Origin of the sequence: Streptomyces sp. NPDC006643 (assembly GCF_042870175.1) — a bacterium.
Classification (GTDB): domain Bacteria; phylum Actinomycetota; class Actinomycetes; order Streptomycetales; family Streptomycetaceae; genus Streptomyces.
The window spans coordinates 1-81,021 of sequence record NZ_JBIAHA010000038.1 but is presented as its reverse complement, the minus strand read 5'-3'; the positions used below and the strand labels follow the sequence as shown (position 1 = coordinate 81,021).

Below are 81,021 nucleotides of genomic sequence, written 5' to 3'. Positions count from 1 at the left end.
TGGAGCCGCGGCGGCGGCGTCTGGGGGGGGCGCGGGGGGGTGGGGGGGGCGGGGGGGGGGGGGGTTGGGGGGGGGGGGTGGGGGGGTGGGGGGGGGGGGGGGGGGGGGGGGGGGGGGGGGCGGTGGGGGGGGGGGGGGGGGGGGGGGGGGGGGGGGGCCCCCCCCCCCCCCCCCACAGCCGGTTGGCGGCAAGGCCTAGACGGCGAGCGCCTGCGCGCGGCGCTTCACCTCCGTACCGCGATTCTCGCTGAGGGCCTGCACGGGCGTGCCCGGCAGGGACGGGTCGGGAGTGAAGAGCCACTCGAGCATCTCTTCGTCGGTGAAGCTGTCGTCCCTCAGGAGCGTCAAGGTCCCCGCGAGGCCCTTGACCACCTTGTTGCCGTCGATGAAGGCCGCCGGCACCTGGAGCGCGCGGTTCTCACCGCGACGCACGGCGATCAGCGTGCCTTCCTTCACGAGCTGGCGTACACGCGTCACCTCGATATCGAGCATTTCCGCGATATCGGGCAGGTGAAGCCAGGCAGGGACGAGAGCATCGATCTTTGCGTCAATCTCAGTCACAGGACAAGCCTGCCATCCCGGACTGACAGTCGGAAGCCGAGCCGGGTCAGAGCGCCGTCAGTTTGAGCGGTACGGCGGGGTCGACGGCACGCTCCGTGTCGATCCGCGCGCCCGCCGCGACGAGCTTGCGGCCCTGTGCGAGATCGCGCGGCCTGCCGACGCTCAGGAGCGCCACCAGCGCCCCGTCGCGCAGCCACAGGACCGCCCAGGCGGCGCTCGCCGGGTCGCCGCGCCACAGGAGCGTGTCGGCGCGCGCGTGGTGGCCCGCGTACTGCACGAAGCGGCCGAACTGCTCGGACCAGAAGTACGGGACCGGGTCGTACGGCTCGTGCGACTCCCCCACGATGTCGGCGGCGACCGTACGCGGCCCCTGGAGCGCGTTGTCCCAGTGGTGCACCATCAGCCGCTCGCCGTAGCGGGCCGAGGGGAACGAGGCGCAGTCCCCGACCGCGTACACCCCGGGCAGTGAGGCGCGCAGCCGGTCGTCGGCCGTGACGGCGCCCTCGGGTCCTGTCGCGATGCCGGAGCCCGCCAGCCAGGCCGTGGCGGGTCTGGCGCCGATGCCCACGACCACGGCGTCCGCCGCCAGCGCGCGGCCGTCCGTGAGGGTCACCGTGCCGGGCTCGACGCTCGCCACGCGCGCGTGGGTGAGGAGTTCGGCGCCGCTCTCCGCGTACCAGTGCGCCATCGGAGTGGCGACCTCGGCGGGCAGGGCCCCGGCGAAGGGCCGGTCGGCCGCCTCTACGACGGTCACCTCGCAGTCGGCCTCCCGGGCCGCGGTGGTGAACTCCGCGCCGATCCAGCCCGCGCCGACCACGACGATGTGCCGCTTGCCGTCCAGGACGGGGCGCAGCCGCGCGGCGTCGTCCAGGGTGCGCAGCAGATGGACGCCGGGTACGCCGTCCGCGCCCGGCAGCGTGACCGGTTCGGCGCCGGTGGCGAGGACCAGCACGTCGTAGGGGACGGGGCCGGCCTCCGTGTCCAGCTCCCGGTCCCGCGGACGCACGCCGGTGACGTCGAGCCCCAGGCGCAGTTCCACCGAGAGCGCTTCGAAGTCCACGTCGAACGCCGAACTCTCCGCCGTCCCCAGGAGGACGGCCTTCGAGAGCGGGGGCCGGTCGTAGGGCTGGTGCCGTTCGGCGCCGATGAGGGTGACGGGACCGTCGTAGCCCCGTTCGCGCAGTGCCACGGCGGTCTGCACACCCGCCATGCCCGCGCCGACGACGACGGTGCGCCGCTCGTCCGTCTGCTTCCGCTGCTCGCTCACCCGATCACCTTAAGGACCCGGCGGGGACGGCGACTCCCTTACCCGGCGCGGGGACAGGGGGTTACGCTGGGCCGTAAAGCGCTTATCGGCAGTAGCGAACAAGAGACTTCACACCTCGCGGGAGCCCGGACGCAGCGGGCTGAGAGGGAGGCTGACGCGGCCTCCGACCGTACGAACCTGATCCGGGTCATGCCGGCGAAGGGAGGAGCTGGACGCCCATGCGGTCATCTCATACCGACGTCCTCGTCGTCGGGGGCGGGATCATCGGCCTCGTCACCGCCTGGCGGGCGGCGCAGCGCGGACTCGGGGTCGGCGTCGTCGATCCGGAGCCGGGCGGCGGCGCCGGCCAGGTCGCCGCCGGAATGCTCGCCGCCGTCAGCGAACTCGACCACGGCGAGCAGACGTTGCTGGGTCTGAACATCGCCTCCGCGCGGCTCTACCCCGACTTCGTCGCCGAGCTCGAATCGGTCTCGGGCCGGGACACCGGCTACCGGGCCTGCGGCACGCTCGCCGTCGCTCTCGACAGCGACGACCGGGCGCAGCTGCGTGAACTCCACGCCCTCCAGAGGAGATCGGGTCTGGAGTCCGAATGGCTCACCGGCCGCGAGTGCCGGCGGCTGGAGCCGATGCTCGCCCCGGGCGTACGCGGCGGTCTGCGGGTCGACGGCGACCACCAGATCGACCCGCGCAGGCTCGCGGCGGCCCTCGTGACGGCCTGCGAGCGGGCCGGGGTGGTCTTCCACCGGGCCTGGGCCCGTCGTCTGCGGGTGGCCCGGGACCGGGCCACCGGGATCACCCTCGACGACGGTACCGACCAGGGCACCGAACTCGGCGCCGATCAGGTCGTGATCGCCGGGGGCAGCCTCAGCGGGCAGCTCGCGGGGGTGCCGGACGACGTCCTGCCGCCCGTGCGCCCGGTCAAGGGCCAGGTCCTGCGGCTGACGGTGCCGCGCCCGTACGCGCCGTTCCTGTCCCGGACGCTGCGGGCCGAGGTCCGCGGCAGCCACATCTATCTCGTGCCGCGCGAGAACGGCGAACTGGTAGTGGGCGCCACGAGCGAGGAGCTGGGGTGGGACACCACGGTGACGGCGGGCGGGGTGTACCAGCTGCTGCGCGACGCCCATGAACTCCTTCCCGGCATCACCGAACTCCCGCTCACCGAGACCCGCGCCGGGCTGCGGCCGACCTCGCCGGACAACGCCCCGCTGCTCGGTCCGACCGCCCTGCCGGGCCTTCATCTGGCGACCGGGCACCATCGCAACGGGGTGCTGCTGACACCCGTCACCGGCCAGGTGATGGCGACCGTGCTCACGACGGGCGAACTGCCCGACGACGCGCGGCCCTTCGCGCCGGGCCGCTTCTCCCCCGCCGCCTCCGTACGTCAGGAGCAGCACGCATGAGCGACATCACGCATTCCTCCGTGAACGAGCCCGTGGGCGACCCGGTGGACGAGCCCGTGAACGAGTCCGCGAACGAGTCCGGACCCGCGCGTGGGTCCGAGCCGGTGAACGAGTCCGCGAAGGGGGCGCTGACCGTCTCCGTCAACGGAGCGGCACGCGTCCTCGCGGCCCCCGTCACGCTCGACGTCCTCGTCGCGACCCTCGCCCCCGCCCCGTCGGGTGTCGCCGCCGCGCTCAACGAGACCGTCGTCCCGCGCGGGCACTGGTCCGCCACCACCCTGCGCGACGGCGACCGCGTCGAAGTCCTCACCGCCGTCCAAGGAGGCTGACCCCGATGTCCGACGACCGGCTCGTCATCGGCGACTCCGTCCTCGACTCCCGCCTCATCATGGGTACGGGCGGCGCGCCCAGCCTGGACGTACTGGAAAGGTCCCTGGTCGCGTCCGGCACCGAACTCACCACGGTCGCCATGCGCCGGCTGGACCCCACCGTGCAGGGCTCCGTCCTGTCCGTGCTCGACCGCCTCGGCATCCGGGTCCTGCCGAACACGGCCGGCTGTTTCACGGCGGGCGAGGCCGTCCTCACCGCCCGTCTGGCACGTGAGGCGCTGGGCACCGACTGGATCAAGCTCGAAGTGGTTGCGGACGAACGGACGTTGCTGCCGGACCCGATCGAACTGCTCGACGCCGCCGAGACGTTGGTGGACGACGGCTTCACCGTCCTGCCGTACACGAACGACGACCCGGTGCTCGCCAGGAAGCTGGAGGACGTGGGCTGTGCGGCGATCATGCCGCTCGGGTCGCCGATCGGGTCGGGTCTGGGCATCCGTAATCCGCACAACTTCCAGCTGATCACCGACCACGCGCGCGTGCCGGTGATCCTGGACGCGGGGGCCGGTACGGCGTCGGACGCCGCGCTCGCCATGGAGCTGGGGTGCGCGGCCGTCATGCTGGCGTCGGCGGTCACGCGCGCGCGGGAGCCCGTCCTGATGGCGGAGGCGATGCGGCACGCGGTCGAGGCGGGCCGGCTGGCCCACCGTGCGGGCCGTATCCCGCGCCGGCACTTCGCCGACGCCTCGTCTCCCACGGAGGGGCGGGCGATGCTGGACCCGGAGCGGCCGGCGTTCTGACCGGCGCCCCCGGGGCCCCGGCGGCCGTTGCCGCGATGTGATGCGCGTGCTGTCACAAGACGGCTCCAGTGGCGTGTCAGGCCCGACCCGGGGCTGCGGGGGTGTCAGCGGCGGCTCGTAGACTCGGGCAGGTGGACACCACGCTCAAGGACCCTCTCGTCGGCCAGGTGCTCGACGGCCGTTACCGCGTCGACGCGCGCATCGCCGTCGGCGGCATGGCCACGGTCTACCGGGCCGTCGACACCCGGCTCGACCGGGTCCTGGCCCTGAAGGTGATGCACCCCGCCCTGGCGACCGACGCCGTCTTCGTGGAGCGCTTCATCCGCGAGGCCAAGTCCGTGGCGCGCCTCGCGCATCCGAACGTGGTGGGGGTCTTCGACCAGGGCGCCGAGGGCGCGTACGTCTATCTGGCGATGGAGTACGTCGAGGGCTGCACGCTGCGGGACGTCCTGCGCGAGCGCGGCGCCCTCCAGCCGCGTGCCGCGCTCGACATCCTGGAGCCGATGCTGGCCGCGCTGGGCGCGGCCCACCGGGCGGGCTTCATCCACCGGGACATCAAGCCGGAGAACGTGCTGATAGGGGACGACGGCCGGGTGAAGGTCGCCGACTTCGGTCTCGTACGGGCCGTCGGCTCGGTCACCAACACCACGGGCACCATCCTCGGCACGGTCTCGTATCTGGCACCGGAGCAGATCGAGTACGGCACCTCCGACACCCGCGTCGACGTGTACGCGTGCGGTGTCGTCCTGCACGAGATGCTGACGGGCGCCAAGCCGCACGGCGGCGACACCCCGGCGCAGGTGCTCTACCTCCATCTGAACGAGGACGTGCCCGCTCCGTCCGCCGCGGTGCCCGGCATGGCGATCGAGCTGGACGAACTGGTCGCGGCGGCCACCGCCCGCAATCCGGAGATCCGCCCCGAGGACGCGGTGGCGCTCCTCGCGCTGACCCGTCACACGCGCGCGGCACTGGACGACGCGCAGCTGGACGCGGTGCCGCCGCAGGCCACGAAGGACGGCGCGCACGGCGTCGGTGGCCCCGACGCGGCGCGGATTCCGACGCCCGCGCCCCAGGACAGCCACAGCGGCGGGGCCGGGCGCCCACGAGACCCGCGCCCGCACGACGCGCCGTCCGCCTCTCACGGCGCTTCCGACGACCGTACGAGCGTGATCCCGCGCCTGGTGCGCCCCTCGTCGCCCGACGACGGCTCCGATACGCCCGACCTCCGGCCGGCCGCCGCATCCCCGGCGGACGGCGTCCACCGCACCAGCCGGCTCACGATGCCGCCGGGACCGCCCGCCCCGCCGCGCCGGCCACCTGCGGGCCGCCGGGCCTGGCGCCCTGCCCGCCCCCGCAGGGGCGTCCTCGCGATCGTGGTGGCCGTGCTGCTGGTCTTCGGTGTGGGGGCCGGCGTCTGGTACATCAACTCGGGGCAGTTCACCCGGGTGCCCTCCCTGCTCGGGCAGACCGAGCAGACCGCGAAGAAGCGCCTGGCCGACGCCGGGCTGGACGCGAAGGTCGAGGGCGACTTCAGCGAGACGTTCGAGCGCGGCACCGTCATGCGTACCGACCCCGAGCCCCGGTCCCGGATACGGGGCAACGGTTCGGTGACCCTTGTCATCTCACGCGGCCCGGAGATCGTGCGGGTCCCCGACCTGACCGGCAAGTCGCTGGCCGACGCCAAGGACGCGCTGAGGAAGGTCGGTCTCGCGCCCGGTGTGATCACCCGGTCCTTCGACGAGGAGACCGCCCAGGGCGAGATCATCCGTTCCCAGCCGAAGGCGGGTACGGAGCTGCGGCCCGACGCGGGAGTGGCGCTGGTCGTCAGCAAGGGCCGGCCGGTCCATATGCCCGACGTGACCGGCCAGTCCGAGGAGGAGGCGACCGCCTCGCTCGAAGACGCGGGACTCGATGTGCGGATCGCGGCCGAGCGGGTCAACTCCCCCGAGGAAGCGGGGTCGGTGGCCCGGCAGTCGGCGAAGGAGGGCAGCAGGCTCGCCCGCGGCGACAACGTCACGCTGACCATCTCCAAGGGCCCGCGGATGATCGCCGTCCCGGATGTCACGGGGAAGTCGATAGACGACGCCAGGACCGAGCTGACGGAGGCGGGCTTCGAGGTGGAGGTCGACCGGAGCTTCCCGTTCCTGGACGACACCGTGGCGAAGCAGTCCGTCGAGGGCGGCGAGCAGGCGCCCGAGGGCGGCACGATCACGATCACGACCAAGGGAATCTGAGGCTTGACGCTCCACGACCGCCCGCGCAATCCCGTCGGCGGCCATGTTCCGGTGGCGGGCGGCCTCGCCCGTGTGGGGCTGGCCTGGGCGCGTGACATCGGCGCGGAGACCGTCCAGGTCTTCGTCGCCAATCCGCGCGGGTGGGCGACCCCGGCCGGCAATCCGGCGCAGGACGAGCAGTTCCGTACGGAGTGCGCGGCCGAGGGGCTGTCGGCGTACATCCACGCCCCGTATCTGATCAACTTCGGCTCCCACACGCCGGAGACGGCCGAGCGGTCCGTGGAGTCGCTGCGGCACAGCCTGCGCCGGGGCCGGGAGATCGGCGCCCCGGGCGTCGTCGTGCACACCGGTTCGGCGACCGGCGGGCGCCCGCGCGAGGTGGCGCTGGCGCAGGTACGGGAGCGGATGCTGCCGCTCCTCGACGAGCTGACGCACGACGACGACCCGTATCTGCTGCTGGAGTCGACGGCCGGACAGGGCTTCTCGCTCTGCTCGCTCGCCGAGGACTTCGGCCCGTACTTCGACGCGCTCGACTCGCATCCCAAGCTCGGCATCTGCCTCGACACCTGCCACATCTTCGCGGCGGGCCACGATCTGGCGGCGCCCGGCGGGACCCGCCGGACGCTGGACGAGCTGGTGGCGACGGTGGGCCCGGGGAGGCTGCGGCTGATCCACGCCAACGACTCGAAGGACGTGTCCGGTGCCCGTAAGGACCGCCATGTGAATGTCGGCGCCGGTCATATCGGTGAGGCGCCGTTCCGGGAGCTGTTCGCGCATCCGGCGACCGAGGGGGTGCCGCTGGTGATCGAGACCCCCGGCGGCAAGGAGGGGCACGCGGCGGACGTGGCGCTGCTGAAGAAGCTGCGCGAGGACGTACGGGCCTGAGAAGCCGCGGTCCGGGGGGCCGGTTACAGCTCCGGGCCGTCCCCGGGGCCTTCCTGGTAGGAGTAGCGCTGCTCCCCCCAGGGGTCGCCGATGTTGTGATAGCCGCGTTCCTCCCAGAAGCCGCGGCGGTCGGCGGTCATGTATTCCACGCCCCGGACCCATTTCGGGCCCTTCCACGCGTAAAGATGCGGCACGACGAGCCGCAGCGGAAATCCATGTTCGGCGGTCAGGAGTTCGCCGCCTTTGTGTGTGGCGAAGATGGACCGCTCCGATGTGAAGTCGTCGAGACGGACATTGGCGCTGTAGCCGTACTCGGCCCAGATCATGACATGCGTCACGCTCGGCGCCGGCGGAGCCAGTTCCAGGAGCGTACGCGCGAGTACCCCGCCCCATTCGGCCCCGAGCATGCTGAACTTTGTCACGCAATGCAGATCGGCGACGACTGTGGAGAACGGCAGGGCCGAGAACTCCTCGTGATTCCAGCAGTGCTTGTCACCGTCGGCCGTGGCGCCGAAGACGCGGAACTCCCAGCGGTCCGGCTTGAACTTCGGTACGGGCCCGTAATGGGTGACCGGCCAGCCGCGCTGGAGCCGCTGCCCCGGTGGGAGACCGGACTGCGCCGACTCCCGCTCTTCCCGGCTTTCCGGCTGACCCATGCCTTCCATGGTGACAGACCGCGAAGGGTGGTCATGACCAGGTACGGCCCGATTCGGGCAACTGCTACTAAGTGGGGCCTTACTGGACGCTGTTCTGGCACGGTGCGAAGATGCGCGCATCCTGGCCAGTCCCCGTGTGGAAGGAGCCTCTGCGATGCAGGGCGACCCCGAGGTCATCGAGTTCCTCAATGAGCAGTTGACCGCCGAATTGACCGCGATCAACCAGTACTTCCTGCATGCCAAAATGCAGGAGAACTTCGGTTGGACGAAGCTCGCGAAGTACACACGGGCCGAGTCGTTCGACGAAATGAAGCACGCGGAGATCCTGACCGACCGGATTCTCTTCCTGGAAGGTCTGCCGAATTACCAGCGGCTTTTCCATGTACGTGTCGGCCAGACCGTCACCGAGATGTTCAACGCCGACCGGCAGATCGAGGTCGAGGCGATCGACCGGCTGCGGCGCGGGGTCGAGGTGATGCGCGCCAAGGGAGACATCACCTCGGCGAAGATCTTCGAGTCGATCCTCAAGGACGAGGAGCACCACATCGACTATCTCGACACCCAGCTGGAACTGGTGGAGAAGCTCGGCGAGGCGCTGTACATCGCCCAGCTGATCGAGCAGCCGGACAGCTGACGGCCGGGGGGTCCGGCCGACGGGTCGCGGCACACCGGTGCGCCTCAAAAGCTCAGGGGCTCGCGGGCGTCAGGCCGCTTCCCGGCCCGGGGACGTGGCCGCGACGGCCCGTACGACGGCCGAGCGCGCCACAGCCGCCTGTACGGCCGCCGGCTCCGTGACCGTGGTCTCCACGGTCGCCGTCCCGAGCAGCTCGCGGCGCGGGCAGGCGCCACGGCCGAGGATGGACTGGATGCTGCGTACGCACGAACCGCAGTCCGTGCCGGCCTTCGAGGCGGAGGCGATCTGGCGGGGGGTGCACGCACCCGCCTCCGCGTGTTCCCGTACCTGCTTCTCGGTGACGCCGAAGCACGAGCAGACGTACACGCGGTTCACCTCCCGGCGGGATCGTTGGCTGGCGCCGTCCCGTTCTCGACGGTGAGGCAAACCTAACCTTACCCGCCGCCCGGTGCGCACAACAGTCCCCCCAAAGGGGTGGGGCGCGGATCACATCGCGATCCGCGCCCCACTTCGTGCAACTCTCCGCGACGCCTACTGCGCCCGGTACATCTCCGCCACCAGGAAAGCCAGATCGAGCGACTGGCTTCGGTTCAGCCGGGGGTCGCAGGCCGTCTCGTACCGCTGGTGCAGGTCGTCGACGAAGATCTCGTCGCCGCCGCCCACGCACTCCGTGACGTCCTCGCCGGTCAGCTCGACATGGATGCCGCCCGGGTGCGTCCCGAGTGCCTTGTGGACCTCGAAGAAGCCCTTGACCTCGTCGAGGACGTCGTCGAACCGGCGGGTCTTGTGGCCGGACGCGGCCTCGAAGGTGTTGCCGTGCATCGGGTCGGTCACCCACGCCACGGTCGCGCCGGACGCGGTGACCTTCTCGACCAGCTCGGGGAGCTTGTCCCTGACCTTGTCGGCGCCCATCCGGACGATGAAGGTGAGCCGGCCGGGCTCGCGCTCGGGGTCGAGCCGGTCGATGTAGGTGAGCGCGTCGTCGACGGTCGTCGTCGGGCCGAGCTTGATGCCGATCGGGTTGGCGATCTTCGAGGCGAACTCGATGTGCGCGCCGTCCAGTTGACGGGTGCGCTCGCCGATCCAGACCATGTGCCCGGAGACGTCGTACAGCTTGCCGCTGCGCGAGTCGACACGGGTCAGCGCCGACTCGTAGTCGAGAAGCAGCGCCTCGTGCGAGGAGAAGAACTCGACCGTACGGAACTCCGCCGGGTCGGTGCCCGCCGCCTTCATGAAGTTCAGCGCGTTGTCGATCTCGCGGGCGAGCCGCTCGTAACGCTGCCCGGACGGGGACGACTTCACGAAGTCCTGGTTCCAGGCGTGCACCTGGCGCAGGTCCGCGTAACCGCCGGTGGTGAAGGCACGCACCAGATTGAGCGTCGCGGCGGACGCGTGGTACATCCGCTTCAGCCGCTCGGGGTCCGGGGTCCTGGCCTCCTCGGTGAAGGCGAAGCCGTTGACGGAGTCGCCCCGGTAGGTGGGCAGCGTCACACCGTCACGCGTCTCGGTGGGCTTGGACCGCGGCTTCGAGTACTGACCGGCGATCCTGCCGACCTTCACCACCGGCACCGACGCCGCGTAGGTGAGGACCGCGCCCATCTGGAGCAGGGTCTTGAGCTTGCTGCGGATCTGCTCGGCGGACACGCCGTCGAAGGCCTCGGCGCAGTCGCCGCCCTGAAGCAGGAACGCCTCGCCCCTGGCGACGGCCCCCATCCGGGCGCGCATCTGGTCGCACTCACCCGCGAAGACGAGCGGCGGATAGCTTTCCAGCTCCGCGACGGCAGCGCGCAGGGCCTCGGCATCGGGATACTCGGGCTGCTGCGCCGCGGGGAGGTCTCGCCAGGTCGCCTGCACGGCGGGTGCTCGGGTGTCAGCGTTCACGGTCACGCGGACAACATTACGGGGTCCCCGGTGCCGTCCACGCCCTCTCTCAATGGCTGAGACGGCGGTCCGCGACCGTCGCACGGGCCGCCGGGGTCGGTTATGCTCCCCGGCATGTTGGCGCAGCTGAACCAGGCTTGGTGGTGGACCGCACATCCGGCGGTCCGCTGATTCACGCGCGCAACACCGAATCGCAAGGCCGCCCGAGGGGCGGCCTTCCGTGTTTCCCGGCCAGTCGGCCGGAGCGGACCGGATTCGGGGCCGTTCCTCTTCTCCGGAAGGAACGAAGCCCGTATGCGGAACTCAGACACCGGCACTCTCCTGGCGAGACTCCTCGACGACAGCTGCCCGCCGTTCGCCCTGCTGCGCCGGCGCACCCCGGGGCGGGACCACGACACCGTGGAACTGCTCATCGGCGACGTACGCGAGGTGGCGCGGCTGGCCGACATCCCCGCCGAGGACGAGCGGCCCTCGCTCGCCCTGGTGCCGTTCCGGCAGATCCGGGAGCGCGGCTTCGAGGCGCACGACGACGGCACGCCGCTGTCGGTATTGGTCGCCGACGAGCAGTACGAGCTGCCGCTCGCAGACGTCCTCGCACAGCTCCCCGCGCACGGGGTCCGGGTCGAGGACGGTGCCTTCGACATCGACGACGAGGAGTACGCGGACATCGTCCGGCGGGTCATCGAGGACGAGATCGGCCGCGGCGAGGGGGCCAACTTCGTCATCCGGCGCACCTTCGGGGGCCGGATCCCCGGCTTCGGGCGCGCCGACGCGCTCGCGCTGTTCCGGCGGCTGCTGGCCGGCGAGCGGGGCGCGTACTGGACGTACGTGGTGCACACCGGGGCGCGGACGCTGGTGGGGGCGAGCCCCGAGGTGCATGTGCGGATGAGCGGCGGCACCGTCGTGATGAATCCCATCAGCGGCACGTTCCGCTATCCGCCCGAGGGGCCGACCACCGAGGCGCTGCTCGAATTCCTCGGCGACCGCAAGGAGACCGACGAGCTGTCCATGGTCGTCGACGAGGAACTGAAGATGATGTGCACCGTCGGCGACATGGGCGGGGTGGTGATCGGCCCCCGGCTCAAGGAGATGGCCCATCTCGCGCACACGGAGTACGAGTTGCGCGGGCGCAGCTCGCTCGACGTACGCGACGTGCTGCGGGAGACGATGTTCGCCGCGACCGTCACGGGGTCGCCCGTGCAGAACGCCTGCCGGGTCATCGCCCGGTACGAGCCGCTGGGGCGCGACGGCGTGGGACGCGGCTACTACGCGGGCGCGCTGGCGCTCGTAGGGCGTGACGCGGGCGGGGCGCAGACCCTCGACTCGCCCATCCTGATCCGGACGGCCGACATCGACGCGGACGGCGGGCTCCGGGTGCCGGTCGGGGCGACGCTCGTACGGCACTCCGACCCGGCGGCCGAGGTCGCCGAGACCCACGCGAAGGCGGCGGGGGTGCTGGCGGCGCTGGGCGTGCGCACGGGGCCGGCGCGTGACGCCTCCGTACGGAAGGCGCTCGCGGACGACCCGCGGGTGCGGGCAGCGCTGGACTCGCGGCGCGGTCATCTGGCGCCGTTCTGGCTGAAGATGCAGGAGCGGTCGGCGTCGCTGACGGCGCACGCGCTGGTCATCGACAGCGAGGACACGTTCACGGCGATGCTCGCGCATCTGCTGCGGTCCGCCGGCCTGGACGTGACCGTACGCCGGTACGACGAACCGGGCTTCGGTAAGGAGGCGGTGCTGGCGCACCGGGGGCTCGTGGTGCTCGGCCCGGGTCCCGGCGACCCGTCGGACCCGGCCGATCCCCGCATGCGCGCGCTGCGCGCGCTGACCTCCGTACTGCTGCGTGAGCACCGGGGCGGTCTGCTGGGCGTCTGCCTCGGCAACGAGCTGATCGCGGCGGAACTGGGCCTGCGCACGGCGCGCAAGCGGCTGCCGTACCAGGGGGCGCAGACCCGTATCGACCTCTTCGGGAAGGCGGAGACGGTCGGCTTCTACAACAGCTTCACCGCGCGCTGCGACGACGCCCTGGCGGCGGAGTTGGGAGCGCGGGGCATCGAGGTGAGCCGCGACGAAGCGGGCGAGGTCCACGCCCTGCGCGGCCCCGGCTTCGCCGGGGTGCAGTTCCACCCGGAGTCGGTCCTGACCCTGCGCGGCCCGGAGATCATCGCGAGCCTGGTCACGGACGCGCTGCGCGACCAGGTACCGGAGGGCACGCCGGGTACGTAGCGGGCGGGGCGCGGGGGCGGTGCGACGGGGCGGTACGGGCACCGGAGCCGCGCCCGGAAAGGAGCCTGGTCCGCCCGCGCCGGCTGGTGCGGTGCATCGCAAGTCGGAGGATCGGCCCCGTACCGGGCGTACTCGGCCGACTGCGAGAACGGAGGGCAGCTCGTGGGGCCCGGGCTCAGCGCCGACCGGGCCCCGCGGGCGCCCAAGCAGGCCAACCACCGCACGGGACACGCCCGTCGGACCCGGCCGACGAAACGTGGCCTCCGTACGGAGGCCGGGCCCGTGTCGAGCGGGGGCCGCCCACGCCGGCCAACCGCCGTACAGGACACGCCCGTCGGACCCGGCCGACGAAACGTCGCCTCCGTACGGAGGCCGCGCCCGCGAGGAGCCGGGGCGCCGGGCGGGCTCCGCAGGCCGCCCGGCGCTTCAAGGGGAGCGGGTCAGCCGAAGAAGACGCCGACCTCTTTGTAGAGCTCCGGCTGGACCGTCTTGAGTTCCGCTATCGCCTCCGCGATCGGGACCCGCACGATGTCCGTGCCGCGCAGGGCCACCATCTTGCCGAAGTCGCCGTCCCGCACGGCCTCGATCGCGTGCAGACCGAAGCGCGTGGCCAGCCAGCGGTCGAAGGCGCTCGGCGTGCCGCCGCGCTGCACATGGCCGAGGACCGTGGTGCGCGCCTCCTTGCCGGTGCGCTTCTCGATCTCCTTCGCCAGCCATTCGCCGACGCCCGACAGCCGGACATGGCCGAACGAGTCCAGCGTGCCGTCCTTGAGGATCACCTCGCCGTCCTTCGGCATCGCTCCCTCGGCGATGACCACTATCGGCGCGTACGAGGCCCTGAATCGCGACGTCACCCAGGCGCAGACCTGGTCGATGTCGAAGCGCTGCTCCGGGATGAGGATGACGTTCGCGCCGCCCGCGAGACCCGAGTGCAGGGCGATCCACCCCGCGTGCCGCCCCATCACCTCGCAGACGAGGACGCGCATGTGCGACTCGGCGGTGGTGTGGAGACGGTCGATCGCCTCCGTCGCGATACCGACCGCCGTGTCGAATCCGAAGGTGTAGTCGGTCGCCGAAAGGTCGTTGTCAATGGTCTTGGGCACGCCCACACAGGGCACGCCGTGCAGGTCGGAGAGCTGGGCCGCCACGCCCAGGGTGTCCTCGCCGCCGATCACTATGAGCGCTTCGACCTCGCTGCTCGCGAGGTTCTCCTTGATGCGGCGGATGCCGTCGGCCGTCTTGAGCGGATTGGTGCGTGAGGAGCCGAGGATGGTGCCGCCACGGGGCAGGATGCCTCGTACGGTGGGGATGTCGAGCGGTACGGTGTCGCCTTCCAGCGGTCCGCGCCAGCCGTCCCGGAAGCCGGTGAACTCGTACCCGTACTCCTGGACGCCTTTGCGCACGATGCCTCGAATGACCGCGTTGAGCCCTGGGCAGTCGCCGCCCCCGGTCAATACTCCGACCCGCATGGAAACACTTCCCTTCGCCGTCGGTGACGCACCTGAGCCACATCCGAGTGACACAGGTCACCCCGGCATGGTGCGCAGGGTCATTTCCGTTGCACCAGAGGGCGGCGGGAGGTGGTTGGGGGACGACCGCGCGACGGCGGCGCGTCACGCGGGCGTTCACACGTCGTCGAGGCCGCGCTCGATCGCGTATCGCACCAGTTCGACGCGGTTGTGGAGCTGGAGCTTGCCGAGGGTGTTCTGGACGTGGTTCTGCACCGTGCGGTGCGAGATGACCAGCCGCTCGGCGATCTGCTTGTACGAGAGCCCCTTGGCGACCAGGCGCAGCACCTCGGTCTCGCGCTCGGTCAGCTGCGGCACCTTGGGGTCGTCGGACGCCGCGGGCTCGGGCTCGGAGGCGAGCCTGCGGTACTCGCCGAGGACCAGGCCGGCGAGTCCGGGGGTGAAGACCGGGTCGCCGACGGCGGTGCGCCGTACGGCGTCGGTCAGTTCGGCCGTACTGGCCGACTTCAGCAGATAGCCGGTGGCGCCGGACTTCACCGCTTCCAGTACGTCGGCGTGCTCGCCGCTCGCCGAGAGGACCAGGACCCGCAGGCCGGGCTGGGAGCCGACGAGTTCCTTGCAGACCTGGACGCCGGGCATGCCCGGCAGATTGAGGTCGAGGACGAGTACGTCGGGGGTCGTGGCGGTCGCGCGGCGCACCGCCTGGGGCCCGTCACCCGCCGTCGCCACGACGTCGAACCCGGCCTCGGCCAGATCGCGGGCGACCGCGTCGCGCCACATCGGGTGGTCGTCCACGACCATCACACGTGTCGGCCCGGCCGCGGCGCCGGGCGTGCCGCCCTCGTTCTTCTGTGTCCGCTCGCTCATCGCTCCGCCTTCCCCCGTGGAACCTTCAACTCGACTTCCGTGCCCTGGCCGGGGACCGAGATCAACTCGGCCGTACCGCCCAGCTCCCGCAACCGCCCCCGGATCGACAGGGCGACACCGAGGCGCCCCTCCCCCTCGGCCTGTGCCAGCCGTCCCTCGGGGATTCCCGGGCCGTCGTCCCTGACCGTCACGATCACCTCGTCCGGCGAGTCCTCGACCAGGATCCAGGACCGCGCGCCGTCACCGGCGTGCTCGCGGACATTGTCCAGGGCCGCGTTCACGGCCGCGGCCAGTTCCCTGGCGGCCACGGGCCGGAGCAGGACCGGGGCGCCCGGCTCGGCGAGGGTGACGGCGGAGCCGGAGAGCGGCGCCAGCAGCGTACGCAGATCCCACAACCCGCCCCCGCCGGCGCCGTCCTCCGCGTACTCCACGTCGTCGTCCATCGTGCGTACCACCGCGCCCAGCGAGGCGTCCTCGGAGGCGCGCGTGGTCGGTACGAGTCCGCTGGAGACCAGTGTCCGCAGGGCGACTTCCTGTTCCCCGGCCATCTGCCCCAGCTCCGCCGCCTCGCCGCCGAGCGCCGTACCGCGCCGCTGCACCATCGCGAGGACCTGGAGCACGCTGTCGTGGATGTCGCGCGCCAGGCGCTCGCGTTCCCGGGTCGCCGCCTCGATCTCCAGGGCGCGCGCCAGGGTGCGTTCGGAGGCGCGGGCGACCTCCACGATGTAGCCGATCGCGATGGACGCCACCCACACCAGCAGCACGTTGTGCAGGGTGTCCCGGCTGGGGGTGCCGCGCCCGAACAGACTGGCCACGGCGACCAGCGAGGAGGCGAAGGCCGCCCAGCGCCAGCCGCCCTTCACGGCGAAGGCGAGCACCGCGCCGGCGGTCCATATGCTCGGCAGGGTGGGACCGTCCTGGTGCCGCGCCTGCATGTCGACCAGCGGCGTGAGGAGCACGCCCACGAGGGCGATGGTGAGGTCGACGCCCAGGAAGCCCTTGGTGCAGCTGACGGCGTTGGCCACCTTGGGCAGCGTGGCGATCGTCCAGACGACGAGGACGGCGAGGTACGCGGCGGCGACCCAGGGGTGGTCGAACTTCTCGCGCCCGAAGACGGCGATCAGCGTCGCGTAGACCATGGTCAGCAGGCGGTACGCGGTGAGCGCGCGCCACAGCGGCTGCTCGACCGACATCCGTACGACCCGTTCGCGCCCGGCCATCACCCGTGCTCCCCCTCCGCGCTTCCCCGCCTCACCCGAAACCCGAATCCGAGCCCCGGATCCAAGCCCCGGACCCGAACCCGAGCCTCGGATCCGAGCCCCGGACCCGATCAGGCTGTGTTCCCGGCCTTCTCGGTCTTCTCGGCCTTCTCGGTCTTCGCCTTCTCCGCCTTCGCCTTCGCCTCTTCGGCGATCTTGCGCTTGGCCGCCGTCGCGTAGATGTCGACGTACTCCTGGCCGGAGAGCTTCATGATCTCGTACATGACCTCGTCGGTCAGCGAACGCAGGATGAAGCGGTCGCTCTCCATGCCTTGATACCGGCTGAAGTTCAGCGGCTCGCCGATCCTGATCCCCGGCCGCATCAGCTTCGGCATCACCGTCCCCGGCGGCTGGATCTTCTCCGTGTCGATCATGGCGACCGGGATCACGGGCGCGCCGGTGGCGAGCGCCACGCGCGCGAGGCCGCCGGGCTTGCCCCGGTAGAGCCGGCCGTCGGGCGACCGGGTGCCCTCGGGGTAGATGCCGAAGAGTTCGCCGCTCTCCAGGACCGCTATGCCGCTCTTGATGGCCGCCTCGCCCGCGCCCCGCCCGCCGGAGCGGTCGACCGGCAGCTGGCCGACGCCCTTGAAGAACGCGGCCGTGAGCCGCCCCTTCACACCCGGCGAGGTGAAGTACTCCGCCTTGGCGATGAAGGTGACTTTCCGGGTCAGGACCGCGGGGAGGAAGAACGAGTCCGAGAACGAGAGGTGGTTGCTCGCGAGGATCGCCGGCCCCTCCTCGGGAATGTTCTCGATGCCCTCCACCCACGGTCGGAACGCAAGCTTGAGCGACCCTCCGATGGAGAACTTCATCGCGCCGTAGATCAACTCGGGTGCCTCCTGTGTGCTGTCGCCCGACCTTAACCCGCGAGGGGCGCGCGGGTTCCGTCTCGGGGCGCCGACGGCTCTGGTCGGTGTCGGTCCGGTCGCGTACGGTGAAGTACCACTCCCGGACTCACGAAAACTCATGAACAGGAGACCCTGTGCCGGTCCTTCCTGGAGCCGAGCCGTACCGCCACGAGGGCGGAGATGTCGGCGTGCTCCTCTGCCACGGATTCACCGGTTCCCCGCAGTCGCTGCGCCCCTGGGCCGAGTATCTGGCCGCCCGGGATCTCACCGTGTCGCTGCCGCTGCTCCCCGGGCACGGCACGCGCTGGGAGGACATGCAGATCACCGGCTGGCAGGACTGGTACGCGGAGGTGGACCGGGCGCTGCGGGAGCTCGGCGAGCGGTGCGGGAAGGTCTTCGTCTTCGGTCTCTCCATGGGCGGGACGCTGGCGCTGCGGCTCGCCGCCAAGCACGGGCACGCGGTCAGCGGCGTCGCCGTCGTCAACCCGGGGAACAAGGTGCACGGCCTTTCGGGGTACGCCCTGCCGCTGGCCCGGCACCTCGTCCGGACGACGAAGGGCCTGCGCAGCGACATCGCGCTGGCGGGCAGCGAGGAGGTCGGCTACGACCGGGTCCCGCTGCACGCCGCGCACTCGCTGCGGAATTTCTTCCGGCTGGTGGACGGGGAGCTGCCCCAGGTCACCCAGCCCTTGCTGCTGATGCGCAGCCCGCGTGATCATGTGGTGCCCCCGGCCGACTCGGCGCGGATCCTCGGCAGGGTCTCCTCGACCGACATCCGGGAGGTCGTCCTGGAACAGAGCTACCACGTGGCGACGTTGGACCACGATGCGGAGCGGATTTTCGAGGAGAGTCACGCGTTCATCGGCCGACTCGCTCCGAACGTCGGGAAGAAGGGGAGCACAACCGGTGGCTGAGCATGACGCGGACCGTGAGCCGCAGCCGATCGACGAGGACGCCGCCTGGGCGGCGATCGTCGCGGGTTACGGGGAGGAGCCGGCCGATCCGCCGGGTGCCAAGCCCTTCAAGTCGGTCGAGGACCTGGCGCTCCTGGAGAGCGACCGGAACAGCTCCGAGCCCGCGCCGCCCAAGGACAAAGGGTCCGGGACGACGAAGGCGGACCTGGGGCCGGTGAACCGGTCGGAGACGGTGCCGGACACCAAACCGGACGCCAAGCCGGACACCACCGCTGCCGACGCCGATTCCGTCGCGCCGCCGACCGTGCCCGAGCCCGCGCGGGAGCCGGACGCCAAGCCCGACAAGCCGTCGCTCGGCGGCTCGATCGTCTTCGCGCCCGGTGTGGCCGGCGGAGGGCCGCGCGACTATTCGGTGGCCGAGCCGAAGGAGGAGGACCTCGACGACAGCGACGAGGGCCATTTCGTCCCGCCCGAGCCGCCGCCGCTGCCGGAGGCCGACGTCACCGCCAAGTTCGCCTGGCTCGCGGTGATCGGCGGTCCGGTGCTCATGCTTCTCGCCGTGCTGTTCCGGTGGGAGATGACCTGGTGGCTGACGACGGTGTGTATCGGCGGCTTCCTGGGCGGTTTCGTCACGCTGGTGGCGCGGATGCAGCACGACGACGACGAGGAGGACGATCCGGGCCGGGGCGCGGTGGTCTGACACCTCGCCCGCGCCGCCCTGGCGTCAGCCGATACGCGAAGCCGGTACGTGAAGCCGGCGCGTGGGGCCGGTACGTGAAGCCGGTACGTGAAGCCGTTGCGTGGAGCGGGAGTTCAGGAGGCGGGTACGCGCAGGGCGGCCAGCACCGGAAGGTGATCCGTGGCCGCCCGCAGGTCGCTCTCCTCGACACCCGGCAGGCCCAACGGCACTCCGCAGCCCAGCACTTCGACACCCTCGGTCGTGAAGATCGCGTCGATGCGCTGGTGCGGATCGACCGGTGTCGAGGTGTACTCGCTCCCCCACGGCTTGACCGCCCAGGCGTCCTGGAGTTCCTTGGCGATCCGCCGGAACGCACTCCCCTGCGGCCGGTCGTTGAGATCGCCCGCCACGATCGTGTGCGGTACGTCCATCGTCCGCACCCGGTCGAGCAACATCCCGGCCTGCGCGAGCCGTTCGTCGGCCGCCAGGCTGAGATGGCAGCTGAGCACCCCCATGCGGGCGCCGCCGATCCGTACGACGGCCGTGGCGAAGCCGCGCCGGTGCCGGCCGGGGGTGAGCGGCAGCAGTACGTCCTCCGTACGCTCCACGGTCGCGCGCAGCGAGCACAGCAGCAGCGGGCCGGCGGCGGTGCCACCGCCGCTGAGGACGACGAGATCGGTCTGGGCGGCCAGCCACGCGGCGCGCTTGCGCCAGCGGAAGAAACGCGGCGCCTCCTGGACGAAGACCAGGTCGGGCGCACAGGCCCGGATCACCCGGGCCAGCGCCTCGCAATCGTCGCGCATGGAACGGACGTTGTAGCTGAGCACCCGGATCACGGCCGAACCGTCGGGCTCGGTACGGGAGTCGGGCAGCGAGATCGTGGGGACGGGTCCACCCTGTCCACTTACCGGAGTTGTCACCGGTCCACGATAGGCCAATGCCCACCGCACCCCTGAGGGGCGCGGCGGGCATGATCGTCCGGAAAGCGGCGACAGACTCTCAGCCCTGGCGGGCCAGGTCCGCGGCGCCCACCAGCCCGGCCTTGCCGCCCAGTTGGGCGGCGAGCACCTGCGCGTGCGGACGCCATTCGCCGCCGATCAGCCACCGGCGGAAGGACTTACGGATCGGGTCGAGGACCAGTTCGCCCTCGTCCGAGACGCCGCCGCCGACGATGAACGCCGACGGGTCGAAGAGCGAGGCCAGGTCGGCCAGGCCCGCGCCGGCCCAACGGGCCAGCTCCCGGAAGGAGTCGACGGCCACCGGGTCGCCCTCACGGGCGGCGGCGCTGACGTGCTTGCCCTCGATGCCTTCGGGTGTGCCGTCGCCGAGACGCAGCAGGATCTCCGCGTTCTCGGGCGTGGCGTTGGCGCGTTGCCTCGCGTATCTGACGAGGGCGCGCCCCGACGCGTACTGCTCCCAGCAGCCCTGGCTGCCGCAGCCGCACAGCAACCCGTCGGGTACGACCCGGATATGGCCGAATTCCGCCGCTACACCGAAGCGTCCGCGGCGCAGTTTGTTGCCGATGATGATGCCGCCGCCGAGGCCGGTGCCGAGCGTGATGCAGATGACGTCGTCGTGGCCCTGTCCGGCCCCGAACTTGTACTCGCCCCAGGCCGCCGCGTTCGCGTCGTTCTCCACGACGACCTGCATCCCGACCCGCTGCTCGACCTTGTCCTTGAGCGGCTCGTGACGCCAGTTGATGTTCGGCGCGAACAGGACGGTGGCGCGTTTGTCGTCGACGTAGCCGGCGGCGCCGATGCCGACGCCCTCGATGTCGTGTCCCTTGCCGGCGCCGGACACCGCCGCGCAGATCGCGTCGACGATGCCTTCGGCGGTCGTCGGGGTGGGCACCTGGTACGTATCGAGAATCGCGCCTTCTTCATCGACCACGCCCGCCGCGATCTTGGTGCCGCCGATGTCGACGCCGATGGTGAGTCCCATGTGTCCCTCAGTTTTCGGTCGAGCCCCGCTGGGCCCAACCGTACCCGAGGGCAGGCTCTCCCTGGTCAGTCCAGGTCGATGTGGGTACCGGGTGCGGGGCCCTCGTCGCGGGGATCCGAGGGGTCGTTGGCCTTTTCGTCCGTCTTCTTCAGACTGATGTCGGGTGCCTCGGACGGTCCCTGGGTCCAGCGGCGTTCGTCGCCCTCGACGGCGGACCGGTAGGCGGCGAGCAGTTCGTTTCCGGCCGCGGCGAGGTGGTCGAAGAGATCCGGGTTGCGGTCGATGACCGGCTCGACGGCGGACTTGGCCTGATTGATGAACTGCTGGACGGCGCCCTGTGCGGCCATGCCGAGCAGCGGGCTCTGGAACGAGGACACCTTGTCGGCGACGGCGTCGACGAACCGGCGCAGCTCCTCGGAGGCCGAGCCGGGCGGCGTCCCGTGGACGGCACGGCGGCGCTCCTTCTCGGCGGCCAGGTCCTCGGCGCAGGCCGTCGCCCAGGCGTCCGGGTCGGCGGCGGGACGCTCGATCGCATCACTCATGGGTTACTCCCGCGTCGGGCAAGGCGCCTCGTCCGGGGCGGACCGGAGGCTGTGTACCTTCGACGGTACCTGAACCCCGGTGGGACATTCAGGCCGTGCGCGGCCAGAGGCCGGGGTCCGGCGTGAATCGGACCTTCAGGACACCGTCCGTGAGCGCGGCGCCCGAGACGGTGCAGCGCCGCAGAGCGCCGGTCAGGGGCACGATGCGGTGGAACGGGCCGACGGTCAGCAGCAGTTCGTCGCCGCGCCGCACCAGGCCGATGTCCGCCTTGACGGCGCCGGGCAGTGGCAGGGACCACACCAGCAGCCCGTCCTCCTCGCGCCGGTCCTCCACCCACCACGGATCGGGGCGCGGCCCGGTGTCCGGTCCGGTGTCCGGTCCGCGGTCACCTTCGAGATCCCCTGCGAGGTCCGGATCCGGGTCCGCGAGCCCCTCAAGACCGGCGAGATCGTCGAGTCCGCGCGGATCCCGGCCGAGATGGGGTACCGCGCGCAGCCGCCACGCGAAACCGGAGCCGGAGCCGGAGCCGAAAGCGGAAGCGGAATCGGGTCCGTACTCCTCGCCCCACTCGTCCAGGCACTTCTGCTGCTGGGCGGCGAGCGTCGCGAGCCAGGCGTCGGACGAGTCCGTCGGCAGCACCTTGTTCGGTACGAGGGCGTCGACGCGCAGCCCGTACAGGCTGAGCCCGTCGCGGGCCACGCGCAGGGCGTCGGCGGCGGCCGGGCCGGGCTCGGCGACGAGCCGTACGGTCGTGGTGGGCGAGCCGATCAGCGCCTGGACGGTGGCCAGTTCCTCGTCCCGGCGGGCGGCGGCGCCGTACAGCCAGTCCGCGGGCATCGGTACGCCGGCGAGCTGCGCGATCATCGGGCGCAGCGCCCGCGCGGCCTGCCGCTCGGCGGGCAGGAGGCGGCCCAGGAGACGGCGCAGCCGCTCGGGCAGGGCGAGTACGGACAGGGCGTCGCGCAGCGGCGGCAGATCGACGACGAGCACGTCCCAGTCACCGGCGGCGGCCCGGCGCAGCGCCTGGAGCAGGGCGAACTGTTCGGCGCCCGGCAGCTCGGTCAGCTCCTCGCCGTCGAGACGGCGGGCGCCGAGCATGTCGAGCGCGGCGGCGGCGCGGTCCTGGAGGGCGAGGAATTCGGTGCGGAAGTAGTCGGCGGGGTCGACGCGCGCGGCCCAGAGGCCGGGTGTCACCTCGGCCGGTTCGACACCGACGGCGGCCCCTGCCTCCGTACCGAGGACGGTGTCGGGTCCCGCCGGGTCGGCGCAGAGCAGCAGGGTGCGCTCGCCGTGCCGGGCGGCGGCCAGGGCGGTCGCCGCCGCGACGGTGGTACGGCCCGCGCCGCCGGGGCCGGTGACCAGGACCGTACGCGGCGTCCTCCCCGCCATCAGGCGGTGGGCGTCTCGGCAGCTCCGGCCGCTCCGGCGGAGCCGGGGGCGCTCTCGACGCGCTTCTTCAGACCGGCCAGGGCGCGGTCGATGATGACCTTCTCGGCCTTGCGCTTGATCATGCCGAGCATCGGGATCTTGACGTCGACGGTCAGCCGGTAGGTGACCTCGGTGCGCGCGCCGCCGTCCGCCGGCGCCAGGTGGTACGAGCCGTCGAGCGACCGCAGCATCTGGGACTTGACCAGCGTCCAGCTGACCTCGTCACCACCGGTCCAGGTGTACGCGAGGGTGTGGTCGTCCTTGATCGCCCCGGCGTCCAGCACCAGCCGGACCTGCTCGGCGCGGCCCTCGGCGTCGGTGGAGAGCACCTCGGCCTCCTTCACCTCGCCGGTCCACTCGGGATAGCGGGCGAAGTCGGCGATCACGCCCATCACGTCGGCGGGTGCCGCCTCGATCGTGATGCTCGACTTGGTGTGTTCCGCCATCGTCGTGCTCCTCCAGATGGTGTCCCCCCGGCGGTGCGGGGGGACGGTCACGCTTTCCGGTACCGGCCGTGCGGTGTGCAGGTTATCGCGTGCGCGCCGGTCACCATTCCATGGCCCAGGGCCGTCCGGTGGACGCGAAGTGTCCGACGTTCACGCACTCCGTCGAGCCGACGCGCATCCGGGGGGCGAGCGGCTGGTGGACATGGCCGAAGAGCGCGTACCTCGGTTTCGTCCGGCGCAGGGCGTCCAGCAGCGCACGGCTGCCGCGTTCGAAGCGGCGGGCGACGGTGTCGTACGTCAACTCCGGCACCTCGGGCGGGATGTGTGAGCAGAGCACGTCGACCTCGCCGAGCCGCTCGACCTTGGCCGCGTACTCCTCGTCGGAGATCTCGTACGGGGTGCGCATCGGGGTGCGCAGGCCGCCGCCGACGAAGCCGAAGACGCGGCCGCCGATCTCGACCCGCTCGCCGTCGAGGACGGTGGTGCCCGGTCCGGCGTACTCGGGCCAGAGGGCGGGGATGTCGACGTTGCCGTAGGTGGCGTACGTCGGGGTGGGGAGGACGGCGAACATCTCGGCGTACTGGCGCCGTACCGCCGACTCGATGGCGGTGTCCCGGTCGGCCTCCAGACCGGCCCAGAGGTCGCGCCCCAGGTCACGGGCCTCGTCGAAGCGGCGGGCCGTACGCAGCTCGACGATGCGGTCGGCGTTCTCCTCACCGAAGAGGTCGGGGAAGATGCCGCGCGAGTGGTCGGCGTAGTCGAGGAAGAGGACGAGGTCGCCGAGGCAGATCAGGGCGTCGGCGCCGTCGCCCGCCCGGGCGAGGTCGCGGGCGTTGCCGTGCACGTCACTGACGACATGGACGCGGGTACGGACCTTCCCGCCGTTTCGGTCCGACACGTCACCGTTCTCGCCGCTGCTCCCGCCACCACGCATGCCGCTCACCCTAGATCGCCGCCTTCCTCCTGTGTAGAGGGGTCCGGACCTGCGGTTACTCACACGTCCGCACCGCTGTGGACTACTCTGCGCGAAGGACCGTCAAAAAACGTGTGACGCAGGGAACATCTGGCCGGGACCCCCTATCCGGAACCGAGTACCGGTGGGTAACGTCCGGGCCGTCCCGTCGTGCTCACCCCCGAGAGCACCTGCCCGATGTGGACCGCAGCCGGTTCGGCACAGTGCCGTGCCACCGGCGCCCGACGAGGAGCAGCAGTCTTGCGCGAGTTCAGCCTTCCGGCCCTGTACGAAGTCCCCTCGGACGGCAACCTGACGGATCTCATCGGCCGCAACGCCGCCCAGCATCCCGACGCGGCGGTCGTGAGCCGCAAGGCCGGCGGTGTGTGGACGGATGTCACGGCCGTCCAGTTCCTCGCCGAGGTGCGGGCGGTGGCCAAGGGTCTGATCGCGTCCGGCATCCTCCCCGGTGAGCGGGTCGCCCTGATGTCGCGGACCCGCTACGAGTGGGTGCTGCTCGACTTCGCGATCTGGAGCGCGGGCGCCGTGACCGTACCGGTGTACGAGACCAGCTCCCCCGAGCAGGTGCAGTGGATCCTCGGCGACTCGGGCACGGCGGCGATCATCGTGGAGTCCGAGGAGCACGCGGCGGCGGTCCGGTCGGTCTCCGACGGGCTGACGCGGCTGCGGCACGTCTGGCGGATCGACGAGGGTGACGGCGGGGGTGAGGACGGCGCGGGCGGCGCGGGCGGCTGTGTGGCGGCGCTGACCGCCGCCGGCGCGGAGATCACCGAGGCGGTGGTCGACGAGCGCAGCGCGACGGCGAAGGCCGACGATCCGGCGACGATCGTGTACACCTCGGGGACCACCGGCCGCCCCAAGGGCTGCGTGCTGACGCACCGGGCCTTCTTCGCGGAGTGCGGCAACGTGGTGGAGCGCCTGAAGCCGCTGTTCCGTACCGGCGAGTGTTCCGTGCTGCTCTTCCTGCCCGCCGCGCATGTCTTCGGCCGGCTGGTCGAGGTGGCGTCCGTGATGGCGCCGATCAAGCTCGGCTGCGTACCGGACATCAAGAATCTGACCGAGGAGCTGGCGGCGTTCCGGCCGACGCTGATCCTCGGGGTGCCGCGCGTCTTCGAGAAGGTCTACAACTCGGCGCGCGCCAAGGCCCAGGCGGACGGCAAGGGCAAGATCTTCGACCGCGCGGCGGGGACGGCGATCGCCTACAGCCGCGCGCTGGGCACGCCCCAGGGGCCGTCGCTCGGGCTCAGGATCAGGCACAAGGTCTTCGACGTGCTCGTGTACAGCAAGCTGCGGGCGGTGCTCGGCGGCCGTGGCGAGTACGCCATCTCCGGCGGCGCCCCGCTGGGCGAGCGGCTCGGCCACTTCTTCCGCGGCATCGGATTCACGGTGCTTGAGGGGTACGGCCTGACGGAGACATGTGCGGCGACCGCGTTCAACCCGTGGGACCGGCAGAAGATCGGCACCGTCGGGCAGCCGCTGCCGGGCTCGGTGATCCGTATCGCCGACGACGGCGAGGTGCTGCTGCACGGCGAGCACGTGTTCACGGGCTACTGGAACAACGAGGCGGCGACGGCCGAGGCGCTGGCCGACGGCTGGTTCCACACCGGCGACATCGGCACCCTCGACGAGGACGGCTATCTCGCGATCACCGGCCGCAAGAAGGAGATCCTGGTGACGGCGGGCGGCAAGAACGTCGCGCCCGCCGTGATCGAGGACCGTATCCGCGCGCACGCGCTGATCGCCGAGTGCATGGTCGTCGGCGACGGGCGCCCGTTCGTGGGCGCGCTGGTGACGCTCGACGAGGAGTTCCTGACCCGCTGGGCGCGGGACCACGGCAAACCGGCGGGCTCGACGGCGGCGTCACTGCACGAGGACCCGGACCTGCTGGCGGCGGTCCAGCAGGCGGTGGACGACGGCAACGCGGCGGTCTCGAAGGCGGAGTCGGTGCGGAAGTTCCGCGTGCTCCAGGCCCAGTTCACGGAGGAGGCGGGGCACATCACGCCGTCGCTGAAGCTGAAGCGGGGCGTGGTGGCGAAGGATTTCGCGGACGAGATCGAATCGCTGTACCGGGGCTGAGCCGACGTGCGGGTGCGGGCCCAACCGGCCGCCCGGCGACCGGTTGGGCCTCAGGCGCCGGACGGGCTGAACGTGCGGCTCCTCCCAGCCACCACTGCGGCAATCCGTACGAACGGCCCCGCCCCACGACTCAACCGGGCCCGCCTGGCGACGGGTTCGTCCTCAAACGCCGGACGGGCTGAAAGCACGCCCCATCCCGGCCGCCACTCCGGCGATCCGTACGAACGGCCCCGCCCCACCCGGCGCCAGGCAGCGCCGCCCGTCCCGCCGGCCGCCCCTCACGCCCTCGCGCGAAGCGCGACAGGGTCCCACCGAGGCAGGCCAACAACCCACACCCACCAGCCCGTTCGTCCTCAACGCCGGACGGGCTGAAAGCACGCCCCGGCCCGGCCGCCGCTCCGGCGATCCGTGCGAACAGGGCCCCGCGCCCCACCCGGCGCCGGGCAGCACCGCGGCCGGGCCCCGGCCTCGCGCGAAGCGCGCAGGGGGGTGGCACCCGCCGCGGCCCGGGTGCCCGCCGGCTGGTCCTCGTCGGCGGGGACGCCCACCGCGGCGGCGGCCACGGTCTCGGACGCCCCTACAGCAGCGCCCGCAGGCGTTCCGCCAGGAGGTCCCAGCGCCAGCGTTCCTCCACCCATTCCCGGCCGCGCGCGCCCATGCGGCGGCGCAGGGCGGGGTCCTGGAGCAGCGTCACGACGCGGTCCGCCGATTCCCGGGCGGCGAGCGTGGTGGGGGCGCCGGGCACCACCCAGCCCGTCTCGCCGTCCAGTACCGCGTCCGGCGCGCCGCCGGAGTCGCCCGCGACCACCGGGAGGCCCGTCGCGGACGCCTCCAGGTAGACGATGCCCAGGCCCTCCACGTCGAGGCCGCCGCGCCGGGTGCGGCAGGGCATCGCGAAGACGTCGCCCGCGCCGTAGTGGGCGGGCAGTTCGGACCAGGGCACGGGGCCGGTGAAGCGTACGGAGTCGGCGACGCCGGTCTCGTGGGCCAGCTTCCGCAGTTCCTTGGCGTACGGTCCGCCGCCGACGATCAGCAGTACGGCGTCCGGGACCCGCGCCAGGATCGCGGGCATGGCGAGGATCAGCGTGTCCTGCCCCTTGCGCGGCACCAGCCGCGAGACGCAGACGACGACGGGCCGCCCGGCGAGCCCGAGCCGTTCCCGTACCTCGTCACCGCCCGACGCCGGGTGGAACGTCTTCTCGTCGACACCGGGCGGCAGTTGGACCATGCGGCCGGCCGCCTCGGGCGTGAGCGCGGCGGCGATGCGTGAGCGGGTGTACTCGCCGAGATAGGTGATCGTGTCCGTGCCCTCGCCGATACGGCGCAGCAGCCGCCGGGACGCGGGCAGTTGCGCCCACCCCGCCTCGTGGCCGTGCGAGGTGGCGACGATCCGCCGGGCACCCGCCTGGCGCAGCGCGGGCCCCATCAGTCCGAGCGGGGCCGCCGCGCCGAACCACACGGACTCGCAGCCGTGTTCCCGCAGCAGTCCCACCGCCCGCCTGGTCACCCTCGGGGTGGGCAGCAGCATCGTCGTACGGTCGCGTACGACCGTGAAGGGCTGCTCGGCGTCGAAGGCCGCCGTCGCCTCCGCGCCCTCGGCGCCGCGCTTCCAGGTGGAGGCGTAGACGACGATCCGGTCGGGGTCCAGCCGCAGCGCCATGTTGTGCAGGAACGCCTGGATGCCGCCGGGCCTGGGCGGGAAGTCGTTCGTCACGATCAAGGTCTTGTGCATCGCCGCCGACAGTACCGAACGGCCCTGCCTCATCGTTCCCGCGCCTGTCCCCCCGCATGATGGCTCCCGCCACCACACGCGTACATTTCGGTCAAAACGGGCAGGTAATCATGACGGTCGAGGATGTCGGGGATGTCGGGGACACGGCACGAACGCACGCCGGAGCAGCCCCCGCGGGCAGGGCGGCCGGCCTGGCCGGCGCCGTCGGGCCCGTCACCGTATGGCTCCTCACCAGGACCGTACTGATGCTCTGCGTCCTGCGGATCATCGTCACGCCGGGCTCCGACGTCACCCCGGACGTCTCCGTCACCTACCAGGGCTGGTACGACGTCCTGCGCGCCGGCACCTTCCCCCAGTCGGACGTCACCTGGCAGTACCCGCCCGCCGCCGCGTTCGCGATCCTCTCCCCCGCCCTGCTGCCCTTCCTCGGCTACGCCACGGCGTTCTTCACCCTCTGCCTGCTCTGCGACGCGCTCGTGTTCGGACTGCTGCTGCACACGGCGCGGCGCCCCGGACGCTCGACACGCGGCGTGTGGGTGTGGGTGGCCGGCGTCGCGGTGCTCGGGCCCACGGTGTACGCCCGTTACGACCTGATGGTCACCGCCGTCGCCGTCTGCGCCCTCCTCGTGGGCACCCGCAGACCCCAACTCCTGGGCGCCCTCGCGGGGTTCGGGGCGCTGCTGAAGGTGTGGCCGGTGCTGCTGCTGATCGGTACGCCGCGCGGGCGGGCCACCCGGCTGTCCTGGTCCGCCGCCGTCGCGACGGCTCTCGCGCTGCTCGCCATGGTGTCCGCGGTGCTGCCGGGCGCGCTGGACTTCCTGACCGCGCAGCGCGACCGGGGTACGGAGGTCGAGTCGCTGGGCGCGCTGGTCTTCCATGTGGCCCGGCATCTCGGCTGGGACGGCGTCGTGATGTTCTCCTACGGCTCGGTGGAGTTCCGGGGGCCGTACGTCCCGCTGGTCAGCGCGCTCGCCCTGGTCCTCAGCGTGACCGCCTTCGGCTGGCTGCTCGTCTGGCGGCTGAAGGCGGCGGCCCTGACCGCGAGCACCCTGTGCGACGCGGCCTTCGTCGCCGTCCTGCTCTTCACCGTCACCAGCCGGGTGATCAGCCCGCAGTACATGATCTGGCTGGTGGGGCTGGCCGCCGTCTGTCTGCTCCTGCGGTCGAGTCCCATGACGCTGCCCGCGGTGCTCGTGGTGGCTGCCTCCGCGGTCACCGTCCTCGAATTCCCGCTGTTCTTCTCGCACGTGACGGCGAGCGACTGGCTGGGCGTGACCCTGCTCGTCGTACGCAACGGGCTGCTGGTCGCCGCGACGCTGACCGCGTGCGGCCGGCTGTGGCGCGCGACGGTGCCCGGGGCGCGTCCGCGCGTACGCCAGGAGGCGGCGGGCGCGGCCGACAGCCCGGACGGGGCCAAGGACTGCTCGGCTCCTGAGGGGCCCGCCCAGGGCCCTCAGCGCAGCCGCTCGCGCATGTAGTCACGCCACAGCGCGGCGAACGAGTCCGGCGTCACCGACAGCACCTCGTTCATCGCGTCCTCCACGGCGCCCTCGCGCCGCTCGTGCTCCCCCACCGCCCGGTAGAAGTCCGTCAGCTTCCGCTCGCCCCAGCGCTGCGCGATCAGCTCACAGGCGAGGCGCCCGCCCTCGTACGCCCGCGCCAGTTCCGCCGCCTTCGCGTCGAAGGCGAAGTCGCCGTCCTCGGGGAGCGCGGCGGGCAGCTCGCCCTGCCGCAGGGACCGTTCGAGCTCCGGCGCCGCCTGCCCGTCCGTACGGCCGGAGTCCCGGTAGGCGACCCAGTCGGAGAAACCCTCCGACAGCCACATCGGGGTGGCCTCGGACGTGTCCGTACGCGTCGCCACATGGGTGGTCTCGTGGGTCAGGACCACCCGGCGGCCGAAGTCACCGAGGATCCCGTACGCGTCGGGGTTGACGATCACCCGGTCCGCCGGCGAGGTGCCCTGCCGCCGGGTCTCGCCGGTCGTGACGGCGGCGATGCCCCGGTAGCTCCCCGCCGAGGCGCCCAGCAGACCGGCCATCGACTCCACCGACCCGGGCACCAGCACCACGACGCGGCCCGGCCAGCTGCCCGGCCACGCCTCGTCGACGGCGGGCACCGCCCGGTCGGCGACGGCGGCGATCTCGCGCAGCCGCTCGTTGTCCTGGCCGACGCCGAGGATCAGGCTGCGCCGGCCGTGGACGACATCGACGGGGCCCTGCTGCCAGAGCTGTCGCACGCCGTCCTCGGCGGGCCGGTCGGCCGTCACGTACCACCGCCCGTCGCGTTCCGTCAGCTCCAGGGTGCGGGCCGAGGTGACGGGCGCGCTGTCGTAACCCGCTATCCGGTAGCGCAGCTCGGCCCGCGCCGTCGCGCGCGTGCCGGAGCGGTCGACGTCCCGCAGCTCGTACTCCCAGGACCGCACGGGCACGTCGGCGAGGTTGTGGTACGTCCGCCGCTCGGCGGCCAGCAGTTCACCGGCGGCGGGGTCGACGGCGGCCAGATAGCCGGTCTCGTCACGGTCGACGAGGGCGTCGGCGCGGCGGTCGAGGGTCCCGCGGATCGCGTCGGTGGCGGCGTCGCCCGCGGTGGGCGCGGAACAGCCGGAGGCGACCAGCAGACAACCGAGCAGCGAGGCCGCCGCCCGGCGGGGCACGCCACCGCGGCGGACCGGACGCCACCGACCCGCCGCACGTCGTCGAGTCGTACGTCCCTGACCTGCCACCCTGCCGATCGTACGGGGCGCCGCGCGGACGGCGGACCTATACGCGGGTCACCGACGAGACCGGCATCATGCCCACCGGGTCGTAGCGGACCGATGCGCCGGGGTATGGGGCGTGCACCACCTGGCCGTTGCCCATGTACATCCCGATGTGGCTGGCGTCGTCGCGGTACGCGACCAGGTCGCCGGGTCTCGCCTGGGAGAGCGGCACCTGCTGTCCCGCGTACCGCTGCGCCTGCGAGGTGCGCGGCAGGGCGACCCCGGCCTGCGCGTACGCCCACTGCGTCAGGCCCGAACAGTCGAACCCGGAGGGGCCGTTGGCGCCCCACACGTACGGCAGGCCGACGACACCGCGCGCCGCTCGGGCCGCGGCGGCGGCGCGGGCGGAGGCGGGTGCCTCCCCCGAGAGCGCCGTCGCGCCGCCGTCGCGCCCCGAGCGCGAGGCCCGGTCCGCGTCCTTCTCGGCGTCGGGCAGCGCGTTCAGCAGCCGCCGTGCCTCGGCGAGCTTCGCCTCGACGGTGCGCTTGTGGCGCGCGACGGCGGCCCGGCTGCGCTCCAGTTCGGCGAGGTCCCTGGTCGCCTCGTCGCGCTGCTGGCCGAGCTTGCGCTGGGCCTGTCCGAGGTCGCGCAGGGCATGCGCCTGGCGGTCGCTCAGCCGGTCGAGGGCCTCGGCCCGCTCCAGATAGCTGTCCGGGTCCGAGGAGAGCAGCAGCGCGAGGGCCGGGTCGAGCCCGCCGGAGCGGTACTGGGCGCCCGCGATCGAACCGAGCGCGCCCCGCATGCGGTTGACCCGCTCCTGGCTGCGGGCCGCGCCGTCCCGGACCCGGTCCACCCGCTGGCGCAGCACACCGGCCCGCTCGTGCGCCTTGTTGAACTGCTCGGTGGCCTTCTCGGCCTCCTCGTACAACCGGTCGACGGTCGAGCGGGCCGCCTCGGTCGTCTCCCTCGGGTCCGCGCCCGCCGGCGCCGTCGCGAGGGCGGTCGCGGCCGTGACCGCCGCGGCGGACAGGACCGTGACCCGGGTGCCCCGGCTGTGGCCGGGGTGTGAGGAACGACGATGGGACACCACAGGAAGCCGCACTTCCTTCCGCTGGACGCAACTGCGCAGCCCCTGCCGCCCGACGGGCGGAAACATGGCCGGGAGCTACGGCGCAGCAGACAGTAACCGTGCGGACACTCAGTGACCAAAGACCGCGCCGGGCACAGACAGTGATGCCCCGCCGGAGACCACAGGTCACCGGCGGGGCGTGCGTCAGCGGGAGTAACCGGAGTTCGCCCGAACGGGCGGTCGCGGTCGGGTCCGTGAGCGGGAGGCCGCGTCAGGATCGGCGCGGATTGTTCAGGTGCGGATCGTTCAGGTGCGGAGTGTCCGGCCCCGGAGGGTCAGACGCGGACGCCGAACTGGAAGCTGCCGGCCCACTCCATGGATTCGTACCGCACCACGGTGCCCGGCTTGGGCGCGTGGATGACCTGGCCGTTGCCGACGTACAGCGCGACATGGCTCAGTCCGCTGAAGAAGACGAGGTCGCCGGGGGCGAGTTCGCCGCGGCCGATCTTCGTGCCGTCGTTGACCTGGGTGTAGGTGGTCCTGGTGATGCTCACGCCCGCCTGGGCGTAGGCCCACTGGGTCAGCCCGGAGCAGTCGTAGGAGTTGGGACCCTCGGCACCGGATATGTACGGCTTGCCCAGCTGGGTCTTGGCGGCGGCCAGCGCGGCGGCGGCCATGCCCGAAGAGGCCTTCTCGTTACCGAGGTTGACGCGCTCGTTGCCACGGGCCGCGCGCTCCGCGTCCTCGGCCTGGATCTGCGCGCGCTCCTCGGCGGTCAGCGTGTTGAGAAGCTTGTTCGCCGCGTTGAGCTTGGTCTGGACGTCCTTCTTCTTCTTGGCCAGCTCCGTACGCGTGTCGGAGAGGTCCTTCAGCTTGAGGGTCGCCTCCTGGCGCTGCTGCGCGAGGGTCCGCTGCTTGGCCTGGATCTTCTCCAGCGCGGTGACCTGCTTGCTGCCCATCTGGTCGAGCACGGAGGCCTTGTCCAGATAGTCGTCCGGGTCGGCGGAGAGGAAGAGCTGGAGCGCGGGGTCGATGCCACCGGAGCGGTACTGGGCGCTGGCCATCGAACCGAGGCCGGTACGCAGCTCGTTGAGCTCCTCCTGGCCACGGGCGACCTTGTCCTGCATCGCCTCGACCTGCTTCTCGAGCTTCTTCTCCTTCTCCTCGGCGCCGCTGTGCGCCTCGGTCGAGGCCTCGGCCTCGTGGTAGAGCTTGTCGACCTTTTCCTTGACGTCTTCCTTGGTCGGCTTCGGATCGGCCTGCGCGGCCTGGGACGTCAGGGCGACAGCTGCGGCTGCGGTCGCGGAGAGCACGGTCACGCGGGCGCGGCTCGGCTGCTTGGGACGACGGTGGGACGCCACGAAGGCGAGCTCCTTCTTCCTCGAGCCGCCTACCGGGTGTGGGGAGCGGGTCCCCGGCTCCATGTGTCTCAGCTTTCCCGGCGGGGCCGGGAATCCGGCGGTACCGGACTGAACTACACGAATTCGGCGGTTCCTTCGCCGCCACCCCGGATGGGTGATCAACCGCGCGAAGGTTCGAGGCCTGACCCTAGTGACCTTCCTGTGATCAGTTCAAATCCTGAAGGGAAAAAATTTCGCCGCGGAGTGGTTTCTTCACATACATCGCACTGACAGTGATGAACAATTGACGCTGTGATGCGACATGGCATGACCAAATGCCGCATTGGCCACAGGAGTTACTAGACGCGCGAAAGCCGCTTCAGCAGCAAGGCGGACGCGACGGGTCTCGCGCCGGCCCGCGCCACTCCGTCGGCGACCTCACGGTCGGTGGAGACGACCACCACCGGCCGCCCCGGCGGCTCCGCCCGGACCAGCTGACGGATCAACTCGTCCGCCGTCACACCCGGCTTGGAGAACAGCACCCGCACCCCGCGCGGCGGCGCGAGCAGTACGGGGGCGGCCAGTTCGGCCCCGTCGAAGACACAGGTCATCTCCGCGCCGGACTGCGCCGCGAGCATCGCGAGTCCGCCCAGCAGCCGCAGCCGCTGCTTCTCCAGCGGCATCGTCGGATAGCCGGTCTTGGTGACGTTGTAGCCGTCCACGACCAGATGCGCCTGCGGCAGCGCCAGCAACTGGTCCAGCAGCGCGGGATCCATGTCGGACAGCGCGCGGGCCGCGACGTCCTTGGGCGACATCCGGCCGGGCTCCACCGCGTCGACCAGATCGGCGGGGTGCGCGGCGGCCGGCGGCAGCGCCAGCTCGCGCCGCAGCCCCTGCGCCGACTCCAGGACGGTGTCCAGCAGCAGCCGCAGCCGCATGTCCTCCACCGAGCGTCCCTCACGGGCGGCCCGGCGTCCGGCCTCCACCGCCGACTCCGCCTCCGCGAGACGGGCCTTGAGACGCCGGGACTCGCTCACCGCGGCCGACAGCGCCGTCGCCGCCTCCGCGCGGGCCGTCTCCATCTCGGCGGCCGTACGGCGCAGGGCGGCCTCACCGCGCTTCACATCGCTCAGGGCGCTGCGCAGCTTGCGGTGCGTGGACTCGGCCTCCCGACGGGCGGCGTCCAGCTCCGTGCGCAGCCGCTCCGTCTCACTGCGCGTCGAGGCGCGGGCCTGTGTCAGCTCCTCGCGCAGCCGCTCCAGCTCACGGCGGTTCTCCTCGTCCGCGCGCTCGGCGTCGGCGCGCTGGACCTCCTCGCCCGCGGCGGCCACCAGCTTCACCCAGCCGACCGGGCGCAGGACGTAGGCCGCCGCCGCCACGTCGACGGGGTCGGCGGCCGGGGGCGGCGAGCCGGTCTCGACGGCTGCGGCCAGCTCGGGATCCGCCTGGCCGAACCGCTCACCGATCCGCTGGCGGAACACCGGATCGCTCTCCAGGGCGGCGGCCATCGCGTTGCCCGCGAACCGGGCGCGCCGGCTCGGTGTGAAGCGCGCGTACTGTCGCAATTGGGCGGGCAGTTCGGTGACGGTCAGACCGCCGAAGGCATCCGAGACCAGCGCCACGACCCGGCGCCGCACTCCCTCGGGCAGCGGCCTGTCGAGCGCCTCGGCGTCGCCGCCGGCCGCACCGGCCGGCTCAGCGCCACTTGCGGGCTGCTCCACGATCCGTCACCCCACTACCCTTTCGGGCGGCTCCCTCAGGAACCGGCGCCCGGCCTGTCAACCAGCTCGATCTGATCCACCGCGTTGCACCAGCGGCAGCGGACGGACTCGATGGTCTCACTGACCACGTCACGCTCCTCGACCTTCGACTGCCCGGCCAGGTCCAGATGGACGTACTCCACCACCTTGGAGGAGCGCGTCACGTCGAACCTGGTGAGATTGCCGCACAGCGTGCAGCGCCACCGGGTGGCATCCGTCGGCAAGGGAACCGTCGTCATCGTGCGTCCTCTTTCGTCGAGCCCTGGAGTCCTGAAGTCGGAAGTACGCGCCGTAACCCTACGGCCTCGCGCGTACCCCGTGTCGCGGCGAGGCGGTCTGTACCTGTCTGTCCGCGTACGGGATGATCCTTGGATGATCAATTGGCGCGCGGCGGCCGGAGCACCGGTGGTGACCTACGGTCTGATCGGCCTGTGTGCCCTGGCCTTCCTGACCGGTCCGCTCTCGGGGTTCAATCCCGCGTACGGCACGGGCGACGCCCTGCTCGCCGCGCAGAGCGCGTACTTCGAACGCTGGGGGGTGATCCCCGACCAGCTGACGAGCGGCGAATCCCACGCCCTGCTCACCCCGCTCACCGCGCTCTTCGTCCACGGCAGTTGGCTCCATCTCCTCGGCAATCTGCTCTTCCTCTACGTCTTCGGGGCGATGGCCGAGGAGCGGATGGGACGAGTGCGGTTCACTCTCTTCTATCTCGTGTGCGGATATCTCGCCCTGCTCGCGTACGCGGTGGCGAACGCTGACTCCGACCAGACCCTGGTGGGGGCGTCGGGGGCGATCTCCGGTGTGCTCGGCGCCTTCCTCTGTCTCTTCCCCCGCGCGCGCGTCACCAGCCTCTTCCCGTTCCTTTTCTTCCTGCCGCTGCGCTTCCCCGCCTGGATCGTCCTGATCTTCTGGTTCGCCCTCCAGTGGCTGGCGGCCCGGAACGCCGAGCCGGGCCCCGGCGTCGCGTATCTGGCGCATCTGGTGGGCTTCGCGCTCGGCTTCGTCGCCGCCTGGGGGCTCTTCCGGCGTACGGCTAGAGTGAAGCCCCGTCTCGTGGCCCCCGAGGGAGAACGTCAACCGTGATCACCGCGATCGTGCTCATCAAGACCAGCGTCGACCGGATCCCCGAGATCGCCGAGTCCATCGCGGGGCTGGAAAGCGTCAGCGAGGTCTTCTCCGTCACCGGCACCTACGATCTGATCGCCATGGTGCGGGTCGCCAGGCACGACGATCTGGCGGACGTCATCCCGGGCAGTATCAGCAAGATCCCGGGCGTCGAGGCCACGGACACCCATGTGGCGTTCCGTACCTACTCCCAGCACGACCTGGAAGCGGCGTTCGCGATCGGCCTCGACGCCTGAGCGTCCTTCGTCAGCCGCGGTCGGGGACGCAACGGCCGTCCTCGGTGCGGTAGTTCCAGCGCGCGCCGTCCCGGACGAGTTCCCGCACGGCGCCGGTGAACCGCTCGATGTGCTCGTCCGGCGTGCCGGCCCCGAAGCTGACCCGGATCGCGTTGAGCGACTTCTCACCGGGGCCGGCGTCCGGCGCGCCGCACTCCCCCGGGTCCCCGGCGTCCCCGCCCAGCAGGGTCCGCACCAGCGGGTGGGCGCAGAAGAGCCCGTCCCGGACGCCGATGCCGTACTCCGCCGAGAGCGCGGCGGCGAAGTGCGAGCTGTTCCAGCCGTCGACGACGAAGGAGATGACGCCCACCCGGGGGGCGTCGTCACCGAAGAGCGAGAGCACCCGCACCTCGGGCACCTCCGCGAGGCCCTCGCGCACCCGGGCCACCAGCTCCCGCTCCCGGGCCACGAGTCGGTCGAAGCCCGCCTCGGTCAGGGCCTTGCAGGCGGAGGCGATCGCGTACACCCCGATGACGTTCGGCGAACCGGCCTCGTGCCGGGCCGCGGTGGTGTGCCACTCGACGTCCACCCCGCCGTCGTCGCGGCGCGCGACCTTGCGGCTGGCGCCACCACCGGCGAGATACGGCTCCGACTCCCGCAGCCAGTCGGCGCGGCCCGCGAGCACACCGGAGCCGAACGGCGCGTAAAGCTTGTGCCCGGAGAAGGCCACCCAGTCCACGTCCAGCTCCGCGATGTCCACCGGGTGGTGCGGGGCGAGCTGCGCGGCGTCGAGGACGACCCGCGCGCCGTGGGCGTGCGCCACGGCGGCCAGTTCGCGCACGGGCCACAGCTCGCCGGTGACGTTGGAGGCGCCGGTGACGCACACCAGGGCGGGGCCCTTCGGGTCACGTCCGGCCAGCGCCCGCTCCAGTGTGGCGACGGCCTCGCCGGGGGTGCGGGGCGCGTTCAGACAGCTGACGCGGGCGTCGCGCCACGGCAGCAGCGACGCGTGGTGCTCGGTCTCGAAGACGAACACCTCGCAGCCGGCGGGCAGTACGGCGGCCAGCAGGTTGAGCGAGTCGGTGGTGGAGCGGGTGAAGACGACCTGGTCGTCCTCGCGACAGCCGAGGAAGTCGGCGACGGTGCGGCGGCTGTTCTCGAAGAGGTCCGTGGACAGCTGCGAGAGATACCCGGCGCCGCGGTGGACGCTGCCGTAGTACGGGGCGTAGGCGGCGACGTCGTCCCAGACCCGCTGGAGGGCGGGGGCGCTGGCCGCGTAGTCGAGGGCGGCGTAGGTGACTTCGCCGCCGGTGACCAGGGGCACGGTCACATCACGTCCGAGGACGGGCAGCGGCTGGTCGGCGGTGGTGTGGGTGAGGGCGTCGATGGGTGCGGACATGGCGGTATCTCCCGGCAGGACGAGGCGGAATCGGCATCAGGACCCGTCGGCCGGACGCGTCGTCGTGGCCGTGTGGGCCGTGACGGCGCGGGAGGGACCGCGGGGATGGCGCTCACTGAAGAGGGCGGGCCCGGTGGCTCCGGCACGACATGTGCCGGGGCCGGGGCTCGGGCCGGCCCGCGAAGTGACCTCCCGCGCCCAGGGGGGCGGGGGGACGGGACTTCGGTGACCGGCCCCAGGGCGTTTCCGCGAAGTGCGTCGTCCGCCCGGAGGGGGCGGGGCTCACGGCGGCCGGCGCGTGTGCTCGTGAGGCGGACACCGGCGTTGTCGACGGCCCGGAGTCACTCGGGCGGCTGACGACGAGGGGCCGCTTCCCGGGCCCGAAGGGCCACGGGGGCGAGCACACGTGCGTTGTGGCGTCGTGGGCCGGACGCGACGTCGCGGACGCGTCCTGGGCCCTATCGCATTCGCTTGCTCACGAGACTGCTCCCTTGAGGACCAGGACCCCAGGGATGACGACATCCGAACGATGTCCAGGGGTCCGCGCTTGCCGCAGACCTCGCTGCCTACGGCCTGGTCTTCACCCGGGGCACCCCGCCACGGACGGAGGGTTGCCGGACAGCGGGCCGGGGCCGTAGTCGCTGTCACTCATGACCTGGGGGGAGATTACCGCACCGCTGCCGGGCGGCCCAGCCCGCGTCCGCGATACGGGACACCGGCCGGGCCGCCCGGGTCGCGGGCCGTGCCCGTCGTCGTCGCGGCGCTACGCGTTGCTCGCGGCCACCCAGCGCTCCAGCGTCCGCTTCGCCGCGCCCGAGTCCACCGCCTCCGCCGCCCGCGCCAGCCCCGCCGCGAGCTGGTCGTTCAGCGAGCCCTCGGCCGGTTCCAGCGTGACCAGCGCCGCCGCCGCGTTCAGCAGGACCGCGTCCCGTACGGGGCCGGTCTCGCCGGCCAGCAGACGGCGCGCGACATCCGCGTTGTACGACGCGTCCGCGCCCCGCAGGGCCTCGACCGGGACCAGCTCCAGGCCGATGTCCCTGGGGTCGAAGGCCTGCTCCGTGACCTTGCCGTCCCGAACCACCCATACGTGTGAGGTGGCGGTCGTGGTCAGCTCGTCCAGACCGTCGTCACCGCGGAAGACGAGCGAGGAGTTGCCCCGCTCGGCGAGCACCCCGGCCACGATCGGCGCCATCCGGACGTCCGCCACACCGACCGCCTGGGAGCGGACCCGCGCCGGGTTGGTGAGCGGTCCCAGGATGTTGAACGTGGTCTGCGCGCCCAGCTCCTTGCGGGCCTTGGCCGCGTACCGCAGCGCCGGGTGGAACTTCACCGCGAAGCAGAAGGTGATGCCCGCCTCCTCGGCGACCTCCACGACCCGCTGCGGTGTCAGCTCCAGATTGACGCCGAGCTTCTCCAGCACGTCGGACGCGCCGCTCGCGGACGACGACGCCCGGCTGCCGTGCTTGACGACCTTGCCGCCCGCCCCGGCCACCACGATCGCGGCCATCGTGGAGATGTTGACGGTCTTGGCGAGGTCGCCGCCGGTGCCGACGATGTCGACCGTGGCGCCGGGCACCTCGATGGTCCTGGCGTGCTCGTACATGGCACGGACGAGTCCCGTGACCTCGTCCACGGTCTCGCCCTTGGCGCGCAGCGCGACGGCGAAGCCCGCGATCTGCACGTCGGTGGCCTCGCCGCTCATGATGCGGTCCATGGCCCAGGCGGTGGCACCGGCGTCGAGATCCTGGCCGCGCAGCAGCGAGTTCAGTACACCCGGCCAGGAACGATCCGCCAGGGTGTCGCCTCCGGCCGGTGCAACAGCGCTGCTCATGCTCGCTCCTGGGGTCTGTGGACGGGTGCACGGCCTGCTGGCCCGTGCTGCCAGGCGTCAGCCTATCGGCGCCGACCGCGATCCAAGGCCCGGTGCCCGAACTGCGGACAGCATGACAGCGGGACGTCAGCGGGACGTCAGGACGTACGAGGGCCCCGGCCGGTCCCCCGAAGGGAAACCGGGCCGGGGCCCTCGTACGTCGGACGATCAGTGGTGGCCGTGGCCGCTCGTGATCTCCTTGTACTCCTCGGCGGTCGGCTTGGGGATCTGGTTCCCCTCGCCGTAGTAGCCCTTGCTCAGCTTGACCCGCAGCTTCTGCACCGGGGACGCCTTGCGCTCGACACCGTTCTCGTCGACCGTCGGGCCGAGTTCGGCCGGCTTGTACTGCTCGTGCGCGGTGAGCGTGTGCAGCGCGTCCTGGTCCAGGGGCTGGTGGACCTCGACGAACTCACCGTGCGGCAGCCGCTTGATGACACCGGACTCGCGTCCGTGCAGCACCTTCTCGGCGTCGCGGCGCTGAAGTCCCAGACAGATCCGCTTGGTGATGACGAACGCGACCACCGGCCCGACGAAGAACGCGATCCTGATGAACCAGGTGATCGTGTTGATCGACAGATGGAAGTGGGTGGCCCAGATGTCGTTCCCGCCGCCGATGAGCAGGATGAAGTACAGGGTCAGCCATGCCACACCGAAGGCCGTCCTGGTCGGCACGTTGCGCGGCCGGTCCAGGATGTGGTGCTCGCGCTTGTCGCCGGTGACCCAGGATTCGATGAACGGGTAGACCGCGAGGACCACCAGCACCAACGGGAAGATCATCAGCGGGATGAACACGCCCAGGATGAACGTATGACCCCAGACGTTGATCTCCCAGCCCGGCATCACCCGGATCAGGCCCTCGGAGAAGCCCAGATACCAGTCCGGCTGGGCTCCGGTGGAGACCTGGTCCGGCCGGTACGGGCCGATGGCCCACACCGGGTTGATCGTGGCGATCGCGGAGATGATCGCGATGACACCGAAGACCAGGAAGAAGAAGCCGCCCGCCTTGGCCATGTAGATCGGCAGGAACGGGGCGCCCACGACGTTGTTGTTGGTCTTGCCGGGACCCGCGAACTGCGTGTGCTTGTGGTAGAAGACCAGGATCAGGTGGGCCACCACGAGCCCGAGCATGATGCCCGGCAGCAGCAGGATGTGGATCGAGTAGAACCGCGCCACGATGTCGTGGCCCGGGAACTCCCCGCCGAACAGGAACATCGAGATGTACGTGCCGACGATCGGCGTCGACAGGATGGCGCCCTGCGCGAAGCGGACACCGGTGCCCGACAGCAGGTCGTCCGGCAGCGAGTAACCGGTGAGTCCGGTGAACAACGCGAGCACGAACAGCAGGAAGCCGAAGACCCAGTTGATCTCGCGCGGCTTGCGGAACGCGCCGGTGAAGAAGACGCGCATCATGTGCACGAACATCGCGGCCACGAAGATCAGCGCGGCCCAGTGGTGGATCTGCCGGATCAGCAGACCGCCGCGTACGTCGAAGCTGATGTCCAGCGTCGAGGCGTACGCCTCGGTCATCCGGACGCCCTGCATCGGCACGTAACTGCCGTCGTACACGACCTCGTTCATGCTCGGGTGGAAGAACAGCGTCAGATACACACCCGTGAGGATGATGACGACGAAGCTCCACAGGGCGATCTCGCCCAGCATGAACGACCAGTGGTCCGGAAAGACCTTGCGCACCATGCCCTTGGCCGCGCCGTAGATCCCGAGACGACCGTCCGCCCAGTCGGCGACACGCTCTCCCGCGGGTGCCTGGCGGGTCTTTTCGTCAGACGCAGTACTCATCCGCGCTCCCAGAAGGAAGGACCGACGGGCTCGTCGAAGTCGCCGAGCGCTTCGAGGTAACCCTCACCGTTCACACCGATCCGCAGCTGCGGAAGGGCGTGACCGGCGGGGCCGAAGATGACACGGGCGCCGTCGGAGAGGTCGAAGGTGGACTGGTGGCACGGGCAGAGCACGTGGTGGGTCTGCTGCTCGTACAGGCTGATCGGGCAGCCGACATGGGTGCAGATCTTGGAGTACGCCACGATGCCCTCGTGCGACCACTCAAGTTCGCGCTTGTCCTTGATGTCGGCCGGCTGAATACGGACGATCATGAGAGCCGCCTTGGCGATCTCATTGTTGAAGTCCGGGTTGTGGTCGTCCAGTCCCTCGGGCTGGGCGAACGTCAGCGACCCCACCGTGACGTCCTCGGGACGCAGCGGTTCGTTGGTGTTCTGGTTGATGAGCATCAAGCCCTTCTTCCAGAACGTCTTGCGCAGCTTGTCCTCCGGCAGCGGGCCGAGGTCACGCAGCAGGACCACACCGGAGAGCGGCACCATGGCCAGCGCGCCGAACATGGTGTTGCGGATCAGCTTGCGCCTCCCGAACCCGGACTCCGCCGAACCGAGGAGGAAGTCCTTCTTGGCCTGCGCGGCGACCTCGGGGGTCGCCTCGATCGGGTGCCGCTCCTGGATGATCTCCACGTCGCTCATCAGGGTGCGCGCCCAGTGGATCGCGCCCGCGCCGATGGCGAAGAGGGCGACTCCGAGGGTGAGCCCCAGCGAGAAGTTGAGCGCGCTCACATGACCGAACGGCCAGATGTACACGATCTTCTCGACGGGGAAGGCGACGAACGAGGCGATGAAGCCGATCGTGGCCAGCATCGACAGCGTGAACATCGCCGCCACCGCGCGCTCGGAGCGCTTGGCCGCCCGCTCGTCGATGTCCTGGATACGCGGCCGGTGGGCCGGCATCCCGGGGTTGGCGAACGGGTCGTCCGCACGCTCGATCTCGGCGTGCGTGGATTCCTGCTCAGCCGGCAGGTTCTCGTCTGAAATCCGGTTGCTACTCATGACTTCCTGGCCTTCGCGGTGTGCGCCGCAACCCAGACGGCAACGGCGACCAGCGCGCCCAGACCGATGATCCAGGAGAACAGACCCTCACTGACGGGCCCGATACCACCGAGCTTGAACCCGCCGGGGTTGGCCGACTCGCTGCTGTTCACGGACTCGATGTACTTGATGATGTCCTGCTTCTGCTGCTCGGGCATCGTCGAGTCGGGGAACGAGGGCATGTTCTGCGGACCGGTCAGCATCGCCTCGTACAGGTGCTTGGGAGTGACTCCCTCAAGACCCGGGGCGTACTTGCCGTTCGTCAGAGCGCCACCCTCACCACCGAAGTTGTGGCACTGGGCGCAGTTGGAGCGGAACAGTTCGCCGCCCTTGGCCGCGTCGGCGCCTTCCGGGTTGACCTGGTCGGCGGTCGGGACCGAGGGCCCGGGGCCGAGCGAGGCGACGTACGCCGCGAGTTGGTCGATCTCCTTCTGGTCGTAGATGACCTTTTTCTTGGGTACCTGCGGGCCGGGCTGCTGCGCCGGCATCCGGCCGGTGCCGACCTGGAAGTCCACGGCGGCGGCGCCGACGCCGGTCAGCGACGGGCCGTCGGTCGTGCCCTGACCGCCGACGCCGTGGCAGCTCGCGCAGCCCACGGCGTACAGCTTCTTGCCCTCGTCGATGGCGAGGGACTGGGCGGTGTCGTCTGCCTGTGCCTTGCCCGCGGGCGCGAACGCGGCGTACAGCCCCCCGGTGGCCGCCAGCGCGAGGAGTAGGACGACGACCGCCGCCAACGGATGGCGTCGTCGTGCGGAGAGCTTTTTCACGGATTACCCCGGTGTCAGGATCTTCTGCGTCGGTGTTTCTGGGCGGTGTGCGAGGGCGCGTCGGGCGCTGTGGCCCGCTACTTGATCAGGTAGATCGTGGCGAAGAGGCCGATCCAGACGACATCGACGAAGTGCCAGTAATAGGACACGACGATGGCGGCGGTTGCCTGTTCATGGGTGAACCTCTTGGCCGCGTACGTTCTGCCGAGAACCAGCAGGAAGGCGATCAGACCGCCTGTCACGTGCAGACCATGGAAGCCGGTGGTCAGATAGAACGCGGAGCCATAGGCGTCCGACGAGAGCGAGAGGCCCTCGTGCTTGACGAGCTCCGTGTACTCGAAGATCTGACCGCCGATGAAGACCGCACCCATCACGAACGTGATCACGAACCACGAGCGGAGCTTCTTCACGTCGCCCCGCTCGGCGGCGAAGACGCCGAGCTGACAGGTGAGTGAGGAGAGCACCAGGATCGTGGTGTTCACCGCCGAGAACGGGATGTTCAGCGAATCGGCCTTCTCCGACCAGAACGCCTCCCCTGTCACCGACCGCAGGGTGAAGTACATCGCGAAGAGGGCCGCGAAGAACATCAGCTCGGAACTCAACCAGATGATCGTTCCGACACTGGTGAGGTTCGGCCGATTGACCGTCGGGTGCGCGTGCCCGGTTTCTACTGTCGTTGCTGTCGCCACGACCGACATTATGTCGGTCGCTTATCCCGCCCTCACTCCCGGGGGTGCCCTTCGGAGTGTCAGCCACTTCGGACGGGATGCGAGCGAGGACCGAACGGCCCATCGCGACAGGGCCCGGACCCGTGCTGACATGGTGTCCGACGGAGTAGCATCCGCGCAGCGGGTCTCGGCGCTGAAGCTCTGAAGCCCTCGCAGACGCGGATGTGCGGATGTCACGACGGATGTCACGGAGGAACAATGCAGCCGACCGCCACGGTCCTGGTCTACAGCGACAACGCGAACACCCGCGAGCAGGTGCGCACGGCCGCGGGCCGCCGGCCGGCCGCCGACCTGCCCCCGGTCGAGTACATCGAGTGCGCGACGATGCACGCCGTGCTGAAGGTGCTCGACAAGGGCGGCGTGGACGCCTGTGTCTTCGACGGCGAGGCCACCCCCATCGGCGGGATGGGTCTGTGCCGGCAGATCAAGGACGAGATCTTCAACTCCCCGCCCGTACTGCTGCTGATGGGCCGCCCGCAGGACGCCTGGCTGGCCACCTGGAGCCGCGCCGAGGCCGCTGTGACGCTGCCGGTGGAGCCGGTGGGCTTCCCGGAGGCGCTGGCCGCGCTGCTGCGCACCAGGCTCGCCGTGGAGGCCTGACGGCTCCACCGGTCCGGCTCCGCCGCCCGCGTCAGACCTGCGGGCGGAGCCGGGCGGCCTCGACCTGGCCGCCGCCGTCCTTCGTGGGACCGACGAGGGCGCTGCCCTGGCGCCACTTGGCCCAGTCCAGGTTCCAGTCGCCGAAGCCGTTCCCGAACGGGTCCATGTCCTCGCCGCCGCTGTTGACGACCTTGACGATGTCGCCCTCGCGGACGGTCTCGAAGAACCACTCGGCGTTGTCCGTGGACATGCCGACACAGCCGTGGCTGACGTTCGCCGACCCCTGCGAGCCGACGGACCACGGGGCGGCGTGCACGTACTCACCGCTCCAGGTGACCCGCGTCGCCCAGTAGACGGGCAGGTCGTACGACTCGCTGCTGCCCGCCGCGATGCCGACGCTGGTGCCGCGCATCCGTACGAACTGCTGCTTCTCCAGGATGACCTTGGTGCCGTTACGGGTCGAGAAGCCGGGCTTGCCGGTGGTCACCGGGATCGTGCTGATGACCTCGCCGTTGCGCAGCACCGTCATGTGGTGCGTGCCGGCGTCGGCGATGGCTTCGAGCCGGTCGCCGGTGGTGATCTTCAGGGGCTTCACCGGGCCGCCGTACAGCTTGTTCCCGACCTTGATGCCGTCGAGGGTGCTGGTGACGCTGACGGACGCGTTCGCGGGCCAGTACTCCCTGGGCCGGAAGTGCAGCTTCTTGTCGTCGACCCAGTGCCAGGAGCCTTCCGCGGCGGGGCTGGAGCGGACCTTCAGCCCCCGTTCGACGACGGCCCTGGCCTCCCGGTCCTTGACCGGCGCGCTCAGCTCCGCCGTGATGGGCTGCCCGACGCCGTACTTGCCCGCCTTGGGGCCGAACGTGACGGAGAGGTTGCGCTTCACCGGGGACGTCTCGAAGTCGAGCGTACGGCTGCCGGGAGCGCCGTCCTCGTCCTCCATGGCGACCTTGACGGTGTAGCGGGCACCGGCGGCCATCGGGGCCGTGGAGCGCCAGCGGGCGCCGTCGGCGGCCAGTTCGCCCGCCAGGTGGTGGCCGGCGCCGTCGGTGACGGTGACATCGGTGATCCGTGCGTCGCCGCCCTTGGCGACGACTTCCAGAGGCTTGTCGGGGTTCGCCTTGGCGTCGCCCTTGGGCGCGTTGAGGGAGACCTGGTCGGCGGCGTCGTAGGGCTTGCCCGACAGCGGGTGACCGTCCGGGCCGCCACAGCCGGTCGCTACCGCCCCGAGGGACAGGACCAGCAGAGTGCAGCCGAGAACGGTGCGAAAGCGCGGCGTGTGGTTCATATGCACACGTTATGAAGAATGTCCGGTTACGGCGCGCTGTGTGACTGCAAACGAGGGGCCCGGATCCTCCTCAGGGGTGAGGGGGATCCGGGCCCTTGGCCTCGTCGGCGGCTCCGCGCCGCCGTTTCGGCTACTGGTTCTGGCTCTCTCCGCTGTAGTACTCGAAGACCCAGCCCCACAGGCCGATCAGGAGGATCGGGAAGGAGAAGAACAGCAGCCACCAGCCGATGGCGATGGAGAGGAACGCGAGCGCGCCGCCGATGGCCAGCGAGAGCGGCTGCCAGCTGTGCGGGGAGAAGAACCCCACCTCGCCGGCCTCGTCCGCGACGTCGGCCTCCTTGTTGTCCTGCGCCATCGCGTCGACCCGCCGGGCCGTGAAGGCCAGGTAGAAGCCGATCATGAGGCTCAGACCGAACGCCAGGAAGAGCGCGGTGGTGCCGACGGGCTCCTTCGACCAGACGCCGTAGACACCGGCGACCACCAGGATGAAGAGGCTCAGCCAGAGGAACATCCAGCCTTGGACCTTCACTTGCCGACCTCCTTGCCACCGAGCAGAGCGGCGTCCTTCTGTCCGTCGTTCTCAAGGTGTTCGAGCGCCGCGATCTCCGGGTGGTGCAGGTCGAACGCCGGGGATTCGGAGCGGATACGGGGCAGCGTGAGGAAGTTGTGCCGGGGCGGCGGGCAAGAGGTCGCCCATTCGAGTGACCGGCCGTAGCCCCACGGGTCGTCCACCTCGACCTTCTTCCCGTACTTGGCGGTCTTCCAGACGTTGTAGAAGAACGGCAGGACCGACATGCCGAGCAGGAACGAGCTGATCGTGGAGATGGTGTTCAGCGCGGTGAATCCGTCGGCGGCCAGATAGTCCGCGTAACGCCGTGGCATACCTTCCGCGCCCAGCCAGTGCTGCACCAGGAACGTGCCGTGGAAACCGATGAACAGCGTCCAGAAGGTGATCTTCCCGAGCCGTTCGTCCAGCATCTTGCCCGTCATCTTCGGCCACCAGAAATGGAAGCCGGCGAACATCGCGAACACCACCGTGCCGAAGACGACGTAGTGGAAGTGCGCGACGACGAAGTACGAGTCCGAGACATGGAAGTCCATCGGCGGCGAGGCCAGGATGACGCCCGTCAGACCACCGAAGGTGAAGGTGACCAGGAAGCCGATGGTCCAGAGCATCGGTGTCTCGAAGGACAGCGAGCCTTTCCACATCGTGCCGATCCAGTTGAAGAACTTCACTCCGGTCGGCACCGCGATCAGGAATGTCATGAACGAGAAGAACGGCAACAGCACGCCGCCCGTCACATACATGTGGTGCGCCCACACCGTCACCGAGAGACCGGCGATGGCGATCGTCGCGCCGACCAGACCGATGTAGCCGAACATGGGCTTTCGGCTGAACACCGGGATGATCTCGGAGACGATGCCGAAGAACGGCAGAGCGATGATGTACACCTCTGGATGCCCGAAGAACCAGAACAGGTGCTGCCACAGCAACGCGCCACCGTTGGACGCGTCGAAGATGTGCGCACCGAATTTCCGGTCGGCCTCCAGGGCGAAGAGCGCGGCGGCCAGCACCGGGAAGGCGAGCAGGACCAGCACACCGGTCAGCAGCACGTTCCAGCAGAAGATCGGCATCCGGAACATCGTCATGCCGGGCGCGCGCATGCAGATGATCGTGGTGATGAAGTTGACCGAGCCGAGGATCGTGCCGAAGCCGGAGAACGCCAGACCCATGATCCACAGGTCGGCGCCGACGCCCGGTGAACGGACCGCGTCCGACAGCGGGGAGTACGCGAACCAGCCGAAGTCCGCCGCGCCTTGCGGAGTGACGAAACCGGCCACCGCGATGATCGAGCCGAACAGGTAGAGCCAGTAGGCGAACATGTTCAGCCGCGGGAACGCCACATCGGGCGCGCCGATCTGGAGCGGCATGATCCAGTTCGCGAAACCGGCGAACAGCGGCGTCGCGAACATCAGCAGCATGATCGTGCCGTGCATCGTGAACGCCTGGTTGAACTGCTCGTTCGACATGATCTGCGTGCCGGGACGGGCAAGCTCGGCGCGCATGAACAGCGCGAGCACACCACCGATGCAGAAGAAGACGAACGACGTGACCAGGTAGAGCGTACCGATCGTCTTGTGATCGGTGGTGGTCAGCCACTTCACGACAACCGCGCCGGGCTGCTTGCGCCGTACCGGCAGCTCGTTCTCGTACGAGTCGTCAGCTGCTGCGGCGGCACCCTTGGGTTCGTTGAGGATGCTCACAGTTGTTTCTTCTCCGCATTCCTGGCCGGGTCCGTCAGCTCGATGCCCGACGGGATGTAGCCGGTCTGCCCCTTGTCGGCCAGCTCCTTCAAGTGCTGCTGGTAGCGCTCCGGGGAGACGACCTTGACGTTGAAGAGCATCCGGGAGTGGTCGACACCGCACAGCTCGGCGCACTTGCCCATGAAGGTGCCCTCCCGGTTGGGAGTCACCTCGAAGGCGTTGGTGTGGCCCGGGATGACGTCCTGCTTCATCAGGAACGGCACGACCCAGAAGGAGTGGATGACATCACGCGAGGTGAGGACGAACCGGACCTTCTCCCCCTTGGGCAGCCACAGGGTCGGACCCGGGTTGCCGTTCTGGGGATTGCGCGTGCCCGGGATTCCGGCGTCGTAGACGCCTTCGGCACCGGCCGGGAAGTCGTCCTGGAACTTCTGGGGGATGTCGCCGAGTTCCTTCGGGACCTCGTCGCCGGTGGACGACTCGCCGTCCACGTTCTCGACGTAGTTGAAGCCCCAGCTCCACTGGTAGCCGACCACGTTGATGGTGTGGGCGGGCTTGTCCTCCAGGGAGAGGAGCTTCGACTCGTCACGTGCGGTGAAGTAGAACAGCACCGACACGATGATGAGCGGAACAACCGTGTACAGGGCCTCGATGGGCATGTTGTAACGGGTCTGTGTTGGTACCTCCACCTTGGTGCGGCTGCGCCGGTGGAAGATGACACTCCACACGATCAGCCCCCACACCAGGATGCCCGTGATGAGCGCTGCCGCCCACGAGCCCTGCCAGAGGGAGAGGATTCTGGGGGCCTCCTCGGTCACCGGTGTGGGCATTCCAAGGCGGGGGAAATCCTTGTATGTGCAACCGGTGGCGGTCGCGAGGATCAGGCCCGCAGTCAGCACCTGCGGCAGCTTCCGCCGCATCGGGCGCCGCGACGAGCGGTCGGAGCCGTTGGGACTCACGTAGCGCCTTCCCGAGAGTCTCGCCCACGCGGCCGGCTGCGGCCGTCACGGTCGGTCGCCGGCCCTGACGCGGGCAGGGGTTTGGATGTTTATGCGGACCAAACCCTACTGGACGCAATTTGGGGTCGCGCATGGAGGGTGCCCAACGCGCCGTCCGACACCCCGACGACACCCCGAAGGGGTGGAATGACCGGCTCCGGGGCACTTCTGACGCCCCCTCCAGAGGCGGTCGGCGGCCCGCCGCGCCGAGTGTGCGACGCGCTGGCCTAGCGTGGCGTCGTGGCCTACTTCGACTCCGCGTCCTCCGCCCCGCTGCATCCCGTCGCACATCAGGCCCTGCTGGCCGCCCTGGACGAGGGCTGGGCCGATCCGGCCAGGCTGTACCGGGAGGGGCGGCGGGCGAGGCTGCTGCTGGACGCCGCGCGCGAGGCCGCGGCGGAGGCGGTGGGCTGCCGCCCCGACGAACTCGTCTTCACTCCTTCGGGGACGTACGCGGTACGTACGGGAGTGGCCGGGGCGCTGGCGGGCCGCCGGCGTGTCGGTGGCCATGTGGTGGTCTCGGCGGTCGAGCACTCGTCGGTGCTTCACGCCGCGCGCACGCGCGGTGCCGACCGGGACGGCGAGGCGGTGACGGAGGTGCCGGTGGACCGTACGGGGGCGGTGTCCCCGGAGACGTACGCGGCGGCCCTGCGCGCCGACACGGCGCTCGCCTGCCTCCAGTCGGCCAACCACGAGGTCGGCACGGTGCAGCCGGTCGCGGCCGTCGCCGAGGCGTGCCGGGCGGCCGGGGTGCCGCTGCTGGTGGACGCGGCGCAGTCGCTGGGGTGGGGGCCGGTGGACGGGGCGTGGTCACTGCTGGCCGCGAGCGCGCACAAGTGGGGCGGCCCCGCCGGGGTGGGGCTTCTCGCCATACGCAAGGGGGTGCGGTTCGCGCCCCAAGGCCCGTCGGACGAACGGGAGTCGGGGCGGGTGCCCGGTTTCGGGAACCTGCCGGCGATCGTGGCCGCCGCGGCGTCGCTGCGCGCGGTACGGGCCGAGGCCGCCGAGGAGGCGGCCAGGCTGCGGACGCTGGTGGACCGGATCCGGGCGCGGGTGCCGGAACTGGTCCCCGATGTCGAGGTGGTGGGCGATCCGGTGCTCCGGCTCCCCCATCTCGTCACCTTCTCCTGTCTCTATGTCGACGGGGAGACCCTGCTGCACGCCCTGGACGAGGCGGACTTCTCCGTGTCGTCGGGCTCGTCGTGCACGAGCGGCACGCTGACGCCGAGCCATGTGCTGCGGGCCATGGGGGTGCTCTCGGAGGGCAATGTCCGGGTGTCGCTGCCCTCCGGCACGGCCGAGGCCGAGGTGGACCGTTTCCTGTCGGTGCTGCCGGGGCTGGTGGCGGGCGTACGGGAGCGGCTGGGCGCGCCCGTCACGCCCGCGGCGTCCGCCGGTGTCGCGGACGCCCCCTCGCTCGTCGTGGACGCGCTCGGCAAGCTGTGCCCGATCCCGGTGATCGAGCTGGCGAAGGTGATCGGGGACGTGCCGGTGGGCGGCACGGTGACCGTCCTGTCCGACGACGAGGCCGCGTCTCTGGACATCCCGGCCTGGTGCGAGATGCGCGGCCACGAGTACGGCGGCCGGCAAGGCACGGCGTACCTGGTGCGCCGGCTCGTCTGAGCCGGTCCGACACGCGCGGGGGCGCGTGCCGCTCTCGCAGGGCCTCCCGAGAGAGCGGCACGCGCCCGGCCGGCCGTTACGCCAGGTGCTTACGGACCTCGCCCGCGGCCTCGTCGCCGTACGCCTTGGTGAAGCGGTCCATGAAGTTGTTCCGGCGCAGCGTGTACTCCTGGGTGCCCACCGTCTCGATGACCAGGGTGGCGACCATGCAGCCCACCTGCGCGGCCCGCTCCAGGCCCACGTTCCACGCGAGACCGGAGAGGAATCCGGCACGGAAGGCGTCACCGACGCCGGTCGGGTCGAGCTTGGCCGTCTCCTCCGCGCAGCCGACCTCGATCGGGTCGTCGCCGACGCGCTCGATCCGCACGCCGCGCGAGCCGAGCGTGGTGACCCGGTGGCCGACCCGGGCGAGGATCTCGGCGTCGGTCCAGCCGGTCTTGGACTCGATGAGCCCCTTCTCGTACTCGTTGGAGAAGAGATACGTCGCACCGTCGAGCAGCAGTCTGATCTCCTCGCCGTCCATCCGCGCGATCTGCTGCGAGAAGTCCGCGGCGAAGGGGATGGACCTGGTGCGGCACTCCTCGGTGTGGCGGAGCATCGCCTCCGGGTCGTCGGCGCCGATCAGGACCAGGTCGAGCCCGCCGACCCGGTCGGCGACCGACTTCAGTTCGATCTGCCGGGCCTCGCTCATGGCGCCGGTGTAGAAGGAGCCGATCTGGTTGTGGTCGACGTCCGTCGTACAGACGAAGCGCGCGGTGTGCAGCACCTCGGAGACCCGGACGGACGCGGTGTCGACGCCGTGGCGGTCGAGCCAGGCGCGGTACTCCTCGAAGTCGGGGCCGACGGCGCCGACGAGGATCGGCGCGGTGCCGAGCTGGCCCATGCCGAAGCAGATGTTGGCGCCGACACCGCCCCGGCGCACATCGAGGTTGTCGACGAGGAAGGAAAGCGAGACCGTGTGCAGCTGGTCCCCGACCAACTGGTCGGCGAAGCGACCGGGGAAGGTCATGAGGTGGTCAGTGGCGATGGAGCCGGTGACTGCGATTCTCACGGCTGACTGCTCCTGTTGAGGAGGACTGGTGGACGGTCCACGCTATCGGGTCGCCCCCGGAGCTCCGAAACGGCAAACTACCCGATAGTAGGGCTTTCCTCCCGACCTCTCCATGATTACGGTGCGTACATGAGGAACAACACCGTCCCCCGTGAGCGTGCCGTCCGTGAGTCCGACACCAGCCTGGCCGAACTGCGCGGTGACTGCGCGCGGATGGCGCCGGACTGGGTCCGTCCCGCCGCCGCCGCTCCCGCCCCCGTCTGCCCGTCGCTGATCCATGGTGTGACGGTCACCCCGGACTCCGCACGGCTGATCGACGGCATGTCGGAGTACGGCGACTGACATCCCCGGGGAACCGAGTGCTCCCGGCGCCCGTCTCACCGGTGTCCCGGCCACGGCAGGGCCGATCCGGCGAAGGAGCAGACGGTGACCAGTAGCGAACGACACCAGGACAGCGACGGCGAACACGTCGGCGCCCGCCGGGGGTTGAGGCGTTCCCCGCTCGCGGTCGCGTCGGTGGCCGCGGCCGTCCTCCTCGTGGGCGGCGGCGGCGCGTATCTCGCCACGGCCTCCTCGGACGGCGGCGGTGACGACAAGTCGGCCGCGCGCGGCGGGAATCAGGATCTGCCGCCGCTGGCGCTCGGCGGCGGCCCGGCGAACGAGGGCGGCAAGGCGGGCGGGCCCGGCATCGCGCCGGGCGAACCGAGCCCGTACGGCGTCGAGTACCGGGCGGCCGGCAGTCTGCCGAAGGGGCCCGAATCGGCCGCCGTACATCTCCCCGAGGGATCCGTGGCGGCGGCCGACGTGGCCCGTCTCGCCAAGGCGCTGGGGGTGCCCGGCACACCCGAACTCTCCGGCACCGCCTGGAAGGTCGGCGCCCAGAAGGACGGTTCGGGACCGCTGCTCAGTGTCGACGAGCAGGCGCCCGGCACCTGGACGTTCGGTCGCTACGGAGCCGCGCCCGGCGGGGACAACTGCCTGAAGGCCAAGGAGTGTCCGAGCGGGGGCGGCGACAACCCCGTGGTGCCGGGCGACGGGGCGGGCCCGGTGAGCGAGGAGGCCGCCAAGAAGGCCGCGGCGCCCGTACTGAAGGCGCTGGGCCAGCAGGACGCCGCACTCGACGCGGGTCAACTGATGGGCGCCGTACGGGTGGTGAACGCCGCGCCGGTGATCGGCGGGCTGCCGACGTACGGCTGGTCGACCGGCATCCAGATCGGCGCGGACGGCCAAGTGGTGTCCGGCAGCGGAAAGTTGAAGGCCCCGGCGAAGGGCGCCGAGTATCCGGTGGTGGACGCGGCCGAGGCACTGAAACTGCTGAACGAGGCGTCGAACGCCCCGGGCACGAGCGGGATCGGCGGCTGCGCGTCGGCGGTGCCGCACAAGGACGGGCGGGAGCCCGCCGCTCCGTGCGAGCCGAAGGGCAAGGGCGCGGAGCCGGCGAAGCCCGCGCCGGTGCCGGTGGGCAAGGCGGTCTTCGGGCTCGCGGCGCAGCAGTTGGACGGGCGGGCCGCCCTCGTACCGTCGTGGTGGTTCGAGGTGGCGGGCGCCGGGGACGGTCCGGCGTCGACCGTGGCCCGGACGGCGGTACTGCCCGAGTATCTGACCGGGGGCGGCGAGGGCGGCGGGCGCGGTGGCGTGACGACGCCCCCTGCCGAGGAGCCGCGGGATCCGGAGAAGAAGCAGCGGTCGACGATCGAGACGTACACCGCCGACGGCGGCACGCTGAGCGTGCGCTTCATCGGCGGCGTGTGCGCCGAGTACTCCCTGCGCGCCGACGAGAGCGGGTCCGCGGTGAAGGTGGAGGTGGTCGAGTCCGCGCCCCAGGAGGGTGTGTGCATCGCGATGGGCAAGGTCTTGACCGAGAAGGTGACGCTGGACCGGCCGCTCGGGGACCGGAAGGTCGTGGACGCGGTCACGGGGGATGCCGTGCCTCTGCGGAAGTAGCACGGAGGCCGTACGGACGTGGTACGGCGCACGTGGCAGACACCGCACGTGGCAGGCACACAGCGAAAGCGCACGCGAAAGGCGGCGGTCCCGGTGAGGGGGCCGCCGCCTTTCGCGGTGCTCAGTGCTCAGCGCTCAGTGCTCGCCGATCGGGTGACCGGTCGATCAGCTGAAGGAGTCGCCGCAGGCGCAGGAGCCGGAGGCGTTGGGGTTGTCGATCGTGAAGCCCTGCTTCTCGATGGTGTCGACGAAGTCGATCGAGGCGCCACCCAGATACGGGGCGCTCATCCGGTCGGTGACGACCTTGACGCCGCCGAAGTCCTTCACGACATCGCCGTCGAGCGAGCGCTCGTCGAAGAACAGCTGATAACGGAGACCGGAACAGCCGCCGGGCTGGACCGCGACGCGCAGCGCGAGGTCGTCCCTGCCTTCCTGGTCGAGCAGGGCCTTGACCTTGCCCGCGGCGGCGTCGGACAGGAGGATGCCGTCGCTCACGGTGGTGGTCTCGTCCGATACGGACATCTGCTTCTCTCCCGGGGTGGGGCCTCCCCGCCGGAGGCAGGGGAAGTACGGACTCTTTGCCGACAGCTACAACCAGCGCAGCCGCGGATTCATTCCGGTCGTGCTCGGTCCTTCTCTCTTCATGCTCGCACACCCGGCTCAGGAGCGGCACGAGTCACGTCCCCGGGAATGCGTCACATCGACGCTATCGACATCGTCAAAGTGACGTGAAGCGGTTATGATAGATAACGTCAATTAGACGAAAAGGCTCCTCCCCGCAGAGAAGAAAGGGTGCGTGACGTGACCACGGCCCAAGCCCGTCAGGATCTCGATGTCCAGCCGACACCCCTCGCCCTGCTGCTGCTCGGCCGCGAGGCCGACACCCGCAGCGAGCGCGGCGTGGAGTGTCCCGGCGACCTGCCGTCGCCGTCCGACCCGGATCTGGTGGCGCGCGCCCGCGCGGCGAAGGAGAAGCTCGGGGAGAAGGTCTTCGTCCTCGGCCACCACTACCAGCGCGACGAGGTCATCCAGTTCGCCGACGTGACGGGGGACTCGTTCAAGCTCGCCAGGGACGCCGCCGCGCGGCCCGACGCCGAGTACATCGTCTTCTGCGGCGTCCACTTCATGGCCGAGTCGGCGGACATCCTGACCGGCGACGACCAGAAGGTCGTCCTGCCGGACCTGGCCGCCGGCTGTTCGATGGCGGACATGGCGACCGCCGAACAGGTCGCCGAGTGCTGGGACGTACTGACCGACGCCGGCATAGCCGAGCGGGTCGTCCCCGTCTCGTACATGAACTCCTCCGCCGACATCAAGGCCTTCACCGGCAAGCACGGCGGCACCATCTGCACCTCCTCCAACGCCGAGCGCGCCCTCAACTGGGCCTTCGAGCAGGGCGAGCAGGTCCTCTTCCTGCCCGACCAGCATCTCGGGCGCAACACGGCCGTACGGGACCTGGGGCTGTCCCTGGAGGACTGCGTCCTCTACAACCCGCACAAGCCCAACGGCGGACTGACGGCCGAGGAGCTGCGGAACGCGAAGATGATCCTGTGGCGCGGGCACTGCTCCGTGCACGGGCGCTTCTCGCTGGACTCGGTGAACGACGTCCGCGAGCGCGTACCCGGCGTGAACGTGCTGGTCCACCCGGAGTGCAAGCACGAGGTGGTCTCCGCCGCCGACTACGTCGGCTCGACGGAGTACATCATCAAGAAGCTGGAGGAAGCGCCGTCGGGGTCGAAGTGGGCGATCGGCACCGAGCTGAATCTGGTGCGGCGCCTGGCGAACCGTTTCGCCGCCGACGACAAGGAGATCGTCTTCCTCGACAAGACGGTCTGCTTCTGCTCGACGATGAACCGCATCGACCTGCCGCACCTGGTGTGGACGCTCGAATCGCTCGCCGAGGGCAAGGAGATCAACCGGATCCAGGTCGAGAAGGAGACGGCGGACTTCGCCCAGCTCGCGCTGGAGCGGATGCTGGCGCTGCCGTAGCCGTAGCCGTAGAGCCGTAGAGCCTTGGCCGTACGCGGTGAGGGGCACCCGCCGGTGGCGGGTGCCCCTCACTCATTCACCGATACCGGACGTCAGACGTTGACCGGCTCCGGCGAGGGGACGCCGGAGCGCGGCGGCGTACCGTCGCCGCCGTCCGAGTCGCCCGACTTCGCCGCGCGCTTCGCCGCCTTCTTCTTGGCGCGGCGCTCCTTGCGCAGCTCGACCATCGAGTACAGCGTCGGCACCAGCAGCAGCGTCAGCAGCGTCGACGTCAGCAGACCGCCGATCACCACCACGGCCAGCGGCTGGCCGATGAAGCCGCCCTCGCCGGTGATCCCCATCGCCATCGGAAGCAGCGCGAAGATCGTGGCCAGCGCGGTCATCAGGATCGGGCGCAGTCGGTGCCTGCCGCCCTCGACGACCGCCTCGACGACGCCGAGACCCTGCCGCCGGTACTGGTTGATCAGGTCGATCAGCACGATCGCGTTGGTCACCACGATGCCGATCAGCATCAGCATGCCGATCATCGCCGGGACACCCAGCGGCGTACCGGTGACCAGCAGCAGACCGATGGCGCCGGTCGCCGCGAACGGGATGGAGACCAGCAGGATCATCGGCTGGACCAGCGACCTGAACGTGCCGACCAGCAGCATGAACACGATCGCGATGGCCGCCAGCATGGCGAGCCCCAGTTGCAGGAACGCCTCGTTCTGGTCCTCGGACACACCGCCGATGGAGGCGGTCGCCCCCTCGGGCAGATCGAGCGCGTTGATCTTCGACTGGAGTGTCGTGCCGACCGCGCCGGTGTTGTCACCGACGGGCTTCGCGGTGATCGTCGCGGCCCTGGAGCCGTCGATCCGGGTCATCGACAGCGGACCCGGTGCCAGCTTCACCTCGGCGATCTGACCGAGCGTCACACCGCCGAGCGGCAGCGCCTTCAGCTCGGCGATCGTCGTGGCGGGCTTGGCGGAGGTGACGTACACGTCGCGCTCGGTGTCACCGAGGGTCGCCTTGCCCGACGGGGTACCGCTCACGGCCTGGCTCACGGCCATGCCGAGCGTGGCGTCGTTGAACCCGGCCTCGGCCGCCGCGGGCTTCGCCTTGACCGAGATACGCGGGATGCTCTGCGCCAGGTCGCTCTGGACGTCGGTGACGTCGTCGATACCGGCGACCTCGTCCCGTACCTGCTCGGCCGCCGTCGCCAGGGTCTTCGCGTCGGACGCCTTGACGACGACGCTCAGGTCCTGGCTGCCGAAGCCGTCGCCGGCCGCGATGGTCGTCTCGCCGACGCCGTCGAGCTTGCCGAGGGCCTCGTCGATGGCGTCGCTGGTCTTCTCGTACGTCCCCGAGTCCTTCAGGGTCACCTGGTAGGACGCCTGGTTGGCACCCGTACCGCCGCCGAACGCCGCCATGAAGCCGGAGGAGCCGACGGTGACCTGGTAGTCCTCGATCTCGTCGAAGCCGTCGAGGGTCTTCTCGACCTTCTTCGCCGCCGCGTCGGCCGCCTCCAGGCTGGTGCCGGGAGCCAACTCCTGCTTGACGGTGAGGACTTCCTGCTCGCCCTGGTCGAAGAAGTTCGTCTTGAGCAGCGGCGCCATGGCGAACGTGCCCAGCAGAATGACGAACGCCAGGACGACGCTGGTGATACGGCGCCGGGTCGCGAAGCCCAGCACCTTGACGTACAGCCGCTGCATCCGGCTGTTGGACTCCTTCTCCTCCGCGATCCGGCGGGCCTCGGCGGGGTCGATCCCGCGTACGGCCTTCGGGGCGCGCAGGAACCAGTACGAGAGCACCGGTACGACGGTGAGCGAGACGAGCAGCGACGCCAGCAGGGCCGCCGTGATCGTCAGCGAGAACGAGCCGAACAGCTCGCCCACCATGCCGCCCACGAGACCGATCGGCAGGAACACCGCGACCGTGGTGAGCGTGGAGGCGGTGACCGCGCCCGCGACCTCCTTGACCGCGCTGGTGATCGCGAACTCGCGCTCCTCGCCGTAGCCGAGGTGCCGCTTGATGTTCTCCAGGACCACGATCGAGTCGTCGACGACCCGGCCGATCGCGATGGTCAGGGCGCCGAGCGTGAGCATGTTGAGCGACAGGTCACGGGTCCACAGCACGATCAGCGCCAGGACGACGGAGAGCGGGATGGAGACCGCCGTGACCAGCGTCGAGCGGATCGACGCCAGGAAGACCAGAATCACGAGCACGGCGAAGACCAGACCGAGCGCGCCCTCGGTGGTCAGGCCGGAGATCGACTTGGAGACGGCCGGACCCTGGTCGGTGACCACGGTCAGCTGGGCGCCCTCGCCGAGGTCCTTGCGGAGGTCGGGGAGCTTGTCCTTGACGGCGTCGGAGATGGTGACGGCGCTGCCGTCCTTGTCCATGGTCGCCATCACGGCGAGGCTGGGCTCACCGTTGGTACGGGTCAGGGACGTCGCCGCGGCCGGCTCCTGCTCGACCGTGGCGATGTCACCGAGCCGTACGGGGCCGCCGCCCTGTCCCTGGCCGCCCTCGGCCGCGCCCGCCTGCGGGCCGCCGACCCGCAGGTCCTCGATCTGCTTGACGGAGGTGAAGCCGCCGCCGACCTGCACGGTGCGGCTCTTGCCGTCCTCGGAGAACGCGCCGGCCGGGACGGTCGCGCCGCCCGCCTTCAGCGCCTCGGAGAGCGACATGGCGTTGAGGCCCGCCTCGGCGAGCTTCTTGTCGTCGGGGGTGACGGACACCTGAAGGTCCCGGACTCCGTCGATGGAGACCTGGGCGACGCCGTCGATGTCCTCCAGCGCGGGCACGACCGTACGCTCCAGGCGGTCGTTGAGCGCCTGCTGGTCCTCGCCCGAGGTGGCGGCGAGGACGACGGTCGGGATGTCGTCCGTCGAGCCGGCGACGACCTGCGGGTCGACGGCCTCGGGAAGCTGCGCGCGGGCCCGGTTCACGGCCTGCTGAATGTCGGCGACCAGCTGTTTCGAGCCATCTCCGCCGAAGTCGAAGCTGGCCATGATCACGGCGTTGCCCTCGCTCGCCGTGGAGGTGACACCGGTGATCCCGTCGACGGCCTCGATGGAGGCCTCGATCGGTTCGACGACCTGCTTCTCGACCACATCGGGCGAAGCGCCCTGGTAGGGGGCGAGAACCGAGACCATCGGAAGTTCGATGGAGGGCAGCAGCTGCTGCTTGAGCTGGGGGATCGCGATCGCTCCGAAGACGAGCGCGATGATCGATATCAGCCCTATCAGGGCCCGTTGCGCGAGGCTGAATCTGGACAGCCAGGACATGGGGTCTCTCTTCTGTGGTGTACGCGTGCAGAAGGGCGCAGGGGCCCCTCTATACGATCTGCCATCCGCGAGCCCCGATCGGTCGACCCCAGGTCGATTTCCTTACCCGCCGCATACCGCGCCTGGAGTACGGAACGGTGGGCCCCTAGTCCACCCTTGGACGTACCAGGCCCGATTCGTAGGCGATTACCACCAATTGAGCCCTGTCCCGGGCACCCAGTTTCGCCATGGCCCGGTTGACATGGGTCTTGACGGTGAGCGGACTGACCGCCAGCCGCTCCGCGATCTCGTCGTTGGAGTGGCCGCCGGCCACCAGGACCAGGACCTCGCGCTCGCGCACCGTCAGCGCGTCCAGCCGCTTCGAGTACGCCGCCGAGTCGGGGCCCTCGCCCGCGCTGCCGCCCTGCGCCAGGAACGTCGCGATGAGCCCCTTCGTCGCGACCGGCGACAGCAGCGCCTCACCGGCGGCGGCGATCCGGATCGCGTTGAGGAGTTCCTCGGGCTCGGCCCCCTTGCCGAGGAAGCCGGAGGCACCGGCCCGCAGTGACTGGACCACGTACTCGTCCACCTCGAAAGTCGTCAGCATGACCACCCGTACCCCGGCCAGCTCCGGATCGGCGCTGATCATGCGGGTCGCGGCGAGCCCGTCCGTACCGGGCATCCGGATGTCCATCAGGACGACATCGGCCTTCTCGGCACGGGCCAGCGCCACGGCCTCGGCGCCGTCGGCGGCCTCCCCCACGACCTCCATGTCGGGCTCCGAGTCCACCAGCACCCGGAACGCGCTGCGCAGCAGTGTCTGGTCGTCGGCCAGCAGCACCCTGATCGTCATGCGTCCTCCCCCGTACGCGCCGTACGCGCCTTGACCGGCAGTATTGCCTGCGTACGGAAGCCGCCGCCGTAGCGGGGGCCCGCGGTGAGGGTGCCGCCGAGGGCGGTGACGCGCTCACGCATCCCCAGGAGGCCGTGGCCGCTGCCGTCGGCGGGCTCGCCGGTGCCCGTGCCGTTGTCCAGCACGGTGACCTCGACGGTCGGGCCGACCCGAACGACACTCACCTCGGCCTTGGCGCCGGGGCCCGCGTGTTTGCGCACGTTGGTCAGCGCCTCCTGGATGATGCGGTACGCCGCGAGGTCGACGGCGGCGGGCAGCCGCCCGTCCGCGTCGCCGCGCGCCACCTCCACGGGCAGGCCGGCGTGCTGGAAGGTGCCGACGAGTTCGTCGAGCAGCGCGAGACCGGGGGCCGGTTCGGTGGGCGCCGCCGGGTCGCCGGACTGGCGGAGCAGGCCGACCGTGGCGCGCAGTTCGTTGAGCGCGGAGCGGCTGGCCTCGCGCACGTGCGCCAGTGCCTCCTTGGCCTGGTCGGGGCGCTTGTCCATGACGTGCGACGCGACGCCCGCCTGGACGTTGACGAGCGCGATGTGGTGGGCCACGACGTCGTGCAGATCGCGGGCGATCCGCAGCCGCTCCTCGGCGACCCTGCGGCGCGCCTCCTCCTCGCGGGTGCGCTCCGCCCGGTCCGCGCGCTCCCGGATGGCGCCGATGAAGGCACGGCGGCTGCGTACGGCGTCCCCGGCGGCGCTCGCCATCCCGGTCCAGGCGAAGATCCCGAGATTCTCCTGGGTGTACCAGGGGGTGGGTCCCGAGAGCATCGCGACGACCGTCAGCGTGGCCATGGTGGCGAGGCCGACGCGCCAGGTGGTGGGGCGGTCGGTGCGCGAGGCGACGGTGTAGAGGGCGATGACGGTGCTCATCGCGACGGGGGAGACCGCGTCGTTGGTCAGCAGCTCGGCGACGCTCATCGCCCCGGTGAAGGCGAGCACGGGGAAGGGGTTGCGGCGCCGGAAGACGAGGGCCCCGGCCGCGAGGACCATCAGGACGACACTGGCCGGCCCCGGGGTCTCCTGGGCGAACGCGGGCAGCTTGTCGTGGCGGGCGCGCGGGTCGGCGAAGGCGGACGCCATCATGCAGACCAGCACGGCCGCGGCCAGCCCGGCGTCGAACGCGAGGGGGTGGGCGCGCAGCCAGCTCCGGGTGCGGTCGAAGCCGGTTCCGAGTGAGGTCACAAACGAACGGTACGGCGTACGGGGCCGAACGGGCGCGTGCCCGCCGCTCCCGGCGGGGACGGGGGGTGCGGGACGGACGGTGGGGGAACAGCACGATGCCCCGTGCGGTGAGGCACGGGGCATCAGGAGTGCGGGAAGTGCTGGAGGTGCTTGGAGCGTGGTGCGCGGCGGCCGGAGCGTCAGGGGCTGGGGATCAGACCGTCGTCGCTGAGCAGTGCGCGTACTTCTTCGAGCGTGGCGCCCGGGGCGGGCAGAATCAGCCCCGACGGCTCCAGGGAGTCGTCGGGCACCGCCTCGCCCAGCTCGCGCACCTTGTCGAGAAGCGCGTGGAAGGTCCGGCGGAAGCCGTCCTCGTCGTCCGCGTTGATCTCGGCGAGAAGTTCGTCGTCGAGCTTGTCCAATTCGGCCAGGTGGCTGTCCCCGAGCTCCACCTGGCCCTCCCCCATGATCCGTACGATCATGACGCGCCCTTAGCTCTTGTCGAATTTGTTCGGGGTACCCGAGGACTGCGCGCCGTCCTGACGGTCGGCCGCACCACCCTCGATGGCCTGCTGCGACGACGAACCGCCCGCCAGCTCGGCCTTCATCCGCTGAAGCTCCAGCTCCACATCCGTACCACCGGAGATCCGGTCCAGCTCGGCGGCGATGTCGTCCTTCGCCAGGCCGGAGTGGTCGTCCAGGGCGCCGGAGGCCAGCAGCTCGTCGATCGCGCCGGCCCGCGCCTGGAGCTGCGCGGTCTTGTCCTCGGCACGCTGGATGGCCATGCCGACGTCGCCCATCTCCTCGGAGATGCCCGAGAAGGCCTCCCCGATCCGGGTCTGCGCCTGCGCGGCCGTGTAGGTCGCCTTGATCGTCTCCTTCTTCGTACGGAAGGCGTCGACCTTGGCCTGAAGACGTTGCGCCGCGAGAGTGAGCTTCTCCTCCTCGCCCTGCAACGTGGTGTGCTGTGTCTCCAGGTCGCTGACCTGCTGCTGGAGTGCGGCACGCCGGGACAGCGCCTCACGCGCCAGATCCTCGCGGCCGAGCGCCAGCGCCTTGCGGCCCTGGTCCTCCAGCTTGGTGGACTGGCCCTGGAGCTGGTTCAGCTGCAGTTCCAGCCGCTTGCGCGACGTGGCCACATCGGCGACACCGCGACGCACCTTCTGAAGCAGCTCAAGCTGCTTCTGGTACGAGTAATCGAGGGTTTCGCGCGGATCCTCAGCCCTGTCCAGGGCCTTGTTGGCCTTCGCGCGGAAGATCATCCCCATACGTTTCATCACACCGCTCATGGGCTTCGCGCGCCCCCTTCTGACGGACTCCGGATCCAGCACTCCTACAGAACCCACAGTACGGGCCCTGTCTCTATTACCGCACTGTTCGGGAACGGATGGGCTCATCCCCAAGGACGACTGGCCCCCGCGTCGCTCCGGCGCAGGGAGTAGGTGACCTTCGGGGGCAGTGGGGCTTAAGTCCCCTCTGCACCAGTACAGACGCCCGCCGTTGCCGGATCGTTCCCCTCGGGGGTGGGTCGCCCGAAAGGAACCCCGTACCCTTGGGCTTTGTGTTCCGTAGCCGCTCCAAGGACGAGAAGGCCCCCACCGGCAAGGTGACGGCGGACCTCTCCACGCAGACCCGTGACCCGCAGGCCCCCAAGGGCCGCCCGACCCCGAAGCGCAGTGAGGCCCAGACGCAGCGGCGTCGCGCCTCGACGACGCCGACCGACCGCAAGTCGGCGATGAAGAAGCAGCGCGAGGCACGCCGTGTCGATCTGGCGAAGCAGCGCCAGGCGCTGGCCAGTGGCGACGAGCGCTATCTGCCGGCCCGTGACAAGGGCCCGGTGCGCCGCTTCGTCCGCGACTATGTGGACGCCCGCTTCTGCATGGCCGAGTTCTTCCTGCCGCTCGCCGTGATCATCCTCGTACTGAGCATGGTCCGCGTCGGTCAGCTCCAGAACATCGCGCTGCTGCTCTGGCTCGGCATCATCGTGCTGATCATCGTCGACTCGATCGGCATCTGGATCCGGCTGAAGAAGCAGCTCGCCGTGCGCTTCCCGAACGAGTCCAAGCGCGGCGCCATCGCGTACGCGCTGATGCGCACGCTCCAGATGCGCCGGCTGCGACTGCCCAAGCCGCAGGTCAAGCGCGGGGACCGGCCCTGAGCACTGGGGCATCCGACGGTCCGGGGGACTCGTCCGGCGGGCCGGACGGACCGGGCGGGCTGCGGAACATCGTCCGCCAGGAGCTGGTCTCCCGGCAGCTCGACGAACAGCTGACCTCGCGCTACCCGGTGGGACAGCGGCTGCGGGTTCTCGACGTCGGCATGGGCCGGGGCGCCGAGGCGCTGCGGCTGGCGCGGGCCGGGCACACGGTGACCGGGCTGGAGTCCGATCCCGGGAAGATGGCGGCGGCGCGTGAATCGCTCGGCGCCGAGCCCGCCGGGATCCGCGAGCGGGTCAGGCTGGTCGAGGGCGACGGGCTCCAGACCGGGGTGCACTTCCTGCCGGGCAGTTTCGACGTGGTGCTCTGCCATGGCGTGCTGATGCACGTCGAGGAGCCGGACGCCATGCTCGCGGGGCTGGGCAGGATGCTGGCGCCCGGGGGGCTGCTCTCGCTGCTCGTACGGAACGCGGACGCGCTCGCCCTGCCGCCGGGGATCGCCGGGGACTGGGCGGGGGCGCTGGACGCCTTCGACTCCCCCACGTACACGGACCGGCTCGGCCGGCCGGTGCGCGCGGACCGGCTGTCCGCCCTGACGGCGACGCTGGCGGGGATCGCGGCGCCGCTGGGGACCTGGTACGGGGTGTGCGTCTTCTCCGGCCACATATCCGACGACGTGGAGCCGCCGCCGGCGGCCGAGCTGGAGCGGCTGCTGGCCGCGGAGGACCGGGCGGGGCGTACGGAGCCGTATCGAAGGGTCGCGGCGCTGCTGCACCTGTGCGGCGTACGCGGGTGAGCGCCGCCGTCGACGCCCTTTCGCGCGGCACGGGGCCGTTGACCATGACGGCTCGCGCGGGCGGTCAGGCGTACGCGTCCACGCCGCGTCCGTACTGATGTGAGCACCACGGGGACGACCGGGACGGTCAACAAGTCGGACAGCGGCGCGAGTGCGGAGACCGACGGCGCGAGAGCGCGGGCCGGCGGCGCGAGAGCGCGGGCCGGCGACGTGCGGGAGACGCCCAAACTCTCCGCGGGGGAGACCTGGCGGGCCCTGTACGGGCACTTCCGGCCGCACCGGCGGATCGTCGCCCTCGGCGCGCTCCTGACCCTCGTCGGCGCCGCCACCGGGCTGGCGCAGCCGCTCGCGGCGAAGGCCCTGGTGGACCGGCTCGGTGAGGACGGTTCGATCACCGGCGTACTGCTGGTGCTCACCGCCCTGGTGGTGCTCGGCACGGCGGTCGAGTCCGTCGGCGCCTACATCCTGGAGCGGACCGCAGAATCCGTCGTCCTCCAGGCCCGGCGCGGCCTCATAGGGAGGCTGCTGCGGCTGCGGCTGCCCGAGGTCGAGCGGACCCAGCCGGGCGATCTGATGTCCCGCGTCACGTCGGACACCACGCTGCTGCGCGCCGTGACCACGCAGTCGATCGTGTCGGCGGCGACCGGCGGGCTCACGTTCATCGCGACGATCATCCTGATGGGGTTCATGGACCCGGTGCTGCTCGGGGTCACGCTCGGGGTGATCGTGCTGATCGGCGGCGCGTTCACGCTCGTCCTGCCCAGGATCGCACAGGCGACCCGGCGTTCCCAGGAGGCGGTGGGGCGGATCTCCACCGTCCTGGAGCGCGCCTTCGGCGCCTTCCGGACCCTCAAGGCGTCGGGCGCCGAGGAGCGGGAGACGGCGGTCGTGGAGGCCGCCGCCCGGGACGCGTGGCGGCACGGCGTCAGATCCGCGAAGTGGCAGGCGCTCGCCTCGTCGTCGATCGGCCTCGCCATCCAGATCTCGTTCCTGGCGGTGCTCGGGATCGGCGGGGCACGGGTCGCGTCGGGCGCCATCTCGGTCTCGACGCTCATCGCCTTCCTGCTGTTCCTCTTCTATCTGATCGACCCGGTGTCGCGGCTGGTCGACGCCGCGTCGCAGTACCAGGTCGGCACGGCGGCCATCGCGCGGATCATCGAGGCGGAGCGGCTGGAGACGGAGGAGGTCGAACCTCCCCAGGAGGCGACGTCGGGCACCGTCTCCCCCGCCGCCTCCGTCGTCTTCGAGGACGTCACCTTCCGCTACCGCGACGGGCTCCCGTTCGTCCACCACGGCGTCTCCTTCACGGTGCCGGGCGCCGGGATGACGGCGTTCGTCGGACCCTCCGGCGCGGGCAAGACGACCGTGTTCGGCCTGATCGAGCGGTTCTACGACGCGACGGGCGGCCGGGTCCTGATCGACGGCCGGGACGTGCGCGACTGGCCGCTGGGCGAACTGCGCGCGGCCATCGGTTACGTCGAGCAGGACGCGCCCGTCCTGGCGGGCACGCTGCGGGAGAATCTGGTCTTCGCCGCGCCCGCCGCCACCGACGAGCAGATCAGGGACGTCCTCGTACGGACCAAGCTCGAACGGCTCGTGGAGCAGTTGCCCGAAGGGCTGGAGACGCTGGTCGGCCACCGCGGGTCCAAGCTGTCCGGGGGTGAGCGGCAGCGGGTGGCGATCGCCCGCGCGCTGCTGCGCGGGCCCCGGCTTCTTCTCCTGGACGAGGCGACGTCCCAGCTGGACGCGGTCAACGAGATGGCGCTGCGGGACGTGATCGCCGAGGTGGCGGGGGAGGTGACGGTGCTGGTGGTGGCGCACCGGCTGTCGACGGTCACGCTCGCGGACCGGATCGTGGTGATGGACGCCGGGAAGGTGCGGGCGGTGGGGACGCACGAGGAACTGGTCCGGGACGATCCTCTGTACGGAGAGCTGGCGGCGACGCAGTTCCTGGCGTCGGCACGGTGAGCCGGGCGCCGCGTGGGCCCGCGGGGCCGTCCCCGGACGCCGTCGGAGTCGTGAACCCCCCGGTGCCCGAGAACGGCCCGCGGCGCGCCGTCAGGTCTCGTCGGGCACGGGCTCCGGATCGGCCGCCAGGCTCATCGGCCCGTAGATCTTGCTGCCGTCGTCGAAGAGCGTGACCTGCTCGGCGCCGCCTTCCAGCAGTTCCTTCCAGGCCTCACCGATCCAGGACTCGGCATCGCCCTGCGTGGTGAACTCCTCCGGTTCCACGGCCGGCTGGACCTCCGTCCCGTCGGCTTTCTCGAACCGCCACGTCCACGCCATGTCCGCCTCCCGGGGCCCGCCAGAATGATCTGTCTACCGCCCGCAGCGTAGCCGGGCGCGCACCCTGCGCGCCGACACGGGAGGATCAACCGCGTGGAACTGACTCTGCTCGGCACCGGGGCCCCCGACGGGCTCCCCCGCGCCCACTGCCCCTGCGCCGCGTGCGCGACCGCCCGCGGGCCCCTGGCGCGCGCGGCGACCGCGCTGCTGGTGGACGGCGCGGTACTGCTCGATCTGACCCCCGGCGCGGCGCTGGCCGCCGCGCGGGCCGGGCACTCGCTCAGCGGCGTACGGCAGGTGCTGCTCACGCACCCGCACGACGGCCCGGCCGTCGAGCTGCCCGCCGGTCTGCCGACCGCCGGACGCGTCGCCGACGGACGGGTGTTGACGCTGATCAGCGGGCACCGGGTGCGGGCCGTGCCGATGGACTCCCCCGGTACGGGGTACGAGGTGACGGCCCCCGACGGCGAACGGCTGCTGTATCTGCCGCCGGGCGGCGCCCCCGCCGGGCTCCCGGCGGGCGACGGCAACGGTGTCGGCGCCCGCTCGGCACGGGACGCCGGGCCCGCCCCGTACGACATGGTCCTCGCCGATGTGACCGGCCGCCCCGACGCGCTGGCCCGGCTGCGCGGCGCCGGACTGGTGGGTCCGGCCACCGACGTCGTCGCCGTCCACATCGGCCACGAGGTGCCGCCGGGCGCCGAGTTGGACCGCAGGCTGGCGGCGGCGGGCGCGCGGGCGGTGCCGGACGGGACGACGCTCGACGTCGGCGAGTACCACGCCGTACCCGATCTGCCGCGCCGCACGCTGGTGACGGGCGGCGCGCGCTCCGGCAAGTCCGTGGAGGCCGAGCGGCGGCTGGCCGCCTTTCCCGGTGTGCTGTACGTCGCGACGGGCGGCGCCCGCGACGGCGACCCGGAGTGGCGGGCCAGGGTCGTGGCGCACCGGGACCGCCGGCCGGGCTCCTGGCGGACCGCCGAGACCTGTGACCTGGTGCCGCTGCTGGCCGCCGAGGGTCCGCCGGTGCTCGTCGACTGTCTGTCGCTGTGGCTGACGGACGCGATGGACCGGGTGGACGCCTGGGACGACGCGGCGTGGGGCGCGGGCGGTGAGGAGGCGTTGCGGGTACGGACGGACGAACTGGCCGCCGCCGTGCGCGCGACGGGGCGCACGGTGGTCCTGGTGACCAACGAGGTCGGCTCGGGCGTCGTACCGGCGACGGCGTCGGGCAGGCGGTTCCGGGACGAGCTGGGGCGGCTCAACGCCGCCGTGGCCGCCGAGTGCGAGCACCTGCTGCTGGTCGTCGCGGGGCAGGCGCTCACCCTGCGCGGCTGACGGCGGGCGGGCCGCTGCGACGGGGCGCTCTGCCGGTACTGTTCGGCGAATGAGCTCGCTGAATCTCGACGACTTCTCCGATCTGATCGAGCGCCCCGACGGCGGTCTGCGGCGTGACGCCGAGGAACGCCGCGAACGGCTGATCGTGCCGCCCGGCGCGCTGGGCCGGCTCGACGAACTGGCCGAGTGGCTGTCCGCCGCCCAGGCGACCGTGCCCGTCAAGGCCATCGGGCAGCCGCGCGTGGTGCTCTTCGCCGGTGACCACGGTGTCGCCTCGCTGAACGTCTCGGCCCGCCCGGCGGGCAGCGCGCATCAGCTGGTCCGCGCGGTGCTGGACGGCGAGAGCCCGGTGGCGGTGCTGGCGCGCCGCGCGGGCGTGCCGGTACGGATCGTCGACGCCGGGCTGGACTGCGATCCGGAGCTGCTTCCCGCCGAGGTCGTACGCCACCGGGTACGGCGCGGCAGCGGGCGTATCGACGTCGAGGACGCGCTGACGATCGAGGAGGCCGAGGCGGCCGTACGGCTCGGCATGGCGATCGCCGACGAGGAGGCGGACTCCGGCACGGATCTGGTCGTCCTCGGCGATCTGAGTGTCGGCGGTACGACTCCGGCCGCCGCCCTGATCGCGGCGCTGTGCGGCACGGACGCGTCCGTGGTCACGGGGCGCGGCGGCGCGGGGATCGACGACCTGGCGTGGATGCGCAAGTGCGCGGCGATCAGGGACGCGCTGCGCCGGGCGCGGCCGGTGCTCGGGGACCAGTTGGAGCTGCTGGCGACGGTGGGCGGCGCGGATCTGGCGGCGATGACCGGATTCCTGCTCCAGAGCGCGGTGCGGCGGATGCCGGTGATCCTGGACGGCGTGGTGTCGGCGGCGTGCGCGCTGGTGGGCCAGCGGGCGGCGTTCCGGGCGCCCGACTGGTGGCTCGCGGGCCAGGTGAGCGGCGAGCCCGCGCAGGGCAAGGCGCTGGACCGGATGGCGATCACTCCGCTGCTCGACCACGGGGTGGTCGTGGGCGAGGGGGCGGGCGCGCTGCTGGCCCTGCCGATGGTCCAGGCCGCGGCGGCGCTGGCGGCGGAACTGCCGGAACGACCGGAAACGCCGGAGCCCGCGGAGGCGGAGGCTGTGGGCGTGGAGGACATCACCTAGGCGGTGTCGTCCGGATCGGAGTGCGGGGAGCGCCCTCGGCGGAAGCCGTGCCTCCGCGACTCCACCGGTGACGCGGCGCGGCACCGGGGCGCGCGGTCCGGACGGCGGAGGCCCGTGCGGTGAACGCCCCAGCCGTACACGCCCGCCGCCGGGCGGCGACGCCGAGGGGTGCCGCTCCTCAGGAGACGACGGCGCGCGCCGGGACCACGGCGCTGCCCCCGGTGGCGTGCGGGCCAGGCCTCGGAGCCGTACATCGTGAAGTCCTTCACCGCACCGCCGCGCGCGCACGGCTCACGGCGGTGGGCCCGGGATCGCGGGGGGCTTCGGCTCGGCGTCCGGGGCGCCGCCGATCCAGTCCTGGACGCGGCGGCGCGGGCCGGACCAGCGGCGGTCGCGGTGGTACGCGCGCAGCGTCATCCGGGCGCGCGCCCAGTGGCGGCGCCGGTAGAACCGGCGGGCCCAGAACGAGCCCGGTCGCGCGAGCCGGAGCGCGCCGATGATCGCCACCGGGGGCACCAGCACACCCACGAGCGCCATCGGGAGTTTCCCCTTGAGCAGCGTGACGAGGACGAAGACGAAGCTGAAGCCGAGGCTCACCAGCAGCGAGACCCGGTCCTGCCGTTCCTCCGACGAGAGCGAGTCGACGCCGAGCGGCGAGTAGCCGCTCAGTACGAGGAGGGCCAGCGCGGCGGCGAGGACCACGATCTCCACGCTCTTGCGGCCCTGCTCCGTCCAGTACACGTCGTCCAGATGCAGGACCAGCGCGAACTCGTCGAGGACCAGACCGGCGCCCATCCCGAAGATCACCGCCCACACCGCCGCCCCCACGCCGTGTCTGCCGCTGCCGACCGCGCCGAAGCCGCCGATCACCATCAGGATCACGCCGGGCACCACGTGGTGGATGTGCATCCCGCCGGGCCGGACGTTGCGGAACGGTCCCTTCCCCGCACGGATCAGCCGGGTAATCATGCGCGTGATCGCGAAGGTCAGCACGAAAGCGACCAGCGCGAGCAGCATGGGCACCTTGCCCGGCTCGACGAAGTTCTGGTGGAACCAGGAACCCATGCCACCCGCCTCCACTTCGGGGCATTCACCCCACTTGCACATATCTGGCACGCCTATGCGCAACTTACCGGTCGAAGGCCCCGGCCCCCGCCCGGCTACCCTTCGCGCGATGAGCGCCCCACGTTCCACGCACACCGCCGCCGACGGCATACGGTTCGCCTTCGGCACGCTCACCGCGCTCCCGGTCCGCGTCACCCGCTGGGACCGCGAGGCCGCCCGCGCCGGGATGCTCGCCGCGCCGCTGGCCGGTCTCGCCGTCGGCCTGTGCGCCGCCGCAGTCGGCGGTCTGCTGCTCCTCGCGGGCGCGGCCCCGCTGCTCGCCGCCGTCGCGACCGCCGCCGTCCCCGCCGTGCTCACCCGGGGACTGCATCTCGACGGTCTCGCCGACACCGCCGACGGACTCGGCAGCGCGAAACCGGCCGAGGACGCGCTGCGGATCATGAAGCGGTCGGACATCGGGCCGTTCGGCGTGATCACGCTGCTGCTCGTCCTGCTGGCGCAGGTGGCCGCGCTGACGGAGCTGTACGACGAGGGCTGGGCGTACGGCGCCGTCGCCGCCGCCCTCTCGGCCGTCACCGCGCGGCTCGCGCTGACGCTGGCCGCGCGCGCGGGCGTACCGCCGGCCCGGCCCGACGGGCTGGGCGCCACCGTCGCGGGCTCCGTGCCCGCGCGGGCGGCGCTGCTCACGGCGGCGCTGGTGACGGCCGTCTCCGCCGCCGTGTGCGGCGGCCTGTTCGGGGCGTACGGCGCCCTGCACCACGCCCTGGCCCTCGTCGCCGGCCTCGGCGCCGCCCATCTGCTGCTGAGGCACTGCGTACGCCGATTCGGCGGTGTCACCGGCGATGTCTTCGGCGCTCTCGCCGAGACGGCGGCGACGGCCACCCTGGTTGTCCTGACGCTGGGCTGACGGCCCGTCGGCGAAGCCGGTCGACCGTGGTGTACAGGGGCCGGATGTCCGAAGTACGACCGCCGCTGTGAACGGACGTGAACACCGCGCGTAGGCTCGCATCGGTGCTCCGCAGGCCGAAATACGATGCGGTGGGCACGGCCGGGCCTGCGAAAGACCGGCTTCCGCCGAAGAACTTCTATGGAAGCGAGATTTCACCACCGTGACTGCTCTCACTCTCAGCACAGCCGGCGCGGCGACGTTGCGCGCCGACGCGATCGTCGTCGGCGTCGCCAAGGGAGCCAAGGGCCCGGTCGTCGCACCGGGCGCCGAGGCCGTGGACAAGGCGTACGACGGCAAGCTCGCCTCCGTCCTCGAGTCCCTCGGTGCCACTGGTGCCGAGGGCGAGGCGACCAAGCTCCCCGCGCCGTCCGGCCTCAAGACCCCGATCGTCATCGCGGTCGGTCTCGGCACGGCCCCCGCGAAGGACGAGGCGTACGGCGCCGAGACCCTCCGCCGCGCCGCCGGTGTCGCCGCCCGCACCCTGTCCGGCGCCAAGAAGGCCGCGTTCGCGCTTCCCATGGAGGCGGCCGAGGACGTCGCGGCCGTCGCGGAGGGCGCCCTGCTCGGGGCGTACGCCTTCACCGCGTACCGCGGCGCCGAGCAGAAGTCCGCCAAGTCCGGCGCGGGCGCCAAGAAGGACGGCGGTGTGAAGCTGCCGCTCGGCGAGGTCACCCTGCTCGGCGCGAAGCCGCGCGACAAAGCCCACAAGGCGGCGGTCGAGCGGGCGATCTCGCTGACCGAGGAGATCAACCGCGCGCGCGACCTGATCAACACCCCGCCGAACGACCTGTATCCGGAGACCTTCGCCGCCATCGCCACCGCGGTCGGCAAGGAGCACGGCGTCAAGGTCCAGGTCACCGACGAGAAGGCCCTCGTCAAGGGCGGCTACGGCGGTCTCCTCGGCGTCGGCCAGGGCTCGGAGCACGGACCGCGCCTCGTACGCCTGGAGTACACGCACGCCAAGGCGAAGAAGACGATCGCCCTGGTCGGCAAGGGCATCACCTACGACTCGGGCGGCATCTCGCTCAAGCCGCCGGGCCACAACGAGACGATGAAGTGCGACATGAGCGGCGCCGCGGCCGTCCTCGCCGCCGTCGTCTCCGCCGCCCGCCTCGGCCTCCAGGTCAATGTCACCGGCTGGCTGGCGCTCGCCGAGAACATGCCGTCGGGCACCGCCACCCGCCCCGGTGACGTGCTGCGCATGTACAGCGGCAAGACCGTCGAGGTCCTGAACACCGACGCCGAGGGCCGGCTCGTCCTCGCGGACGCGATCACCCGCGCCTCCGAGGAGAAGCCGGACGCGATCGTGGACGTGGCCACGCTGACCGGCGCCATGGTCGTCGCGCTGGGCAACCGCACCTTCGGCATCATGTCGAACGACGACGCGTTCCGTACGTCCGTGCACGAGATCGCCGAGGAGGTCGGCGAGGCGTCCTGGCCGATGCCGCTCCCGAGCGAGCTGCTCAAGGGCATGGACTCCCCCACCGCCGACATCGCGAACATGGGTGAGCGCATGGGCGGCGGTCTGGTCGCCGGACTCTTCCTCAAGGAGTTCGTCGGCGAGGGCATCACCTGGGCGCACCTGGACATCGCCGGCCCGGCCTTCCACGAAGGCGCGCCCTACGGCTACACCCCCAAGGGCGGCACCGGCTCGTCGGTCCGCACCCTGGTCAGGCTCGCCGAGCGCACCGCCGCGGGCGACCTGGGCTGACGCGGACGTCGGCTCCGCGCCGCCGTCGGGAATGTGTGGCCCGCCCAGCGGGTTCCGGTTGAGTACCGGGGACCGCGGGGCGGGCTGTTCCGCTCCCCGCGAAACGCGAGCGTGCCGCAGGTCACCGCACCGGTGTCGCACCGGTACCGCAGCGGACGCCGGAGTGCGGGCATCCGTAAGGAGGCCGCGCCGCGTGCGTGGCACGTGGGGCGCACGTGTACGACGTGTGTACGTCGCGCGTACGGGCATCCGCACGAGTGTCCGTACGAGTCAGTAACCCCTGATCGCGGCCGACCGGCCGTCTCAGAACCCCGGCCCCGCGTCCCGCCGCCCTCCGACAAGTGCGAAGATGGGTTCTCGGCAGGACAGGGCCCCCACCACAGGGCCGACGAAACAGCGGCCGAACACCAGCCGCCGCCCGGTCATCGACCGCGCCCGGCGCACATGCATGGAGGACGTGACGTGGCGAACGACGCCAGCACCGTTTTCGACCTAGTGATCCTCGGCGGCGGTAGCGGCGGTTACGCCGCGGCGCTGCGCGGAGCGCAGCTGGGCCTGGACGTCGCCCTGATCGAGAAGGACAAGGTCGGCGGTACCTGCCTGCACAACGGCTGCATCCCCACGAAGGCCCTGCTGCACGCCGGCGAGATCGCCGACCAGGCGCGCGAGTCCGAGCAGTTCGGGGTCAAGGCCACCTTCGACGGCATCGACATCGCGGGTGTCCACAAGTACAAGGACGAGGTCGTCTCCGGCCTCTACAAGGGCCTTCAGGGCCTGATCGCCTCCCGCAAGGTGACCTACATCGAGGGGACGGGGCGGCTCTCCTCCCCGACCTCCGTCGACGTCGACGGCCGCCGCGTGCAGGGCCGCCACGTCCTGCTCGCCACCGGCTCCGTACCGAGGTCGCTGCCCGGTCTGGAGATCGACGGCCAGCGGATCATCTCCTCGGACCACGCGCTGAAGCTGGACCGCGTCCCGAAGACGGCGATCGTCCTGGGCGGCGGCGTCATCGGCGTCGAGTTCGCCTCCGCGTGGAAGTCCTTCGGCACGGACGTCACCGTCATCGAGGGCCTCAAGTACCTCGTACCGGTCGAGGACGAGAACAGCTCCAAGCTGCTGGAGCGGGCCTTCCGCAAGCGCGGGATCAAGTTCAACCTCGGCACCTTCTTCGAGAAGGCCGAGTACACGCAGGACGGTGTGCGCGTCACGCTGGCCGACGGCAAGACCTTCGACGCGGAGGTGCTGCTGGTCGCGATCGGCCGCGGCCCCGTCTCGCAGGGCCTCGGCTACGAGGAGCAGGGCGTCGCGATGGACCGCGGCTTCGTGCTCGTGGACGAGTACATGCGGACGAACGTCGAGACGATCTCGGCCGTCGGTGACCTCGTCCCCACGCTCCAGCTCGCGCACGTCGGCTTCGCCGAGGGCATCCTCGTGGCGGAGCGGCTGGCCGGCCTGAAGACCGTCCCCGTCGACTACGACGGTGTGCCCCGGGTGACGTACTGCCACCCCGAGGTCGCCTCCGTCGGTATCACCGAGGCCAAGGCCAAGGAGATCTACGGTGCGGACAAGGTCGTCGCTCTGAAGTACAACCTGGCGGGCAACGGCAAGAGCAAGATCCTGAAGACCGCGGGCGAGATCAAGCTCGTCCAGGTCAAGGACGGCGCCGTCGTCGGCGTCCACATGGTCGGTGACCGGATGGGCGAGCAGGTCGGCGAAGCTCAGCTGATCTACAACTGGGAGGCTCTGCCGGCCGAGGTCGCGCAGCTCATCCACGCGCACCCGACGCAGAACGAAGCCCTCGGCGAGGCGCACCTGGCGCTGGCCGGCAAGCCGCTCCACGCCCACGACTGATGACGCATCAGTCCGAGCGCGACGACCACTACCGCACTTCCCCTCGCTCGGCGCTCCGCGCAAGCTGGGGAGATCCCACCGTTAGGAGCAGCTGAAACCATGGCGGTTTCCGTAACCCTGCCGGCGCTCGGCGAGAGCGTCACCGAGGGCACTGTCACCCGCTGGCTGAAGGCCGAGGGCGAGCGCGTCGAGGCCGACGAGCCGTTGCTCGAGGTCTCCACCGACAAGGTCGACACCGAGATCCCGGCGCCCGCCGCCGGGGTCCTGGCGTCGATCAAGGTCGCCGAGGACGAGACGGTCGAGGTCGGCGCCGAGCTGGCCGTGATCGACGACGGCACGGGCGACGCTCCCGCCGCCGAGGCGCCGCAGCAGGCGGCGGCTCCGGCCGAGGCCGCGCCCGCGCCCGCCGCCGAGCCCGAGCCGGCCCCCGAGCCCGCTCAGGAGGCCCCGGCGGCTCCGGCGCCCGAGCCCGCGCCTGCCGCTGAGGCTCCGGCCGCCGGCGGCTCCGCCGAGGGCACGGACGTCACCCTGCCGGCGCTCGGCGAGAGCGTCACCGAGGGCACCGTCACCCGCTGGCTGAAGGAGGTCGGTGACGCGGTCGAGGCCGACGAGCCGCTGCTCGAGGTCTCGACGGACAAGGTCGACACCGAGATTCCCGCCCCGGTCGCCGGTGTGCTGCTGGAGATCGTGGTCGGCGAGGACGAGACGGCGGAGGTCGGCGCGAAGCTGGCCGTGATCGGCGCCGAGGGTGCCGCTCCGAAGCAGGAGGCCCCGAAGCAGGAGGCCCCCGCAGCCGCTCCGGCACCGGCGCCCAAGCAGGAGGCACCCGCAGCCGCCCCGGCACCGGCGCCCAAGCAGGAGGCACCCGCACCCGCGCCGAAGCAGGAAGCGCCCGCTCCGGCACCGGCGCCCGCCCCGAAGCAGGAGGCACCTGCTCCGGCCGCACCCGCCGCCGCCCCGGCCGCTCCCGCTCCCGCCGCCGGTTCCGGTGACGAGGGCGCGTATGTGACACCGCTCGTGCGCAAGCTCGCCGCCGAGAACGGCGTCGACCTGGCCTCGGTCAAGGGCACCGGCGTCGGTGGCCGCATCCGTAAGCAGGACGTCGTCGCCGCGGCGGAGGCCGCCAAGGCCGCCGCCGCCCAGGCTCCGGCCCCCGCCGCCGCCCCGGCTCCCGCCGCGTCGAAGGCCCCCAAGCTGGAGGTCTCCCCGCTGCGTGGCCAGACGGTCAAGATGCCGCGCATGCGCAAGGTCATCGGCGAGAACATGATGAAGGCGCTGCACGGCCAGGCTCAGCTGACGTCGGTCGTCGAGGTCGACATCACCAAGCTGATGAAGCTGCGCGCGCTGGCCAAGGAGTCCTTCGCCGCCCGTGAGGGCGTGAAGCTGTCCCCGATGCCGTTCTTCGTCAAGGCCGCGGCCCAGGCGCTGAAGGCGTACCCGGTCGTCAACGCCCGTATCAACGAGGACGAGGGCACCATCACGTACTTCGACTCGGAGAACATCGGCATCGCCGTGGACTCCGAGAAGGGTCTGATGACGCCGGTCATCAAGGGCGCGGGCGATCTGAACCTCGCCGGCATCGCCAAGAAGACCGCCGAGCTGGCGGGCAAGGTCCGCGGCAGCAAGATCACACCGGACGAGCTGTCCGGCGCGACCTTCACCATCAGCAACACCGGCTCGCGCGGCGCCCTGTTCGACACGATCATCGTGCCCCCGAACCAGGTCGCCATCCTGGGCATCGGCGCGACGGTCCGCCGTCCGGTGGTCATCAACCACCCGGACCTCGGCGAGACGATCGCGGTGCGCGACATGGTCCACGTCGTGCTCTCCTACGACCACCGCCTGGTGGACGGCGCGGACGCCGCCCGCTACCTGACGGCGGTCAAGGCGATCCTGGAGGCGGGCGAGTTCGAGGTCGAGCTCGGCCTGTAGTCCGCATCCGTACGTACACGACGGCGCCCCCGTCCGGAGAGATCCGGCCGGGGGCGCCGTCGTGCGCGTGCACCCCCGCCGCCCGTGCAAAGGGTTCCCCCGCACCTCGTAAGGAGTCCGCCTCTGTGCGTCATCAAGCACCTGACACCCCCCTCAGGAGGGGTAACCTCGGCTCGGTCACCCGAAGGAGTCCCGTCATGACCCCGCCCGTCGTCCACTCGCTGCGCGAGCAGATCCGCGAGCACATCGTGGAGGGCATCGTCAGCGGACGCTGGAAGCCGGGTGAGCGGATCGTCGAGCGGCGGATCGCGACCGAGCTGGCCGTCAGCCAGACACCCGTACGCGAGGCGCTGCGCGAGCTGGAGTCGTTGCGGCTGATCGAGTCCGCGCCGAACAAGGGCGTGCGGGTACGGAATCTGACCGCCGCGGACCTTGAGGAGAGTTACCCGGTACGGGCCGGTCTGGAGCAGATCGCCGCCGAGCTGGCCGCCGAGCGGCTGGCGACCGACACCTCCGCCCTGGAGCCGCACGTGACGGCGCTGTACGAGGCCGACCGGCGGGCCGACGGGACCGCGCAGGTGCGCCACACCGTCGACTTCCACCGCGAGCTGGTACGGGCCGCCGGGAACGGCGTGCTGCTGCACACCTGGGAAGGGCTCGGCATCGAGGTGTTCACGGCGCTGTCGATCCGATGGCTCGGCACGGTGCAGAAGTCGTACGCCGAGGAGCACCAGGAACTGGTCGAGGCCTTCCACCGCCGCGACCCGCTCATCGGCGCACTGGTGAAGGACCACGTGCTCGGATGTGCGCCGCGCGCCTGAGCGGACGCCCGGTTCCTACCGTTTCGCGGCGTCACCGCGTGCCCTGCCCATCGGCACTGGATGCCAATTTCTTCAGATCATGAAATTTTGCCGTCAACTCTTTGATCGATCATCGATCAGCGACTTACAGTCGACAGCGGGCTGCACCCAGCCCATCGCCCTGTCCTGCCAGACAAGGCCTCTTTTGACCCTCCTCCTGTCCGGAAGGCGGCGACCATGCCCGACCCCGTAGGCAAGCTTCCGAGCGAGCTCGACCAGCTCCCGGACCGCGACGCCGAGGAAACCGCCGAATGGGCGGCCTCTCTCGACGCCGTCACCGAGCATGCGGGCCCGCACCGTGCGGCGTACCTGATGCGGCGCACGCTCCAGCACGCCGAGAGCGCCGGGGTTCCCGTGCCCGCTCTGCTGGAGACGGACTATCTGAACACCATCCCGACCGCCGCCGAGCCCGCCTTCGACGGCGACGAGGCGATGGAGTCCCGGATCGCCGGCTGGAACCGCTGGAACGCCGCGGCGATGGTCACCCGTGGCGCGCGGTTCGGCGTCGGTGGCCACATCGCCACCTTCGCCTCGGCCGCCTGGCTCTACGAGACGGGCTTCAACCACTTCTTCCGCGGCAAGGAGGGGGGCTCCGGCGACCAGCTCTACATACAGGGCCATGCCTCCCCCGGCATCTACGCCCGCGCGTTCCTCGACGGGCGGCTCACCGAGGAGCACCTCGACAACTTCCGTCAGGAGGCCGGCGGCAAGGGCCTGCCCTCCTACCCGCACCCGCGGCGGCTGCCGTGGCTGTGGGAGTTCCCCACCGTCTCGATGGGCCTCGGCCCGCTCTCCGCGATCTACCAGGCGCGCTTCAACCGCTACCTGACGAACCGCGGCATCAAGGACACCTCCGCATCCCACGTATGGGCGTTCCTCGGCGACGGCGAGATGGACGAGCCCGAGTCGACGGCGGCACTCGCCCTCGCGGCCCGTGAGGGGCTCGACAACCTCACCTTCGTCATCAACTGCAACCTCCAGCGCCTCGACGGCCCCGTCCGCGCGAACTTCAAGATCGTGCAGGAGCTGGAGTCCCAGTTCCGCGGCGCGGGCTGGAACGTCGTGAAGTCGCTGTGGGGCTCCGCCTGGGACGAGCTGTTCGCGCTCGACACCACGGGCGCCCTCGTAAGGAGGCTGCGCGCCGTACCGGACGCGCAGTTCCAGACGTACGCGACCCGCGACGTCGCGTACATCCGTGAGCACTTCTTCGGCGCCGAGCCCGCGCTCGCCGAGCTGGCGAAGCTGCTGACCGACGCGAAGATCGCCGAGTGCTTCCACACCTCGCGCGGCGGCCACGAGGCCCGCAAGGTGTACGCGGCCTACCGCGCCGCGCTCGCCCACAAGGGCGCGCCGACCGTGGTCCTCGCGCAGACGGTGAAGGGCTACACGCTGGGCGCCGGCTTCGAGTCGCGCAACGCCAACCACCAGATGAAGAAGCTCTCCGGGGAGCAGTTCCGCGCGATGCGGGATCTGCTGGAACTTCCCATCCCCGACTCGACGTTGAACGAAGAACTGGTGCCGTACGCCCACCCCGGCGCCGATTCCCCCGAGGTCCGCTATCTGCAGGAGCGGCGTGCCGAGCTCGGCGGGCCCGCCCCGGCCCGCCGAGTGCATGCCGTCGCCCTGCCCCAGCCGTCGGAGAAGACGTTCCAGTCGGTCTACAAGGGTTCCGGCAAGCAGTCGGTAGCCACGACCATGGCGTTCGTCCGGCTCGTGAAGGACCTGATGCGGGACAAGGAGACCGGCAGGCGCTGGGTCCCGATCGTCCCCGACGAGGCGCGTACGTTCGGTATGGAGGCGCTGTTCCCGTCGGCCGGCATCTACTCGCCGCTGGGCCAGACGTACGACCCGGTCGACCGCGACCAGATCATGTACTACAAGGAGGCCAAGGACGGCCAGATCCTCAACGAGGGGATCACCGAGGCCGGTTCGATGGCCGACTTCATCGCCGCCGCCACGTCGTACGCGACGCACGGCGAGACGATGATCCCGTTCTACATCTTCTACTCGATGTTCGGCTGGCAGCGCACGGGCGACCAGATGTGGCAGCTCGCCGACCAGCTCGGCAAGGGCTTCATCGTCGGCGCGACGGCCGGCCGTACGACCCTGACGGGCGAGGGCCTCCAGCACGCGGACGGCCACTCGCACCTCCTCGCGGCGACGAACCCGGCCTCGCTCAACTACGACCCGGCGTTCGCGTACGAGATCGCGGTCATCGTCAAGGACGGCCTGCGGCGGATGTACGGCCAGACGGCCCCCGGTGAGGACTCGAACGTCTTCTACTACCTCACCGTCTACAACGAGCCGATGCCGCAGCCCGCCATGCCCGAGGGCGTGGAGGAGGGCATCGTCAAGGGCCTCTACCGCTTCAAGGAGGGCGTGCCCGCCAAGGCGGACGCGCCGAGGCTCCAGCTGCTCGCCTCCGGCACGGCCATCCACTGGGCCCTGGAGGCCCAGGAACTGCTCGCCGCAGAGTGGGGCGTCACGGCCGACGTCTGGTCGGCGACGTCCTGGGGCGAGCTGCGCCGGGACGCCCTGGAGTGCGACGAGGCGCTGCTGCGCGGCGAGCAGCGCGTGCCGTACGTGACGCGCGCCCTGGACGGCGCGCCGGGCCCGGTGCTGGCCGTCAGCGACTGGATGCGCCAGGTGCCCGACCAGATCAGCCAGTGGGTCGAGCAGGACTACTCCTCGCTCGGTACGGACGGCTTCGGCCTCTCCGACACACGTGAGGCGGCCCGTCGGCACTTCGGTGTCGACGCCCGGTCGATCGCGGTCGCGGCGCTGGCGCAGCTCGCGCGGCGCGGCGAGGTGCCCGCGTCGTCGGTGAAGGAGGCGCGGGAGCGCTACGGCCTCTGAGCCCCCGGCGTCCCGCCCCCCGTTCCGGGCGCGTCGCCTCTGTAAGGAAGCGGCTCCGGCCGGCCCTCGTGGTCGGCCGGAGCCGCTTCCTCATGAGGCCGTGGACACGGCATGCTTGACCCTGACACCGTGTGAAGCCGTGCAGTAGGGGACGTCATGTTCACCATCGGAGACTTCGCCAGGCACGGCCGTGTGTCGGCCCGCATGCTGCGTCACTACGACGCGATCGGGCTGCTGCGTCCCGCCCACACCGACGCGTACAGCGGCTACCGCTACTACACGGCGGCCCAGCTCGCCCAGCTCAACCGGGTCATCGCCCTCAAGGATCTCGGGTTCACGCTCCAGCAGGTGCGGGAGATCCTCCAGGACCGCGTGAGCCCGGAGGAGCTGCGGGGGATGCTCACGCTGCGGCGGGCCGAGCTGGCGGCGGCGATGGCGGCGACCGCCGCCACACTGGTCCAGGTCGAGGCGAGGCTCCGGTCGATCGAGAGCGAGGGGCACATGCCCACCGAAGATGTCGTCGTCAAGGCCATTCCGACGGTACGGGTGGCCGAACTGACCGGCGTGGCCGCCAGTTACGAACCCCAGGACATCGGCCCGGTGATCGGGCCTCTGTACGAGGAGCTGTTCTGCCGCCTGGGCGCGGCCGGGGTGGCTCCGACGGGGCCCGGTATCGCCCGCTACGAGGACGTCCCCGACGGGAACGGCGCCGTCGTCGTCCACGCGGGGGTGACGGTCTCCGCGGACCCGGCGCCGGGCCAGGACTTCGAGATCCTGGACCTGCCTCCCATCGAGCGGGCCGCGACGATCGTGCACCGGGGCTCGATGGAGTCGATCATGCCGACCGCGCAGATCCTGGCCCGCTGGATCGACACGGGCGAGCACCGCTCGGCGGGCTACGCGCGCGAGGTCAACATCGAATGCCCGGCGGACAAGGACAAGTGGGTGACCGAACTCCAGGAGCCCTTGGCCTAGGGCGTGTCCGGAAAGTAGCGTCGTCCGCCCGCAGGGCGGGGCCCGCGGCGGCTGGTGCGGTGCGTCGCAAGGCGGAGGATCGGCCTCGTACCGGGCGTACTCGGCCGACTCCGACACCGGGGGCACCT

Annotated in this window: 70 protein-coding genes and 2 riboswitches; of the genes, 30 read left to right on the top strand and 40 right to left on the bottom strand. The window is 71.2% G+C overall.

Going from position 1 to position 81,021, the window contains the following annotated elements:
• Positions 1-195: 195 nt before the first annotated feature.
• A complete protein-coding gene (locus tag ACFYNU_RS36565) occupies positions 196-561 on the bottom strand; it encodes an Rv2175c family DNA-binding protein (RefSeq protein WP_356593021.1) in 366 nt (121 codons plus the stop codon).
• A 46-nt stretch (positions 562-607) separates the two neighbouring features.
• Complete coding sequence (locus tag ACFYNU_RS36560; RefSeq protein WP_388768526.1) at positions 608-1,771, bottom strand: NAD(P)/FAD-dependent oxidoreductase; 1,164 nt, start codon at positions 1,769-1,771, stop codon at positions 608-610.
• 164 nt (positions 1,772-1,935) lie between these two features.
• Positions 1,936-2,050, top strand: a riboswitch (TPP riboswitch).
• Here ACFYNU_RS36560 and thiO point away from each other — a divergent pair.
• The 5 genes from thiO (at position 2,047) to ACFYNU_RS36535 (ending at position 7,476) form a co-directional block, all read left to right on the top strand.
• Positions 2,047-3,228, top strand: coding sequence for a glycine oxidase ThiO (gene thiO / locus ACFYNU_RS36555; protein WP_356593025.1), 1,182 nt, complete (start codon positions 2,047-2,049; stop codon positions 3,226-3,228). It overlaps the preceding riboswitch by 4 nt.
• Entirely contained in the window at positions 3,225-3,557 is a 333-nt protein-coding gene (gene thiS, locus ACFYNU_RS36550) for a sulfur carrier protein ThiS (RefSeq protein WP_356593027.1), read from the top strand. The genes thiO and thiS overlap by 4 nt, the downstream gene beginning before the upstream one ends.
• Positions 3,558-3,562: 5 nt before the next feature.
• Entirely contained in the window at positions 3,563-4,357 is a 795-nt protein-coding gene (locus ACFYNU_RS36545) for a thiazole synthase (RefSeq protein WP_356593029.1), read from the top strand.
• 131 nt (positions 4,358-4,488) lie between these two features.
• On the top strand, positions 4,489-6,591 hold the full coding sequence (gene pknB / locus ACFYNU_RS36540; protein WP_356593031.1) for a Stk1 family PASTA domain-containing Ser/Thr kinase: 2,103 nt from the start codon (positions 4,489-4,491) through the stop codon (positions 6,589-6,591).
• A gap of 3 nt (positions 6,592-6,594) precedes the next feature.
• The gene (locus tag ACFYNU_RS36535; protein ID WP_356593033.1) at positions 6,595-7,476 is read left to right on the top strand and encodes a deoxyribonuclease IV; all 882 of its coding nucleotides are present in this window, start codon (positions 6,595-6,597) and stop codon (positions 7,474-7,476) included.
• Positions 7,477-7,499: 23 nt separating this feature from the next.
• On the opposite strand, the gene ACFYNU_RS36530 is transcribed toward ACFYNU_RS36535, so the two are convergent.
• Positions 7,500-8,132, bottom strand: a complete 633-nt coding sequence (locus ACFYNU_RS36530) for a sulfite oxidase-like oxidoreductase (protein WP_356593035.1) — start codon at positions 8,130-8,132, stop codon at positions 7,500-7,502.
• A gap of 154 nt (positions 8,133-8,286) precedes the next feature.
• Between ACFYNU_RS36530 and bfr the strand changes: the two genes are divergently transcribed.
• Complete coding sequence (gene bfr / locus ACFYNU_RS36525; protein ID WP_356593037.1) at positions 8,287-8,766, top strand: bacterioferritin; 480 nt, start codon at positions 8,287-8,289, stop codon at positions 8,764-8,766.
• Positions 8,767-8,835: 69 nt separating this feature from the next.
• Here bfr and ACFYNU_RS36520 read toward each other — a convergent pair whose 3' ends face one another.
• Positions 8,836-9,132 carry a (2Fe-2S)-binding protein gene (locus tag ACFYNU_RS36520; protein ID WP_356593039.1) on the bottom strand — a complete coding sequence of 99 codons (297 nt, stop codon included), beginning with the start codon at positions 9,130-9,132 and terminating at the stop codon, positions 8,836-8,838.
• Between the two features lie 165 nt (positions 9,133-9,297).
• Positions 9,298-10,653, bottom strand: coding sequence for a class II 3-deoxy-7-phosphoheptulonate synthase (locus ACFYNU_RS36515; RefSeq protein ID WP_069626965.1), 1,356 nt, complete (start codon positions 10,651-10,653; stop codon positions 9,298-9,300).
• A gap of 288 nt (positions 10,654-10,941) precedes the next feature.
• Here ACFYNU_RS36515 and ACFYNU_RS36510 point away from each other — a divergent pair, with 288 nt between their 5' ends.
• Positions 10,942-12,873 (top strand): anthranilate synthase family protein, encoded by a 1,932-nt coding sequence (locus ACFYNU_RS36510; RefSeq protein WP_356593041.1) that lies wholly within the window; start codon positions 10,942-10,944, stop codon positions 12,871-12,873.
• Positions 12,874-13,313: 440 nt separating this feature from the next.
• On the opposite strand, the gene ACFYNU_RS36505 is transcribed toward ACFYNU_RS36510, so the two are convergent.
• The 4 genes from ACFYNU_RS36505 to ACFYNU_RS36490 form a co-directional block, all read right to left on the bottom strand.
• Positions 13,314-14,342 (bottom strand): 6-phosphofructokinase, encoded by a 1,029-nt coding sequence (locus ACFYNU_RS36505; RefSeq protein ID WP_356593043.1) that lies wholly within the window; start codon positions 14,340-14,342, stop codon positions 13,314-13,316.
• Between the two features lie 156 nt (positions 14,343-14,498).
• The gene (locus ACFYNU_RS36500) at positions 14,499-15,209 is read right to left on the bottom strand and encodes a response regulator transcription factor (protein ID WP_356593045.1); all 711 of its coding nucleotides are present in this window, start codon (positions 15,207-15,209) and stop codon (positions 14,499-14,501) included.
• Positions 15,206-16,429 (bottom strand): MacS family sensor histidine kinase, encoded by a 1,224-nt coding sequence (macS, locus tag ACFYNU_RS36495; protein ID WP_356593047.1) that lies wholly within the window; start codon positions 16,427-16,429, stop codon positions 15,206-15,208. The genes ACFYNU_RS36500 and macS overlap by 4 nt, the downstream gene beginning before the upstream one ends.
• Positions 16,430-16,539: 110 nt before the next feature.
• Positions 16,540-17,295, bottom strand: coding sequence for a lysophospholipid acyltransferase family protein (locus ACFYNU_RS36490; protein ID WP_356593049.1), 756 nt, complete (start codon positions 17,293-17,295; stop codon positions 16,540-16,542).
• A 155-nt stretch (positions 17,296-17,450) separates the two neighbouring features.
• Here ACFYNU_RS36490 and ACFYNU_RS36485 point away from each other — a divergent pair, with 155 nt between their 5' ends.
• Together ACFYNU_RS36485 and ACFYNU_RS36480 are read left to right on the top strand one after the other, a co-directional pair.
• Positions 17,451-18,230: an alpha/beta fold hydrolase gene (locus ACFYNU_RS36485; protein WP_356593051.1), complete on the top strand. Its 780-nt coding sequence runs from the start codon at positions 17,451-17,453 to the stop codon at positions 18,228-18,230.
• A complete protein-coding gene (locus tag ACFYNU_RS36480) occupies positions 18,223-18,930 on the top strand; it encodes a hypothetical protein (protein WP_356593053.1) in 708 nt (235 codons plus the stop codon). The genes ACFYNU_RS36485 and ACFYNU_RS36480 overlap by 8 nt, the downstream gene beginning before the upstream one ends.
• Positions 18,931-19,043: 113 nt before the next feature.
• Here the strand turns inward: ACFYNU_RS36480 and ACFYNU_RS36475 are convergent, their stop codons facing one another.
• The 6 genes from ACFYNU_RS36475 to ACFYNU_RS36450 form a co-directional block, all read right to left on the bottom strand.
• Entirely contained in the window at positions 19,044-19,829 is a 786-nt protein-coding gene (locus ACFYNU_RS36475; protein WP_356593055.1) for an endonuclease/exonuclease/phosphatase family protein, read from the bottom strand.
• Positions 19,830-19,908: 79 nt separating this feature from the next.
• Entirely contained in the window at positions 19,909-20,850 is a 942-nt protein-coding gene (locus ACFYNU_RS36470; RefSeq protein ID WP_356593057.1) for an ROK family glucokinase, read from the bottom strand.
• A gap of 65 nt (positions 20,851-20,915) precedes the next feature.
• Positions 20,916-21,392, bottom strand: coding sequence for a DUF5304 domain-containing protein (locus tag ACFYNU_RS36465; protein ID WP_356593059.1), 477 nt, complete (start codon positions 21,390-21,392; stop codon positions 20,916-20,918).
• An 88-nt stretch (positions 21,393-21,480) separates the two neighbouring features.
• Complete coding sequence (locus tag ACFYNU_RS36460) at positions 21,481-22,782, bottom strand: ArsA-related P-loop ATPase (RefSeq protein ID WP_356593061.1); 1,302 nt, start codon at positions 22,780-22,782, stop codon at positions 21,481-21,483.
• Entirely contained in the window at positions 22,782-23,267 is a 486-nt protein-coding gene (locus ACFYNU_RS36455) for an SRPBCC family protein (RefSeq protein WP_356593063.1), read from the bottom strand. Before ACFYNU_RS36455 ends, ACFYNU_RS36460 begins: the two co-directional genes overlap by 1 nt.
• A gap of 100 nt (positions 23,268-23,367) precedes the next feature.
• The gene (locus tag ACFYNU_RS36450; protein ID WP_356593065.1) at positions 23,368-24,201 is read right to left on the bottom strand and encodes a metallophosphoesterase; all 834 of its coding nucleotides are present in this window, start codon (positions 24,199-24,201) and stop codon (positions 23,368-23,370) included.
• 279 nt (positions 24,202-24,480) lie between these two features.
• On the opposite strand from ACFYNU_RS36450, the gene ACFYNU_RS36445 reads away from it, so the two are divergent.
• The gene (locus tag ACFYNU_RS36445) at positions 24,481-26,316 is read left to right on the top strand and encodes an AMP-dependent synthetase/ligase (protein ID WP_356593067.1); all 1,836 of its coding nucleotides are present in this window, start codon (positions 24,481-24,483) and stop codon (positions 26,314-26,316) included.
• A 577-nt stretch (positions 26,317-26,893) separates the two neighbouring features.
• On the opposite strand, the gene ACFYNU_RS36440 is transcribed toward ACFYNU_RS36445, so the two are convergent.
• Positions 26,894-28,048: a glycosyltransferase family 4 protein gene (locus ACFYNU_RS36440; protein ID WP_356593069.1), complete on the bottom strand. Its 1,155-nt coding sequence runs from the start codon at positions 28,046-28,048 to the stop codon at positions 26,894-26,896.
• Between the two features lie 245 nt (positions 28,049-28,293).
• On the opposite strand from ACFYNU_RS36440, the gene ACFYNU_RS36435 reads away from it, so the two are divergent.
• Complete coding sequence (locus tag ACFYNU_RS36435; RefSeq protein ID WP_388768524.1) at positions 28,294-29,526, top strand: glycosyltransferase 87 family protein; 1,233 nt, start codon at positions 28,294-28,296, stop codon at positions 29,524-29,526.
• Here the strand turns inward: ACFYNU_RS36435 and ACFYNU_RS36430 are convergent.
• From ACFYNU_RS36430 to ACFYNU_RS36410, 5 genes are all read right to left on the bottom strand, one after another.
• Positions 29,502-30,701, bottom strand: a complete 1,200-nt coding sequence (locus tag ACFYNU_RS36430; RefSeq protein WP_356593073.1) for a hypothetical protein — start codon at positions 30,699-30,701, stop codon at positions 29,502-29,504. The two genes, ACFYNU_RS36435 and ACFYNU_RS36430, sit on opposite strands and share 25 nt — an antisense overlap.
• A gap of 106 nt (positions 30,702-30,807) precedes the next feature.
• On the bottom strand, positions 30,808-31,836 hold the full coding sequence (locus tag ACFYNU_RS36425) for an NlpC/P60 family protein (RefSeq protein WP_356593075.1): 1,029 nt from the start codon (positions 31,834-31,836) through the stop codon (positions 30,808-30,810).
• A gap of 314 nt (positions 31,837-32,150) precedes the next feature.
• Entirely contained in the window at positions 32,151-33,176 is a 1,026-nt protein-coding gene (locus ACFYNU_RS36420; RefSeq protein ID WP_356593078.1) for an NlpC/P60 family protein, read from the bottom strand.
• 338 nt (positions 33,177-33,514) lie between these two features.
• Positions 33,515-34,876: an NYN domain-containing protein gene (locus ACFYNU_RS36415; protein ID WP_356593080.1), complete on the bottom strand. Its 1,362-nt coding sequence runs from the start codon at positions 34,874-34,876 to the stop codon at positions 33,515-33,517.
• A 35-nt stretch (positions 34,877-34,911) separates the two neighbouring features.
• A complete protein-coding gene (locus tag ACFYNU_RS36410; RefSeq protein WP_354607100.1) occupies positions 34,912-35,154 on the bottom strand; it encodes a hypothetical protein in 243 nt (80 codons plus the stop codon).
• Positions 35,155-35,287: 133 nt separating this feature from the next.
• On the opposite strand from ACFYNU_RS36410, the gene ACFYNU_RS36405 reads away from it, so the two are divergent.
• Positions 35,288-35,998 (top strand): rhomboid family intramembrane serine protease, encoded by a 711-nt coding sequence (locus ACFYNU_RS36405; RefSeq protein WP_356593082.1) that lies wholly within the window; start codon positions 35,288-35,290, stop codon positions 35,996-35,998.
• Entirely contained in the window at positions 35,995-36,276 is a 282-nt protein-coding gene (locus ACFYNU_RS36400) for an Lrp/AsnC ligand binding domain-containing protein (RefSeq protein WP_354607102.1), read from the top strand. The genes ACFYNU_RS36405 and ACFYNU_RS36400 overlap by 4 nt, the downstream gene beginning before the upstream one ends.
• 10 nt (positions 36,277-36,286) lie before the next feature.
• Here the strand turns inward: ACFYNU_RS36400 and ACFYNU_RS36395 are convergent, their stop codons facing one another.
• From ACFYNU_RS36395 to ACFYNU_RS36370, 6 genes are all read right to left on the bottom strand, one after another.
• A complete protein-coding gene (locus tag ACFYNU_RS36395) occupies positions 36,287-37,654 on the bottom strand; it encodes an aminotransferase class V-fold PLP-dependent enzyme (protein ID WP_356593084.1) in 1,368 nt (455 codons plus the stop codon).
• A 538-nt stretch (positions 37,655-38,192) separates the two neighbouring features.
• A riboswitch (SAM riboswitch) is annotated at positions 38,193-38,310 on the bottom strand.
• 107 nt (positions 38,311-38,417) lie between these two features.
• On the bottom strand, positions 38,418-39,485 hold the full coding sequence (trpD, locus tag ACFYNU_RS36390) for an anthranilate phosphoribosyltransferase (RefSeq protein ID WP_356593086.1): 1,068 nt from the start codon (positions 39,483-39,485) through the stop codon (positions 38,418-38,420).
• A gap of 207 nt (positions 39,486-39,692) precedes the next feature.
• Complete coding sequence (locus ACFYNU_RS36385; RefSeq protein WP_356593088.1) at positions 39,693-41,321, bottom strand: ubiquinol-cytochrome c reductase cytochrome b subunit; 1,629 nt, start codon at positions 41,319-41,321, stop codon at positions 39,693-39,695.
• On the bottom strand, positions 41,318-42,370 hold the full coding sequence (locus tag ACFYNU_RS36380; protein ID WP_356593090.1) for a Rieske 2Fe-2S domain-containing protein: 1,053 nt from the start codon (positions 42,368-42,370) through the stop codon (positions 41,318-41,320). Before ACFYNU_RS36380 ends, ACFYNU_RS36385 begins: the two co-directional genes overlap by 4 nt.
• Positions 42,367-43,176 (bottom strand): c-type cytochrome, encoded by an 810-nt coding sequence (locus tag ACFYNU_RS36375; protein WP_356593092.1) that lies wholly within the window; start codon positions 43,174-43,176, stop codon positions 42,367-42,369. The genes ACFYNU_RS36380 and ACFYNU_RS36375 overlap by 4 nt, the downstream gene beginning before the upstream one ends.
• 77 nt (positions 43,177-43,253) lie before the next feature.
• Positions 43,254-43,874 (bottom strand): heme-copper oxidase subunit III, encoded by a 621-nt coding sequence (locus ACFYNU_RS36370; protein WP_356593094.1) that lies wholly within the window; start codon positions 43,872-43,874, stop codon positions 43,254-43,256.
• Positions 43,875-44,102: 228 nt separating this feature from the next.
• Between ACFYNU_RS36370 and ACFYNU_RS36365 the strand changes: the two genes are divergently transcribed.
• Entirely contained in the window at positions 44,103-44,504 is a 402-nt protein-coding gene (locus tag ACFYNU_RS36365) for a hypothetical protein (protein ID WP_069626983.1), read from the top strand.
• A gap of 31 nt (positions 44,505-44,535) precedes the next feature.
• Here ACFYNU_RS36365 and ACFYNU_RS36360 read toward each other — a convergent pair whose 3' ends face one another.
• From ACFYNU_RS36360 to coxB, 4 genes are all read right to left on the bottom strand, one after another.
• A complete protein-coding gene (locus ACFYNU_RS36360) occupies positions 44,536-45,789 on the bottom strand; it encodes an Ig-like domain-containing protein (RefSeq protein WP_356593095.1) in 1,254 nt (417 codons plus the stop codon).
• 130 nt (positions 45,790-45,919) lie between these two features.
• Positions 45,920-46,318 carry a cytochrome c oxidase subunit 4 gene (locus ACFYNU_RS36355; RefSeq protein WP_356593097.1) on the bottom strand — a complete coding sequence of 133 codons (399 nt, stop codon included), beginning with the start codon at positions 46,316-46,318 and terminating at the stop codon, positions 45,920-45,922.
• Positions 46,315-48,054 carry a cytochrome c oxidase subunit I gene (ctaD, locus tag ACFYNU_RS36350; protein ID WP_329079760.1) on the bottom strand — a complete coding sequence of 580 codons (1,740 nt, stop codon included), beginning with the start codon at positions 48,052-48,054 and terminating at the stop codon, positions 46,315-46,317. The genes ACFYNU_RS36355 and ctaD overlap by 4 nt, the downstream gene beginning before the upstream one ends.
• Positions 48,051-49,013 carry a cytochrome c oxidase subunit II gene (gene coxB, locus ACFYNU_RS36345; RefSeq protein ID WP_356593099.1) on the bottom strand — a complete coding sequence of 321 codons (963 nt, stop codon included), beginning with the start codon at positions 49,011-49,013 and terminating at the stop codon, positions 48,051-48,053. The genes ctaD and coxB overlap by 4 nt, the downstream gene beginning before the upstream one ends.
• Before the next feature lie 279 nt (positions 49,014-49,292).
• On the opposite strand from coxB, the gene ACFYNU_RS36340 reads away from it, so the two are divergent.
• A complete protein-coding gene (locus ACFYNU_RS36340) occupies positions 49,293-50,675 on the top strand; it encodes an aminotransferase class V-fold PLP-dependent enzyme (protein ID WP_356593101.1) in 1,383 nt (460 codons plus the stop codon).
• Between the two features lie 76 nt (positions 50,676-50,751).
• On the opposite strand, the gene ACFYNU_RS36335 is transcribed toward ACFYNU_RS36340, so the two are convergent.
• Complete coding sequence (locus ACFYNU_RS36335; RefSeq protein ID WP_356593103.1) at positions 50,752-51,726, bottom strand: carbohydrate kinase family protein; 975 nt, start codon at positions 51,724-51,726, stop codon at positions 50,752-50,754.
• A 129-nt stretch (positions 51,727-51,855) separates the two neighbouring features.
• Here ACFYNU_RS36335 and ACFYNU_RS36330 point away from each other — a divergent pair, with 129 nt between their 5' ends.
• Together ACFYNU_RS36330 and ACFYNU_RS36325 are read left to right on the top strand one after the other, a co-directional pair.
• Entirely contained in the window at positions 51,856-52,068 is a 213-nt protein-coding gene (locus ACFYNU_RS36330) for a hypothetical protein (RefSeq protein WP_356593105.1), read from the top strand.
• Positions 52,069-52,152: 84 nt separating this feature from the next.
• Positions 52,153-53,670 (top strand): hypothetical protein, encoded by a 1,518-nt coding sequence (locus tag ACFYNU_RS36325; protein WP_356593108.1) that lies wholly within the window; start codon positions 52,153-52,155, stop codon positions 53,668-53,670.
• Between the two features lie 165 nt (positions 53,671-53,835).
• Here the strand turns inward: ACFYNU_RS36325 and ACFYNU_RS36320 are convergent, their stop codons facing one another.
• Entirely contained in the window at positions 53,836-54,192 is a 357-nt protein-coding gene (locus tag ACFYNU_RS36320) for an iron-sulfur cluster assembly accessory protein (RefSeq protein WP_023542295.1), read from the bottom strand.
• Positions 54,193-54,471: 279 nt separating this feature from the next.
• Between ACFYNU_RS36320 and nadA the strand changes: the two genes are divergently transcribed.
• Positions 54,472-55,659, top strand: a complete 1,188-nt coding sequence (gene nadA / locus ACFYNU_RS36315) for a quinolinate synthase NadA (RefSeq protein WP_356593111.1) — start codon at positions 54,472-54,474, stop codon at positions 55,657-55,659.
• 92 nt (positions 55,660-55,751) lie between these two features.
• Here nadA and ACFYNU_RS36310 read toward each other — a convergent pair whose 3' ends face one another.
• The 5 genes from ACFYNU_RS36310 to ACFYNU_RS36290 all read right to left on the bottom strand — a co-directional run bounded on the left by ACFYNU_RS36310 (position 55,752) and on the right by ACFYNU_RS36290 (position 62,251).
• A complete protein-coding gene (locus ACFYNU_RS36310; RefSeq protein WP_356593113.1) occupies positions 55,752-58,931 on the bottom strand; it encodes an efflux RND transporter permease subunit in 3,180 nt (1,059 codons plus the stop codon).
• A gap of 145 nt (positions 58,932-59,076) precedes the next feature.
• Positions 59,077-59,763: a response regulator transcription factor gene (locus ACFYNU_RS36305; RefSeq protein ID WP_356593115.1), complete on the bottom strand. Its 687-nt coding sequence runs from the start codon at positions 59,761-59,763 to the stop codon at positions 59,077-59,079.
• On the bottom strand, positions 59,760-60,995 hold the full coding sequence (locus ACFYNU_RS36300; protein ID WP_356593117.1) for a sensor histidine kinase: 1,236 nt from the start codon (positions 60,993-60,995) through the stop codon (positions 59,760-59,762). Before ACFYNU_RS36300 ends, ACFYNU_RS36305 begins: the two co-directional genes overlap by 4 nt.
• A 179-nt stretch (positions 60,996-61,174) precedes the next feature.
• Positions 61,175-61,456 carry a hypothetical protein gene (locus ACFYNU_RS36295; protein ID WP_356593120.1) on the bottom strand — a complete coding sequence of 94 codons (282 nt, stop codon included), beginning with the start codon at positions 61,454-61,456 and terminating at the stop codon, positions 61,175-61,177.
• 9 nt (positions 61,457-61,465) lie between these two features.
• Complete coding sequence (locus tag ACFYNU_RS36290; protein WP_356593122.1) at positions 61,466-62,251, bottom strand: PspA/IM30 family protein; 786 nt, start codon at positions 62,249-62,251, stop codon at positions 61,466-61,468.
• Positions 62,252-62,535: 284 nt separating this feature from the next.
• Between ACFYNU_RS36290 and ACFYNU_RS36285 the strand changes: the two genes are divergently transcribed.
• The 3 genes from ACFYNU_RS36285 to ACFYNU_RS36275 all read left to right on the top strand — a co-directional run bounded on the left by ACFYNU_RS36285 (position 62,536) and on the right by ACFYNU_RS36275 (position 65,894).
• Positions 62,536-63,132: a DUF3043 domain-containing protein gene (locus tag ACFYNU_RS36285; protein WP_356593124.1), complete on the top strand. Its 597-nt coding sequence runs from the start codon at positions 62,536-62,538 to the stop codon at positions 63,130-63,132.
• A 59-nt stretch (positions 63,133-63,191) separates the two neighbouring features.
• A complete protein-coding gene (locus ACFYNU_RS36280) occupies positions 63,192-63,926 on the top strand; it encodes a class I SAM-dependent methyltransferase (RefSeq protein ID WP_356593146.1) in 735 nt (244 codons plus the stop codon).
• A gap of 210 nt (positions 63,927-64,136) precedes the next feature.
• Positions 64,137-65,894, top strand: coding sequence for an ABC transporter ATP-binding protein (locus tag ACFYNU_RS36275; RefSeq protein WP_356593148.1), 1,758 nt, complete (start codon positions 64,137-64,139; stop codon positions 65,892-65,894).
• 90 nt (positions 65,895-65,984) lie between these two features.
• Here ACFYNU_RS36275 and ACFYNU_RS36270 read toward each other — a convergent pair whose 3' ends face one another.
• Positions 65,985-66,212, bottom strand: coding sequence for a hypothetical protein (locus tag ACFYNU_RS36270; RefSeq protein ID WP_329079734.1), 228 nt, complete (start codon positions 66,210-66,212; stop codon positions 65,985-65,987).
• Between the two features lie 93 nt (positions 66,213-66,305).
• On the opposite strand from ACFYNU_RS36270, the gene ACFYNU_RS36265 reads away from it, so the two are divergent.
• Complete coding sequence (locus ACFYNU_RS36265) at positions 66,306-67,547, top strand: bifunctional adenosylcobinamide kinase/adenosylcobinamide-phosphate guanylyltransferase (protein ID WP_356593126.1); 1,242 nt, start codon at positions 66,306-66,308, stop codon at positions 67,545-67,547.
• A 58-nt stretch (positions 67,548-67,605) separates the two neighbouring features.
• Positions 67,606-68,694 carry a nicotinate-nucleotide--dimethylbenzimidazole phosphoribosyltransferase gene (cobT, locus tag ACFYNU_RS36260; RefSeq protein ID WP_356593150.1) on the top strand — a complete coding sequence of 363 codons (1,089 nt, stop codon included), beginning with the start codon at positions 67,606-67,608 and terminating at the stop codon, positions 68,692-68,694.
• Between the two features lie 291 nt (positions 68,695-68,985).
• Here the strand turns inward: cobT and ACFYNU_RS36255 are convergent, their stop codons facing one another.
• A complete protein-coding gene (locus ACFYNU_RS36255; RefSeq protein ID WP_356593128.1) occupies positions 68,986-69,759 on the bottom strand; it encodes a hypothetical protein in 774 nt (257 codons plus the stop codon).
• Between the two features lie 109 nt (positions 69,760-69,868).
• Here ACFYNU_RS36255 and ACFYNU_RS36250 point away from each other — a divergent pair, with 109 nt between their 5' ends.
• The 7 genes from ACFYNU_RS36250 (at position 69,869) to ACFYNU_RS36220 (ending at position 80,893) form a co-directional block, all read left to right on the top strand.
• A complete protein-coding gene (locus tag ACFYNU_RS36250; RefSeq protein WP_356593130.1) occupies positions 69,869-70,666 on the top strand; it encodes an adenosylcobinamide-GDP ribazoletransferase in 798 nt (265 codons plus the stop codon).
• A gap of 202 nt (positions 70,667-70,868) precedes the next feature.
• Positions 70,869-72,419, top strand: coding sequence for a leucyl aminopeptidase (locus ACFYNU_RS36245; protein WP_356593132.1), 1,551 nt, complete (start codon positions 70,869-70,871; stop codon positions 72,417-72,419).
• Positions 72,420-72,881: 462 nt separating this feature from the next.
• On the top strand, positions 72,882-74,270 hold the full coding sequence (gene lpdA / locus ACFYNU_RS36240) for a dihydrolipoyl dehydrogenase (RefSeq protein WP_356593134.1): 1,389 nt from the start codon (positions 72,882-72,884) through the stop codon (positions 74,268-74,270).
• Positions 74,271-74,369: 99 nt separating this feature from the next.
• On the top strand, positions 74,370-76,202 hold the full coding sequence (gene sucB, locus ACFYNU_RS36235; RefSeq protein WP_356593136.1) for a 2-oxoglutarate dehydrogenase, E2 component, dihydrolipoamide succinyltransferase: 1,833 nt from the start codon (positions 74,370-74,372) through the stop codon (positions 76,200-76,202).
• Between the two features lie 197 nt (positions 76,203-76,399).
• A complete protein-coding gene (locus ACFYNU_RS36230) occupies positions 76,400-77,023 on the top strand; it encodes a GntR family transcriptional regulator (RefSeq protein WP_356593138.1) in 624 nt (207 codons plus the stop codon).
• A 216-nt stretch (positions 77,024-77,239) separates the two neighbouring features.
• Complete coding sequence (gene aceE, locus ACFYNU_RS36225) at positions 77,240-79,918, top strand: pyruvate dehydrogenase (acetyl-transferring), homodimeric type (RefSeq protein ID WP_356593140.1); 2,679 nt, start codon at positions 77,240-77,242, stop codon at positions 79,916-79,918.
• Positions 79,919-80,074: 156 nt separating this feature from the next.
• Positions 80,075-80,893, top strand: coding sequence for a MerR family transcriptional regulator (locus ACFYNU_RS36220; protein ID WP_356593142.1), 819 nt, complete (start codon positions 80,075-80,077; stop codon positions 80,891-80,893).
• Positions 80,894-81,021 lie beyond the last annotated feature (128 nt).

Coding starts and splice junctions, on each gene's coding strand:
- ACFYNU_RS36560 (WP_388768526.1), bottom strand. CDS start 1,771: ATGGCGGGTGTGCAGACCGCCGTGGCACTGCGCGAACGGGGCTACGAC.
- thiO (WP_356593025.1), top strand. CDS start 2,047: ATGCGGTCATCTCATACCGACGTCCTCGTCGTCGGGGGCGGGATCATC.
- thiS (WP_356593027.1), top strand. CDS start 3,225: ATGAGCGACATCACGCATTCCTCCGTGAACGAGCCCGTGGGCGACCCG.
- ACFYNU_RS36545 (WP_356593029.1), top strand. CDS start 3,563: ATGTCCGACGACCGGCTCGTCATCGGCGACTCCGTCCTCGACTCCCGC.
- ACFYNU_RS36530 (WP_356593035.1), bottom strand. CDS start 8,132: ATGGGTCAGCCGGAAAGCCGGGAAGAGCGGGAGTCGGCGCAGTCCGGT.
- bfr (WP_356593037.1), top strand. CDS start 8,287: ATGCAGGGCGACCCCGAGGTCATCGAGTTCCTCAATGAGCAGTTGACC.
- ACFYNU_RS36510 (WP_356593041.1), top strand. CDS start 10,942: ATGCGGAACTCAGACACCGGCACTCTCCTGGCGAGACTCCTCGACGAC.
- ACFYNU_RS36505 (WP_356593043.1), bottom strand. CDS start 14,342: ATGCGGGTCGGAGTATTGACCGGGGGCGGCGACTGCCCAGGGCTCAAC.
- ACFYNU_RS36500 (WP_356593045.1), bottom strand. CDS start 15,209: ATGAGCGAGCGGACACAGAAGAACGAGGGCGGCACGCCCGGCGCCGCG.
- macS (WP_356593047.1), bottom strand. CDS start 16,429: ATGGCCGGGCGCGAACGGGTCGTACGGATGTCGGTCGAGCAGCCGCTG.
- ACFYNU_RS36470 (WP_356593057.1), bottom strand. CDS start 20,850: ATGGGACTCACCATCGGCGTCGACATCGGCGGCACCAAGATCGCGGCG.
- ACFYNU_RS36465 (WP_356593059.1), bottom strand. CDS start 21,392: ATGAGTGATGCGATCGAGCGTCCCGCCGCCGACCCGGACGCCTGGGCG.
- ACFYNU_RS36460 (WP_356593061.1), bottom strand. CDS start 22,782: ATGGCGGGGAGGACGCCGCGTACGGTCCTGGTCACCGGCCCCGGCGGC.
- ACFYNU_RS36455 (WP_356593063.1), bottom strand. CDS start 23,267: ATGGCGGAACACACCAAGTCGAGCATCACGATCGAGGCGGCACCCGCC.
- ACFYNU_RS36450 (WP_356593065.1), bottom strand. CDS start 24,201: ATGCGTGGTGGCGGGAGCAGCGGCGAGAACGGTGACGTGTCGGACCGA.
- ACFYNU_RS36440 (WP_356593069.1), bottom strand. CDS start 28,048: ATGCACAAGACCTTGATCGTGACGAACGACTTCCCGCCCAGGCCCGGC.
- ACFYNU_RS36435 (WP_388768524.1), top strand. CDS start 28,294: ATGCTCTGCGTCCTGCGGATCATCGTCACGCCGGGCTCCGACGTCACC.
- ACFYNU_RS36410 (WP_354607100.1), bottom strand. CDS start 35,154: ATGACGACGGTTCCCTTGCCGACGGATGCCACCCGGTGGCGCTGCACG.
- ACFYNU_RS36405 (WP_356593082.1), top strand. CDS start 35,288: ATGATCAATTGGCGCGCGGCGGCCGGAGCACCGGTGGTGACCTACGGT.
- ACFYNU_RS36395 (WP_356593084.1), bottom strand. CDS start 37,654: ATGTCCGCACCCATCGACGCCCTCACCCACACCACCGCCGACCAGCCG.
- trpD (WP_356593086.1), bottom strand. CDS start 39,485: ATGAGCAGCGCTGTTGCACCGGCCGGAGGCGACACCCTGGCGGATCGT.
- ACFYNU_RS36385 (WP_356593088.1), bottom strand. CDS start 41,321: ATGAGTACTGCGTCTGACGAAAAGACCCGCCAGGCACCCGCGGGAGAG.
- ACFYNU_RS36380 (WP_356593090.1), bottom strand. CDS start 42,370: ATGAGTAGCAACCGGATTTCAGACGAGAACCTGCCGGCTGAGCAGGAA.
- ACFYNU_RS36370 (WP_356593094.1), bottom strand. CDS start 43,874: ATGTCGGTCGTGGCGACAGCAACGACAGTAGAAACCGGGCACGCGCAC.
- ACFYNU_RS36365 (WP_069626983.1), top strand. CDS start 44,103: ATGCAGCCGACCGCCACGGTCCTGGTCTACAGCGACAACGCGAACACC.
- ACFYNU_RS36360 (WP_356593095.1), bottom strand. CDS start 45,789: ATGAACCACACGCCGCGCTTTCGCACCGTTCTCGGCTGCACTCTGCTG.
- ACFYNU_RS36330 (WP_356593105.1), top strand. CDS start 51,856: ATGAGGAACAACACCGTCCCCCGTGAGCGTGCCGTCCGTGAGTCCGAC.
- ACFYNU_RS36320 (WP_023542295.1), bottom strand. CDS start 54,192: ATGTCCGTATCGGACGAGACCACCACCGTGAGCGACGGCATCCTCCTG.
- ACFYNU_RS36310 (WP_356593113.1), bottom strand. CDS start 58,931: ATGTCCTGGCTGTCCAGATTCAGCCTCGCGCAACGGGCCCTGATAGGG.
- ACFYNU_RS36305 (WP_356593115.1), bottom strand. CDS start 59,763: ATGACGATCAGGGTGCTGCTGGCCGACGACCAGACACTGCTGCGCAGC.
- ACFYNU_RS36295 (WP_356593120.1), bottom strand. CDS start 61,456: ATGATCGTACGGATCATGGGGGAGGGCCAGGTGGAGCTCGGGGACAGC.
- ACFYNU_RS36290 (WP_356593122.1), bottom strand. CDS start 62,251: ATGAAACGTATGGGGATGATCTTCCGCGCGAAGGCCAACAAGGCCCTG.
- ACFYNU_RS36270 (WP_329079734.1), bottom strand. CDS start 66,212: ATGGCGTGGACGTGGCGGTTCGAGAAAGCCGACGGGACGGAGGTCCAG.
- ACFYNU_RS36255 (WP_356593128.1), bottom strand. CDS start 69,759: ATGGGTTCCTGGTTCCACCAGAACTTCGTCGAGCCGGGCAAGGTGCCC.
- ACFYNU_RS36250 (WP_356593130.1), top strand. CDS start 69,869: ATGAGCGCCCCACGTTCCACGCACACCGCCGCCGACGGCATACGGTTC.
- sucB (WP_356593136.1), top strand. CDS start 74,370: ATGGCGGTTTCCGTAACCCTGCCGGCGCTCGGCGAGAGCGTCACCGAG.
- ACFYNU_RS36230 (WP_356593138.1), top strand. CDS start 76,400: ATGACCCCGCCCGTCGTCCACTCGCTGCGCGAGCAGATCCGCGAGCAC.
- aceE (WP_356593140.1), top strand. CDS start 77,240: ATGCCCGACCCCGTAGGCAAGCTTCCGAGCGAGCTCGACCAGCTCCCG.
- ACFYNU_RS36220 (WP_356593142.1), top strand. CDS start 80,075: ATGTTCACCATCGGAGACTTCGCCAGGCACGGCCGTGTGTCGGCCCGC.